This window comes from Chryseobacterium sp. Y16C, from assembly GCF_022488405.1.
Lineage (GTDB): Bacteria > Bacteroidota > Bacteroidia > Flavobacteriales > Weeksellaceae > Chryseobacterium > Chryseobacterium geocarposphaerae.
This window is the reverse complement of record NZ_CP092711.1, coordinates 3,343,862-3,459,204: the sequence shown is the minus strand read 5'-3', so window position 1 is coordinate 3,459,204 and position 115,343 is coordinate 3,343,862. Positions and strand designations below refer to the sequence as shown.

119 protein-coding genes, 2 tRNA genes and 2 pseudogenes (2 of these 123 running past the window's edge) are annotated in these 115,343 nt (G+C 37.0%); 80 read left to right on the top strand and 43 right to left on the bottom strand.

Annotation, left to right across the window (positions count from 1 at the left end; all coding sequences use genetic code 11):
* Positions 1 to 330, top strand: partial view of an Lrp/AsnC family transcriptional regulator gene (locus MKS83_RS15640; protein WP_223711896.1) — the 3' portion only. Its footprint begins 141 nt before the window's first position; 330 of the gene's 471 nt are visible here — the last part of the coding sequence; its start codon lies beyond the left edge, outside the window; it ends in the stop codon at positions 328 to 330.
* A gap of 23 nt (positions 331 to 353) precedes the next feature.
* On the opposite strand, the gene mobB is transcribed toward MKS83_RS15640, so the two are convergent.
* The 3 genes from mobB to MKS83_RS15625 all read right to left on the bottom strand — a co-directional run bounded on the left by mobB (position 354) and on the right by MKS83_RS15625 (position 2,544).
* Entirely contained in the window at positions 354 to 1,646 is a 1,293-nt protein-coding gene (gene mobB / locus MKS83_RS15635) for a conjugal transfer protein MobB (protein WP_223711897.1), read from the bottom strand.
* A 1-nt stretch (position 1,647) separates the two neighbouring features.
* Complete coding sequence (gene mobA / locus MKS83_RS15630; protein WP_223711898.1) at positions 1,648 to 2,085, bottom strand: conjugal transfer protein MobA; 438 nt, start codon at positions 2,083 to 2,085, stop codon at positions 1,648 to 1,650.
* A gap of 159 nt (positions 2,086 to 2,244) precedes the next feature.
* Entirely contained in the window at positions 2,245 to 2,544 is a 300-nt protein-coding gene (locus MKS83_RS15625; RefSeq protein ID WP_240580395.1) for a hypothetical protein, read from the bottom strand.
* A gap of 254 nt (positions 2,545 to 2,798) precedes the next feature.
* Between MKS83_RS15625 and MKS83_RS15620 the strand changes: the two genes are divergently transcribed.
* The 17 genes from MKS83_RS15620 to MKS83_RS15540 all read left to right on the top strand — a co-directional run bounded on the left by MKS83_RS15620 (position 2,799) and on the right by MKS83_RS15540 (position 15,378).
* Positions 2,799 to 3,566, top strand: a complete 768-nt coding sequence (locus MKS83_RS15620) for a ParA family protein (protein ID WP_223711899.1) — start codon at positions 2,799 to 2,801, stop codon at positions 3,564 to 3,566.
* A 4-nt stretch (positions 3,567 to 3,570) separates the two neighbouring features.
* Positions 3,571 to 3,999 carry a DUF3408 domain-containing protein gene (locus MKS83_RS15615; RefSeq protein WP_223711900.1) on the top strand — a complete coding sequence of 143 codons (429 nt, stop codon included), beginning with the start codon at positions 3,571 to 3,573 and terminating at the stop codon, positions 3,997 to 3,999.
* Between the two features lie 8 nt (positions 4,000 to 4,007).
* The gene (locus tag MKS83_RS15610) at positions 4,008 to 4,271 is read left to right on the top strand and encodes a DUF3408 domain-containing protein (protein WP_223711901.1); all 264 of its coding nucleotides are present in this window, start codon (positions 4,008 to 4,010) and stop codon (positions 4,269 to 4,271) included.
* A 2-nt stretch (positions 4,272 to 4,273) separates the two neighbouring features.
* A complete protein-coding gene (locus tag MKS83_RS15605) occupies positions 4,274 to 4,912 on the top strand; it encodes a conjugal transfer protein TraD (protein ID WP_223711902.1) in 639 nt (212 codons plus the stop codon).
* A gap of 47 nt (positions 4,913 to 4,959) precedes the next feature.
* On the top strand, positions 4,960 to 5,721 hold the full coding sequence (locus tag MKS83_RS15600) for a hypothetical protein (protein ID WP_223711903.1): 762 nt from the start codon (positions 4,960 to 4,962) through the stop codon (positions 5,719 to 5,721).
* A gap of 200 nt (positions 5,722 to 5,921) precedes the next feature.
* On the top strand, positions 5,922 to 6,227 hold the full coding sequence (locus MKS83_RS15595; protein WP_223711904.1) for a DUF4134 domain-containing protein: 306 nt from the start codon (positions 5,922 to 5,924) through the stop codon (positions 6,225 to 6,227).
* 11 nt (positions 6,228 to 6,238) lie between these two features.
* Entirely contained in the window at positions 6,239 to 6,571 is a 333-nt protein-coding gene (locus MKS83_RS15590) for a DUF4133 domain-containing protein (protein ID WP_223711905.1), read from the top strand.
* A complete protein-coding gene (locus MKS83_RS15585) occupies positions 6,568 to 9,075 on the top strand; it encodes a TraG family conjugative transposon ATPase (protein ID WP_223711906.1) in 2,508 nt (835 codons plus the stop codon). The genes MKS83_RS15590 and MKS83_RS15585 overlap by 4 nt, the downstream gene beginning before the upstream one ends.
* A gap of 32 nt (positions 9,076 to 9,107) precedes the next feature.
* Positions 9,108 to 9,728 carry a DUF4141 domain-containing protein gene (locus tag MKS83_RS15580; RefSeq protein WP_410679614.1) on the top strand — a complete coding sequence of 207 codons (621 nt, stop codon included), beginning with the start codon at positions 9,108 to 9,110 and terminating at the stop codon, positions 9,726 to 9,728.
* Positions 9,729 to 9,731: 3 nt separating this feature from the next.
* Positions 9,732 to 10,730 carry a conjugative transposon protein TraJ gene (gene traJ, locus MKS83_RS15575; protein WP_223711908.1) on the top strand — a complete coding sequence of 333 codons (999 nt, stop codon included), beginning with the start codon at positions 9,732 to 9,734 and terminating at the stop codon, positions 10,728 to 10,730.
* Positions 10,731 to 10,741: 11 nt separating this feature from the next.
* Complete coding sequence (gene traK, locus MKS83_RS15570) at positions 10,742 to 11,365, top strand: conjugative transposon protein TraK (RefSeq protein ID WP_223711909.1); 624 nt, start codon at positions 10,742 to 10,744, stop codon at positions 11,363 to 11,365.
* A 10-nt stretch (positions 11,366 to 11,375) separates the two neighbouring features.
* The gene (locus MKS83_RS15565) at positions 11,376 to 11,816 is read left to right on the top strand and encodes a hypothetical protein (RefSeq protein WP_223711910.1); all 441 of its coding nucleotides are present in this window, start codon (positions 11,376 to 11,378) and stop codon (positions 11,814 to 11,816) included.
* Positions 11,817 to 11,823: 7 nt separating this feature from the next.
* Entirely contained in the window at positions 11,824 to 12,108 is a 285-nt protein-coding gene (locus tag MKS83_RS15560) for a nitrogen regulatory IIA protein (protein ID WP_223711911.1), read from the top strand.
* On the top strand, positions 12,098 to 13,426 hold the full coding sequence (gene traM / locus MKS83_RS15555; protein WP_223711912.1) for a conjugative transposon protein TraM: 1,329 nt from the start codon (positions 12,098 to 12,100) through the stop codon (positions 13,424 to 13,426). The genes MKS83_RS15560 and traM overlap by 11 nt, the downstream gene beginning before the upstream one ends.
* Before the next feature lie 27 nt (positions 13,427 to 13,453).
* A complete protein-coding gene (gene traN, locus MKS83_RS15550) occupies positions 13,454 to 14,356 on the top strand; it encodes a conjugative transposon protein TraN (RefSeq protein WP_223711913.1) in 903 nt (300 codons plus the stop codon).
* A gap of 18 nt (positions 14,357 to 14,374) precedes the next feature.
* The gene (locus MKS83_RS15545; protein WP_223711914.1) at positions 14,375 to 14,932 is read left to right on the top strand and encodes a conjugal transfer protein TraO; all 558 of its coding nucleotides are present in this window, start codon (positions 14,375 to 14,377) and stop codon (positions 14,930 to 14,932) included.
* Positions 14,933 to 14,943: 11 nt separating this feature from the next.
* The gene (locus MKS83_RS15540) at positions 14,944 to 15,378 is read left to right on the top strand and encodes a DUF3872 domain-containing protein (protein ID WP_223711915.1); all 435 of its coding nucleotides are present in this window, start codon (positions 14,944 to 14,946) and stop codon (positions 15,376 to 15,378) included.
* Between the two features lie 90 nt (positions 15,379 to 15,468).
* Here MKS83_RS15540 and MKS83_RS15535 read toward each other — a convergent pair whose 3' ends face one another.
* The 3 genes from MKS83_RS15535 to MKS83_RS15525 form a co-directional block, all read right to left on the bottom strand.
* Positions 15,469 to 15,882, bottom strand: coding sequence for a response regulator transcription factor (locus MKS83_RS15535; protein ID WP_223711916.1), 414 nt, complete (start codon positions 15,880 to 15,882; stop codon positions 15,469 to 15,471).
* 17 nt (positions 15,883 to 15,899) lie between these two features.
* The gene (locus tag MKS83_RS15530) at positions 15,900 to 16,157 is read right to left on the bottom strand and encodes a hypothetical protein (protein WP_223711917.1); all 258 of its coding nucleotides are present in this window, start codon (positions 16,155 to 16,157) and stop codon (positions 15,900 to 15,902) included.
* A 290-nt stretch (positions 16,158 to 16,447) separates the two neighbouring features.
* Positions 16,448 to 17,221 carry an XRE family transcriptional regulator gene (locus tag MKS83_RS15525; protein WP_223711918.1) on the bottom strand — a complete coding sequence of 258 codons (774 nt, stop codon included), beginning with the start codon at positions 17,219 to 17,221 and terminating at the stop codon, positions 16,448 to 16,450.
* A gap of 77 nt (positions 17,222 to 17,298) precedes the next feature.
* On the opposite strand from MKS83_RS15525, the gene dinB reads away from it, so the two are divergent.
* Together dinB and MKS83_RS15515 are read left to right on the top strand one after the other, a co-directional pair.
* Positions 17,299 to 18,438: a DNA polymerase IV gene (dinB, locus tag MKS83_RS15520; protein WP_223711919.1), complete on the top strand. Its 1,140-nt coding sequence runs from the start codon at positions 17,299 to 17,301 to the stop codon at positions 18,436 to 18,438.
* A 14-nt stretch (positions 18,439 to 18,452) separates the two neighbouring features.
* Complete coding sequence (locus MKS83_RS15515; protein ID WP_223711920.1) at positions 18,453 to 21,395, top strand: DNA polymerase III subunit alpha; 2,943 nt, start codon at positions 18,453 to 18,455, stop codon at positions 21,393 to 21,395.
* Here the strand turns inward: MKS83_RS15515 and MKS83_RS15510 are convergent.
* The 10 genes from MKS83_RS15510 to MKS83_RS15465 all read right to left on the bottom strand — a co-directional run bounded on the left by MKS83_RS15510 (position 21,392) and on the right by MKS83_RS15465 (position 27,431).
* The gene (locus MKS83_RS15510; protein ID WP_240580394.1) at positions 21,392 to 21,682 is read right to left on the bottom strand and encodes a helix-turn-helix domain-containing protein; all 291 of its coding nucleotides are present in this window, start codon (positions 21,680 to 21,682) and stop codon (positions 21,392 to 21,394) included. The two genes, MKS83_RS15515 and MKS83_RS15510, sit on opposite strands and share 4 nt — an antisense overlap.
* Positions 21,683 to 21,684: 2 nt before the next feature.
* Complete coding sequence (locus MKS83_RS15505; RefSeq protein ID WP_223711922.1) at positions 21,685 to 21,975, bottom strand: helix-turn-helix domain-containing protein; 291 nt, start codon at positions 21,973 to 21,975, stop codon at positions 21,685 to 21,687.
* A gap of 165 nt (positions 21,976 to 22,140) precedes the next feature.
* The gene (locus MKS83_RS15500; protein ID WP_223711923.1) at positions 22,141 to 22,413 is read right to left on the bottom strand and encodes a molybdenum ABC transporter permease; all 273 of its coding nucleotides are present in this window, start codon (positions 22,411 to 22,413) and stop codon (positions 22,141 to 22,143) included.
* A gap of 84 nt (positions 22,414 to 22,497) precedes the next feature.
* The gene (locus MKS83_RS15495; protein WP_223711924.1) at positions 22,498 to 22,692 is read right to left on the bottom strand and encodes a 3-isopropylmalate dehydratase; all 195 of its coding nucleotides are present in this window, start codon (positions 22,690 to 22,692) and stop codon (positions 22,498 to 22,500) included.
* Positions 22,676 to 23,008, bottom strand: coding sequence for a hypothetical protein (locus MKS83_RS15490; RefSeq protein WP_223711925.1), 333 nt, complete (start codon positions 23,006 to 23,008; stop codon positions 22,676 to 22,678). Before MKS83_RS15490 ends, MKS83_RS15495 begins: the two co-directional genes overlap by 17 nt.
* Before the next feature lie 18 nt (positions 23,009 to 23,026).
* Complete coding sequence (locus tag MKS83_RS15485; protein ID WP_223711926.1) at positions 23,027 to 23,503, bottom strand: hypothetical protein; 477 nt, start codon at positions 23,501 to 23,503, stop codon at positions 23,027 to 23,029.
* Between the two features lie 51 nt (positions 23,504 to 23,554).
* Entirely contained in the window at positions 23,555 to 24,004 is a 450-nt protein-coding gene (locus MKS83_RS15480) for a hypothetical protein (protein ID WP_223711927.1), read from the bottom strand.
* A 3-nt stretch (positions 24,005 to 24,007) separates the two neighbouring features.
* Positions 24,008 to 24,415: a hypothetical protein gene (locus MKS83_RS15475; RefSeq protein WP_223711928.1), complete on the bottom strand. Its 408-nt coding sequence runs from the start codon at positions 24,413 to 24,415 to the stop codon at positions 24,008 to 24,010.
* Between the two features lie 53 nt (positions 24,416 to 24,468).
* Positions 24,469 to 25,542 carry a DUF932 domain-containing protein gene (locus MKS83_RS15470; RefSeq protein ID WP_223711929.1) on the bottom strand — a complete coding sequence of 358 codons (1,074 nt, stop codon included), beginning with the start codon at positions 25,540 to 25,542 and terminating at the stop codon, positions 24,469 to 24,471.
* A gap of 560 nt (positions 25,543 to 26,102) precedes the next feature.
* Entirely contained in the window at positions 26,103 to 27,431 is a 1,329-nt protein-coding gene (locus MKS83_RS15465; RefSeq protein WP_223711930.1) for a site-specific integrase, read from the bottom strand.
* Positions 27,432 to 27,709: 278 nt separating this feature from the next.
* Between MKS83_RS15465 and MKS83_RS15460 the strand changes: the two genes are divergently transcribed.
* Positions 27,710 to 28,009, top strand: a complete 300-nt coding sequence (locus MKS83_RS15460) for a thioredoxin family protein (RefSeq protein WP_240580393.1) — start codon at positions 27,710 to 27,712, stop codon at positions 28,007 to 28,009.
* A 103-nt stretch (positions 28,010 to 28,112) separates the two neighbouring features.
* Here the strand turns inward: MKS83_RS15460 and MKS83_RS15455 are convergent, their stop codons facing one another.
* Both MKS83_RS15455 and MKS83_RS15450 read right to left on the bottom strand, forming a co-directional pair.
* On the bottom strand, positions 28,113 to 28,934 hold the full coding sequence (locus tag MKS83_RS15455; protein ID WP_240580392.1) for a hypothetical protein: 822 nt from the start codon (positions 28,932 to 28,934) through the stop codon (positions 28,113 to 28,115).
* 101 nt (positions 28,935 to 29,035) lie between these two features.
* Positions 29,036 to 29,788 carry a nitrilase-related carbon-nitrogen hydrolase gene (locus MKS83_RS15450; RefSeq protein ID WP_240580391.1) on the bottom strand — a complete coding sequence of 251 codons (753 nt, stop codon included), beginning with the start codon at positions 29,786 to 29,788 and terminating at the stop codon, positions 29,036 to 29,038.
* Between the two features lie 102 nt (positions 29,789 to 29,890).
* Here MKS83_RS15450 and MKS83_RS15445 point away from each other — a divergent pair, with 102 nt between their 5' ends.
* The 4 genes from MKS83_RS15445 to MKS83_RS15430 all read left to right on the top strand — a co-directional run bounded on the left by MKS83_RS15445 (position 29,891) and on the right by MKS83_RS15430 (position 32,204).
* A complete protein-coding gene (locus tag MKS83_RS15445) occupies positions 29,891 to 30,331 on the top strand; it encodes a DUF6646 family protein (RefSeq protein ID WP_240580390.1) in 441 nt (146 codons plus the stop codon).
* A gap of 104 nt (positions 30,332 to 30,435) precedes the next feature.
* Positions 30,436 to 31,782: an RIP metalloprotease RseP gene (rseP, locus tag MKS83_RS15440; protein WP_240580389.1), complete on the top strand. Its 1,347-nt coding sequence runs from the start codon at positions 30,436 to 30,438 to the stop codon at positions 31,780 to 31,782.
* Positions 31,783 to 31,862: 80 nt separating this feature from the next.
* Positions 31,863 to 31,936 (top strand) — tRNA-Asn (locus MKS83_RS15435).
* Positions 31,937 to 32,130: 194 nt separating this feature from the next.
* Positions 32,131 to 32,204, top strand: a tRNA-Asn gene (locus MKS83_RS15430).
* Between the two features lie 114 nt (positions 32,205 to 32,318).
* On the opposite strand, the gene MKS83_RS15425 is transcribed toward MKS83_RS15430, so the two are convergent.
* Positions 32,319 to 32,723: an alpha/beta hydrolase family protein gene (locus MKS83_RS15425; protein ID WP_240580388.1), complete on the bottom strand. Its 405-nt coding sequence runs from the start codon at positions 32,721 to 32,723 to the stop codon at positions 32,319 to 32,321.
* Positions 32,708 to 33,385, bottom strand: coding sequence for an alpha/beta fold hydrolase (locus MKS83_RS15420; RefSeq protein WP_240580387.1), 678 nt, complete (start codon positions 33,383 to 33,385; stop codon positions 32,708 to 32,710). The genes MKS83_RS15425 and MKS83_RS15420 overlap by 16 nt, the downstream gene beginning before the upstream one ends.
* Positions 33,386 to 33,695: 310 nt before the next feature.
* Here MKS83_RS15420 and MKS83_RS15415 point away from each other — a divergent pair, with 310 nt between their 5' ends.
* A complete protein-coding gene (locus tag MKS83_RS15415; protein ID WP_240580386.1) occupies positions 33,696 to 36,224 on the top strand; it encodes a DUF5686 family protein in 2,529 nt (842 codons plus the stop codon).
* Positions 36,225 to 36,537: 313 nt separating this feature from the next.
* On the opposite strand, the gene rpmA is transcribed toward MKS83_RS15415, so the two are convergent.
* Together rpmA and rplU are read right to left on the bottom strand one after the other, a co-directional pair.
* On the bottom strand, positions 36,538 to 36,795 hold the full coding sequence (gene rpmA / locus MKS83_RS15410; protein ID WP_089857756.1) for a 50S ribosomal protein L27: 258 nt from the start codon (positions 36,793 to 36,795) through the stop codon (positions 36,538 to 36,540).
* 33 nt (positions 36,796 to 36,828) lie between these two features.
* A pseudogene (rplU, locus tag MKS83_RS15405) lies at positions 36,829 to 37,200 on the bottom strand (50S ribosomal protein L21); the annotation flags it as partial.
* A 182-nt stretch (positions 37,201 to 37,382) separates the two neighbouring features.
* Between rplU and MKS83_RS15400 the strand changes: the two are divergent.
* The 6 genes from MKS83_RS15400 (at position 37,383) to MKS83_RS15375 (ending at position 43,191) form a co-directional block, all read left to right on the top strand.
* Entirely contained in the window at positions 37,383 to 38,270 is an 888-nt protein-coding gene (locus tag MKS83_RS15400; protein WP_240580385.1) for a metalloprotease, read from the top strand.
* 110 nt (positions 38,271 to 38,380) lie between these two features.
* Positions 38,381 to 39,478, top strand: a complete 1,098-nt coding sequence (locus MKS83_RS15395) for an acyltransferase family protein (RefSeq protein WP_240580384.1) — start codon at positions 38,381 to 38,383, stop codon at positions 39,476 to 39,478.
* 68 nt (positions 39,479 to 39,546) lie between these two features.
* Complete coding sequence (locus MKS83_RS15390) at positions 39,547 to 40,128, top strand: tRNA-(ms[2]io[6]A)-hydroxylase (RefSeq protein WP_100377661.1); 582 nt, start codon at positions 39,547 to 39,549, stop codon at positions 40,126 to 40,128.
* Positions 40,129 to 40,137: 9 nt separating this feature from the next.
* Entirely contained in the window at positions 40,138 to 40,755 is a 618-nt protein-coding gene (locus MKS83_RS15385) for a DUF502 domain-containing protein (protein ID WP_100377660.1), read from the top strand.
* 189 nt (positions 40,756 to 40,944) lie between these two features.
* Complete coding sequence (locus MKS83_RS15380; RefSeq protein WP_240580383.1) at positions 40,945 to 42,030, top strand: FAD-dependent oxidoreductase; 1,086 nt, start codon at positions 40,945 to 40,947, stop codon at positions 42,028 to 42,030.
* Positions 42,031 to 42,033: 3 nt separating this feature from the next.
* Positions 42,034 to 43,191, top strand: coding sequence for a pyridoxal phosphate-dependent aminotransferase (locus MKS83_RS15375; RefSeq protein WP_240580382.1), 1,158 nt, complete (start codon positions 42,034 to 42,036; stop codon positions 43,189 to 43,191).
* A gap of 81 nt (positions 43,192 to 43,272) precedes the next feature.
* On the opposite strand, the gene MKS83_RS15370 is transcribed toward MKS83_RS15375, so the two are convergent.
* Positions 43,273 to 44,484, bottom strand: coding sequence for a PQQ-dependent sugar dehydrogenase (locus MKS83_RS15370; RefSeq protein WP_240580381.1), 1,212 nt, complete (start codon positions 44,482 to 44,484; stop codon positions 43,273 to 43,275).
* A gap of 110 nt (positions 44,485 to 44,594) precedes the next feature.
* On the opposite strand from MKS83_RS15370, the gene MKS83_RS15365 reads away from it, so the two are divergent.
* The 3 genes from MKS83_RS15365 to uvrB all read left to right on the top strand — a co-directional run bounded on the left by MKS83_RS15365 (position 44,595) and on the right by uvrB (position 48,445).
* Positions 44,595 to 44,966: a BlaI/MecI/CopY family transcriptional regulator gene (locus MKS83_RS15365; protein ID WP_240580380.1), complete on the top strand. Its 372-nt coding sequence runs from the start codon at positions 44,595 to 44,597 to the stop codon at positions 44,964 to 44,966.
* A 3-nt stretch (positions 44,967 to 44,969) separates the two neighbouring features.
* A complete protein-coding gene (locus tag MKS83_RS15360) occupies positions 44,970 to 46,385 on the top strand; it encodes a M56 family metallopeptidase (protein WP_240580379.1) in 1,416 nt (471 codons plus the stop codon).
* Between the two features lie 68 nt (positions 46,386 to 46,453).
* A complete protein-coding gene (gene uvrB, locus MKS83_RS15355; RefSeq protein ID WP_240580378.1) occupies positions 46,454 to 48,445 on the top strand; it encodes an excinuclease ABC subunit UvrB in 1,992 nt (663 codons plus the stop codon).
* A 284-nt stretch (positions 48,446 to 48,729) separates the two neighbouring features.
* Here uvrB and MKS83_RS15350 read toward each other — a convergent pair whose 3' ends face one another.
* From MKS83_RS15350 to MKS83_RS15335, 4 genes are all read right to left on the bottom strand, one after another.
* Positions 48,730 to 48,984 carry a DUF3820 family protein gene (locus MKS83_RS15350; RefSeq protein ID WP_240583199.1) on the bottom strand — a complete coding sequence of 85 codons (255 nt, stop codon included), beginning with the start codon at positions 48,982 to 48,984 and terminating at the stop codon, positions 48,730 to 48,732.
* Positions 48,985 to 48,994: 10 nt separating this feature from the next.
* Positions 48,995 to 50,083: an AI-2E family transporter gene (locus MKS83_RS15345; RefSeq protein ID WP_394336980.1), complete on the bottom strand. Its 1,089-nt coding sequence runs from the start codon at positions 50,081 to 50,083 to the stop codon at positions 48,995 to 48,997.
* Positions 50,083 to 50,820 (bottom strand): beta-carotene 15,15'-monooxygenase, encoded by a 738-nt coding sequence (locus MKS83_RS15340; RefSeq protein ID WP_240580377.1) that lies wholly within the window; start codon positions 50,818 to 50,820, stop codon positions 50,083 to 50,085. The genes MKS83_RS15345 and MKS83_RS15340 overlap by 1 nt, the downstream gene beginning before the upstream one ends.
* 68 nt (positions 50,821 to 50,888) lie before the next feature.
* Positions 50,889 to 51,611 carry a hypothetical protein gene (locus tag MKS83_RS15335; protein WP_240580376.1) on the bottom strand — a complete coding sequence of 241 codons (723 nt, stop codon included), beginning with the start codon at positions 51,609 to 51,611 and terminating at the stop codon, positions 50,889 to 50,891.
* Between the two features lie 47 nt (positions 51,612 to 51,658).
* Between MKS83_RS15335 and MKS83_RS15330 the strand changes: the two genes are divergently transcribed.
* Together MKS83_RS15330 and MKS83_RS15325 are read left to right on the top strand one after the other, a co-directional pair.
* Complete coding sequence (locus tag MKS83_RS15330; RefSeq protein WP_240580375.1) at positions 51,659 to 52,636, top strand: aminodeoxychorismate synthase component I; 978 nt, start codon at positions 51,659 to 51,661, stop codon at positions 52,634 to 52,636.
* The gene (locus MKS83_RS15325; protein WP_240580374.1) at positions 52,620 to 53,246 is read left to right on the top strand and encodes an aminotransferase class IV; all 627 of its coding nucleotides are present in this window, start codon (positions 52,620 to 52,622) and stop codon (positions 53,244 to 53,246) included. The genes MKS83_RS15330 and MKS83_RS15325 overlap by 17 nt, the downstream gene beginning before the upstream one ends.
* Positions 53,247 to 53,296: 50 nt before the next feature.
* Here MKS83_RS15325 and menD read toward each other — a convergent pair whose 3' ends face one another.
* A complete protein-coding gene (gene menD / locus MKS83_RS15320) occupies positions 53,297 to 54,973 on the bottom strand; it encodes a 2-succinyl-5-enolpyruvyl-6-hydroxy-3-cyclohexene-1-carboxylic-acid synthase (RefSeq protein ID WP_240580373.1) in 1,677 nt (558 codons plus the stop codon).
* A 270-nt stretch (positions 54,974 to 55,243) separates the two neighbouring features.
* Between menD and MKS83_RS15315 the strand changes: the two genes are divergently transcribed.
* The 3 genes from MKS83_RS15315 to MKS83_RS22355 all read left to right on the top strand — a co-directional run bounded on the left by MKS83_RS15315 (position 55,244) and on the right by MKS83_RS22355 (position 58,100).
* A complete protein-coding gene (locus tag MKS83_RS15315; protein WP_240580372.1) occupies positions 55,244 to 56,635 on the top strand; it encodes an RCC1 domain-containing protein in 1,392 nt (463 codons plus the stop codon).
* A 120-nt stretch (positions 56,636 to 56,755) separates the two neighbouring features.
* A complete protein-coding gene (locus MKS83_RS15310) occupies positions 56,756 to 57,706 on the top strand; it encodes an isopenicillin N synthase family dioxygenase (RefSeq protein WP_240580371.1) in 951 nt (316 codons plus the stop codon).
* A gap of 226 nt (positions 57,707 to 57,932) precedes the next feature.
* On the top strand, positions 57,933 to 58,100 hold the full coding sequence (locus tag MKS83_RS22355) for a bacteriocin-like protein (protein ID WP_410678719.1): 168 nt from the start codon (positions 57,933 to 57,935) through the stop codon (positions 58,098 to 58,100).
* A 92-nt stretch (positions 58,101 to 58,192) separates the two neighbouring features.
* Here the strand turns inward: MKS83_RS22355 and MKS83_RS15305 are convergent, their stop codons facing one another.
* The 6 genes and pseudogenes from MKS83_RS15305 to MKS83_RS15285 all read right to left on the bottom strand — a co-directional run bounded on the left by MKS83_RS15305 (position 58,193) and on the right by MKS83_RS15285 (position 65,103).
* A complete protein-coding gene (locus tag MKS83_RS15305) occupies positions 58,193 to 59,497 on the bottom strand; it encodes an HlyD family secretion protein (RefSeq protein ID WP_240580370.1) in 1,305 nt (434 codons plus the stop codon).
* Positions 59,487 to 61,682 carry a peptidase domain-containing ABC transporter gene (locus MKS83_RS15300; protein WP_240580369.1) on the bottom strand — a complete coding sequence of 732 codons (2,196 nt, stop codon included), beginning with the start codon at positions 61,680 to 61,682 and terminating at the stop codon, positions 59,487 to 59,489. The genes MKS83_RS15305 and MKS83_RS15300 overlap by 11 nt, the downstream gene beginning before the upstream one ends.
* Positions 61,683 to 61,745: 63 nt before the next feature.
* Positions 61,746 to 61,937 carry a bacteriocin-like protein gene (locus MKS83_RS22350; protein ID WP_410678717.1) on the bottom strand — a complete coding sequence of 64 codons (192 nt, stop codon included), beginning with the start codon at positions 61,935 to 61,937 and terminating at the stop codon, positions 61,746 to 61,748.
* A gap of 119 nt (positions 61,938 to 62,056) precedes the next feature.
* Complete coding sequence (locus MKS83_RS15295) at positions 62,057 to 63,577, bottom strand: vitamin K epoxide reductase family protein (protein ID WP_240580368.1); 1,521 nt, start codon at positions 63,575 to 63,577, stop codon at positions 62,057 to 62,059.
* 164 nt (positions 63,578 to 63,741) lie between these two features.
* Positions 63,742 to 64,785, bottom strand: a pseudogene (locus MKS83_RS15290) (PA0069 family radical SAM protein).
* Positions 64,786 to 64,908: 123 nt separating this feature from the next.
* Positions 64,909 to 65,103 carry a hypothetical protein gene (locus tag MKS83_RS15285; protein ID WP_100377639.1) on the bottom strand — a complete coding sequence of 65 codons (195 nt, stop codon included), beginning with the start codon at positions 65,101 to 65,103 and terminating at the stop codon, positions 64,909 to 64,911.
* Positions 65,104 to 65,254: 151 nt separating this feature from the next.
* Here MKS83_RS15285 and MKS83_RS15280 point away from each other — a divergent pair, with 151 nt between their 5' ends.
* Entirely contained in the window at positions 65,255 to 65,605 is a 351-nt protein-coding gene (locus MKS83_RS15280; RefSeq protein ID WP_240580367.1) for a hypothetical protein, read from the top strand.
* Between the two features lie 21 nt (positions 65,606 to 65,626).
* Here MKS83_RS15280 and MKS83_RS15275 read toward each other — a convergent pair whose 3' ends face one another.
* Together MKS83_RS15275 and MKS83_RS15270 are read right to left on the bottom strand one after the other, a co-directional pair.
* A complete protein-coding gene (locus MKS83_RS15275) occupies positions 65,627 to 68,281 on the bottom strand; it encodes a hypothetical protein (RefSeq protein WP_240580366.1) in 2,655 nt (884 codons plus the stop codon).
* Positions 68,282 to 68,310: 29 nt separating this feature from the next.
* Entirely contained in the window at positions 68,311 to 69,108 is a 798-nt protein-coding gene (locus MKS83_RS15270) for a DUF2797 domain-containing protein (protein WP_240580365.1), read from the bottom strand.
* 91 nt (positions 69,109 to 69,199) lie between these two features.
* Between MKS83_RS15270 and MKS83_RS15265 the strand changes: the two genes are divergently transcribed.
* From MKS83_RS15265 to msrA, 10 genes are all read left to right on the top strand, one after another.
* The gene (locus MKS83_RS15265; RefSeq protein ID WP_240580364.1) at positions 69,200 to 70,231 is read left to right on the top strand and encodes a GDP-mannose 4,6-dehydratase; all 1,032 of its coding nucleotides are present in this window, start codon (positions 69,200 to 69,202) and stop codon (positions 70,229 to 70,231) included.
* 130 nt (positions 70,232 to 70,361) lie between these two features.
* A complete protein-coding gene (locus tag MKS83_RS15260) occupies positions 70,362 to 70,583 on the top strand; it encodes a DUF2795 domain-containing protein (protein WP_027382805.1) in 222 nt (73 codons plus the stop codon).
* 124 nt (positions 70,584 to 70,707) lie between these two features.
* Positions 70,708 to 73,782, top strand: a complete 3,075-nt coding sequence (gene secA / locus MKS83_RS15255; protein ID WP_240580363.1) for a preprotein translocase subunit SecA — start codon at positions 70,708 to 70,710, stop codon at positions 73,780 to 73,782.
* Positions 73,783 to 73,932: 150 nt separating this feature from the next.
* A complete protein-coding gene (locus MKS83_RS15250) occupies positions 73,933 to 76,113 on the top strand; it encodes a TonB-dependent siderophore receptor (protein WP_240580362.1) in 2,181 nt (726 codons plus the stop codon).
* 41 nt (positions 76,114 to 76,154) lie between these two features.
* Complete coding sequence (locus tag MKS83_RS15245; protein WP_240580361.1) at positions 76,155 to 77,360, top strand: PepSY-associated TM helix domain-containing protein; 1,206 nt, start codon at positions 76,155 to 76,157, stop codon at positions 77,358 to 77,360.
* On the top strand, positions 77,357 to 79,474 hold the full coding sequence (locus MKS83_RS15240; protein ID WP_240580360.1) for a TonB-dependent receptor: 2,118 nt from the start codon (positions 77,357 to 77,359) through the stop codon (positions 79,472 to 79,474). The genes MKS83_RS15245 and MKS83_RS15240 overlap by 4 nt, the downstream gene beginning before the upstream one ends.
* A 73-nt stretch (positions 79,475 to 79,547) precedes the next feature.
* A complete protein-coding gene (locus tag MKS83_RS15235; RefSeq protein ID WP_240580359.1) occupies positions 79,548 to 80,759 on the top strand; it encodes a PepSY-associated TM helix domain-containing protein in 1,212 nt (403 codons plus the stop codon).
* An 87-nt stretch (positions 80,760 to 80,846) separates the two neighbouring features.
* Entirely contained in the window at positions 80,847 to 81,815 is a 969-nt protein-coding gene (locus MKS83_RS15230) for an ROK family protein (protein ID WP_100377629.1), read from the top strand.
* Between the two features lie 153 nt (positions 81,816 to 81,968).
* Positions 81,969 to 82,121, top strand: coding sequence for a bacteriocin-like protein (locus tag MKS83_RS15225; RefSeq protein WP_240580358.1), 153 nt, complete (start codon positions 81,969 to 81,971; stop codon positions 82,119 to 82,121).
* Positions 82,122 to 82,319: 198 nt separating this feature from the next.
* A complete protein-coding gene (gene msrA, locus MKS83_RS15220) occupies positions 82,320 to 82,874 on the top strand; it encodes a peptide-methionine (S)-S-oxide reductase MsrA (protein ID WP_240580357.1) in 555 nt (184 codons plus the stop codon).
* A gap of 61 nt (positions 82,875 to 82,935) precedes the next feature.
* On the opposite strand, the gene MKS83_RS15215 is transcribed toward msrA, so the two are convergent.
* Complete coding sequence (locus MKS83_RS15215) at positions 82,936 to 83,742, bottom strand: hypothetical protein (RefSeq protein WP_240580356.1); 807 nt, start codon at positions 83,740 to 83,742, stop codon at positions 82,936 to 82,938.
* Between the two features lie 386 nt (positions 83,743 to 84,128).
* Between MKS83_RS15215 and MKS83_RS15210 the strand changes: the two genes are divergently transcribed.
* The 12 genes from MKS83_RS15210 (at position 84,129) to MKS83_RS15155 (ending at position 92,723) form a co-directional block, all read left to right on the top strand.
* A complete protein-coding gene (locus tag MKS83_RS15210) occupies positions 84,129 to 84,347 on the top strand; it encodes a hypothetical protein (protein ID WP_240580355.1) in 219 nt (72 codons plus the stop codon).
* 68 nt (positions 84,348 to 84,415) lie between these two features.
* Positions 84,416 to 86,062 carry a hypothetical protein gene (locus MKS83_RS15205; RefSeq protein WP_240580354.1) on the top strand — a complete coding sequence of 549 codons (1,647 nt, stop codon included), beginning with the start codon at positions 84,416 to 84,418 and terminating at the stop codon, positions 86,060 to 86,062.
* Between the two features lie 14 nt (positions 86,063 to 86,076).
* On the top strand, positions 86,077 to 86,742 hold the full coding sequence (locus tag MKS83_RS15200; protein WP_240580353.1) for a response regulator: 666 nt from the start codon (positions 86,077 to 86,079) through the stop codon (positions 86,740 to 86,742).
* Between the two features lie 123 nt (positions 86,743 to 86,865).
* The gene (locus MKS83_RS15195; RefSeq protein WP_100377622.1) at positions 86,866 to 87,204 is read left to right on the top strand and encodes a YegP family protein; all 339 of its coding nucleotides are present in this window, start codon (positions 86,866 to 86,868) and stop codon (positions 87,202 to 87,204) included.
* 4 nt (positions 87,205 to 87,208) lie between these two features.
* Positions 87,209 to 88,276, top strand: a complete 1,068-nt coding sequence (locus tag MKS83_RS15190) for a type I restriction endonuclease (RefSeq protein ID WP_240580352.1) — start codon at positions 87,209 to 87,211, stop codon at positions 88,274 to 88,276.
* Between the two features lie 4 nt (positions 88,277 to 88,280).
* The gene (locus MKS83_RS15185; protein ID WP_240580351.1) at positions 88,281 to 88,796 is read left to right on the top strand and encodes an SH3 domain-containing protein; all 516 of its coding nucleotides are present in this window, start codon (positions 88,281 to 88,283) and stop codon (positions 88,794 to 88,796) included.
* A 16-nt stretch (positions 88,797 to 88,812) separates the two neighbouring features.
* Positions 88,813 to 89,439, top strand: coding sequence for a PH domain-containing protein (locus tag MKS83_RS15180; protein WP_240580350.1), 627 nt, complete (start codon positions 88,813 to 88,815; stop codon positions 89,437 to 89,439).
* A gap of 4 nt (positions 89,440 to 89,443) precedes the next feature.
* A complete protein-coding gene (locus tag MKS83_RS15175; protein WP_240580349.1) occupies positions 89,444 to 89,659 on the top strand; it encodes a TM2 domain-containing protein in 216 nt (71 codons plus the stop codon).
* 11 nt (positions 89,660 to 89,670) lie between these two features.
* Complete coding sequence (locus MKS83_RS15170; protein WP_240580348.1) at positions 89,671 to 90,072, top strand: DUF6804 family protein; 402 nt, start codon at positions 89,671 to 89,673, stop codon at positions 90,070 to 90,072.
* Between the two features lie 5 nt (positions 90,073 to 90,077).
* Positions 90,078 to 90,485, top strand: coding sequence for a hypothetical protein (locus MKS83_RS15165; protein ID WP_240580347.1), 408 nt, complete (start codon positions 90,078 to 90,080; stop codon positions 90,483 to 90,485).
* A 5-nt stretch (positions 90,486 to 90,490) separates the two neighbouring features.
* Positions 90,491 to 91,831: a beta-carotene 15,15'-monooxygenase gene (locus tag MKS83_RS15160; protein WP_240580346.1), complete on the top strand. Its 1,341-nt coding sequence runs from the start codon at positions 90,491 to 90,493 to the stop codon at positions 91,829 to 91,831.
* 10 nt (positions 91,832 to 91,841) lie between these two features.
* On the top strand, positions 91,842 to 92,723 hold the full coding sequence (locus MKS83_RS15155) for a hypothetical protein (RefSeq protein WP_240580345.1): 882 nt from the start codon (positions 91,842 to 91,844) through the stop codon (positions 92,721 to 92,723).
* A 60-nt stretch (positions 92,724 to 92,783) separates the two neighbouring features.
* Here MKS83_RS15155 and MKS83_RS15150 read toward each other — a convergent pair whose 3' ends face one another.
* The 3 genes from MKS83_RS15150 to MKS83_RS15140 form a co-directional block, all read right to left on the bottom strand.
* Entirely contained in the window at positions 92,784 to 93,233 is a 450-nt protein-coding gene (locus MKS83_RS15150; RefSeq protein ID WP_240580344.1) for a GNAT family N-acetyltransferase, read from the bottom strand.
* Positions 93,226 to 93,849 (bottom strand): ribosome biogenesis GTP-binding protein YihA/YsxC, encoded by a 624-nt coding sequence (yihA, locus tag MKS83_RS15145; protein ID WP_240580343.1) that lies wholly within the window; start codon positions 93,847 to 93,849, stop codon positions 93,226 to 93,228. The genes MKS83_RS15150 and yihA overlap by 8 nt, the downstream gene beginning before the upstream one ends.
* Before the next feature lie 69 nt (positions 93,850 to 93,918).
* Entirely contained in the window at positions 93,919 to 94,680 is a 762-nt protein-coding gene (locus MKS83_RS15140; protein WP_240580342.1) for an alpha/beta fold hydrolase, read from the bottom strand.
* 273 nt (positions 94,681 to 94,953) lie between these two features.
* Between MKS83_RS15140 and mraZ the strand changes: the two genes are divergently transcribed.
* From mraZ to MKS83_RS15055, 17 genes are all read left to right on the top strand, one after another.
* Positions 94,954 to 95,412, top strand: coding sequence for a division/cell wall cluster transcriptional repressor MraZ (mraZ, locus tag MKS83_RS15135; protein ID WP_100377612.1), 459 nt, complete (start codon positions 94,954 to 94,956; stop codon positions 95,410 to 95,412).
* A 39-nt stretch (positions 95,413 to 95,451) separates the two neighbouring features.
* Positions 95,452 to 96,345 carry a 16S rRNA (cytosine(1402)-N(4))-methyltransferase RsmH gene (gene rsmH, locus MKS83_RS15130; RefSeq protein WP_240580341.1) on the top strand — a complete coding sequence of 298 codons (894 nt, stop codon included), beginning with the start codon at positions 95,452 to 95,454 and terminating at the stop codon, positions 96,343 to 96,345.
* Positions 96,346 to 96,436: 91 nt separating this feature from the next.
* Positions 96,437 to 96,802, top strand: a complete 366-nt coding sequence (locus tag MKS83_RS15125; protein ID WP_240583198.1) for an FtsL-like putative cell division protein — start codon at positions 96,437 to 96,439, stop codon at positions 96,800 to 96,802.
* Positions 96,786 to 98,777, top strand: coding sequence for a penicillin-binding transpeptidase domain-containing protein (locus MKS83_RS15120; RefSeq protein WP_240580340.1), 1,992 nt, complete (start codon positions 96,786 to 96,788; stop codon positions 98,775 to 98,777). The genes MKS83_RS15125 and MKS83_RS15120 overlap by 17 nt, the downstream gene beginning before the upstream one ends.
* 18 nt (positions 98,778 to 98,795) lie before the next feature.
* Positions 98,796 to 100,256 carry a UDP-N-acetylmuramoyl-L-alanyl-D-glutamate--2,6-diaminopimelate ligase gene (locus MKS83_RS15115; protein WP_240580339.1) on the top strand — a complete coding sequence of 487 codons (1,461 nt, stop codon included), beginning with the start codon at positions 98,796 to 98,798 and terminating at the stop codon, positions 100,254 to 100,256.
* Between the two features lie 46 nt (positions 100,257 to 100,302).
* Entirely contained in the window at positions 100,303 to 101,544 is a 1,242-nt protein-coding gene (mraY, locus tag MKS83_RS15110) for a phospho-N-acetylmuramoyl-pentapeptide-transferase (protein WP_100377607.1), read from the top strand.
* A gap of 82 nt (positions 101,545 to 101,626) precedes the next feature.
* Complete coding sequence (murD, locus tag MKS83_RS15105) at positions 101,627 to 102,964, top strand: UDP-N-acetylmuramoyl-L-alanine--D-glutamate ligase (RefSeq protein ID WP_240580338.1); 1,338 nt, start codon at positions 101,627 to 101,629, stop codon at positions 102,962 to 102,964.
* 22 nt (positions 102,965 to 102,986) lie between these two features.
* Positions 102,987 to 104,225: an FtsW/RodA/SpoVE family cell cycle protein gene (locus MKS83_RS15100; RefSeq protein ID WP_100377606.1), complete on the top strand. Its 1,239-nt coding sequence runs from the start codon at positions 102,987 to 102,989 to the stop codon at positions 104,223 to 104,225.
* Between the two features lie 11 nt (positions 104,226 to 104,236).
* Positions 104,237 to 104,479: a hypothetical protein gene (locus MKS83_RS15095; RefSeq protein ID WP_100377605.1), complete on the top strand. Its 243-nt coding sequence runs from the start codon at positions 104,237 to 104,239 to the stop codon at positions 104,477 to 104,479.
* Positions 104,480 to 104,487: 8 nt separating this feature from the next.
* Positions 104,488 to 105,591, top strand: a complete 1,104-nt coding sequence (gene murG / locus MKS83_RS15090; RefSeq protein ID WP_240580337.1) for an undecaprenyldiphospho-muramoylpentapeptide beta-N-acetylglucosaminyltransferase — start codon at positions 104,488 to 104,490, stop codon at positions 105,589 to 105,591.
* A 54-nt stretch (positions 105,592 to 105,645) separates the two neighbouring features.
* Positions 105,646 to 107,004, top strand: coding sequence for a UDP-N-acetylmuramate--L-alanine ligase (gene murC / locus MKS83_RS15085; protein ID WP_240580336.1), 1,359 nt, complete (start codon positions 105,646 to 105,648; stop codon positions 107,002 to 107,004).
* Positions 107,005 to 107,034: 30 nt separating this feature from the next.
* Positions 107,035 to 107,994 carry a cell division protein FtsQ/DivIB gene (locus MKS83_RS15080; RefSeq protein ID WP_240580335.1) on the top strand — a complete coding sequence of 320 codons (960 nt, stop codon included), beginning with the start codon at positions 107,035 to 107,037 and terminating at the stop codon, positions 107,992 to 107,994.
* Positions 107,995 to 108,016: 22 nt separating this feature from the next.
* Positions 108,017 to 109,408, top strand: coding sequence for a cell division protein FtsA (gene ftsA, locus MKS83_RS15075; protein WP_240580334.1), 1,392 nt, complete (start codon positions 108,017 to 108,019; stop codon positions 109,406 to 109,408).
* Positions 109,409 to 109,492: 84 nt separating this feature from the next.
* The gene (gene ftsZ / locus MKS83_RS15070) at positions 109,493 to 111,403 is read left to right on the top strand and encodes a cell division protein FtsZ (RefSeq protein WP_240580333.1); all 1,911 of its coding nucleotides are present in this window, start codon (positions 109,493 to 109,495) and stop codon (positions 111,401 to 111,403) included.
* Between the two features lie 102 nt (positions 111,404 to 111,505).
* Positions 111,506 to 111,952: a GatB/YqeY domain-containing protein gene (locus MKS83_RS15065; RefSeq protein ID WP_100377600.1), complete on the top strand. Its 447-nt coding sequence runs from the start codon at positions 111,506 to 111,508 to the stop codon at positions 111,950 to 111,952.
* Between the two features lie 535 nt (positions 111,953 to 112,487).
* Complete coding sequence (locus tag MKS83_RS15060) at positions 112,488 to 112,898, top strand: BrxA/BrxB family bacilliredoxin (RefSeq protein WP_047099553.1); 411 nt, start codon at positions 112,488 to 112,490, stop codon at positions 112,896 to 112,898.
* Positions 112,899 to 113,004: 106 nt separating this feature from the next.
* A complete protein-coding gene (locus tag MKS83_RS15055; RefSeq protein ID WP_240580332.1) occupies positions 113,005 to 114,519 on the top strand; it encodes a GH3 auxin-responsive promoter family protein in 1,515 nt (504 codons plus the stop codon).
* A gap of 29 nt (positions 114,520 to 114,548) precedes the next feature.
* On the opposite strand, the gene MKS83_RS15050 is transcribed toward MKS83_RS15055, so the two are convergent.
* The 3 genes in view from MKS83_RS15050 to MKS83_RS15040 are tightly spaced (at most 12 nt apart) and all read right to left on the bottom strand, a layout consistent with a single transcriptional unit that may run on beyond the window.
* Positions 114,549 to 114,893 (bottom strand): hypothetical protein, encoded by a 345-nt coding sequence (locus MKS83_RS15050; RefSeq protein WP_100377598.1) that lies wholly within the window; start codon positions 114,891 to 114,893, stop codon positions 114,549 to 114,551.
* Between the two features lie 12 nt (positions 114,894 to 114,905).
* A complete protein-coding gene (locus MKS83_RS15045) occupies positions 114,906 to 115,262 on the bottom strand; it encodes a hypothetical protein (RefSeq protein WP_240580331.1) in 357 nt (118 codons plus the stop codon).
* Between the two features lie 4 nt (positions 115,263 to 115,266).
* A protein-coding gene (locus tag MKS83_RS15040; RefSeq protein ID WP_240580330.1) for an endonuclease/exonuclease/phosphatase family protein crosses the window boundary here: on the bottom strand, positions 115,267 to 115,343 show its end. 895 nt of this gene lie beyond the right edge of the window; 77 of the gene's 972 nt are visible here — the last part of the coding sequence; the start codon falls outside the window, past its right edge; the stop codon is at positions 115,267 to 115,269.

Sequence of the window (115,343 nt, the reverse complement as noted above, 5' to 3'; positions counted from 1 at the left end):
CAGGACGAGGGGTACATTCAGAATTACGTAGCTGTTTTGAACCCCAAATTGATAGACAAAAACCTGACCGTTTTCGCCCAAATACAATTGAAAGACCATAGCGGAATTGCTCTCAAAACCTTTATGGAACAATCAGCCAAATTAAAAGAAGTTCGAGAGTGTTACCACATGACCGGAGCATTCGACTTTTTACTAAAGATTGCTGTATCTTCAATGGAAGAATATTCGGATGTTATGCTGAAAAAACTTTCAGAACTTCCCGGATTGGGAGCCATACAAAGTGTTTTTGTATTAACTGAGGTAAAAAACGATAAGACCTATGATATTTAAGTTTTTTTATTGTCGGCTATTAGTTATCTTTCTTTTCTGCGTTTCTTTTTCTTCATACGGTTAGCAAATGCCTGTTCCTCGTAATCCTCACCCTGCGCTTCCGGCAGTAACCCGCCCAATCCGTCTATCAATCCGAAATCATCGGTCGGCTGTTCTTTATTCAGGAAGTCAAAAAGCCCGTGCGTTTCTTCCTTTTCATCAGCATTGCTTTTGCCTGCTGTTGGTAAATCTGTGGTGCTGCTCTGCTCTATGGTTTGGCGTTGTTCTACTGCTGCATCTTTCCACCAATCATTAAAGACATTCGCAGATAGGTTTTTGTCCAAAGCTGAACCGTTCCAAACGGTACGGCTTTCGTGGTCAACAAAGGTCATTCCGTAAATACGCCCCCCGTCATTGCGGCGTACAACGGTATTGATGCCCTGCTCAATCAGTTGCTTTTTAAAATCGGCTTCATTGGTAGCGGTGTGCATCGCTGCCTCAATGGTATTTTTGAGGATGGCTCTTGCGGGGTCGGTCTTCATTTTTTTCTTAGCTTCCGCAAAGTGGTTTTGCAGTTCGTCCAGTCCTGCGTGTTTGCCGAAAAGGGATGACTTAAAAGGATTGCTGGCTTTCTCGCCCGGCTCATTCAGGGCAAAATACACCAGCCCGTTTTTAGGTTGCCCGTGCAATTCCCCCTTTACTTCTTCTGCCGTAATATTGAACAGGGAAAGCAAAGCGTTGTAAGCCCCGATGCTTTGGTATTGGTAATACTTCGGCAGGTATCTCACTACCGATGCAATTTGGCTCTTTACGTCCCCGGCTATGTAATCTACCGGACGGAATGCCTGCTCATTTCCGGTGCGCTGTTTTTCGGTGGCGGGTATCAGTTTGTACTTCTGTTCCAAATCCCTGCAAATTGCCATTGATTGCGGGTGGTCGTAGCTATCGCTTATCTTCTTGCCGTCTATACCTACACAAATCGTGACGATATGGATATGGGTACGCTCAATATCGTTATGCTTATATACAATATAGGGTTGCTTGCCATATCCCATACGCTCCATATACTCCTGTGCCATTTCCATAAACTGCGCATCGCTGACCTTATCCGCAGGATCTGGGTTCAACGATATATGGCGCACAGGTTTCTCCGTTCGGATATTGGCAGATAAATAAGGCTCAAAACGCTGGTGCAGATAACTGGCTGAATAGGTATTATCCAGCGTTTCGGGTATCTTGTTCAGTAACAAAACCTGCCCGTTTTCGCTGTCAATCTTTTTCTGATTATAGGAAATAGCACCGTACAAATTCTCCCCTTTACCAATCTTCGCTATCATTTTATCGGTCTTTTTGCATGTGTGTTTTTTCAAATTCGGCTGTTAGCTCAATCACTTGGCGGCACAATGCAGCCATTTCTGCCGTCTGTTTTTCCAATTTAAAGAGGTACGCCGATGCCTTTTTTTCCGAGAAATTGCGGTAAAGTATCTTCACGATTTGGTTATAGTTCACACCAACGGCTCTGAACTGGCTGTAAAAATTGGTGAGCCTTGTATGAAAATCCACGGCATCCATATCAATTTTTACGGTCTTTACTGTCTTCTGAAAGATGCAGGCGGTAATAAAATGCGCCATTACTTTCATACCCGATTGCTCAAACAACGCAAGGAACTGTGCATTTTCCATGTCGTTCAGACTAATCGAATAACGGTGGGTCGCTGGGTCTTTCTTAGGCTTGCGACCTACTTTGCTTATTTGATTTCTTTTGTTGTCTTCCATATCTCATTCCATTATAATTACCATAAACCACGACTTCGGAGTGCGTTTTCCAGCCCCCTGCTAAGGGCAAGTTGTTTTTAGATGCGGAATTTATTTCGAGCAGCTAAAAACATAACTTGCTCCTTTCGGGTGAAAGGAAAATCCGCCCTGCGGGACGGATTAGATAAAGCAGAAAAAAACGGCTTTGAGCCGTTCCAATCCCCGTGTACTATCTGTAATGATTTCTCCATTCACCTTTCGTATTGAAGCCAATACAAAATAAGCGCAGCTTTCCCGAAGCATTGCCCTGTTACACACTGCCAAACACTGCCACAGAACGCCAATACAGGACAGGTTGAATAAAGCAGGTATATATCTGCATTCTTTTGTGTAGGCATTTGCGATTGCCTGTATATGTACGTATGGACGTAGCTGCGTAGCTACGCAAATACGCAGGCAGGTAATCAGGCAAATAGCCATGTATGCGAAGGGGTAAGCCTGTATGAAATGATGTAAGCAGCCATGCAGGTAAGCAAATGAAAACATGCAGTTGCATCCACCCGCATACGGATAAAATCACAGGCATAAGGATGTGTGCTTTTAAGCACCTGCATACAAAAGCCTGCAAATAAAAATGTGCGGATGTGCCATTGCACCGATGCGCATAAATGGATAAGCAGCTATAAGCGTATAGCTATACATAAATAGGTAGATAATTAAAAACAATTATGCACATGGACACGAACAAACAACCTTTGTTTATCGCCTTTTCCTCCCAAAAGGGAGGTGTAGGCAAAAGCACCTTTACCACGCTGGTGGCAAGCCTGCTTCATTATCGGCTCGGCTATAATGTTGCCGTATTCGACTGCGATTTTCCGCAACACAGCCTTATGCAAATGAGGGCAAGGGATATGAGCAGCATAATGGGCAATGAGGTGTACAAAAAACTGGCTCATAAACAATTTACGAGCATCAACAAAAAAGCCTATCCCGTTATGCAGCACCGGGCAGACGGTGTACTGGATGCCGTAACGCAATTCCTGCAATCGGCTACCGTTTCGGTGGACGTGGTTTTTTTCGACCTGCCGGGTACGGTCAATTCCGCAGGGATATTGAAAACGCTGGCGGGTATGCACCACATCTTTACGCCCATCATTGCCGACCGTGTAGTGATGGAAAGCACGTTGATTTTTACGCAAGTCCTGAACGATGTTGTCAGGAAGCAGGGCGCAACGACTATCCAAAGCATCAGCCTTTTTTGGAACCAGGTGGACGGCAGGGAAAAGTCCACCTTGTACGGCGTTTATGAGGACTTGATTAAGAAGTTAGGCATTCACCTTATGCGTACCCGTATCACGGATAGCAAGCGTTTTCGCAAAGAGGGCGAAGCCAATGCAAAAACCGTCTTTCGCTCCACCTTGCTCCCTGCCGATGAGCGGTTGATGAAAGCCTGCCGACTGGATTTATTTATGGATGAATTTTTAAGAACCGTGAAATTGTAGCCCTATGGAAAATCAGAATAAAAAGAAAAACCAACCGGAGATAGACGAAGAATTTTTAATGAACATTATCGCCGATGGTGTGAAAAAAGAGGGCTTAACCGTAACGCCTGAACCGCCCCAAAAGCAGGAGCCGGAGAAAGCGGACAAAGAGCCGGACAAGCCTGTGAGCAGGGAAAGGAACCGCTCTAAAAAATCCAGCGAAGCGGACTACGAGCAGCTATTTTTCAAACGAGCGGAAACTAATGCCCGTTACGGAAAATCGGTGTACATACGTCCTGATTTTCACGAAAGGCTCACCCGTATCGTGCAGGTCATCGGTGAGGATAAGATAACGATATACGCCTACCTCGATAACCTGCTGGAATACCACTTTCAGGAATTTGGCGAGGACATTATCAAAAGTTTTAACGACAAGTATAAACCTATTATATAATCATAGTCATGGAAAAGAACAATAAAAAGCAGACAGGCAAACGCAGCTACGGGAGCCAGTTTTTAAAAAAGCACTCAATGAACCGCAGGGGCGATAAAGCTATCTACGTCCGCAAAGAATACCACGAACGCTTATCCCGTATTGTACAGGTTATTGGCGGTGGCAATATCCCTTTGTATGCATACCTGGACAATATACTCAAACATCATTTTGAGTTATTTAGCGAGGATATTGTAGAAGATTTTTATAAAATGAACAAACCACTTTTTTAGTCATGGAAATTATAATCGTTATCTGTTTGCTCATTGTCATTGTGCTGTTAGCCAAAGACAAAATCATCATTAAAAAAGTGGTGAAAGGTAAACCTGAACAATCAAGGGTAAATCCTGATTTGCCGGAAATCGTGGGCAGACCAAAGCCCGTAGAACGACACGTAGTGCCAACTGCTGCCACTCAACGCCAAAAAGAAGAACAGGCAGAAATAGCTGATAATTTTGAAACAGAAACCCACGAGACAGGTTTTGCGAGGGAAATTCCGCCGGAGGAATTGGATGAAGTTTTTGGGAGTGAACCTGTATCCGATTTTGAGAATGAGGACGAGGAATGGGAAGAACAGGGATTGCCGAACAGCGACAATGGGTTTGCCACAGGGGTTACCTACGAGGAACTGACAACCGTGGGGGCATTGCTTCAGAAAGATACATTAGAGCCTGCCTCTCAACAAAAAGCGGTGGATATAGTTCAGCGAATGCAGGGAACCGAATTGTTTAGTCTGCTCGAAAACTCCATAGAGGGGGCTTCACGAAAGATTGCGGAGCTGCTGGATAAGAGCCTCCCTGCCAGAGCGGATTTCAGTTCTTCCGATGTGCGGAAAAGTGATGTGGGTGATTTTGACATCGGGGAGTTTGTCTGAAAAGACAGCTTCCCTTTGTTTTTTAAACGTGTTCCAAAATGGTTACCATGAAAGATTTAATAAAAACGGCTGACGAGATAGCTAAAAAAATGAAAGAAAAGGGATATGAGTATTTTAATATCAAGCGGGGAGCAACTGGAACCGATTTTAAGACAGCTCTTGGTTCTTATTTGCATTACGCAGGTTTCAGCAAAACAGAACCCCTAATATTTCCGGTTTATGCAGGCTCGGCGGTAGCTGCTACCTCACCCGACAATCCTTATACCTGGGCAACATTTAAAATTGTGGATGATGCCGAAAAAGGTTTACGGATTGATACAATGGCAATTTCGATGTATGAATGCTACGATGGGGGATTAAGAACTCATTTGGAATTGAAGTTGAAATCACTGGATGATATTCCATCAAGACAGGATGCCTCAAAGATGATTGAAGAAAGATGGCAGAAGCAGTACCAAAAAAACCAAATAGTTAATTACTTCAATAAAACAAGCATGATTAGTAAGAATGACCCCAATTATATATTCGAGGAATACAAAGGATATACAATCGCCAGCCACAAAAACAACGTTGTGGGAAAAGATATTGACAACCTAACTATCGTCTACCGTTCAGACGAGTTTCCCAATCACGGGTTTATTATTGGACTGGATGACAGCAAACTGTCAGGACGAAGAAAATCAGTCCCGCATAATATGGAAGATGCAAAGGCTTACATTGATTGGGCAGTTAAAGTGCGTGAAGAAAAGACCGTGAAAGCCAAGACTGAAATACCCAAACCGCCGCAACGAAAAGGGCGAAAGATGTAATACTCTAATCAAATTTTGGAAACGTCAAAACGGTTTTGTTTTGGCGTTTTTTTATTGCCCTGAACCTGACTATAACGCCACTCAACGCCAACTAATTCCACTGAAAGACACATCGTTATTGCGCCTTGATTTCCGTGAGACTTTTGTTCCGAAAGCCCGCAACGAGGCGGGAAAATGTAACAAAATAATTCATTCAGATTATGGAAAAACAAAGCAAAAAAGTGTTGCTGACAGGCGCCCTGCTGCTGTCGGCATTTGGTGTGTTCGCACAAGGGAACGGCTCGGCTGGTATTACCGAAGCTACGCAAATGGTAACTTCTTATTTCGACCCCGCAACCAAATTAATCTATGCGATTGGTGCGGTCGTGGGCTTGATAGGGGGTGTAAAGGTTTACAACAAATTCAGTTCCGGCGACCCTGACACAAGCAAAACGGCGGCATCGTGGTTTGGTGCTTGTATCTTCTTAATTGTTGCCGCAACTATTCTCCGTTCATTCTTCCTGTAAACCGATGCCCTATGAGTAGTTACAACATTAACAAAGGCATTGGAAGAACGGTCGAGTTCAAAGGGCTAAAGGCGCAATACCTGTTCATTTTTGCGGGTGGCTTGCTCGGCGTGCTTATCCTCGTAATGGTGATGTACATGGCAGGCGTAAACTCTTACGTGTGCCTGTTCATCGGGGCTGGTGGGGCATCGCTCATCGTGTGGAAAACATTCGCATTGAATGGCAAGTACGGCGAACACGGATTGATGAAAGTCGGGGCAAGAAAAAGGCATCCGAAGTATATCATCTGCCGCAGGTCTGTACACCGCTATTTGAAGTTCACCCCTAAATCCAGCGCCCTATGAGAAACACAGGAAAAGCCACAACGCTGGAAAGCAAGTTTCCATTATTGGCGGTGGAACACAACTGCATCATTTCAAAAGATGCAGACATTACTGCTTGCTTTCGTGTACACCTGCCGGAACTATTCACGGTAGCATCGCCTGAATATGATGCCATTCATTCGGCGTGGCATAAGGCAATCAAAACCTTACCGGATTATTCCATTATCCACAAACAGGATTGGTTTATCAAAGAAAGTTACGCACCTGATATTGCGCAGGACGGATTGAGTTTTCTTGCGAAGTCCTATCAGCAGCATTTCAATGAGCGACCTTTCTTAAATCATTACTGTTACCTGTTCCTTACCAAGACCACCAAAGACCGGATGCGGATGCAAAGCAACTTTAGTTCGCTTTGTAAGGGCGTGCTTATCCCGAAAGAGATAAGGGATAAAGAAGCCGTCCGCAGGTTCATGGAGGCGGTAGCGCAGTTTGAGCGGATAATGAACGATAGCGGATTTGTGAAGCTGGAACGCCTTACCGAAGATGACATTATCGGCACAGGCGACACGCAGGGTTTGCTGGAACAATACCTAACCCTTTCAAGAGAAATGGGAACTCCGATGCAGGATATAGCATTGGGAAGTGAGGACGTGCGTATCGGCAACAAACGGCTGTGCCTGCATACGCTTTCGGACACAGACGATTTGCCCGGAACGGTATCGGCAAATACGAGGTATGAAAAGCTATCTACCGATAGAAGCGATTGCCTTTTGTCCTTTGCTGCTCCGGTGGGTCTGCTCCTTAGCTGCAATCACATTTACAATCAGTATTTGTTTTTGGATAACAGCGATGAGAACCTGCGCAAGTTTGAAAAGTCCGCACGTAATATGCACTCGCTGGCACGGTACAGCCGGGCTAATCAGATTAACAAAGAATGGATAGAAAACTACCTGAACGAAGCGCATAGTTTCGGGCTATCTTCTATCCGTGCGCACTTCAACGTCATGGCGTGGTCGGATGACCCGCACGAGTTAAAACAGCTAAAGAACGATACAGGTAGTGCGCTGGCTTTGATGGAATGCAAGCCACGCCACAATACTGTGGACGTTGCCACGCTGTATTGGGCAGCTATGCCGGGCAATGCGGGCGACTTTCCGAGTGAAGAAAGTTTTTACACGTTTATAGAACCTGCATTATGCTTCTTTACGGAGGAAACCAACTATCAAAGTTCGCCCTCACCGTTCGGTATCAAAATGGCGGACAGGCTTACGGGCAAGCCCATTCATTTGGACATATCGGATTTGCCCATGAAAAAAGGCATTATCACGAACCGCAACAAGTTCATCTTGGGACCATCAGGTTCGGGTAAATCTTTTTTCACCAATCACATGGTTAGACAATATTATGAGCAGGGCGCACACGTACTGCTCGTAGATACAGGTAATTCGTATCAGGGATTGTGCGAACTGATTAAGGGTAAGACCAAAGGAGCAGACGGGGTTTACTTCACCTATACCGAAGACAACCCCATTGCCTTTAACCCGTTTTACACAGACGATGGCGTATTTGATATTGAAAAAAGGGAAAGTATCAAAACGCTTATCCTTACCCTTTGGAAACGGGACGATGAGCCGCCCAAACGCTCCGAAGAAGTAGCATTATCCAATGCTGTTTCCGGCTATATCGAACACATCAAAAAGGATGATGCCTATCCCTCGTTCAATGGTTTTTATGACTACGTGCAAGGCAATTACCGCAAGGTATTGGAAGAAAAGCAGGTAAGGGAAAAAGACTTTGACATTGCCAATTTCCTGAACGTGCTTGAACCCTATTACAAGGGCGGGGAATACGATTATTTGTTGAACTCCAACAAGCAGTTAGACCTACTTTCCAAACGCTTTATAGTCTTTGAAATTGATGCGATAAAAGACCACAAAATTTTATTTCCCATAGTCACGATTATCATTATGGAGGTCTTCATCAACAAGATGCGCAGGCTCAAAGGCGTGCGTAAACTCATACTGATTGAAGAAGCGTGGAAGGCGATAGCGAAAGAGGGCATGGCAGAATACATTAAGTATTTGTTCAAAACCGTCCGCAAATTCTTCGGCGAGGCGATAGTCGTAACACAGGAGGTGGACGACATTATCCAGTCGCCCATCGTCAAAGAAAGTATCATCAACAACAGCGATTGTAAAATCCTCTTAGACCAGCGTAAGTACATGAATAAGTTTGACGACATCCAAGCGATGTTGGGGCTTACGGACAAAGAAAAAGGGCAGGTACTTTCCATCAACATGAACAATGACCCAAGCCGCCTTTATAAAGAAGTTTGGATTGGGTTGGGTGGCACGCACTCCGCCGTATATGCTACCGAAGTTTCTCTCGAAGAATATTTAGCCTATACCACCGAAGAAACCGAAAAACTGGAAGTGATGCAGCTTGCCCACGAGTTGGGCGGCAACGTGGAGCAAGCCATTAAGCGCATCGCACTCCAAAGGCGTGAAAAATCGAATAGTTATTAATCATTTAAAAATCAGAAACAATGAAAAAAGCAATGTTACTGGCGCTAACGGCATTTATGCTCGCCGTAGCACCATCCGCTAAGGCGCAATGGGTAGTTACCGACCCTGCCAATCTTGCCTCCGGTATCATCAACTCCGCAAATGAAATTGTACAGACCTCGAACACCGTATCGAATGTGGTCAAAAATTTCAACGAGGTAAAAAAGGTGTACGAACAGGGCAAGGAATATTACGACAAACTGAAAGCCGTAAGCAACCTTGTCAAAGATGCCCGTAAGGTACAGCAGACCGTTTTGCTGGTGGGCGATGTGTCCGAAATGTATGTAAAGAATTTCGGCAAGATGATGAACGACCCCAATTTCTCGCCGCAGGAACTCTCGGCGATTGCCAACGGTTATTCAACGCTCCTGAACGAAAGCACCGAGCTATTGAAAGAACTCAAACAAATTGTTACCAACACCGGGCTTTCGCTGAACGACAAAGAGCGTATGGATGTGATAGACAAGGTGTACAACGAGGTAAAGGAATATCACAACCTTGTGCGCTACTATACCAATAAAAATATCTCTGTGAGCATTTTGAGGGCTAAAAAGAAGAACGACAGCAAAAGAGTATTGGAGTTGTACGGAACCGCAGAACAAAAATATTGGTAAGCTATGGAATGGAATAATCTTCATGAAATGCTGCGCAGCCTGTATGACGAAATGATGCCTTTAACGGCAGATATGGCTGCGATAGCAAAAGGCATCGCCGGATTGGGCGCACTGTTTTATGTTGCCCTAAAGGTCTGGCAGGCGTTGAGCCGTGCGGAACCGATAGACGTATTTCCTTTGCTCCGTCCGTTCGCCATCGGGCTTTGTATCATGTTTTTTCCGACAATGGTTTTGGGTACTATCAATGCGGTAATGTCGCCCGTTGTGAAAGGTACGCACGGGATGCTCGAAGACCAGGTGCTTGACCTGAACAAGCTGCAAGAGCAAAAAGACAAGCTGGAATACGAAGCCATGATACGCAATCCCGAAACGGCTTACCTCGTAAGCGATGAGGAATTTGATAAGAAGCTGGACGAATTGGGATGGTCGCCGTCAGATTTGGCAACCATGTCGGGAATGTACCTCGACAGGCAAGCCTACAAGATAGAGAAAGCCATAAAGGAGTGGTTTCGCAACCTGTTGGAAATTCTCTTTCAGGCGGCGGCATTGGTCATAGATACGATACGGACATTCTTCCTTATCGTGCTGTCCATATTGGGGCCGATAGCCTTTGCCATAAGCGTTTGGGACGGATTTCAGTCTACGCTTACGCAATGGCTGACCCGATATATCAGCGTTTACCTGTGGCTGCCCATATCGGATATGTTCAGCTCCATACTGGCAAAAATACAGTCGCTCATACTGGAACGGGATATTTCCATGTTGTCAGACCCAACGTATATCCCTGATACCTCCAATACCGTGTACATCATTTTCATGATTATCGGCATAGTGGGCTATTTCACTGTCCCAACGGTAGCAGGATGGGTAATACAGGCGGGCGGTGCAGGAAACTTCATGCGCAACGTAAACTCTACGGCATCAAAAACCGGAAACCTTGCCGGAGCCGGAACGGGAGCCGCAGTAGGCAATATCGGCGGCAGACTATTGAACAAAAAATAATCATCGTAAAAATGGAATTTAAGACTTTAAGAAACATCGAAAACAGTTTTAGACAGATAAGACTGTATGCTATTGTCTTTGCCGTTCTCTGCATTAGCGTGGTGGGATATGCCGTATGGCAGTCCTACCGCTTTGCGGAGTTACAAAGGCAAAAGGTTTATGTACTGGACAATGGCAAATCATTAATGCTCGCCTTAGCACAAGATGCCAGCATTAACAGACCTGTGGAAGCCCGTGAACACGTAAGGCGTTTCCATGAGTTGTTTTTCACCCTCGCACCGGATAAGAACGCCATTGAAAGCAATATGAAGCGGGCTTTTAACCTTGCTGATAAATCGGCTTTTGATTATTACAAAGACTTATCGGAAAAGGGCTATTACAACCGTATCATTTCGGGCAACGTGCAACAGCGCATTGAGGTAGATAGCGTGGTTTGCAATTTTGATAACTATCCCTATGCGGTGCGTACCTACGCCAAGCAATTCATTATCCGCTCAAGCAATGTTACAAGGCGTAGCCTGATAACCTCCTGCTATCTCGTGAACTCCGTTCGTTCGGACAATAACCCACAGGGCTTTAACATCGAAAAATTTGCCGTGCTGGAAAATAAAGACGTGGAGGTCATAGAACGCTAAAATCAATTTTATGGAAGCATTATCAGATTTAAACACGTTTGCCAAAATCCTTACCGACAAAGGATATAACGGCTATTTCCATACGCAGGGTGCGTATGCCGGAAAACTCAAAGACAGCATAAGCGAATACCTCGAAAGCTGCCGGAAAGGTACGGAGGGCGCAGCGAAGCCTGTATTGCTGGTTACGGGCTATCTGCAATGGGCTGGTGAAGACAAACCCCGTGTGGAATGCAGTATGTGGGTCAAGTGCGTGAGCGGAAAATTTTTCCTTTCCAAAATGGAGGTTGCACGAAAAGACCAATACGGACAGTTACTGAAACAGTCGCAACTGATAAACCTGTCCGTGATTACTGCGCCCAAGGCAAGGGAAGCTATTGCCTTGGTCAGTGATGAGCCTAAACGGAAAATTGCCTATCAAAAAAAAGTACCAGGATGTAATAACGGAAAATAGTTAAGGAATGAAAAAGTTACGAACAGAAATCAATAGGTGGATTGACAGGCTGGATGACAGGTGGCGGGAGTTACCTGTAAAGAAACAGCACCGCTATACGCTGTTACTTTTTGCTGGCTATGTTTTGCTATCCATTATCGTAATAGCAAAAATATGCTACGATGTTGGCGCAAGCGATAGCAGGCTCAAAATAGAGCATATCGAAAACCCGCTTATTAAACAAAACAAGTCCCCGGTATCTCCGCAGGACAGTATAACAACAATTTTAAAAAATCAATTGTATGAAAGATAGCGAAAACAAAAGAGTAAGCATTTTGGTCGAAGATGACGACCCAAAAAGCGTAATGGATGCGCCCAAAGACCGTGCGCAGAACAAAGCCGAAAAGCTGAAAAAGCCAATCATTTTTGTGCTTATGGCTGTGGTATTTCTCGGCTGCATGTATTTAATCTTCAAACCGTCTTCCGATAAGAAAAAACCCGAAGAAATAGGTTTGAACGATGCCGTACCACAGGCGACCGATGCGGGTTTGCAATCGGATAAGCAAAAAGCGTATGAGCAGGAGATGCTCGAAGAAAAAACAGAAAAAGAGCGTAACGCACTCACTTCCCTTTCCGATTATTGGAGTGAGGACAGTACCGTCGACAAAGAAGCAGTTGCTCCGGATGAGGATTACGAAGACGGATCTGCTTACGGAGGCGGTACACGCAGGGGCGGCAATCCGGCTTTGAACAGTTATAAAAATGCCCAAAGTACGTTAGGCTCGTTCTACGATAACAGCGATTACCAAACGCAGGAACTGCGTAGGCAGGTTGACGAACTAAAAGAAAAGCTGGCAGAAAAGGACGTACCCGCAACAACGACCGTTCAAGACCAAATGGCTTTGATGGAAAAGTCATACGAAATGGCGGCGAAATACCTGCCCTCGAACAATCAGGGACAGGCTGGCAAAACTGATACCACTGTTTCAGTGAAAGGCGGTACACAAAAGGAACATTTTGTAGCGTTCACGCCCGTAAGGAAAAATGCGGTATCAGCCCTATACCGTGAGCCAACCGACAGTGCGTTTTTGGCAAGCTGGAACGAAACCCGCAACAGGGGATTTTATACCGCCGGAACAAAGGAGCAGGTCGTACAGCCAAAAAACAGCATCAGGGCAATAGTTCAGGAAACGCAGACCATAACCGATGAAAGCGGTGTGCGCTTGCGCTTGCTGGAAATGGCAAAAACGCCAAGCCTTACTATTCCGGCTGGAACGGTGCTAACGGCAAACGCCAAGTTTTCAGGTGGTAGGTTACAGTTAAAAGTAACGTCTATCGAATTTGAGGGCAATATTATCCCCGTGGAAATAACGGTGTACGATTTGGACGGACAGCAGGGATTATATGTGCCATATTCTCCCGAAATGAACGCCCTTACCGAGATAGCCTCCAATATGAGCCAAACCTCCGGCACGTCCATTATGATGACCCGCTCCGCAGGACAGCAGGCAGCAGGCGACCTATCCCGTGGCGTGGTGCAAGGTATATCGGGTTACTTCTCCAAAAAAGTAAGAACGCCGAAAGTTACCGTCAAAGCCGGTCATCAGATTTTCCTCGTCTCAAAAAACTAATGTTCAACACTAAAAATCAGAATTAAAATGAAAGCAATATTTAAAAGCCTTTTGGCAATGGTTTGTTTGATAGCCTTTAATGTGGGCGTGAATGCACAGCAGATTGCATCCAATACAAGCAAATTAAGCATGGGTAAGGTTGAACCTTACGAAATGCAGGTAACATATAATAAGACCTCACACCTGATATTCCCGGCAGCTATCCGTTATGTCGATTTGGGCAGCGAGTACCTTATCGCTGGCAAGGCAGATGATGCCGAAAACGTACTGCGTATAAAGGCTACCGTTAGAGACTTTACCGAAGAAACCAACTTTTCCGTGATTACCGATGACGGGCGTTTCTACAACTTCAACGTTTATTATAGTGCCTATCCTGCTACGCTCAATTATGACCTGCTTACAATGCAAAAAGCATCTGACCGGGATAACGGTAATGATGTGCTTTTTGAGGAACTGGGAAGCAATTCGCCATCGCTGGCCGGATTGCTTTTAGAAACGATTTACAAAAAGGATAAAAGGATTGTAAAGCATATCGCATCCAAAAGTTACGGTATTCAATTTCTGCTCAAAGGCATTTACGTGCATAACGGGAAATTCTATTTCCATACAGAACTGCGTAATAAAAGCAATGTGCCGTTTAACATTGACTTTGTGAATTTCAAAGTAGTGGATAAGAAAGTAGCAAAACGTACCGTAGTGCAGGAAAAGCCGATGACACCATTGCGTATGTATAAACCGCTTACGGAGATTGCCGGAAACTCGACCGAACAAAACGTGTTCCTGCTCGACCAATTTACGATTACCGATGATAAGGTGCTGGTCATTGAAATCTTTGAGAAGAACGGCGGCAGGCAGCAGACCTTAGAGGTGGAAAATTCCGACCTCGTAAACGCAAGGCAAATCAACGATATGCACCTGAAGATTAATTAATCCAAAACAGAAAGAACAATGATAAAATACATTTTTTCCGTGATGCTTGCCGTGTTAGGCATGACGGCAGCACAGGCGCAAAGGATGACACCCGGACAGAAAGGGCTGGAAGTAAACGCAGGTTTGTTGTCCAAAGAGGTAAAGGATAACTACTATCTGAATTTGACCCTTACCGTAAATAGCAGGAATGGTAATTACTGGATTTGGGGTGCAGAATATACCCACCAATTTGCCGATTACAGGACTGTACAGATACCCCTTGAAACCTATACGGGCGAAGTGGGGTACAGTCTCCAGCTTTTGGGGGATGCGAGAAAGACAATAACGCTCAATGCGGGGCTTACTGCCGTTGCCGGGTATGAAACCATTAACCGGAGCGAAGCAACGCTGTATGACGGCTCTAAAATCCTCGACAAAGACAATTTTGTTTACGGAGCCGGGGGGCGGTTGTCTTTTGAGACATATTTGTCCGACAGGTTTGTGCTGCTCCTGCAAGGTCGTACCAAAGTATTATGGGGTACGGATTTAAAACAGTTCCGTCCATCGGCAGGCGTTGGGCTAAGGTTTAACTTTTAAAAATAATAACGATGAAACGATTTTTGAATAGAAACAAATTTGTGTGGCTGCTTCTCCTGGTCTTTGCAAGTGCCACTACATTATCATCATGTGATAAGGAAGAATTGGAAATACAGCAGAATTACCCGTTTGAGGTCAAAGTGATGCCTGTTCCGGGAGACGTGACAAGCGGACAGACCGTTGAAATAAGGATTACGATTGAGCGGAGCGGCAATTTCAGCGATGCGGGTTACTTTATCCGCTATTTCCAGTTTGACGGACAGGGTACATTGCGGTATTATAATGAACCGCCGTATATGCCCAATGATTTGTATCAGTTGCCTGCTACACAGTTCAGGTTGTATTACACTTCGCAGTCCACCGTATCGCAGTCATTTGATATATGGATAAGCGACAATTTCGGGAATGAAAAGCAGGTAAGTTTTCAGTTTAACAGTACTGATTAAGAAAGCGGTTGTATCAGTGAAAAATAAAAAGTCGTCTGACCTCAATAGTCGGGCGACTTTTTTTGCATTTTGCAAAATGAGTTGGGATTGTTAGGTAAAATATTCCGTTGCTATTCCACCTATTCCCAAACTGAAATATCTCCCGTTATCGGCTAACGTTTTTACGGCGGTTACAATCTCATCGGGGTCGGCGTATTTCAGCACATAGCCCGAAACGCCTGCATTCAACATATCCGTAACTCTCTTTTCGCCATCGTCTGTGCTTGAAACCAATACTTTTAAATGGGGGTATTCTTCGAGCAACAATTTTGCTGCTTTAAAATCTTCTTCTACGATACAGACATCGGGTAAATCATTACCTGCTATTTTTTCGAGGGCTTGTTGTGCGTTGCCTGCTTGAAATAGTATCTCAAAACCGGAGCCTGTAAGCTGTTTTACAGCTAAATCACGAAGCTGCTCATTGTTATCTACTATCGCTACCTGAATTACATTTTTATTACTCATAATTGCTATTACATTTTTTATTTTTTAAACAATCCTTTCCAGCCTTTACCTGAATTAGTAACGGGTGGTTCTTCCTTTTTAGTTTCTGTCTTTTGTATATCCCTTATGTTGTGCGTAGTAAGCCAATTATAAAAGTCACCTACATTGTCAGGTGTGAAATTTACGATTTTGCCATTTTTGAGGGAAATAATAAAGCAGTCAATAGTTACTGCAAACGCCGATAGCTCGGAAGCAGAAAATTCTAAGGCAGGATAGGTATTGTTTGCAGTGTCCATAATATCCGTTTTTTTAGTGGATGCCTGCAACAAAAAAAGCGCAGGCAACTACACTTACCGACATTAAGGCACTGGTACGCCTCTCTCCGAATAAGCGAGCGCCCACGCCATAGCATGAGCGTTCTTACTTATTGCCTCGGAGATATAAAAATTACCAGTTTCTAATGTCGAGACTTAAAGCAAAAACACTTTAAGATTTTTCTATATTTTCAAACACAAATATAGTGAAGCTAAAAACGTTCAGCAACACTTATTTACTCTATAATTGTAAATATCATTCAGCAAATGCTTTATATTTTCATCTCTCTTAAATGTCTGATTTCTTCTTTCAGTTCATGAAGCATTTGAAGAATAACAATATTCTCTAATTGAAAATCATCTTTTGAAAATTCCTTTGTTGCAATGCTGCAAGCAAATTCCCAAATTTCAAAAATATCTGACAGGTGGATATGATAAGATTTATAAAAATCATTATCGGGGCATACCTCCAATTCTTCGGCGAAGATTTTGGAAAGCCTTTTATAAGTAATGCCCTCGCTCCGGGTAATAAACACATAGGTTTTGCCCGCTTTTAAATCGGTACGCCGTTCAATATATTTGCCGATTATATATGAGCCGTCAGGGTGCGGAGGCATGGAGCCACCCTCGGCAGGGAATGCCCTGTATTTACCTACGGTAAGAAAGGGTAAAGAAATGGTTTGCAGGCTTTCGATATACTCCGGGTCAGTGTACCCGTTCAGATAACCCATTGATGCTTTATGTGGGATAATCTCTATTTTGTTTTCGCCCCGGCTATCCACTTTTACGGGCAGCAATATTCTATTGTCCGGCAGTTCCAAAACATCTTTTAAGTTGTACTTTCTCAAATCTATCGAAACCAATAAATCTATACTGACATTGTAATATTTTGAAATTTTAAGGAGTATTTCGATTGGTGGTTCTGCTACACCATCCTCATATTTTCCGTAACGTCCACGGGTAATGATAAGGTCATCGGCTACCCGCTGCTGGGAATAACCAAGCTGACCCCGTAAATACCTTATATTTTCAGACAGTAATGACATTGCGAAGATTTGTAGCAACAAATATAAACATTCTTGCTAAAAACCTTAGTAATTTTGAACAGAAGATTTTGTGAGTTATGGAACGTACCATTGTACATTGCGATTTAGACACTTTTTTCGTGTCCGTAGAAAGGTTATTGAATAGCGACCTGATTGGAAAACCCGTGCTGATTGGGGGTAGTTCCGACCGTGGCGTTGTGGCTTCGTGTTCCTATGAAGCACGCAGGTTCGGTGTACACTCGGCTATGCCGATGCGATTGGCAAGACAGCTTTGCCCCGAAGCTGTTTTGGTTCGTGGCGACCATGACCTGTATTCAAAGTATTCCAATATTGTAACAGAAATCATTGAAGAAAAGATACCCGTAGTTGAAAAGGCATCCATAGACGAACACTATTTGGATATGAGCGGAATGGATAAGTTTTTCGGAACGTGGAAGCTAACGCAGGAACTACGCCAGCGTATCATCCGGGAAACCGGATTGCCTATTTCGTTTGGGCTTTCGGTCAATAAGACCGTGAGCAAGATTGCCACCGGAGAAGCCAAACCCTGCGGCGAACGAAAAGTGGATGGGGGTATGGAAAAGCCGTTTTTAGCTCCGCTATCCATCCGCAAAATACCGGGCATCGGTGAAAAAACCTATCCATTGCTCCGTAATATGGGCATATCCCATATTTATGCCTTACAACAGATGAATGTTTTTACAATGAGGCAAGTGTTGGGAGAAAACGGAGTAAGCATTTGGAACAAAGCCAATGGAGTTGACAATAGTGATGTAGTGCCGTTCCACCAGCAGAAAAGCATGAGCAAGGAACACACCTTTGAGCAGGACACGATTGATATGGTTTTATTGCGCAAAATAATGCTCTCGATGGTGGACGAATTGGCATTTGACCTGCGGAAAGACGGTAAACTGACCTCTTGCGTAACGGTCAAAATCCGTTACAGCAACTTCGATACCCAATCTAAGCAGGTTAAACTTCCCTTTACCGCTTCGGAGCGTGTTATCTCGCAAACAGTTCTCCAGCTTTTTGACAAGCTGTACAGTCGCCGGATGCTCATCAGGTTGATAGGTGTAAAATTCAGCAACCTTATCACGGGTTCGTATCAGGCAGATTTGTTTGATGACACACTGGAAGATATGAACCTTTCGAGGGCAATGGATAAAATCAGGATGCGTTACGGGCATCAGTCGGTAGTACGTGGCTTTGCCCTTTAAAATTCGTGTTCGGTATGTTAATTAATTTGCACAGCTATTTTAGTTTGAGGTATGGGACAATGAGCATTGGGACGCTCGTTGAAAACCTCCGTACCTATGGTTATGATACGGCGGTATTAACGGACATTAACAATTCATCGGCAACACTCGATTTTATAAAGCAATGCCGTGAAGCAGGGATAAATGGACTGGCTGGAATGGAGTTCAGGAACGACAACCAATTGTTGTATGTAGGGATTGCCAAAAACGAAAAGGGTTTTAAAGAACTGAACGACTTAATGACCCATGCCAACCGTTCCAAGTCAGCATTGCCAAATATTGCGCCCGAATTTCGGCACGTATCTATCGTTTATCCTTTTGGTGCGGTCAAAGAAAGCGAATTAAAGGATAACGAATACATCGGCATTCGTCCGCAGGAAGTAAACAGGTTTATTGTTGCACCTAAACAGCGTTGGGAACGCTACGTAATTTTACAGCCTGTTTCATTCAGACAGGCAGATTTTCAATTGCATAAACAGTTACGTGCTATTGACAACAATATCCTTATCTCTCAATTATCGGCGGCGCAAATCGGAAAGGAAACCGAATTTTTCATTAGCAGGACAGAACTCTTAAACGCTTACAATCCTGTACCAAAGCTGATAGAAAACACGGGACATTTATTAGCGGATTGCAGCTTTGATTTTGACTTTGAAGGCAGTAAGAACCGGAAAACATTTACAGGGAATAGGTACGATGATAAACAGCTATTGTACAAATATGCTGTTGATGGTTTTGCCAAACGATACGGTGCGGATAATAAACAGGCTAAAGAGCGTGTATTAAAGGAACTGGATATAATAGACAACCTTAACTTTTCCAGTTATTTCTTAATCACGGATGATATATGCCGCTATGCGAGAAACCGTAACTTTCATTACGTGGGTAGAGGTAGCGGTGCAAACAGTATCGTTGCGTACTGTTTGGGAATTACGGACGTTTGCCCCATTGAACTGAACCTTTATTTTGAACGCTTCTTAAACCCGAAAAGGAAAAGCCCACCGGATTTTGATATAGATTTTTCATGGCGTGACCGGGACGAAATGTACGACTACATTTTTAAGCGGTATCAAAGCGAATATACAGCCCTTATGGGAGCAATGAGTACGTTCCGTGACCGTTCCATCATCAGGGAGTTAGGCAAGGTTTACGGACTGCCAAAAAGCGAAATTGACCGCCTTGTAAATGAGCCTGAAAGTATGCTCAATAAAAATGAGGTAACCAATACAATCCTGTCCGTTTACAATCAGATGGCAGATTTCCCTAACCAACGGACGATACACGCTTCGGGGGTTTTGATTTCTGACAAGCCACTCACGTGTTATTCCGCACTGGATTACCCACCAAAGGGATTGCCTACGGTACAGTATGATATGTATGTGGCAGAAGATATTGGCTTTGAGAAGTTTGATATACTATCACAAAGAGGTATCGGGCATATCAAAGATTGCCGGGAAATTATTCGATTGAATAAGGGCGAAACGGTAGATACGTCCGACCCCAAACGCTTTTTTAATGACCCGGTAATTGCGGCGCAATTGCGGTCTGCAAATACCGTTGGCTGCTTCTACATCGAAAGTCCGGCAATGCGGCAGCTTATCAGCAAACTGCAATGTGATAATTATTTGACGTTGGTGGCTGCGAGTTCCATTATTCGCCCCGGTGTAGCAAGTTCAGGAATGATGCAGGCATACATTGACAGGCATTTGAACCCTGAAAAGGTTGACTACATCCACCCGGCATTCAAGGAACAATTAGAGGACACTTACGGCATTATGGTGTACCAGGAGGACGTAATGAAAATTGGTCATCACTTCGGTGGTTTGGATTTAGCGGATGCCGATGTACTTCGCAGGATGATGAGCGGGAAATACCGTAACGTAAACCATTTGGCAGAAATTGAAGATAAATACAATAGCAATTGCCGGGAGAAAGGCTATCCCGAACACGTTGCCAAAGAGGTTTGGCGGCAGATGCAGTCTTTCGCCGGGTACAGCTTCAACAAGGCTCATAGTGCATCCTTTGCGGTAGAAAGCTATCAAAGTTTGTTCCTGAAGACTTACTACCCGCTTGAATTTATGGTAAGCGTGTTGAATAATTACGGCGGTTTTTATTCACGGGAGGTTTATATCAATGAGGTAAAGAAAGCAGGGGGAAATATCTGTTTGCCCTGTGTGAACAAAAGTGCGTTTGATACCTCCATTGTGGGGAGCGATATTTATTTGGGATTTGACTGCCTGTTGAACCTCGAAAGCGAACTGGCGCAGCTTATCCCCGAAGAACGGAAACGTAACGGGGAATATTTGAGTTTGGAAAACTTTAATTTGCGAACGGGTGCAGGATTGGAGCAGATTATAATCCTTATACGTTGCGGTGCGTTCCGCTTTTTGGGAGCAGGTAAAAAAGAATTGCTTTGGGAGGCTCATTTGCTACTGAACAAAAGCAGGGCTGCCCATAATACGCAGGTTGGTCAACTGTTTTTTAATAGTGCCGAAAAGCCGCAATTGCCCGTGTTCGTAACGGATGACTTAGAAAATCTGTATGATGAAATTGAGCTAATGGGGTTTCCTGTTTCGGGTAGTATTTTTGACCTTGCCAAGTCCGATTATCGGGGGAATGCTTCGGCAAAAACATTAGCTTCCTTTCGTGGGCAGGTTGTCAGGGTTGTTGCCCATTTGGTAACACACAAAACGGTGCGGACAAAGACCGGAACAATTATGAAATTCGGTACTTTCATAGATATAGACGGAGACTTTATAGACACGATACACTTTCCGCAAAGCCTGCATAAATCCCCGCTCCGTGGGAAAGGGTTATATCTTATCGAGGGCAAAGTTGTTGTTGATTACGGATGTCCGGCAATAGAGGTACATCGTTGTGCCATGATGCCAATCAAACCCGACCCACGAAGTGTTTAAACTTTAGTGCTGGTATAGTTCTGCTCCAAAATCGCCAGAATATCACTTTCCTTATAAATTATCTTACCACCTATCTGAATGAATGGTAGGATATTGTCATCCCGGTATTGTTGCAATGTGCGCTTGCTGATATGTAACAGCTTGCACAGGTCTTCGCCCGATAAATAAACTTCTCCGTTCATTACAGGACGGTAGTTTTTTAGTATCAGTTCCAAGCGGTTGCGCAATTCCTCAAACTTGCTTTTATAGTAGGCGATTTCCTCTGCATCGCTATCAAAAAGTTCCATACTCATTTGTTTTCGGTTTCAGCATCGGAAGCAAGCAAATGCTGTACGTCCGAGAATTTGTAATAATTCTTCCGGTTCAATTTTGAAAAAGGCAATAGCCCTTTGTCTTTATAGGATTGCAGGGTGCGTTTGGAAATGCCGAGCATTAGGCACACCTCCTGATTATCGAGCCAACGTTCTTCATTAAAAATGCCTATATAGGCTTCGCTTGCGTTGGTGGCAAGCTGTAACAGTTCGTCCAGTTCTGCGGTCATTTCCTTTAGAACAGACTTCGGTATCGCAATTACTTCCATATTCCTTTCCTCACTTTTTTCACGTCAGAAATGGAAATTAGGAAAGGTATTAAGGCGTATCTTATTTGGGTGTGTGTTTGGCTTTGAGTGGTAAGGTTTGGCGCAAAAGAAAACGGTACAAGCCTGTATAGACCTGTACCGTTATAAGATTGTATGTTTATTTCTTTATTGTGGTTTCTGAACCTCTATGTTTTTGGCAGCTATTTCCTTTTTCTCACGGGAATACACCCATAAGGATAACAGCCCGAAAATAATTAAGGCATACGCCACCCATTTGCCAACTTTTTCGACAAATTTAATGGCTACTTTTTTTTCATAACTGGAAAACCCCTCTGCTCCGGTGGGGCTACGCCTGTAAAATCTCCTGCGGTTAATCCAATAACGCAAACCTAAGCCTGCTACCAAAAATATTATTCCTATAACTAATGATGATGCCATAATTCTACCGTTTAAAATTTAGTACAATATCCGCTCCGCTATAAACAAAAATACAATTTATAAATATCGGGTGCATGAAGAAAACTACCCAACTTGGGTAAACTTTTTTGTTTTTAATGCTTTTAATTTCTCGTGCATATCTGCCCAATATGCCTGCCGTTCTTTGTCGCTTTCTACGGGCGGGTTGTGCTGGTATGTTTTGTACCAACCTGCCTGCCGAATGGCTTTATTAAGGTCTGTAACCTCAATCCATTGCCCTTTGTTATTTCTTATTTTCATTGTCTTTGATTTTTTGATTAAGTATTGCTTGTGCTTTTCGTTGTGCTTTCTTCTCTTTTATTTCATAGCCTACGCTTAGATACCAGCGTATCATCGCCGATTTATCAGGATTGCGTACCTGAAATTTATAGGCTCCGTACTTTCTTAGGTCAATCATTACCGTTTTAGAAGTACCTACCACGTCAGGAATGATTTTACCTTTTTCAATGGCACTGTACACGCTGGTGGCATATACCATTTTCCTGAAAGCGAAGTCCATAACCGTCTCATAGGACTTCAATAAATGATTGTTGTATTTGTCGTTTCTACGTTTCATCGTTTTATTATTATTTGTTTAACCTATATGAGCGGTCTTCCTGAATTGTTCTATATGTGCCTCAACATCGTTTAAAGTCTTACACCCGGACAATTCTTTTGATAACCGTTCTATTTCTTCAATCCGTATCAATGCCGAAAAACTGTACTCCCATACCTTACCCTCAACTTTTAGTAGCATCCTATATGGTTTCGTCATATTTCTACGCAACTGTTGAGCCTTTAAAGCGTAGTCGGTATTTTCGGTTGCCCTGTACATTTCGTTAAGCTGTTCCATGCGCCTAAACCTCCCATATCTGATTAGCGGCGATTTGGCTTTTCTGCGCTTCGGCTTTGTACGATACCGTAGGTCTTCCCAAAAATCATCAGGAGTATAACTTGGGTGTTCCTTGCTAAGAATATCGTAGGCAAATAGCGGCTCTTTCTTGTATAGCCGTCTTGCCTTTCGCATCCTGCGAATAGAAGCCAGTCTTTCAGGTGTGTACGGTTTTCCCATTGCTTTTGGATTATTAAGGCAACCGTCATTGCAGACGGTCGTCTGTGGTTTTTATTCCCAATCTTCTTTAAGGGGTTTTGGGTTTGGTTGTATCAACTCCATGTTATCCCATACATGGTTGAAAATTTCCTTTATATCCTTGTCGGAAAGTTTTTGCAATATGATTGCGTGTCGGTAATCGTTATATATTTCTATTTCACGATTTGGAAAACTGCCTGTTGCAATTTTACATGCGCTTCTCCCGCTTCTTATACATAGATGCAGTGTGTTATCGCTCCAACCCTCATAGCCGATTATAAGCGTTTCATCTAAAGGAACCGCACCGGGTAAAGCCTTGTTAACGGTAGGGTCTGTAAAAGTCAACTTTGCAAGGCGGTTGCAATAGGGCATACCCTCGTGTTCTGCCATCATTTTGGCAAACAATACCTGCTCAATAGCACCTTTAGGGTTTTCTATACCAAATAGCAGGGTTTCAATGCTGAATGAGATTTTATTTTTCATGTCTTATTTGTTTATGTCTGTTACAATCATTTTTTCATGTCCAAAAAGCAGGTGTATTGCCTCTTTTAACTTGCTGCCGCAATTTTCCCTCTCTGCATATTCTATCAGGCAGTTTGTAAGGAATATCGCATTGTAGCCGTCAAAAAGCTGGTCGGAAAATACCCGCAAGCTGCGGTGTAGCATTACGTTGTACCGCTTTAATATCTGTTCGGTATTGCCTACTAAGCCAAACCAAAAATCTGCGGTTATCAGGGTCTTGTCTGCCCAAATACTGCGCATATATTCCTCCTGCGCTCTGAAACGTTCCGTTTCCTCTTGTACAAAAACGGTCAATTCTTTTAGGGTGTCGGGGAATAGCTTTGCCAGCAAATACGCCCGTTCTACGTTGTTCATTTCTTTTAATGCTCTCATTGTATTGATTTTTTTAAAGGCGACCACCATTGCAGGCAGTCGCCTTTGGTTAATTAATTAAGTTGAAATACGTCTGCTCCGATTTTCTCGAATGAGGTACACAGGTCAAAGGCTTTTTGGGTCTTTAGCTGTGCAGTACCACCCATTACAATGCTTTGTAATTTGGCTTCATCGTCTTTGTAGTTTCTTACATTCTGAAAGTAGCCTGTAACAGCATTGTACGCCCCGAACAATGTGCCTTTAGTGGTGTTCATCTGTTGCGTGTCGCTGGTCATAGCGTATGCCAAGGCATCATCTACGATATTTTTAAACACGGTAGAAACATCATCTTCAGCACCCTTTTTAATTAGGTCAAGCGTTTCCTTATTTGGGCAAAGCGCAAGCTGTATCAGCTTTCTAACTTCCCTGTCCGATACCTGAACTTTTGCCCATTGGTTGAAAATGCCCTCTAACTGATTGCTTAGGGTGTTCGCTAATCCCATTACCTTGTGAGCGTTGTCAAGGCGTTGTTTTGCGCCTGCTGTGTGCTTAATGCGTACCACATTGCTCATGGTGCGGAGTGATGCGTTTAAGGTGTTTTGGCAAACGATGCGAATAGGTGTAAACGCTGCGGTAATACTTCCGCTACCGTCATGCGAAGTAGTCAAGAAAATGTATTTTTCGGTTACATCATCCCCGTTGCCTACACGGATATAGTCAGGCAGCTTTGCAGTAATGAAAATACGTTCGCCCTGTCCTAATGCTCCTGCTGTCTCGTATAAGATACCATCACCACCGCCTACGATTGCATCAAAGAAATTAAAGGCTTCCCGGTTCTGTACGATATGGTAGTCTTTGCCCACTACGCCTAATACTGCATTGTTATCGGTTCTGATATTGGCGAAGTAGTTAGGTACGTGTAACTGGCTGTCTGCTATCTCGATGCCCTGTGCGGTTTCGATGATGTTTGAGCCTGTGGTAAACAACGGACTTTTTACGACCTCATAGTCAAGCCCTGCATGTTTGATGGCTTCCGCACTTGTTGGGTATTCCTCGATGATTTGCCCTAAGTTGTGCCATGCTTTTTCCTTTACGCTAAAGAATGAATAACGTCCGGTTCTGCTGTTGAAATTAAGATTGTGTGCCATGATTTTTTACTTTTTTAGTGATTGTTTGAATTGAATTTTTTTGAGATTTATTCGGTATGGTGGGGAGGTGCTGTTTCGTTTCGTTACCTTTTCCAATGCTGTTAATCTTCATACCTGACATTTTTTTTATTCGTTTAAGGAGCCGGAGTATGCTATGTTTCGTTTCACGAGCAGTTGAGGTTAGTGTTTAGGAGGCACAAGGTTTTGGGAAAAAATACTTACCCAACGGGTGGAGATTTTTTTTCAAACTTGCATGACCTTTTGCCTCCGTTAAGAACACGTCCAACCTTTGCTCTTGACAACGGGACAAAACGCATACAGGCTCATTGGGTAAAAAAAATGCGTGGAAGTAATGAAGATTGCATTGGTAAAAGGTTCTAAATGGGATTGAAATTTCATTCCCATCACATTGGATTTCTAAACTCCATTTTTAGATGTGCGTGGCTTTGGAAGCCACTTGGATTTTGGAAAATAATAGCGGAGATAAACCCAAAACAAAGGGCATAAAAAAAGCAGGATTATTAAATCCTGCTCTTGGTTAAATGATAAAGCTGCAAACGTTACACGGCATATTCCAACTCCTGTTCATCAACAATTACTTTGACATTGGTAACTGTTTCCTCCTGCGTAGCAGCCTCCGCTTGCATGGCAACAAATGCGTTTTCCATAGCTGCAAATTTTGGAGAAACCAAATCCATATCCTTACTGATTTTTTGGCTGGTGATTTTAGCGTAAATCTGCGTGGTGGTAATATGCTTGTGTCCCATCATTTTGCTAAGGCTTTCAAGAGGTACACCCTCGGTTAAGAACATCGTAGCAAATGTATGACGGGCTGTGTGGAACGATATTTTTTGTTCGGTAACAATACCTGCTTCCTCCATAAGTTTTCTTACGTGGACATTACAGGTTGAATTGGATGGAACGGGAAATATAAAATCGTTACGGGTAACACCTCTGTACTTTTCAATGATGCGTTTAGGGATTTCCATAAGCCGGACATTGGAAGCAACGTCGGATTTTTTCCTCCGGCTAATAATCCATTGATGCCCGTCAAAGAAATTTTGAATATTACTCCATTTCAGCTTTTTAATATCAATATAGGAAAGTCCTGTGAAGCAACTGAAAATAAAGAGGTCTTTTACAAGTTCATATTTACTTTTAGACGGCTTTAAAAGCATGAGCTTTTCTACATCCTCTTTTAAGAGATAGCTACGGTCGGTTTCCTCCATGCTGATTTCGTAATCCTCAAAAGGATTATCACGTATCAGCTTACATTTGACCGCCAGTTTAGCCAATGCGATAACTGGCATTGTATAAACCCAAACCGTATTATGGGTACATTCCTTGTCTATCCTCAAAAAGAAGTCAAACTCACGGATAAAGTCAGACTTCAATTCCCGGAAAGCCATATCCTCCCGATGGTAGCGTAGTTTGATGAACTCCGTAAGGTGTTCGTAAACTTTTTTGTACTTGGCGTATGTGCTTGCCGACCTTTCGCCTTTCTCCACCATTTTTTCAAAATCCTTGTTCTCTTGTTTGAAGACCTTTAGGATAGCGTCATCCATTACCCCGACACCGAGAAACGTTAGCTTTACCTTATCGGCGGTAGCAAAGCCCTCGTCTTTCATCATGTCCTCGTAAATCTTATCTATACGTGTCCGTATTTTATCCAGCTTGCCATTCAGGGTTACAGCCTGATTGCTCCTGCCTAACACACGTCCATACTTCAAATCCCAATGGTCGGGGTGAATTTCCAGCTTGGTGCTGAATGATGCAGGGGTTCCATCAATGGTGATGCGCCCCATAATTGCAACTGCGCCGTTCTTCTTCGGCTCGTTTTTCTTTAGATAGAAAAGCAGCTTAAACGTTGACCTTTTCGCCTGTTCCATAACTCAATTGTTTAATGTTTAAAATTAAATTTCAATGAGTTACAAGGAAAGATGAAAAGAAGTGCAAAAGACTGAAATATAATCAGTTATATTAGGGTTGGTTAGGGTGTAACCAGTAACGATTTAGTAACCTAACCTTGTCTTTTCAAGCCCAAAAACCTAAGTACAGAGACTTCCAATTTTAGACCCACGTGTTATAAACCACTGTTTTTTAGCGAACTTCGCCGTTTTGCTTATTTTTACTTTTTGTCGTTATTTTTTACATAAAAAACTCAAAAATGTCACAAAAATTTCAAGAAATCATAGATTCCGAAAGACCTGTTCTCATTGACTTTTTTGCAACCTGGTGTCAACCCTGCAAAGTACAGTCTTCAGTGTTGAATACAGTAAAAGAGAATGTCGGTGAAGGAGCAAGAATCATAAAGGTGGATGTGGATCAATATCCTGCTCTTGCGGCTCAATACGGAGTTCGTGGCGTTCCGACATTAGCGATCTTCAAAAAAGGAGAAATGCTTTGGAAAGAAAGCGGCGTGCATGACGTTAATACTTTAACACAACTTTTAAAAGAACATGCATAAAACTGTGAAAAAATTACAGTTTTTTTATTTTGAGTTCCCATAGATTCCACTGACAAACTAGAACAACTCTGTTTCAAATCTATGGGAACTTTTAAAAATTATTTTAAGGACAGTGTTTCTCATACTCCTTTATGATTCCAATATAAATTTCTGCCTGTCTACTTTGTATTTTATTAGCAACAACATGAAACAACTTTCTAAATTGCTCTCTATCTTTCCTTAATTCCTTTTCTGTGCTTTTATATATTTCCTGATACTCTTTCTGCAAAGTTTTATCAAGCTGCTTATCCTGCATCATTTCTTTATCAAATACATCTAAGTACTGATTAAAAGGAGAGCAACCTTTACTTACAGTCCTAAATGCATCGACGATATTCGCAATAGACGATCCCATTTTAGAATTAAATTGACTTTTGGTTTTTACAGCTAAAACAGCAAATGAATCATCACTGTTTTTAATATAAAAATTGGAATGGGTATAGTAACAAGCATACAAACCTATACACTCAAAGACATTTGAACTGTAGAGCTTAATTTTACCATCATACAGCAAAAATTCAAAAGTATCTGCCGTATCGTCGGAAAGGTTCCCTTTCTTATCAACCGTTTTTACTTTAATCTTTTCCTGAATATTTACAATGTCCTCGCCGTTATAGTAAATGACTTTTTTGACATCTTTAGAGCTAATTTCATGTTTTTTTTGATCTTCTAAAGTCTTATACTGAAAACCGGAAATTCTGTTATTCAGTATAATTTGTCCGAGATTAATTGTTTTAGTTACTGTACCAAAAAGATGTGCTTTAAAAGAAGTCCCGTCTTCCAATTGAAATTCTACAAGATCATTTTGTTCATTAGCGTCTTTTTCCTGCGCACTCATCACTAAACTCAAAATGCACAAAAGTGTAAAAAATATTTTTTTCATCATATAATTGATATTTTATCCTCTAAAATATAAAAATTCACAATTAGTACGAGAAAAATATAAAATCATTAAAAAAAAGCATTTCACCATCAATCTTTTTCACTTTAATCTAATATTTCAAAAGAATCACGATCATTTAAAAACTGAAAATGATTTCTAAAATCCTTTAATTCTTTTATATTTAAATCAGCAGAAACAATATTTCCTTGTTTTTGAGTAATTTCTTTTCCGTCTGCAAAAAAACAATGTGAGCTTTCCTGATACAACAGATTATTGCCATCTGTTCCGATTCGGTTTAATCCAAAGACAAAAGATAAGTTCTCAATTGCTCTTGCTTTCAGTAAATGTTCCCAGGCTCCGACTCTTTTTTCAGGCCAGTTAGCAACATATAAAATGGCATCGTAATCATTGTTATTTCTTGCAAAAACAGGAAAACGGAGGTCATAACAAACCTGCAACAGAATCCTGAAACCTTTGTAGTTCACAATTACCCGTTCTTTTCCCGGAGTATACACTTTATCTTCACCTGAAAAAGAAAATAAATGCCTTTTATCATAGAAACCAACCTGAGAATCCGGCTGCACAAAATACATCCTGTTGTAAAATTTCCCACCATCTTCCACAGGAGCGCTACCACAAAAAGCGGCATTTTTTTCTTCAGACATTTTCTTTAAAAATTCTAAAGACTCCTGATTTCGGTCTGAAACTTCAGATGCATCCATACAAAATCCCGACGAAAACATTTCCGGAAGAAGAAATATATCTGCTTCCTGATTTTGCAATTCTCTTTCTATAAGTTCAAAATTTGCTGTTTTATTTTTCCAGATGATATCTAAATTCAGTCCTGTAATCTTCATAAACTTTGTTAAAAAACTTCAATAAAAATACGATTTTCCAATGATTTCGGTTCTATTTTTGATACGGATTGTTTTTAATAATACTATAAAATTGTAAAATTTATGAAGAAATTGGTTTTTATGTTCACGTTGGTTTTTGCAGGAGCAACAGCCAATGCACAGGCATGGACAGGAAAAGGAGATCAGAAAATCAACGCGGGATTGAGCGCTTGGGGATATGGAACAGGGATTACCGGGACTTATGATTACGGTTTAAATAATTTAATCTCGATAGGAGCCGGTCTGAATGGTTATTTTGATAATTATAAGGATAATGACAGCGATAATAATGTTTTTATCTTTGGAAGACTAAATTTCCATTTAAAAGAAGCTTTACAGTTGCCTGAGAAATTAGATATCTATCCGGGTGTTGATGTTGGAGTGTTAGGGAAAGATTTCGGAATCGGGGCTCACATTGGTGCAAGATACTTTTTCACTGAAAGAATCGGAGTTTTTGCAGAAGTCGGAAACAATGGCAGCCTTGGAGTTTCCATTAATTTGTAAGAAATCATCTTATTATATGACAAAGCTTCTCGTTTCGGGGAGCTTTTTTATTTGGCATAGTTTTGATAATTGTTACCTTTGCAAATTAAACATAAAAAGCATTAATGGAAATAGCAATCAAACTGTTTCAATTTATATTGAGCATTTCTATCTTGGTAATCCTTCACGAACTTGGGCATTTCTTACCTGCAAAATGGTTTAAGACCAAAGTTGAAAAATTCTATCTATTCTTCGATCCGTGGTTCTCTATCGCAAAGAAAAAAATTGGTGAAACCGAATATGGTATCGGCTGGCTTCCTTTCGGAGGATATGTAAAGATTGCCGGAATGGTAGACGAAAGCATGGATACTGAGCAACTGAAGCAACCTGCACAGCCTTGGGAATTCAGAGCAAAACCAGCTTGGCAAAGATTGATTATCATGTTGGGAGGAGTTACAGTAAACTTCTTCTTAGCCTGGATTATTTACGGATGTCTGTCTTTCTTCAACGGAGAAACGACTTTTGACACCACGAAGGTTGATACTCCTATGCACTATACCAATGTTGCAAAAGCAATGGGCTTCAAGGATGGTGATAAGATCTTAAAAGTAGACGGAAAAACTCAGAATAATTTAGATAAACTATCTCTGGATATTTTGTTAAGTGACCAGGTTACTGTTTTAAGAGACGGCAAAGAAACCACTTTTAACACCAATGACGATGGAAAAGCTCTCGCTTTTAAAGATGAAAACCCTAAAGGATTCCTTACACCACGATATGCCGCTGTTATTGACACGATTATCAATCCTAAAACAGCAGAAGCAGGTTTAAAAGTTGGTGATCAGGTAGTTTCTGCAAACGGACAAAAAATCAATTATTATGATGAATTTCAGGCTGCTGTTGGAAAAAGCGCAGGAAAGCCGATTAATATCGAAGTTCTAAGAAACGGAAGTGTTCAACCTTTAAGTATTCCTGTCTCAAAAGAAGGAACAATCGGTATTGCCTCTTATAAGCAATTGGAAAAATATGCACGTACTCAACACTTCACATTTGGGCAATCTATTGGAAGAGGTTTTACAAGAAGTATTGAGAGTTTGACTTACCAGGTTAAACAATTCAAATTAATCTTCAACAAAAAAGTACAGGGGTATAAAAAAGTAGGAGGTCCACTCGCTATTATTAAAAATATGCCTGTTGACCAATCGAAAGACGGAAGCGTTTCTATTAACTGGACTGCTTTCTGGAGTTTCACGGCAATGTTCTCCGTTTGGTTGGCATTTTTGAACTTAATTCCAATTCCAGGATTGGATGGAGGACACGTTATTTTCACATTATATGAAATGATTGTTGGAAAACCTGTTCCTCAAAAAGTATTGGAAAACGCACAAATGGTAGGCGTTATCTTCCTGTTAGGATTGATGTTACTGATTTTTGGAAGTGATATTTTCAAAGCCTTAACCGGAAGCTTATAATATTTTTAAAAATTTTTAATAAAATATTTGTAGGGTATAAATATTCGTCCTATATTTGCACCACTTAAAACAAAGGACATTCCTCCTTAGCTCAGTTGGTTAGAGCATCTGACTGTTAATCAGAGGGTCGCTGGTTCGAGCCCAGCAGGAGGAGCAAAAAGACTTACAGAAATGTAGGTCTTTTTTATGCTTCTTTTTTAAATCCTTATGTTAACTTAATTTATTGAAAAATAATCAAATAGCCTTTAAAACCCCATGAGCAAAGGAATTTTTTCAATATTTTTGAAATAAAAATTTGTGTAATCGTAATATTCCTATTATATTTGCACCACTAAAACAAAGGAACATTCCTCCTTAGCTCAGTTGGTTAGAGCATCTGACTGTTAATCAGAGGGTCGCTGGTTCGAGCCCAGCAGGAGGAGCAAAAAGACTTACATTTCTGTAAGTCTTTTTTATTTTAACTGCAAAAACATTCATCACATATTCTGGAAAGAAATTAACTATTTTACATAACCTTCATTACTCCCTCCATCTCCTTAATTCGTTTTTATACTTCTGAATATTTTATATTGAGTATCTACAACTGACTGATTAAATCCGTGCGCCGCTTTAGGCAATAAGAAGTATTCTTTTTTAGGAGCCTTCAGAGCATCGAAATACTTTTTGGACATTTCTTTAGGAGTCAGGATATCTTCTTCACCCTGAATAAGGTAAACAGGAATTTTAAAATTTAAATTATCCTTCATCATGTCGATAGAAACTCCCATCGATTGTACGCCCAATTTCTGATCACCAACAAAATTGACAAACGAGTAATCGTCACCATCTTCTCTATTTTTATTATCCTTTTCATTGTTATATTCCGGAGCCAGAGCAAACCAATTTTGCGGAGCGGGAGTAGAATTTGCCTTTTCATATTTTTTGATTACCCTATAAAGCATTCCTGTATTTTTGCACTGGAATAAGGAGGCTTACCAATTGTGTTTAATATTTGTAAGGCATCACTATCCTTTCTGTTCTCTGCCATTTTGTAAAGCTTTGAATATCTTTCTGTACTAAAATTAGGATTTACGATTTGAGAATGCCCCACATACGCGTAAAAAAGCTCAGGAGCTTTGGTGGCTATTTTTACTCCAAGAGCAGACCCCCAAGATGTGCCGGAAAGAATAATTTTTTTCTTTCCAAGGTGTTGTAAAAGATATCGGGAAAGCACAATGCCATCGCTAGTCATTTGCTCCAGAGTGAGCGGATTGTTTTTTAAATATTCCGGTGTCAACTCTTCAGGAGGATTATTGTGTCCGTATGTCCTTCCGGAACCGCGCTGGTCCCATTGAACAATGATAAAATCTTTTTCGAGAGCTTTATACAAAACATCAATATAGGGAGTAATGGGACTACCAGGTCCTCCGTGCAGAAACAGAATAACAGGCTTGGAAGGATTTCCGTTAATGGTTACCCATTGTTCAATACCATTGATAGGAACATATTGCTCTTCATGAATCTGACGAGTAGGAATTGTATTATTTAGATTATCTGTTGTTTGTGCAGAGGCCCAGAATGGAAGCAGGAATGAAAATAGGAAAATAGTTAATTTAATGTTCATAAAATGATCAAGGTTAAAGGTTTTAAACAGTTCAAATGTATGGATTTAATTAAAGACAATGTCAGAATTGTTTTAAATTAAGTATTAATAAAACTTGATTGCCAATCAGACACACACATTGATCCGAACCCTGCAAAAAAGATCTACAAAAATATAGGTCTTTTATTCCTTCAAAGAAAGCTTCTTCCTTCCACAATATTAATACCGTTATTTTCGTTAACTTTGCAGTTTTATAAATCCAACCGCAAAACCTTTTAAACACTTTGCAAAGCAGCACGGTTTTTGATTATGCTAAATGCTTGAAAAACAAATGATGTTAACGAACAATTTTAAATATTATCTCTCTTATTTTTCCATTATTCTTTTCGGCTTTTTACAGGCTCAAAACTCTGCCAGCGGAAGGATTATTGATGAAAAAACCAATGCTCCTGTTACAGGCGTAGCTATATTTATAAATGACAACAACACTCCTTATACGACTACATCTTCCGGAAACTTCAGTATACAGTCTGACACCATCATTTACAAGCTTAAATTTCAAAAAAAGAATTACGTTGTAGAAAGCATCAACATTAGTCCTGAAAGTTTTCAGGATTTGATCATCAAGATGTCTGCAGAAAAAGTAAGCAATATTGAAGCGGTAGTGATTCACAATGAACGTCCAAAATTCAAAAATAAAAAAGAAAACCCGGCTTATGCCATCATGCAGAAAGTCTGGGAAAGAAAACGAAACAATGGTTTAGATAAATTTGACACCTACACCTATAAAGAATATGAAAAAATTCAGTTTGACGCCAATAATCTGGACAGCGCATTCATGAAGAGAAAAATCTTCAATAAACTTGAATTCATTTTCGATTATAAAGATTCTACCGCAAGCGGAAAGATCGGACTTCCCGTTTTCCTGAATGAAGCCATCTATGAAAACTATGGGGAAAACAAACCTTCGAAAAGAACTAAAAGACTTCTAGTTGCCCAAAAAACTTCCGGATTTCAGGACAATCAAATTATTACTTTAACTGCGAAAAACCTGTATCGTGATATTAACATTTATGACAATACCTTAAATTATTTCGACATTGGATTTCCAAGTCCAGCCGGAGAAACAGGCTTCAGTACCTATGATTATAATCTGGTTGACACCATTTCCATTCGCGGAGAAAAAGCTTTTAAAATCCGTTATCAACCCAAAAGAACTGAAGTTTTAGCATTTCAGGGGTATCTCTATATCGATACAGACAGCTATGCCGTTTTAGGGGCAATTTTAAAATCCACACAGAAAATCAATGTCAATTTCATCAACGGAATTTCTACAGAACTAGAATATGACAATCCCGACGAAAACACATTTTTACCCAGAAAATTTGTTACGGAAATCGAAATGACTCCTTTTTCCAAAAAGAAAACCTCCAAAAGTATCATCGCCAAAAGGTCTGTTGATTATTCGGAATATCAGTTCAATAAGCCTCTCGAAGACAATATTTTTAAAAGAAAAGAGGAAGAATATGATGATAAATTTGTTGATAAAGATGATGCTTATTGGTTAAAAGCAAGACCGGATTCGTTATCAAAAAGCGAACAGGGAATTTACGACATGCTGGACAAGCTTCAGCAAACCCCGAAATTCAACCGAATTGTAAAGCTGTACGAAACTTTAGGCTCAGGATATTATAATATTGTCAAAGGAATAGATTTAGGCCCTATTTTCTCTATTTACGGAAAGAATGAAGTGGAAGGCGATCGAATTCGATTGGGAGCAAGAACGTATTTCACCAGAAATGATCCTTGGAGAGTTCAGTTTTACACCGCTTACGGGTTTAAAGACCAGCAGGTAAAATATGGAGCTGAAGCAAGATTCATGTTCAATAGAGTGAACAGATTCACCATTGGAGCAGGAACAAGAAGAGACATTTTACAATTGGGAGTTCAGCTTACCAACGATGATGGAATTATGGCAAGAACCTTCGCCTCTTCAACCCTTTTTGCGAGAGGGGAAAACGCTTCATTAAGCTCCGTAAATCAAACCAATGTTTTCACCGCCATCGAACCCTGGAAAAATTTCCAAATCAGACTGGACGGAACGATGCAGAGCATTAAATCAGCTAATCCATCAGAATTCAATTTAATGTATTATAAAGACGGAAATCTGAGACAAACAACCAATGACTCGCATATCACACTAAGCTTAATCGCAAGACCGGGCGCTAAATTCTCGCAAACCGGTATTGACAGATATGAACACGGAACATTGGCACCAACGATCGTTTTAAAATATACAAGAGGAATAGAAGGCTTATTCGGTTCTGACTTTAACTACAATAAGCTACAATTCATGTTCTATAAACCTATCCTGATCGGAAGCTGGGGTAAATTATTGTTGAATTTTGAAGCCGGAAAAAACTTCGATACCGTTCCTTTGGCTTTACAAAACGTGATTCCAGGAAACCAGTCTTACAGTTTAGCACAAAATACTTTTGCACAGCTTAATTATTATGAGTTTGTAGCAGATACTTATACAACACTTCATTTAGAGCATCATTTCAACGGTAAAATCCTTTCTTACATTCCTTTGATCAAAAAATTAAAATTAAGAGAAATTGCATTTATCAGAGGAGCTTACGGAACTTTAAGCGATGCTTCGAAAGCAATTAACGTTGCAGGATTCAAATATTCAGCACCTAGCGAACATATTTACTATGAATATGGGGTAGGAATTGAAAACATCGGTTTTGGAAATCTTAGGATCTTCAGAGTAGATTTCAACTGGAGAGGAAATTATCTGGATAGACCGGACATCTCAACATTCGGCATTAAAGCAGGTTTCCAGGTTGGATTTTAAAAATACAAATCTCCTTCAAATTGAAGGAGATTTTTTTATTAAGATGCTACCGGATAATCTTTACAGCGTTGCAATAAGCCACAATATATACAATTACAAAAGAAGATCTTTCCCTTCGGAAGACTGCAATAAATAATAGATTTACTTTAATCAGTACCTACTCTATTTTCTTTTGACCTCCGTAATTCATTTTTATTTGAACATCTCAAGTATATAAAGAATCACCTACAAACGTAGGTTAAAACTATAACTTAAAAAACACAAAAAATCCTCAGCAAATTGCTGAGGATTTTATTTTTATGAAACGCTTATATTATGCGTTTGCTTCTACAGATACAAAAGATCTGTTGTTTGCTTTCTTAGTGAAAACTACTTTACCGTCTACTAAAGCGAACAAAGTGTGGTCTTTACCGATCCCTACGTTTGCACCTGGGTGGTGTTGAGTACCTCTTTGTCTAACAATAATATTTCCAGCAATAGCTTCCTGACCTCCGAAAATCTTTACACCTAATCTTTTAGAGTGAGATTCTCTACCGTTTTTGGAACTACCAACTCCTTTCTTATGTGCCATTTTATTTTAAGGTTTTGTGTGGTTTAACAATTATTCTGCGCTAACCTCCTCAGTCTTAGGAGCTTTTTTAGCTTTAGTTTCTTTCTTAGCTCCGTCAAACCCTGTAATACCAGTGATTTTGATCTGAGTTAATGACTGTCTGTGACCATTTTTCACTTTGTAACCTTTTCTTCTTTTCTTTTTGAAAACGATTACTTTATCAGCTTTTACATGATCTAGGATCTCTGCTTCTACAGTGATTCCGCTTACAGCTGGGGCGCCTACAGTGATTGCTCCGTTTACAGTAAGAAGTACTTTATCGAAAGATACTTTACCTCCTTTATCTCCTGCTAAACGGTTCACAAACAATTTTTGGTCTTGCTCAACTTTGTATTGAAGCCCTGCTATTTCTACAATTGCAAACATTGTTTATAAATTTTTAGTTATTTCGAGGTGCAAATATAAGAAATATTTTCTAATCCGCTCAAATCCAATCCAATCTTTTTTTAAATAATTTTTTAACTATGTTTTGAATAATTTTTCACAATAAAGTGATAATATTTTTCGTTTAAATTAATAACTTCGTTTACACCAAATATTTAATATATATGAAAAGAAACTTCCACTTCCCAATAGTATTGGGAGCAATTGCTGTATTCTCATTATCAGCATGTAACAACGACACTCTGGAAACTCCTGTTCAACAGGAACAACAAACAGAAAACTTAAAGATCGACCAACCGAACGAACTGGAAAAAGTTTGTTATTATGTAGATCAATACTGGAGTTCCTCATCTGTTTTATTGACGTCTCTGCAAAACTCTACAGACACCAATTTCATGAATTCTCAGATGACAAAAATTGCAAGTATGTGGGGAAGAAGCAATCCTACTTTAAGATTCGTTAATGATCCTTCGAATTTTAATTCCACTTACAATGCGATTTCTTATTCGACAGGGAAAATCTATTACGGATATGCTATTTATTATGATGCGAAATCGAAAGGCGGAGACATTGTGAATGCAATGATTTTGGCCCATGAATATGGCCATCAATTGCAGTACATATTCGGATTGCCTTCTGTAAGTGAGTCTACTGCAAGACCAAACGAACTGGAAGCTGATGGTTTTGCCGGATATTATTTAAGAAGACCCAACGGCTACAATCAGACCAGTTTTACACAAATTGCAGCAGCTTATGAATTTGCACAAAGCATCGGAGATTATCAAACAACTAGCGCGGGACATCACGGAACTCCAGCACAAAGAAGATCTGCGGTTCGTTTGGGATTCTTGCTGGGACAGTATGATCTTTCCGCTTCTGATTTTGATTATAACTTCTTTTATTATTATCAGGGCGTTTTGAACGGAACTTATAAAATGGCAAAAAACTCTCAATATCCGGAGCTCGATAATTATATGAAGCAATATCTGGAGGAGTTGAAACAAATTCAGAATGGAGAAATCTCCGCAGAAGAATTTAAAAATTTAAAGTAATATCCTTTTTTGAAATATCTTTCTTAAGAGGCAGGCATTGTTCCTGTCTCTTTTTCTTTGTCAAAAAAATTCATAAAGTTTATTTACTTTTGAGCTCAGATTAAATCATCATGAACAGAGACCTTTATATAGATTTCGCAAAAGGATTGGCGACACTTTCCATCATCTTCATTCATACCGCCTTTTGGTCCGGTCAGTTTTATATTGCCCCGGAAGTGAGAGTTTTCTCATTGGTTTTTGATGTCGCTTTATTTTATGCTTTAAGTGGGATCACCTCTGGTTCAAACATAGAAAAAACATTTTACAGGCTTTTGAAGCTACAGATCACTTATATGATCTTTGTAACACTGCTTTTCTTTTTAGATTATCTCTTCAAAGTTTTCGGGCTCGCTTTTTTCTCCCTCGAATGGCTTCATAACTTCTACTCTACTTTCGGATCTAAGTACGCTACAATAGACATTTCAACACAACCTCAATGGCAGAATCTTGGAAACTGGTATCTTCATCAATACACCAATGCGGATACATTTCCTGTCGTAATGGGAAGTTTCTGGTATCTTAAAGTTTATTTTATACTAAGCGTATTCGGTGTATTAATTTTAAAATTTTTCCCGAAACACATTAATTGGTTCATTGGAATCTGTATTGCACTGACATTAATTTTCAATATATTCCCGGACTATTATCCTTCAGGACAGGTAGGGTATGTAGCTTTTTATATGGCCGTTTTTCTGATTGCTCATCAAATGAAAGGCAAAAAAATCCCAACAAAATGGATTCCTGTACTGTACGGACTGGTGGCTTTAGCTTTAGCCTGGATGTTTTCCCATTATGGAAAGGATGTTTTCTATAAGATCAATAAAAATAAATTCCCTCCTACAATTATTTATATTATCTGGACTTTATTTTCTCTTATCACCTTATTTGTTTTTTACAACAGACTTAAAATTTCAAAAGAAAGCTTCGTTACCCATATCGGTAAAAATGCGATCTTCTTTTATTTTGCCCAGGGAATCAGCTCTTCTTTAGTGTATTTCTTAGTCGTTCCGTTAAAAGAAAATATGCCGTGGTGGATTTTAATGGTTCTTATTTATATTGTGAATGTCATTTTAGCATTCATTATTGCAGCCGGATTAAAGAAATTTGATAGTTTCGGATGGAAAATTCTGGAATTTCTTAGAAAGAAAACTGCCATTCCATCTTCCTAACAGTCAATTTGAAATAAAATAATATTCTTATTGCAAATTATTTTAATTTTACAAAAATTTTTTAAGTCATGTTTAAGCTGAAACTTCCTACCGATCCAAGGTGGGCAAATATTGCAGAAGGAAACCTTCAGGAAATTTTAACCGACCATGCCTGGTGTGAGCAAAAAGCAGCTACCAATGCGATCGGGCTTATTACCATGCTTCCGGAATATCCGGAAATTGTAACGGAACTTTTGGCCATTGCACAGGAAGAATTGGATCATTTTAATCAGGTTCATGAGATCATCAAAAAACGTGGATATACTTTCGGGCGTACCAGAAAAGATGATTATGTGAATGAACTTGTCAATTTCATCCAGAAAGGCGGCAACAGAGATGATTTGATCGTGGATAAAATGCTTTTCGCAGCCATGATTGAGGCGAGAAGCTGTGAAAGATTTAAAGTTTTAACAGAAAACATCAAAGACGAAGAATTAAAAACGTTCTATAGAGACCTAATGATTTCGGAAGCTAACCATTATACCACATTTATCGGGTTTGCAAGACAGCTTGGCGATCCTGAAAAAGTAAATCAACGTTGGGAAGAATGGCTGGAATATGAAGCTAAAATCATCCAGTCTTATGGAAACAAAGAAAGTATCCACGGATAAAAATAAATTTTGAAGAAACCGACTTTTGAAAGTATTATGAGTTATTTCCTGAAGAATTTTTTTCAGGGATTGCTTATTATTGGTCCCATCGGTCTTACGGTTTTTGTGATTTGGTATATTGTCACTTCCATCGACAATATTATCCCCTCAATTTCTAAAGAAGCTCCGGGAATCGTTTTCATATCTATATTACTGGGTACCGCATTACTAGGCTACCTGGGAAACAAATTTGTTGTAGGAAGATTTTTCGTTGATGCTATAGATCGGCTTTTAGAAAAAACTCCGGGTATAAAACATATTTATTCTCCAACAAAAGACGTGATGTCTTCATTTGTGGGAGATACTAAAAAGTTTAACGATCCGGTTTGGGTAAAAACTAACGAAAATCCTGAAATATGGAGAATAGGTTTTTTAACCCAGAAAGAAATGTCAGACGTGGATAAACACAATTATGTTGCTGTTTACCTTCCTCATTCTTATGCCATCTCCGGCTGGGTAATCGTAACTGAAGAAAAAAATATAAAACCTGTAGTAGGGATGACGGCTGCTTCTGCAATGAAATTTGCGGTAAGTGGTGGTGTTGCAGGATTCCATTCCGATGATAACATCTTTAAGGCACCGGAATAATCTCTACTCTAAATAATACTACTCGTTTCTTTTTGATACCATATTTCAATTAAAGAAACACTTTCAAATACATCGATTAAAAAGAAATAAGCTGTTGGATTTAATTATTGACTACAGCATATAAAACTTTATCGATTCTGAATATTACAAATAAAAAACAAAACTAACAATACGACTTAAATTAAAAGGATGAGCAAAGTTGCAATCATAGGAGCCGGAGTTTCCGGATTGAGTATGGCCAATTATTTAGAAAAAAATAATATCGACTACCATATCTATGAAAGAAGAACCCCAAATGATCTTAAAGGCCACGGATTTATTCTTCCGAAAGAAGGAATAGAGCACCTTTCAAGCATTATTAATATTGACGATCTCTATACAAAAGGAAGTTTTTTAAAAAAATATCTTCATTACAGCCAAAGCGGAGAAATTATTTCCGAAAAAGACCTTGATGATGTATTTGTGGTTTCCAGAAGTGCATTAATAGAAATTCTGGCTAAAGGAATTCCAGCAGAAAAGATTTCTTACGAAACGACAGTTGCCCTGAACGGATTTTCCAACGGAAAAGCAGATATTACGCTTGATGAAAATACTCCATTAGAAGCTGATATTGTAATCGCTTCGGATGGATCAAGAAGCAGAATCAGAAGAACAATTTTTCAGGATGAAACAATGAAAGCTGTTCTTGAAAATGAAGTTGTAAACATTATTGAAAACGAAGAATTAGCCAGCCAGATTGAAAGTAACTTTCTGAAGTTCCACCATGAAAACGGAGGACTTACTTTTGGAGTTTTAAAGCTTTCTTCATCAAAAATTCTTTGGTATTGCCAGTTTGATATCAGCAAGTTTTTCATCAATGAAGATTATACTCCGGATTGCATTAAGCAATTCATGCAGGATCATTTCGGAGACTGGAATCCTCTTATTTCCTCTATTATTGAAGGCTCGAGCTATGAAAATGCTCACATCTGGAGAGTCTACGAATTGGAAGAATTGAATCCTTTCTATCATGAAAATGTAGTATTCATTGGTGATTCTGCACATCCGTTGATTCCTTTTACAAGTCAGGGAGTTACCTCTGCTTTAAAAGATTCTTTCACATTGACTCAACTTCTATTAGAAGGAAATGATCTTCAAGAAACATTCAAAAAGTACGAAGAGGAAAGAAAACCGGAAATTGAGATCCATATTAAAAACGGAAGAGCATTATTGAATCAGTTTCTTTTGCCATTAAGCGAACAACCCAAAAACACTTTACCAATCTCTTACAAATAAAACATGTTTACAAATAACGATATTAATTTTGAGGCTCTGAAAAGGAAAGCCTACAACGGAAGATGGGCAACACTGGAAGACGGAATCATTCCTCTTACCGCAGCAGATCCGGATTTCAGAATGTCAAAGGAAATTGAGAACGGAATTATTGAATACATCAAAGACGGCTACCTTAGTTACGGCCCTTTTTCAGGAATTCCTGAGTTTAAAAAAAGTGTTGCAGAACATTTTAACAGCGGGAAAAACGGAAGCTTTACTCCTGAAAACGTTTTAGCAGTAAACAGTGCTGCAATGGGAATGTTTATGGTTGCCAAATACGTATTGAATCCAGGAGATGAAGCCATTATTTTTGATCCGGTTGATTTCTTATTCAAAAAAACAGTGGATGCTGTTGGCGGAAATATTAAATTATGTGCAGTCGACTCCAAAACAGGAGACATCGATTTTGAAATGCTGGTTTCTTTAATTGGTCCGAAAACCAAACTTATCAGCATTTGCAATCCGCATAATCCTGTCGGAAGAGTATATTCCAAAGAAATTTTGAAGAAAATTTCAGAAATTGCCTCGGCTCATGATCTGTGGGTAATGAGTGACGAAATATGGAGTGATATCGTATATGATAAAAAAGAGTTTAATACGTACTCTTCAGTTTCTGAAGAAGCTAAAAAGAAAAGCTTTACCGTTTTCGGATTTTCAAAATCTTTCGGAATTGCTGGATTAAGAATCGGAGCCGTTTTATGTAACGATCAGGATCTTTTGGATGATTTTACAGAAAAATCAAACTTTAATTCCACTATTGAAGGGGTTTCTACCCTATCGCAAATTGCGGCTAGTGTAGCTATCGACAGAGCAAAGCCTTGGTTTAATGATTTCCTGACGCATTTACAGCACAACAGAGATCTTGCGCACAGTATGCTAAGCAATTCGGGAATTTTAACGCCTAATTTTCCGGAAGCAACATTCGTAATTTTCCCTAAGATTGAAAACGGAATGTCGAGTGAAGCATTTGCACAGCATGTTTTACAGCAAGGAAAAGTTGCAATTGTTCCCGGCTCGGAAAGATGGTTCGGAAAAGGAGCGGAAGGACATGTCAGAATCTGCTTCTCAACGTCTCAGGAAATTCTTACGGAAGGTTTGAATAGACTGATTAATAGTTTCTAAATATATTTTTCCCACGGATATCATAAATTGCACAGATTCAAAAGTCTTTGTGATTCATGAAATCTGTGGGAATTTTTACTATTATTTTTTCGAAATTTTATATAATTTTCCACTGTCGGTTACTGCATATAGATTTCCATCCATTCCGTTCAATACATCCCGGAATCTTTCTTTTTGATCTAGAAGCAATCGCTCTTCACCAACGACTTTATTATTTTTCATTACAATTCTGTTGATATGTTCCCCACTCAGACACCCGATGAATAAATTATTTTTCCACTCCTCAATATTCCCCGTGTAGAAAGTAACTCCACTCGGTGACACCACAGGATCCCAATAATAAACAGGTTGCTCTGTCCCTGCCTTTTGCGTTGTTCCACCATTTATCTTTTCACCTGAATATTCAATTCCATAGGTGACATCGCCCCAACCGTAATTTTTTCCGGGTTGAATTAAATTAATTTCGTCTCCTCCTCTCGGTCCCATTTCCACATCCCAAAGATTTCCATTGGGATCTATCGCTAAACCTTGCGGGTTTCTGATTCCATAAGCATAGATTTCAGGTTTATATCCATCTTTTCCTATGAAAGGGTTTCCCGGTGCAGGTTTTCCTTCCTTAGTTATTTTTAATATTTTACCTAAATAATTATCTGTTCTTTGAGCATACACTCTCGTTTGTTTATCTGAACGTTCCCCTGTACTTACAAACAGATTTCCGTCTTTGTCGAAAACCAATCTGCTTCCATAATGTTTATCCCCGTCATAAGAAGGTTCTGCCCTAAAAATCACCTGTATTCCTGAAATAGTTTTCAAATCCTGAGACAGGGTACCTTTAGCAACAGACGTTAAATTCCCTTTACCAAATGGCTCAGAAAAACTAAAGTAGATAATATTATTGGATTTGAAATCCGGATCAAGAGCTACATCCAACATTCCGCCCTGTCCTTTTGAATCTACCTTTGGAAAACCTTCAATTTTTGAAATTTGTTTTCCGTCTGTAGAAACCACATTCATATACCCTGACTTTTCAGTAATCAGGAATCTTCCGTCCGGCAAATTAATAATTCCCCAGGGTCTACCTAAACTTTTAGTTAAAACCTCGAATTTATATGGCGTTTTAGTTTTTACAGCTTTTATTCTTGTCTGCCCAACGAAAGCAGGCTTGTAAGAAGTGTTAGGCTCAAGGTTTTCAGCACTTCCATCAGAATGTGTTTGCTGGGCTGTTGTTTTTTTACATGAGGAGAAAAAAATGATAACACAAAGGATTCCTGAAAGATAATTGTAGATTTTCATAATTGATATTTAAGAGGTTATAACGATGAGTGGAAAAATAATGCCATAAAAAGTTTGCATAATTAATTTTTTATTCTACATTTGTAGAAACAAATATCAAAACATAGAATATGAAAGAGATAAAACTTACAGGTTCCGAAAAAATACTCATGGAGATCTTATGGGAAAAAGAAAAGGTTTTTATGAAAGATATTTTAGAATCTTATCCTGAACCTAAGCCGGCCGCCACAACAGTTGCCACATTATTAAAACGAATGCAAAATAAAGATTTAGTAGGTTTTACCTTATATGGTAATTCAAGAGAATATTATCCTAAAGTGGGAAAAGGGGAATATTTTAAAGAAGAAATGACCTCCATGATCGACCGTTTTTTCAACAGCTCGGTTGCACAGTTTGCTTCGTTCTTTACCTCCAATTCAAAACTGACACAAAAAGAACTTAAAGAGCTTCGTGACATTATAGATCAACAGATAAAAGAATAAAAAATGGAAACTATTGTTTTAAAAATCATTATCTGTTCAGGAATTCTGTTAGGATGTTATCATCTGTTTCTGGCCAAGGAAAAAACATTTGTTTTCAACCGATTTTTCCTGATTTTTGCCCTCATATTTTCTTATGTAGTCCCTTTTATGACTATAAAAACCCAACAAAAGGCACCTACAGAAAAAATATTTTTTGAAGATGAAAACACCCTGCAAACGGTTTCTTATACACCAATTACCGTCTCAGAACAATCATTTGATTATACCTCCTTAATTCTCCCGGTTTATCTTTTGATATCAGGAATTTTACTTTGTAAGCTTCTGTTTTCAATTTATAAAATCAAAAGTCTTAAAGGAAGCAAAATCATCTATAAAAACAGAGTAATCAAAGTACTTGAAAACAATATGCCTCCCTTTAGTTTTATGAATACCATTTATATTTCTAAGGACTATTTTAAAGATGGTAAAATTGAAAACAGCATTTTTCTTCATGAAGAAATCCATGTAAAGCAAAAGCATACTGCAGATGTTTTATTTACAGAGATCCTTAAAATCTTACTGTGGTTTAATCCATTTGTTTATTTCTATAAAAGGGCAATGGTTACCAATCACGAATTTATTGCGGATGAACAGGTAATTTATAAAAATAAAAATATCAAAACTTATCAGGAGCTTATCCTAAAAGAAATTCTTAAACAACAGGATTTGAATCTGATTCACCAATTCAATTTTAACAACACCAAAAAACGATTTATTATGATGACAAGTAAAAATTCAAAATTTGCAAAAGCAAAAAAGTATCTTACCATTCCTGCATTTACAGCTTTAACATTAATTTTTGCTGAAAAGGTTTATGCCAATAATATGCCTGAAACAGAAAACCAGAATTCAAATTCTTTGCAAAGTGCTGACAATACTACAAAAGCATATAATGCTCAGAAAAATACAGATACCGATTTTAGAGTACAGCAAGAAGGACTTCCAAATGACTTAAAGAGTGATACTACTCCTAAAAAGACACAAATAACTGCAAAACTTCAGGAAATTAAAAGCACAAATGATGATAATACTGTAAAAGATTTAGCAGTTGCACCTCCTGCAGCTCCAGTTGAAAATTTTGTTCAGGCAGAATTTCCTGGAGGCAACCATGAACTGAGAAAGCAGTTTGGCAATGCCTTTAACTCTTCAGTTTTCGGAAAAAATGAAAAAGGAAATATGAAAGCGGATATCTATATCTCAATAGATGAAAATGGCAAAACCACAGATATAAAAGCAGACGGAAACACACCAACCCTCAACAATGAAGCCGTTCGTACGATGAAAGAAGTTGTTAACAATAAAACATGGAAGCCTGCAACAGAGAATGGGAAACCTGTTCCAACAGCTTTTAAGTTACCGGTTTCATTTAACATACAATAAATAAAATACAAATGACGATTAAGGCCGTTCTGATATTTCAGAACGGTTTTATTTTGTAATTTTGTTAGATGCAATTCAAACTTCAGTCAGAATATCAGCCAACCGGAGATCAGCCCAAAGCGATTGATAAGCTTACCCATGGAATAGAAATCGGTGAGAAATATCAAACGTTATTGGGGGTAACCGGATCCGGAAAAACGTTTACCATTGCCAATGTCGTGAACAATGTTCAAAGACCTACATTGGTTTTAGCACATAATAAAACACTGGCCGCTCAGCTTTTTATGGAGTTTAAAGAATTTTTTCCGGAAAACGCTGTAGAATATTTTGTAAGTTATTACGACTATTATCAGCCTGAAGCTTATATTGCCAGTTCCGGAACGTATATTGAGAAAGATTTAAGTATTAATGAAGAAGTAGAAAAACTTCGTCTGTCTGCAACTGCTAGTTTACTTTCCGGAAGAAGAGATGTTTTGATTGTTGCTTCGGTTTCCTGTATTTATGGTATCGGAAACCCGAATGAATTTCATAAATCACTTATTTCTCTTGAATTGGGAGAGAAAACAACACGAACCGCCTTACTTCACTCGTTGGTTAACGCATTATACGCGAGAACCTTAAATGAATTCCAAAGGGGAACCTTCCGGGTAAAAGGAGATGTGATCGATGTGTTTCCTGCTTATGCAGATAACGCTATAAGAATTCAGTTTTTTGGTGATGAGATTGAAAAAATCCAGAGCTTTGATCCTGTTTCTGGTAATGTAACCTCAAACTTTGAACAAATTCAGATTTATCCTGCTAATTTATTTGTGACTTCGAAGGAAACATTGAATGGTGCCATTCGTAATATTCAGGATGACCTTGTAAAACAGGTCGACTTTTTTAATTCTGTTGAAAAACCTTTAGAAGCTAAAAGATTACAGGAAAGAACCGAGCTTGATTTAGAAATGATTAAAGAATTAGGGTATTGTTCGGGGATTGAAAATTATTCAAGATATCTGGATGGTAGAGAACCAGGAACCAGACCGTTCTGTCTGATTGACTATTTCCCAAAAGATTTTTTAATGGTGATTGATGAAAGCCACGTTACCATTCCACAGGTTCACGCCATGTATGGAGGAGACAGAAGCAGAAAAGAGTCTTTAGTTGAATATGGTTTCAGGCTTCCTGCTGCAATGGATAACCGACCCTTAAAATTCCAGGAGTTTGAAGGCATGCAAAATCAGGTGATTTATGTTTCTGCGACACCTGCTGATTATGAGCTTGAGAAAACCGGAGGTGAATATATTGAGCAGATTATCCGTCCAACCGGGCTTTTAGACCCTATTATCGAAGTAAGACCTACTTTAAATCAAATTGATGATTTAATGGAGGAAATTCAGAAAAGAGCAGATGCTGATGAAAGGGTTTTAGTGACCACCTTAACCAAGAAAATGGCTGAAGAACTTACCAAATATTTTACAAAATTCGGGATCCGAACCAGATATATTCATTCTGATGTAGAAACCCTGGAACGTATTCAGATCATGCAGGATTTACGTCTTGGTCTTTTTGATGTTTTAATTGGAGTCAACCTATTACGAGAAGGATTGGATTTACCTGAAGTCTCACTGGTTGCCATTCTTGATGCCGACAAAGAAGGAATGTTAAGAAGCCGAAGATCTATGATCCAAACGGTAGGTCGTGCGGCGAGAAATGTCAATGGTAAAGCGATTATGTATGCTGATAAGATTACAAAATCGATGCAGGCAACACTTGATGAAACGGAATATCGTCGTGCCAAACAAATGCAGTATAACGAAGAACACGGGAAAGTTCCTCAAGCGCTTAATAAAAAAATATCCGAGAATCTAGTTGGACGAAGTAAAGATTTCCCAGACGAAAAATATACTCAGAAAGAAATTCTACAGAAAGTTGCCGAAACCAAAGCTTCTTACACTTCTGAAGATGTAGAAAAAATCATTGCACAGAAACAAAAAGAAATGGAGACTGCAGCGAAAAACCTTGATTTTATAAAGGCTGCTAAGTTGAGAGATGAAATTGCAGCTTTGAGGGATTAAAACAACTTTATTACAAGTCTAAAGAGACTTAAAGAAGTACCAACAATACCAAGTAACATCAATAAAATTCCTATGAATTTCAAATTTGTAGGTTTATTAAGATTTACCAGCTTTCTTCTAATCCAATTATTTGCATTATCTCTTTCATTTGTATACATTTCATAAGCATGATTATAATAATATCTGCCTGTAAAAAGACAAAATATTCCTAGAAGAAAAAAATATAAAATATCAAACATAGCATAAACTTTTTCGGCGGCATCTTCGATGCCGCCGAAACTATTTTAAAATTTAAATGTTTTCGTTTTAAGCTTCTCATAATTTACAGCTCCACCTCGAAGGGGAATTAATAAATCCATCAAACCATTCAGTTTAATTTCATAAATTGTTGAAAGCTGCATGCCCAACTTTCCCTTTGGCATCCCTTTACGATAAAACCATTCGAGATAACTTACCGGCAGATCGGCTAGAATTGTCCCTTCATATTTCCCGAAAGGCATTTTAACGACACAAATTTCTTTTAATATTTCAGGGTTTATTCCTTCCACTTTATACTATTATATTAATTTTATTATCAGTTTCTTCATCACTATCCGGAAGCTTTAAATCAGGGACGCTTTCTTCTGAAAATTCATTTCTGTAAACCTGAATTAAAAGAAGGGTTAAGGAAATGAGAATCGGTCCAAAAATAAGCCCCATAAAGCCAAACAGATTCATACCCATGATAATTCCAAAAACGGTATTTAAAGGATGAATATTTTCTAATTTTTTTAACAGCGTAAACCGCAATAAATTGTCTGTCAATCCCACAATGACAAGACAATAAATAGCTAATCCGATTCCCTGTCCTGTGTTTCCTTCTGCAATCATAAAAATACAGATCGGAACATATACTATTGCCGCACCTACAACCGGGATCATGGAAGCCGCTGCAGTAAGTGCAAAAAGCAGAACAGGACTAGGAGCTCCAAAAATAAAATATCCTACCAAACCCACTAAACCCTGCCCCATCGCAACAACCGGGATTCCGATAGCGTTTGCAATAATCAATTTTCGCATCTTCTCACCAATCAATGACACATTTGCTCTTTTAAGAGGCGCTGAAGAAGATATAATTCTTTCAAAAAACCTGGGCTTTTCCAGCATGAAGTAAAGGATAAAATACATCGATATGACCACTGTAAGCGTATTGAAAGTACCGCTCAGCGCTTTGGTCGAGAACTGCCCAACGTTACTTTTCAGTTTATCCATGTTTTCTTTGCTTAAAATATCAAATCCAACTTTTGAATAAATATAAGAATGTATTTTTTCCAGAAACACATTAAACTTGTCCATATAAGCCTGTGCATTTCCCAGTTTTTCAATCAAAAGATCAGCTATAAAATAAATAGGCAGGATAAGAATAATCAAACTAGCAAGCATTAATACCAAAGAAGAAAGCCAGGGTTTCCATTTTTTTTCCTCCTGAAGATAAAAATTATATTTCCGGCAAACGACATAAATGGTAATCGCGCCCAGTACGGAAGGAATAAAAAGGGCAAGATTAAAACAAATTAATCCCGCTAAAATTAGAATGATTGCAAGTAGGGAAACTTGCTTTATGGCAACACTGCTGATCTGTTTATCTTTATTCATTATTATTTATTGTATGTTATCTGCCTCGGTTTTCCCAAATAAGCACAGTAAGCGGAATACATTACAGTCGTCATGAATGCTCCGGTTAAAAGCACCCCTATACAACATGCCAAAAGACCGCAAAAGCTTAATATGAGCCCTAAAAGTGACACAACAAAGAACGTTCCGTAATTATCTTTTGCAATATTGTATGCTTTTCCCATTGCATCTATTGCCGAAGCATTTTCAAAAAGTAAAACAGGATAGCCCAACAAGAAGAAAGGAAAGACCAAAAAGAACGGAATTCCACACATAGCCAATGCAATTCTTAGCACAACATGCGTAATTAAACTATAAATCAGAATATTTACAAAATTTTGTCTATAACCGATAAACAGATCAGAAAATTCTATCGTCGCTTTATTATTATATTTATTGGTCATGTAGATCAATCCTACATATATTGGAGACAACAGAGCGCCTAAAACTCCTGAAAAAGAATAATACAGGGAAAATCCAGGTGAATAATAATACCTATAATTGGAAATATCACCATCAGAATCTCTGATATTCTCACCAAAACTCCAAAGATTGAATCCTACAAGAGATTCCAGAATTGAATCTGCAATCACATAAATGATCATGCTCACAATAGCGTATAAAAAAATACCTTTATACATTTCGAAGGCATGCGAAATAATAGATCCTGTATCCCGATTGGGTACGGAACCCTGCTGGTCAAATTCGTTAAATTCAGACATGGTTAATATTTTATGATTTATCAAATTTAATTTTTTTTTGATAAAACAAAGGTTAAGTATCTGAAAATTTAACTTTTATCCGTAAAAACAGTTTTATAAAGTGAATAGATCATTGCATTCCAGAATGGAAACGTAAAAAGACCTCCGATAAAAAATACAGCAAAACCAATGTATTTGAAAAGGAAAGCAACAATAATGCATACAAAAATTTCAACAAAATAGCTTTTTAGCACTTTAAAATTTAAAGATATGGCTTCAAAACTTCTTTTGTTGTCAAAGAACATAAGCGGTGCCACGAATAGTGTAATGCAAACCCATACAGTAGGTAAAATAAATGTCCCAAAAACTATCGCATACACCATAAACCAAAATAATGCATAGGATATATATCTGAAAAAATTGAGCCCGTTATATCCGACAAACAGGTCAGAAAGCTCTAATTTCTCTTTCAAATCTATTTTCTTGAAAATCTGGAAAAGTCCAATATTTAAAGGATACAGGAAAACAAGAGTTCCTAAGAATGCATATCTGAAATATAGAGAATTCTCTGTTGCTCCTAATTCTGCAGCTTTTTTAATATACGCTTCTGTACTTATTTTGAAAGCATCCATCAATTCCTGTTGCTGATCCCAAATTCCATATTTAGAGGCAAAGAAAAAAAGCGACGTAAAAAAAACAGCAAAATAAATGATGGAAAACATCAGCTGAAAAACCAATGTCTTATTCCAATAGAAAAAAGCCTGCTTCAAAATAAAATCAATTCCCGGTTTCTGTGGATATTTGTTCTGCATCAAAAAAATTTTGTGCAAAAGTAAACATCAATAATTACTTTTGTCGAATGTTTTCAATGAATCATCAAAAATTTATGGAAATGGACGAACTTTCTCTTCAGAAGGTTCCTTATTTCTTCATCATCGATTTTCTTGGCGAGAATGTGGAGGTCTTTAAAGAAGGCGACATTAAAGAATCTGGTTTACTTATTGATTTTCAAAACTTTTCAAACACAGAAAAGGTCTCAGAACTCAATAAAAAAATGGAATGGATATCTTTTCCGGAAACTCAGGAAAGCTTTGAAAAAGGATTTAATGAAGTTCAGAAAAATATTCGTTTAGGAAACTCGTATCTTGTTAATTATACCCGAAAAACCAAAATTGAAACGAATTTAACACTTGAAGAAATTTTTTATCATTCAAATGCCAAATACAAGGTTTTTTATAAAGATTTTTTTGTATTTTTTTCTCCTGAAACTTTTGTGAAGATTATTGACGGGAAAATCATGACTTATCCTATGAAAGGAACAATTGATGCTTCTTTGGATAATGCCGCTGAAATTTTAAAGAATGATAAAAAAGAAAAAGCCGAGCATTACACCGTAGTGGATTTACTAAGAAATGATCTGAGCATGGTAGCTGATGATGTGAAAGTAGATAAGTTTCAATACATTGATTTTATAAAAACACAACAAAAAGATTTATTTGCCATGAGCTCTGAAATTTCAGGACTTATAAAACCTGAGTTTAATGGAAAGGTAGGCAGCATTATGAAAACACTCCTTCCCGCCGGCTCTATATTAGGCGCTCCCAAACCCAAAACTTTAGAAATCATCCTTAGCGCGGAAGGATATACAAGAGGATATTACACAGGAGTTTGCGGCTGGTTTGATGGGAAAAACCTTGACAGCTGTGTAATGATACGTTTTATTGAGAAGGAAGGTGAAAATCTTTATTTCAAAAGCGGAGGCGGAATAACGCACATGAGTACATTAGAAGACGAATATCAGGAAATGAAAAACAAAATATATGTCCCAATTCATTGAGAGCATTAAAGTAGAAGATCAGGAAATTTTTCTTCTGGAATTTCATCAAAAGCGTATCAATCAGACTTTTTCACATTTTGGAAAAGAAGGCTCTATTGATCTGAAAAAAATATATAACCATCTTGAACATGATGAGGATGGCCTTTTCAAGCTTAGACTCGTGTATGATCTTGATAAAAAAGTGCGTACCCAGATGATTCCTTATGCTATTCCCGAAATAGCCGATTTTCAATTGGTAGAAAACAACAGCTACGATTATTCTTTCAAGTTTGAGGACAGAAAAGAGCTCGACAAGATGAAAATGAAAGCTAAAGCCGAAGAAATCATTATTGTAAAAAACAACCATATTACAGATACCTCTTTCTCTAACCTTCTGTTTTTGAAAGGAAAAGACTGGTTTACCCCTTCTACCTATCTCCTGAACGGAGTACAAAGACAAAATTTACTGAAACATAAAAAAATAAAAGAGACAGAGATCACTCTCCAAAACATTAAACAGTTTTCGCACTTTCAGCTGATTAATGCTCTGAATGATTTTGATGATATGTTTGTCTATCCTATCGACAGAATTATCAATCTTCCCGACAATGAAGAATATCTGGATATCTAAAATAAAAAGCCTCAGTATTTTAAAATCTGAGGCTTTTTATTTAGGTATGTTTATTCTTCTTTCATAAATTCAAAATAAGCTTTCAGAATATCTGCACTGTTTTTTCCGTATGTATTGACTTCCAAAATTTTCGGTTGCGTATCTGCTTTGAAGAAATTCTCCATTACTCTGTCAAGGGTAAGCTCATCTTCAACTCTGATATAAGAAAAACCAAAATGCTTGGCTAAATGTTCTGCATTCTTATGGTGTTTTGTAGCGATAAATTCATCTAACGTATTGGGATTTGCATTTCCGGGCCCCGGAATGATTTTAAAGATATTTCCTTCGCCGTTATTAAAAATAATCACTCTTACAAATGGAGGAATATATTGATTCCAAAGTCCGTTGATGTCATAGAAGAAGCTCAAGTCTCCCGTAATCAGTAAAGTCGGATTAGCATTTTTAATAGCAAAACCCATTGCTGTAGAAGTAGAACCGTCAATTCCACTGGTTCCTCTGTTACAGTAAATTCTATTTTTCCCAAAATCAAACAGCTGTGCATATCTTATTGCCGAACTGTTACTGAAATGGATATTATAATTCTCCGGAATCGTTTGAGAAGCTTTATTAAAGAAATAGAAATCCGAAAAATCGATCTTGTTCAGAAACAACTCATGTTTGGCATCCTTTTTATCCCTCAAAACATCCCAAAGATTGTAATAAGGTTTAGGCTCAAGGCTGACAAATTTCAAGAGTTTGGCAAAGAAAACTTCAGGTTTTACTTCAATTTTTTCAGTTAAAGAAAAATAAGTATCCGGCTGCCAAACCTCATCCAGATGCCAATGCTGCTTCGGATGTGCGTTTCTTAAAAATTGCTTTACTTTTTTTGATACGACATTCTGACCTACTGTAATCAACAAATCCGGAGCATAGGTTTTATAATCTTGCTCCGTGAAATTAAAAATATAACGGTCAATATGTTTAAAGAATTTTTCGTGATGCAGATTAGAATTAGCCTCACTCAATACCACTACAGAATGATTTTTGACCAATTGCGTCAGCTGATTTTCCAATTCAGGGCTGTAATCTCTTGTTCCTACCAAAAGCATAATTCGTTGAGAGGTATTCCAGTCTGCAATTAAATTGGATGGAATCTCATATTCTTTGTGCTTAATTGTTTTTTCCACTGTCGGAAAAGTAGGAAGCTCAGAAACCAATTCATATAATGGTTCTTCCAAAGGAATATTAATGTGAACCGGACCTTGTTTTTCAAAACAAAGCTCAATTGCCTTTTTAATGGTTTCAAAATTCTGGTCTTCTGCGTTTTCCTTGCTGTCCTCCAAAAGCTGAAAATCGCCATATGAATGCTGATGAAAAATATTGTTCTGTCTTATGGTCTGTCCGTCAAAAAGATCTACAAAATCCGTAGGTCTGTCAGCCGTTAAAATCAACAGAGGAATATTCTGATAAAATGCTTCTGTAATGGCAGGATAATAATTGGCCGCAGCAGATCCGCTTGTACAGGTAATAGCAACCGGCTTTTTCTCACTCTTTGCCATTCCCATTCCTACAAAAGCAGCACTTCTTTCATCTACAATACTGTAACAATGGAAATTATCCATTTCTGAAAAATGAATCGCCAAAGGAGCATTTCTTGATCCCGGAGAGATAACTACGTCTGAAATTCCATATTGTTGAAGAAGGTGTGCGAGTATCTGAATACTTCTTTTAGAAGAATATTTTTTCATACGACAAATTTAATTCATAATTACTTAACTGTAAAATGATTTGGGAGGTGTTTTGGTTTTCATACAATTAAATGTATTAATGCTCAGTATTGGCTAAAAAAAACAAAGCGTTTTCGATACCGATTATTCCATTCGAACCCAACACCTTAAATTTCACAAATATTGATAAGAAAAATACCAAATTTCATATATTTACATAAAAAAATATCACGATGGTGAGATTTTTATTACTTTAAATTCATTATTTACAAGCAAATCAAAAACTAGACTATGAAAAAAGTTTACTATCTCCTGGCAATGTTGGGATCATTTCAATTTCTGCACTCACAAAGCAACCTTTGTGTAACTGATATATCTTTTAAATATTACACATTATCTATATTTACTAATGATGGAAAAATCTATACTTGGGGGCAAAATCCTTATGGACAGGTAGGAAATGGAACAACTCAAACTCAAAATACCCCGTGGCTTCGCCCGACAACACCAAAATTCGTTAATATATATCCCTCCATCAATCATGCGGCTGCAGTAAGTGATGATGGGAAAATATATACCTGGGGCAGAAACGACAGAGGAGCGTTGGGAGACGGTACAATCATAAACAAATTAACCCCAGTACAAGTAGGCTCTAGTACTGATTGGGTGAAAGCACAAGCCGGAAACGCCCATACTATTGCACTGAAAAACAACGGAACTCTTTGGGGATGGGGAAATAATTCTGCATGTGAACTTACAAGTGCTGAAGCAGCTCCATATCCAAATGATTTTTATAAACAGCCTGTACAGCTTAGTCCTGATAACGATTGGATTGACATCGCTTCCGGAGGCGCCAGAACTTTTGCCATCAAAAGCAATGGAACTCTTTGGGGAAGAGGCAGAAATGACAAATTCTCCGTTGGAGCTCCACTTTTGGCCAATGGAACTTGCGTTGTTAATTTAACCCAAATAGGAACAACGGCAGATTGGAAAAAGGTTTCTTCATCTGTGAATGATTTTACACTTGCGATAAAAACAAACAATACCTTATGGGGATGGGGTGACAATATTGATGGTGCCGTGGGAAATGGAACTAGCCAACTCGTACAAACTCCCGTGCAAATTGGGAACGATACCTGGAAAGACGTAGCAGCGGGCACATCTTATACAATAGGAATAAAAAGTAATGGAACTCTCTGGGGATGGGGAAGAGGCTGCTGGGATACATCTGGAACAATAGTTGTACCGCCTAATTCGCTTTCTCCTGTACAGGTTGGCACAGATTCTAACTGGGTAAAAGTCGCTGCTGGAGGCTGCGGCAATTACGCCTTAAGAGCAGACAATACTGTTTGGGCGTGGGGAGGCGTATTTAATAATGGAGTATATACCTCTTACACTACTCCTACACTCATTTTTCAATGTGAGTCACTCTCTACCTCTGAAAATGATAAAGAATTATCCAATCTTGTATTATACCCAAATCCTACTGTAGATAAAATTTCATGGGCACAAAATATTCCTATTGAAAAAGTTTCTATCTACGATATGAGTGCGAGAAAAGTATTATCAGAAAACGTATCCGGAAGTTCCGTGAATGTTTCACACCTCACAAAAGGCACTTATATGATAAGACTTGAAAAGAAAGATAAAACGTTCTATAATTCAAAATTCATTAAAAAATAAGAATTAAAGAAGCTTATTTTTACTTGCATAACATCGAACCTCCCACTATTTCATTAACATAAATGAAAACATAATTGTATGTAAAAAATCTGTAATTTAGCAACTCGTAAATTTCTAAAAATGGATAAAATACCTAGTGTAGACCTGCGTGATTTCCTTTCGGGTGAACCGGAACGCAAACAGAAATTTGTAAATGAAATCGGAAAAGCTTATGAAGAAATCGGATTTGTTGCCTTAAAAGGGCACTTCTTAGATGATAAGCTGGTAAGTGAATTGTATGGAGAAGTTAAAAACTTTTTTGAACTTCCAACGGAAACGAAACAGAAGTATGAAATTCCGGGAATTGGTGGACAAAGAGGTTATGTAGGATTCGGAAAAGAAACCGCAAAGGGTTTCAAAAAAGGAGACTTGAAAGAATTTTGGCATTTCGGGCAGTATCTGTCTGATGATTCAAAATACAAGAGCGAGTATCCTGATAATGTAATCGTTGATGAACTGCCAAAATTCAACGAAGTAGGTAAGGAAGCTTATCAAATGCTTGAGAAAACAGGTCAGTATGTTTTGAGAGCTTTGGCACTGCATCTTGGACTGGATGAATTTTATTTTGACGACAAAATTGCAGAAGGAAATTCAATTTTAAGACCTATTCATTATCCTCCAATCACAGAAGAGCCAGATGATGCTGTAAGAGCAGCTGCGCACGGAGACATCAACTTAATAACTCTTTTAATGGGAGCTCAGGGAAAAGGCCTTCAGGTTCAAAATCATAAGGGAGAATGGATTGATGCGATTGCAGAACCGGACGAATTGATGATTAACGTTGGAGATATGCTTTCCAGACATACCAACAACAAATTGAAATCTACCATTCATAGAGTGGTAAACCCGCCAAGAGAATTATGGGGAACTTCAAGATATTCAATTCCTTTCTTTATGCATCCAGTAAGTGGAATGTCTTTAAATGCTCTTGAAAATTGTGTAGATGAAAACAATCCTAAATTGTACGAAGACACTACTGCAGGAGAATTTTTACATGAAAGATTAATTGAATTAGGATTGATCAAAAAATAACAAATAATGAAACGGGTATTTTACCCGTTTTTTTTTAATTAAAGTTTTTCTTCCACAATCTTTTTGTATTTTTCAAAACTCACTCTTACCAAGTTTTTTTACAAGCTTTTGTATACATTAATTTTAATTATTGAACAAAATTTAATTACAAAATATTCCACATTTGTTTGAGTTATTAGTTTTTTGATTACCTTTACGTTAGTATCAAACTTTTAACTAAAACAATATGAAAAATTTAAAGAAATTAAACAAAAGCCAACTAAAAACGATTACTGGAGCAGGAGGAATCAAAACACCTACAGAACCTGAATTTTGCATGTATGCATGTCCGGATGGGACAATTGTTTGCGCTGCATGTAGCGACGACTTCAAATGTCCGGATAATTCAATCTAATTGAAATTCAATACGCTTAATAAAAAGAAACCGTTCCTTTGGAGCGGTTTTTCTTTAATGTTTTTGAATTGTCAGGACCAGCCAAATCTGTTTTAACTTTGATAGCCTAATAATTTTCTTATCTGATAGAATATCCTTTCAATGAGCCTTAAATCTTTCGTTACGATTTCAGCATTTCCTCTTAATTCTTTATCAAATTTTAAAGTTTTATTGTATGATGTTTTCAGTCCTTTAGAGAGAATAACATCTACATAATAATTCCCTTCTGCATCCGGAATAAGTGAAATATTTTGAACTTTACCTTCAATAATACCAAACTCCTGATAAGGATAATTATCAAGCTTTATTAATACCTTTTCTCCTGCGATAATTTTTCCTGAATTCACTGTAGGTACAGACATTCTCCCTACCAAAGCTTCCTTTTTATCCGGTAAAATAGAAACAATAGGATCTCCGGTTTTTACAAACTGATTAACACCAAAAAACTGTTGAAAGCTGGCAACACCATTAGTTGAAGAAGTAATAAGATAGGTTTGCTCCCATTGTTTTAAAGACTTCCTAAGCTGCTCAAACAATTGCAAAGTCTGAGAAGAATAGTTTATTTTATCTTTTTCGGTATTAATAGCTGTACCGCTTTTTGTCTTGTTTAGATTAGAAATACTTTCCTCCATTTGGGATATGGAAATATTGATATTCTCTAAATTCTGTTGGGCCTGAAGATATTTTATTTTTTCATTTTCCAATTCTACCGCCGCAATAACCCCCTGATTAAAAAGCTTTTGAGACCGTTGATAATTTTTCTTTGTAAGTGTATATTTTAAGGTCTCAAGGTTTTTTTGTTGTTTTAAAGTAGAGATCCTGCTTCTAGATTCTACAATACTCTGATTAGCCGCCAAATTTTCAGGAGCGTAAGGCTGAAGTCTGGTAAATAAATTCTCATCCTGAAGAGCTTTTGCAAAATTATTATACTCACCCTGAAGTTCTCCTAATTTGAAGTAAGAACTTTCATGCACCGGAAAAGATGATAAATGATTTGAAGCAATGGTATCCACGATCTTTTTAAGCTTTAGGATATCCTCATAATTTGCCGCCGATTGTAAAACCATAAGAATATCACCGGTTTTAACTTTCTGATGATCTCTTATAAATATTTTTTCAATTTTTGAACTGCTTCTCGCTTCAATTTTCTCCGGAGGATTTTGAGAAGTCACTACAATAGGGGCCGGAACGAATTCAGGATATTTGATGATATAACTCATCATCAATATCATTATTAATATGGTGAGAAAAATTGTGTTTCCCCATCGGATCATCCAATGAGGAGGCTGTGTAAGAATATCCTGAACGCTCTCCGAGCGTAGTTCTATATTGTCTAAAACGTCTTTTTTAGTTTCCAAGTTCCAATTGATTTTTTACAAGTCTGTAATATTCTCCTTTCAAAGCCACCAATTCAGCATGACTTCCCTCTTCTACTACTTTTCCCTTATCCAATACAATAATTTTATCGGCATGCTTCACAGTAGATAATCTGTGCGCAATAACAACCGCAGTCTTCCCTTTGAAAAACTGTTCGAGATTCTCCATAATTACCTTTTCATTATTTGCATCCAACGCACTTGTAGCTTCATCAAAGAAAATATATTCCGGAGATTTATACACCGCTCTGGCAATAAATAATCTCTGCCTTTGTCCTCCACTAATTCCCACTCCTTCATTACCAATTTTAGTATTATAACTGAGAGGCAAACTTTCAATAAATTCTTTAATGTTTGCAATTTCTACAGATCTTCTCAGTTTTACTTTATCCACATAGTCTTCTCCCACCGCAATATTATTGGAAATCGTATCATTAAATACATATCCTTCCTGCATTACCACACCACACTGATCTCTCCAGAACCTAGGAGAAATATTTCCCATTTGGGTATTGCCTATTCTTATCTCCCCTTCATTGGGTTCATAAAACTTCATTAATAATTTCAGGAGTGTAGTTTTCCCACTTCCACTGGCTCCAACAATAGCTGTAGTTTTTTGATAAGGAATACTTAAGCTCAAGTTTTCAAAAACATATTGATCTGAACCAACATATCTGAACGACATATTCGAAATTTCAATATCCTGTTGAGGAATTTCTGTCACATATTGTTCGTCCTTATTTTCTTCATCCTCTTTATCATGAATCTCTCCTAATCTTTCAAGGGAGATTTTGGCATCCTGAGTTTGCCTGATAAAGTCAATTAATTGCATCAAAGGACTATTAAGCTGCCCAATAATGTACTGTACTGAAAGCATCATCCCTAAAGTTAGGTTTCCTGTCAGTACAAGTTTAGCAGATAAAAAGCTTATCAGAATGTCTTTCATCTGGTTGATAAAATTTCCTCCTACTGACTGCCATTGTTCCAATGATAAAGATTTTATTCTAAGCTTAAACAGTTTTACCTGTAAAAACTCCCAATCCCATCGTTTTTGCTTTTCGGCATTGTGCATTTTTATTTCCTGCATTCCATTAATAAGCTCAATAACTTTGCTTTGCTCCTGAGAAACCTGAGAAAATCTTTTATAATCAAGCTCTTTTCTTTTTTTAAGAAAGAATGTTATCCAGCCTATATACAATGCAGCTCCAATAAAATATACAATAAACAGCCTGTAATCATAAAATAGCAGAACAATACTGAAAATAATAAGATTGACCAATGAGAACAAAGTGTTTAGCGAAGAACTGGTCAGCAACTGTTCAATCCTGTGATGGTCATTGATCCTCTGCATAATATCTCCCGTCATTCTGGTATCAAAGAAACTGATAGGAAGTTTCATTAATTTGATAAAGAAATCTGAGATAATGGAAATATTTATCCTTGTCGAAAGATGGAGCAAAATCCAGCTTCTGATAACCTCAATTCCCATTCTTCCCAGAAAGAGCATAATCTGAGCTAAAAGTATAATATAGATAAAACTCAGATCTTGATTCTGAATCCCGACATCTACAATACTTTGAGTCAGGAATGGAAGAATAAGAGAAAGTAAACTCCCCGCCAACAATCCCATCGCCAACTGTATAACAAGCGATTTATATTTTAAAAGATATTTTGAAAGAAAAGAGAAACTGGCCTTACTTTCCTGATCATCAAATTCGGTTTGAAAGAATGCCGGTGTTGTTTCAAGAATAAGTGCTATCCCTTCTTCTGTTTTCTCATTGGCATTTTCTCCAATCCATCGTGTAATAAATTCTTCTTTTGTGTAAGAAATAAGTCCGTAGCTTGGATCGGAAATATATACATGGTTGTTTTTATCAATTTTATAAACGACAACAAAATGATTTTTATTCCAGTGAACAATACAAGGAAACGGAACCTCAACGGCCAGCGTTTCAAAATCCACCTGAACGCCTAAAGACCGAAATCCCATGTCTTCAGCAGCATCACTTAATCCTAATAAACTACTGCCATCTCTTGTTGTTTCAGATAAATTACGAATTTGTTGCAGAGAAATATTCTTGCCATAATGTTTGCTAATAATCCTGAGACAGGTTGGACCACAATCTTTGGAGTCGGGTTGTTTATAGAAGGGAAATTTTTTTTTCACCGCTTTATATTAAAAAGACTGTATAAAATACAGCCTTAATTTAAGATATTTTTTAAAAGATAATTACCAGATACAATATAAGGTCTGCCCGCAAAATTCCATAGTGTTTGAGCAGCCACTACCTGAATACATTCTACATTCCTCATAAGAAGAATAACAACTACTCGTATCACGAATATCTAGACATATATCAAATCTATCCCCTCCTTTTAAATTTTTAAGATTTTCTCTTGATAACTTTTTTAAATTTTTCATAGTAATTTTAGTTAATTTGTCTCCTACTCTATCAGCTTTTCGGATACCGCTTTGTTTATTTCAAATATAAATGAAATATTTTAATCTTTGTAAACAGTTTTGTTAAAAAAAGTTAAAACCTATGTTAGTACAAAAGTAATTTCCTCATCCTCCATCAATTCACCAATAAAATAATGAATATCTTCCCTATCATATTTATCCGGGAATTGGTAACCATTGATTAAAATAATAGGCGTAAAATTAATTCCCGCATTCTTATTTTCAACAGACATATTGACAACCGGACTGAGATTTTCATGGCTGGATTCAATTCCTGCTTTCTGTCTTACTTTGCTTTCATCCCTTGTCTCAAACCAATACTCAACCAAGTTTACAAACTCCTGTTCAGGCTTATTTTTATAGACATACATAAAATCAGAAATCAATTGAGTGAATTTTTCATTTTTTTCATCTGGAGAATAATTAAACCTCATCTGGACTGAAATATCATCAGGATACTGCTGCAGTAAGTTTTCTACTATCTTGTGAGCTCCTTTACAGAATCCACAATACGGATTAGAAACAACAGAAAGATGAAGTTTAGCTTCCTTATTTCCGACGAAAAAAGTATTGTTATCTGTAAATTCAACTCTTTCTTTATCTAAAAGTTCTCTTTTAAAAAGATCATAGTTTCTTTTAAATCTAAGGTTTTTAGCATTGGATTTTTTAAGCTCTTCTTTTTGATTCAGTAAATTATTGAAAAAAGCCGTTGTAAAAAACAATGAAGCAAACACTATAGCACTGATAAAAATGATTGCCAAAGAAACTCCCCAGCTAAAATATACCGAACTTATTGCAATCTGAGACAACAAAATAAATATGATCAAAAAACAAACTCTACAGAAAGATTTCTCTACAAACAACTGAATATACAAAGAGTACAAAATTACAAATGCAGAAGCTAAAGCTGTAATTCTTAAAACAAACTGTGCGTCAGGAAAAATAAGTCCCATAAAAGTAATCCCTAAGAAATACACCAGACTGAAATCTGACAATTTTAATCCCAAAACATTAGTCTTATCAGAAGAAAAAATCTTTGAACATGCACTTTGAGTAGAACTTTTGGCTCCTGCTCCACAAATATTATTCACGATCACAGATTCCTGTCCGAATTTTTGATTAAAAAGCTCCAATGAAATATAAACTCCCGCTAAAGACAATATATTAAAAACACTTTCATACCAGCTAAACTGAAGCAAAGAATATAAAATAATTAATCCGAATATAGAATAAATAACGGGCTTAAAATTGAAGGATGAATTCGATTTTGCGGCTTCTGTTTTTTCAAAAAGAAGTATAAAATCACTTGAATTCTTATAAAGCTCTTCTTTTGTTACATTTTTTATCTTATCAGAATATACCGTAAACTGATCTCCCTTTTTTTTCACCAAAGAAAAAGAATTGTCAACCACAGCTATATATTCTTCCGGAAGTTCATCCCAATATTCTTTATCTAGTTCATAGGCATCATTCCTCAATCCCAAAAAGTTTAAGGTATCACTGAAAGCCAAAGCTGACGGATAATTAGGATGAGAGCTAAACTGAAAATAAAATTCTTGCTTATCAAGCTTGAAATAGTCTATTAGTTTTTCAAAATTCATAAATAGTTCTGTAATTTATCATGGTATAATATTACTTCTGTCCTATCTCATTCAAGAAGTACATCGGATAAATATACTGCTTTCATTCAAAATATTTCCAAAATAAAGGAATTATTCTGTGTTAATTTTAAGAAATTTGAGTAAATAATTGATTTTGAATAAATTTAGAACAACCTCAACTGCTGCTCCTTAGTTCCGGTAAAGTTTTCGGTAGATAATTTTGGGAACTCTTTCCCATCAAAAAACTTCTTTCGGCCGATTTTAAAAGTATTATGAATCATTTCAGCAATATTTCCATCTCCTTTTTGTCTGTCGAAATATCATTTTTCTCCAAGCTTCCCTCCTCTCATTGACCGAATAAGGTTTAAAACTTTCTGAGCACGATCAGGAAAACAGGTTTCGATCCAGCGCACAAATACTGGTTCTACAGTATCATTTAACCGTACCAAAGTATATCCAAAGCTGTTAGCTCCTGCTTCCGAAATAACTTTTAAAATCGATAAAGGTTCGTCACTATTCAATCCGGGAATAATGGGAGCGACCATTACATTCACGGGAATATGATTTTCAGAAAGAATTTCTACAGCTTTCAGTTTGTTTTTCGAAGAGCTTGTTCTGGGCTCCATTTTTCTTCGCAGATCTTCATTTATGGTTGGAATACTCAATGAAACCGAAACCAGATTTTGTTCGGCCAAAGGCTTTAGAATATCCAAATCCCGCAAAACCAAAGCATTTTTTGTCAGAACATTTACAGGATGTCTGTAACCCAAACAAACCTGTAACATCTTCCGGGTAATTTCAAATTGCCTTTCCGCCGGCTGATAACAATCCGTATTTCCTGAAAGCAAAATAGGCGCAGGTTTATATCCTTTTTTACGGAAAAATTTTTCCAGAAGCTCAGGAGCATTTTTTTTGACCATGATCTTTCTTTCAAAATCAATTCCGGCACTATATCCCCAATATTCATGAGTAGGCCTTGCAAAACAATAAGAACATCCATGTTCACACCCCTGATAAGGATTCATAGAATATTCCATCGGTAGATCTTCACTTTTCACCTGATTTACAATAGTCTTCGGAAACACTTCGGTAAAAGTTGTTTTTACCATTTCGAAATCCTCATCATCAGGTTCAAAGGTATATCTGTCGAAACGATTGATAACATTTCGCTGTGCACCCTGACCTTTTATACTATTTTCGTTCTGCATTTCAAATGTAAAATTAGAATGGAATTTTCTGAAAATAATGAGTTTTAACACTAAAGTTTTCCACAAAAAAACCGACCCTTTCAAAAGGACCGGTTTTAAACATAATTTAAATATATTCTTTTACTACTTCAATGCATAAAATTCTACTCCATGATAATCTTCATCATGATTTTTTCCATCAAAATGTCTGTGATAATCTGAGTAGATATCATTATATTTTTTATCCTTTTTAGTCAATATTTTTTTAATTCCGATAAAACTCAATACTGCCAAAAAACCAACTCCTCCTGCCAGTAATACTCCAACTTCTTTTTTCATATTCTGTTATTTAATTTCTATATATTCATTACAAAAAGCATACCTATTATTATTTTTCAAATTATAAATTTTGTTAACATTGGTTTTGGCACAAATAGTCATATTACAGGTATAAATGGTTTAATTCTTGTAGTGATTATGAAAAAACATTATGGAAAACGCAGACAATATAGACAGAATGGTGACACTGAGCCAGGTAATGGAAAAACTGAGACAAAGAGGAATTGACAAAGAACTGAGAATGAATGATCAGGGAGAAATGAAGTTTGAAGACTCAGAAAAAAAATATGAATCTTCAGAATTGGTCATCTTAAAAACTTACCGTTTTGAGGGAGACAGCAACCCGGACGACAACGCCGTACTCTATGTAGTAAAAGACAATATGGGAAATCATGGGATGATTATTGATTCCTACGGAGCCGACAGCAATTATCCTGGTGAAGAATTCGATAACTTTTTAAGAAGTATTCCTGTAGAAGAAATTGACGATTATAATTTTTAAATATATATAAAACTCCTGAAACTATTCGGTTTCAGGAGTTTCTTTTTTCTTAAAGACATTCTTTAAAAAGCCTTTTTTCTTTTTAGGCTGGGCGTCATCATGTTGCTTTTGGTCTTTTGCATTTTTAACCTCCTGCTTTAATTCATTTACAGAACTCTTCATGTCTTTAACTGCAGAAACCGCCTTCTTTACTGTTGTCTCGGTCTTATCAACATTCCTACCAATCAGCGTTTTTTTCAGCCCATCTTCAATTCCTCTCCAGAAAAGATTAAAGAACGATTTTGTAGGATCTCTTTCTACATTTTCAACCGTTACTTCTTCAGGAAATTTACCTGAGTCTGATTTTATAAATAAATTGGCAACTGCCGTCAGAACACCTTTTTTCTCATGATTTTTCTTATCCAGAATGGCAATCTTCAAATCTTTATGCTTTAAATTAAAAGCTCCGTTTATCCCTTTAGGATTTCCTTTAAAATTAAAAAGCATCTCATGAATAGTCCCTGAAGTTGCCGTTACATGCAGATAAGGCCTAATGAAAGGATTGATTCCCTGAACAGGAAGATTAGTGGTTCTTCCGGAAATAGCAAAAACATCATTTGAATTGGCAACATCGAAATTCCAGTTAACGGCCAAGGGTGACAGGTTCATGAATGAACAGTTGATCTTAATATCTACTCTTGTCGGTTTTCCTTTTGTTTTAGCTGAATTCAGATTTTTGACATTCATATTGAAATTACTGAAAGTCAATTTTCCGGGACCTGCACTTTCAGGCGTATCTTCTTCGTATACCAAGACCGAATTTTTTACATCTAAATTATGTATTTGTAGCGGAAACTTAATACTTCTAAGCATTTTGGAATACAACGCTTTTTCCTTCGGATCATCTTTGGGTATTTTGCTTCGGAAAATATTGGCATCTGCGGACTGAACATTCACATTAGAAGCGTTGATGAACTTATTCTGAGAAAACAAGTTCCAGTTTCCAACCGCTGTGATCTGTTTTGCCGTTATGTCATATAAATCTCTTTCAACCGGGATCATTTTAATAAACTGAGCTCTTGAAACAAGGGGCTTCATGGCAAACTGATCAATTTTAACTTTATTATTCCCAAATTCAACATTTGCCACAGACATATGATAAAATTTGGTTTTGTAGGTAAAATTTTTAGTTGAAAACAAATAATTTTTCACATCAGCCCCCAATCCTGTTCCGTCAGATTTTTGCTTGATTTCCAAATGATTTAAAGATGCATTCAAATCATTAAACTTTAAAGGCTGATTTCCTTTATCATACACAACATTTGAGTTTTTAACCGTCACTTTCTTTATTGTAAGAGGAAACTGAATTCCTTTTATCTCTCCCTTTTTAGGAACTGTTTTTTTCTTTTCTTGTGCCTTAAAGACTCCATTGACACGGTCGACCAAAATTTCATTGATTTCAAGATTGAGTTCTTTATCGATTGTTTCCCATTTATTTATTGTAACGGCAAGTTGATTTAATTTCAAATCTGTAGCCGTTTCAGGAGAGGTGATTGCAATATTTCTGAATTCCCCTTTTTTAGGATTTAATCCGAAGCTTTCACAAATAATATGTTCAGCATTGAAATAGGCAATATCTTTTCCTGTGATATTAAAGTCACTGTATCGGATAGGAATGGTTTCTTCCGAAGTATCTTTACTGAATTTCAATTCATTAATATTCAGATTTAATTCTTTTGCTGAAAAAAGCTTATTTCCATCTGGTTTTATAATCTGAACAGTAGCATGATCCATTTTTACCCCATTGAGATCCACCTCAAAATTGAAAGGCTTTTTATTGCTGGGCTTTGTTGCTGAATTTGTATAAACAGTCAGATTAGGATGATAAAAAAACGCTTGAGAAAGTGAGATAATATTTTTCTTTAAAATAACATCCTTAAAATCCATTTTAGGAATACTGAACTGAAAAAGCTGTTTTTTCTGAGGATAGCTTTGCTTAAACTGATCAAAGGTAACAAGCGGATCCAACCTGAAATTTTCTACCGACATCTGTCCGTTTGACGTGGTGATCTTATCTATTCTAAGGGCATACATATTATCCGGCCGGAAGAAAAAATTCTTTCCTTTAATGCTATAGCTGTCAAACACTACCGGAAGTTTATTCTCCACCGATTCTTCTGTCATCTGCAGATTTTCAACATACAGATCCAGCTGTTCTATTTTCAGAAACGGCTGCCTTGTATATTTAAAAATTGTAATTTCTCCTTTATTAATTCTGATATTCTCAAACATCACCGGATTTTTCTTTTTTCCGGTCTTTTCATCAACGGGTTTAGCAAGAATAATATTCAGATTGGGATTACCTAGTAAAAGATCTGTAGAACTTATCCGTTTATTAAAAAAAACATCAAAAATCCCGAAGCGGCTTATTTTTAGTGTATCAATGGTCCCCTGAAGTCCTATCACTTCAGTATTTTGAGGATTTTTGTTATTAACTGTAATTCCGGTTACAAAAATATTTCCGGTGGTGAGATCTACATCTAAGGTTTTATAGGAAACCTTGTAATCCGTATTTTTTTTGATGTAATCAGGAAGTTTGTTTTTAAGCCAAAAATTAAACCCGAAATTAGCAAGCAAAACAATCCCAAGTAGTATTGCAGTTGCGATCAGGAACTTTTTTACCCAGGATTTTTTCATAATTGTGATTTGGTTTTATTTTAAATTATTCAATTCCTCACATGCAGCTCTATCACGTACCCTTCATGGCCTCTTATATTGATAAAATTCCCTCCATCAAAACCAAGATATTGCCCTTTGATTCCGGTCAGTTTTCCTGTGAACTCCGGCTTTTTGTCTAAAGTAAATGAATTTATTTTCTCCGGCTTATCAAAAGGATAATCAAATTTCCAAAGATTTTCTCCTTCACTATAAAACTTCTGAAAGTCTTCAGGGAAATATTCTTTAATTTTTTGCTGAAAATCCGCCAAATCAACTTCGTCTTCAAAATCATCCTGAAGCATTTTTCTCCAGTTGGTCTTATCCGGAAGGTGTTCTTTCAGCGCTACTTCTATCATTCCGGCTTCATAGCGGTTTTCTGTTCTTGCAATGGGCAGTGCAAAAGTCGCGCCCTGATCAATCCATCGTGTAGGAATTTGCGTATTTCGTGTTACCCCTACCTTTACATCACCGGTGTACGCTAAATATACAGTATGTGGCTGCAACTGTATTTCTTTCTCAATCTCCAGATCTCGTTCCGCAATTCCCAAATGCGCCGTAGAAAGCTCCGGTCGAATGATTGTATCACTGGCATAAGGACTTTCAAAAAAGCAGCTTTTACAAAATCCCATTCTGTAAATAGGTTTATTCTCCCCACAATTAACGCATTGAAAACCTACATGCTTTATCGTTAATTCCTTCCCAAATAACTCGTTCATATGAATTAAATCTCCAGAAAGGTTAAGATAGTATTGAATTGGCTCATCATTGAAGCTCGTCATTTTTAAAATTTGCCCTTGAAACTGCATAATATTGAATAGTATTACTTTTTTAAGTAAATTTAATGAATTAAAATTTGAAAACTTAAACGTAAAGTTTTTGTAAAAGTAAAAAACTCAGATGAATTATCTTGTTACAGGAGGAAGTGGTTTTATAGGTTCCCATTTAATTGAACAATTATTAAAAAATGGACATTCTGTCATAAACATTGACAACTTCGATGATTTTTATGATTATAAAATAAAAATCAGGAATACTTTAGAATCTATTGGTAATAATTCTGATTTTGAGTTTTCAGATAGGGAAAGCGATTTAACAAAGCTTTCCTCTATTACAGAATCCTCTAATTATAAATTATATACAGAAGATATCCGGAACAAAAATGCCTTAAAAACTATATTTGAAAATCATTCTGTTGATCTTGTTGTGCACTTAGCAGCTTTAGCAGGCGTTCGTCCATCAATAGAGAGACCTTTAGAATATGAGGAAGTGAATATAAAAGGCACAATGAACCTTTGGGAGCTCTGTAGAGAATTTAATATTAAAAAATTCATTAACGCCTCTTCATCAAGCGTTTATGGGAACAATGAAAAAATACCTTTTACAGAGACTGACAATGTTGATCGTCCCATTTCCCCGTATGCTGCAACTAAAAGATGTGTAGAAGTTTTGGGTCACGTTTATCATAACTTATACAATATTGATAGTATTCATCTTCGCTTTTTCACTGTTTACGGGCCAAGACAAAGACCTGATCTTGCTATTTATAAATTTACAAAACTTATTACCGAAGAAAAGGAAATTCCTTTTTACGGAGACGGTAGCACTTCCAGAGACTATACCTATATTGATGATATCATTGATGGAATTTTGAAATCTATTAATTACATAGAAAGTAATTCAAACCTGTATGAAATTATTAATCTCGGGGAAAGTGAAGTTATCAGTTTAAATGAAATGCTTTCTTCCTTAGAAATTACCCTGAAAAAATCTGCCATTAAAAAAAATCTGCCAATGCAACCCGGAGATGTCCTTAAAACCAATGCAGATATTACAAAAGCGAAGACATTAATTGGCTATAAACCTGCCACCAACTTCCAAAATGGCATAAAAAATTTTGTGGAATGGTTTTTGAGAAATGACATTCAATAATCTCAATAACGGTTGCAAAACAGTTGTTAAAAGGAGAATGAACAAAAATTAATAAAAAGAGTTGAAAATCAAGTATAAAAAAGCATATAATATAAGCTATTTTTATACTTTTGCAAAAAATTAGAAAATTATGTACTGGACATTAGAATTAGCATCTTATTTAAGTGACGCACCTTGGCCGATGACAAAGGCAGAGCTTATCGACTACGCAATCAGAACTGGTGCACCGATGGAAGTAGTAGAAAATCTTCAGGCGATCGAAGATGAAGGGGAAATTTATGACGCAATCGATGAGATCTGGAGTGATTATCCTACAGACGAGGATTATCTTTGGAACGAAGACGAATATTAATTAAAGCATCAAGCTTTAAGCAATAGCTTAGAGCTTTTTTGCCCTTTTTAAATATCAATTTTGCACGATAAGTGTTATTAAAAACGCTTAAAGTATATCGCTTTAGGCATAAAGTAAAAATTTTATGAGTTTTTTAAACAAAGTTCTTAAGGGGTTTTTGGGAGACAAGAAAGCGCAGGACCTAAAAGAAGTAAAAAAAGTTGTAACAAAAATCAAAGCTGTTGAACCAGAAATTCAGCAATTGTCTGATGATGGTTTAAGAGAGAAAACTGCTGAGTTTAAAGAAAATATTAAATCTGCAATCAGCAAAATCACAGCTCAAATAGAACAGATTCAAGAGCAGATAAAAAATTCGACAAACGTTGATGAAAAAGAAGCTCTTTTTTCAAAGATTGAAGCTCTAAAGAAAGAATCTTACGAAATTGAAGAAAAAGTTTTGAGCCAAATTCTTCCTGAAGTTTTTGCTTTAGTAAAAGAAACAGCAAGAAGATGGGCTCAGAATGGAGAAATCCGTGTAACGGCTTCTGACTGGGACAGACAGTTGGCTGCTGCAGGAAAAGATTTTGTAGAAATTCAAGGAGATCAAGCAGTTTGGAAAAACTCATGGGATGCTGCCGGAACTCCAGTAAACTGGGATATGGTACATTACGATGTTCAGTTTATCGGAGGGGTTATTCTTCACAGCGGTAAAATTGCCGAAATGGCAACCGGTGAAGGTAAAACTTTAGTAGGAACGCTTCCTATTTTCTTAAATGCACTTCCGGGAAGAGGAGTTCACGTTGTAACGGTGAACGACTACCTTGCAAAAAGAGACTCGGCTTGGATGGGACCATTATACCAATTCCACGGAATGTCGATCGACTGTATCGACAATCACCAACCGAACTCAGACGGCAGAAGAAAAGCATACAATTCAGATATCACTTACGGAACCAATAACGAATTCGGTTTCGATTACCTGAGGGATAATATGGTAACTTCACCTTCAGAATTGGTACAAAGAGAATTAAACTTTGCGATCGTTGATGAGGTTGACTCTGTATTGGTAGATGATGCAAGAACACCATTGATCATTTCTGGTCCGGTTCCACAAGGAGACAGACAGGAATTTGATGTTCTGAAACCTTCTATCGACAGAATTGTTGAAGTTCAGAAAAAAACAGTTTCCACCATCTTTAATGAAGCGAAAAAACTAATCGCGGCAGGAAACACAAAAGAAGGAGGATTCAAATTGCTTCAGGCATACAGAGGTCTTCCTAAAAACAGACAATTAATTAAATTTTTATCGGAAAGCGGAAACCGTGCATTGCTTCAGAAAGTGGAAGCTCAGTATATGCAGGATAACAACCGTGATATGCCGATTGTAGATAAAGATCTTTATTTCGTAATCGAAGAAAAGAACAATCAGGTAGACCTTACAGACAAAGGAGTTGAATACATGTCTCAAGGAAACTCTGATCCGAATTTCTTTGTACTTCCTGATATCGGTACCGAAATCGCTGAATTAGAAGCTAAAAATTTATCTAAAGAAGAAGAATTTGAAGCTAAAGAAAAACTTTTCTCCGATTTTGCTGAAAAATCAGAAAGAGTTCACACGATGAGCCAATTATTGAAAGCATACACTTTATTCGAAAAAGATGATGAGTATGTTGTAATTGATGGTGAAGTAAAAATCGTTGATGAGCAGACAGGTCGTATCATGGAAGGAAGACGTTATTCTGACGGGCTTCACCAGGCGATCGAAGCTAAAGAAAATGTAAAGATCGAAGCCGCAACTCAAACTTTTGCAACCATTACCCTTCAGAACTATTTCCGTATGTATAACAAGCTTGCGGGGATGACCGGTACTGCTGAAACGGAAGCGGGTGAGCTTTGGGAAATTTATAAATTAGACGTTGTGGTTATTCCAACCAACCGTCCGATTTTGAGACATGATAAGCAAGACTTAGTTTATAAAACTAACAGAGAAAAATACAATGCTGTAATTGAAGAAATTGAAAGATTAACAGCTGCCGGAAGACCTGTTCTTGTAGGGACAACTTCAGTTGAAATTTCTCAATTATTATCAAAAGCACTTCAGTTAAGAAAAATTCCACATCAGGTTCTGAACGCGAAACTTCACAAAAAAGAAGCGGAAATTGTTGCCGGAGCAGGACATCCCGGAGTTGTAACCATTGCAACCAATATGGCGGGTCGTGGTACCGATATTAAACTAACGAAAGAGGTAAAAGAAGCAGGAGGTTTAGCTATTATCGGAACAGAAAGACACGATTCCAGACGCGTTGACAGACAGTTGAGAGGTAGAGCAGGACGTCAGGGAGATCCGGGTAGTTCTCAGTTCTATGTGTCTTTGGAAGACAACTTAATGCGTTTGTTCGGTTCTGAAAGAATCGCTAAAATGATGGACAGAATGGGCCATAAAGAAGGGGAAGTTATCCAGCATTCCATGATCTCCAAATCTATCGAAAGAGCTCAGAAAAAAGTAGAGGAAAACAACTTCGGAACCAGAAAAAGACTTCTTGAATATGATGACGTGATGAACAAGCAACGTGATGTTATCTACAAGAGAAGAAAGAATGCTTTATTTGGGGATCACCTGAAATATGACATCACGAATATGATCTTCGATGTTGCCAACTCTATTGTTGCAAAAGGAAAAGCTACAGGAAATTATAAAGATTTCGAATATGAAATCATCAAAACTTTCACGATGGAATCTCCTGTTTCTGAGAACGATTTCAAGAATAAAAATATTCAGGACTTAACAAATATTTTATTCAAGGCAGCTCAGGAAGATTATCAAATGAAACTGAACTTGCTTAAAGAAAAATCATTCCCTATCATTGAGAATGTATATCAGAATCAAGGTTCAATGTTTAAAATGATCCAGGTTCCTTTTACAGACGGTCATAAAACCATGACGATCGTTGCAGATCTTAAAGAAGCTTACGATACGCAGTGTGAAAGTTTAGTGAATGATTTTGAAAAGAATATCACTTTATCTATTATTGACGAAAACTGGAAACTTCACCTTCGTGAAATGGATGATTTAAGAAGATCCTCTCAGGGAGCCGTTTACGAGCAAAAAGATCCGCTGGTAATTTACAAACAGGAATCTTTCCACTTATTCAGTGAAATGATTGACAAATTGAATAAAGAAATTATTTCATTCTTATACAAAGGAGAAATTCCTGCATAAGAAAATAATTAATTCATAATACAAAACCCGCATCAATACAGATTGTTGCGGGTTTTTGCTATTTATTGTATAATAATTTTATGATAAATATCAATTATGAAATTTATTTAGAATAATTAAAAACAATATATTTGCAAAAATTTTTGTTTCATGAAAAATGTACTGATCTGTGCTTCGCTGTTGGGTTCTATGCTAACTTTTGCTCAGGAAAAAGATTCAACAAAGACTAAGAATATTGATGCAGTTATCATCAACACTTATATAAAAAAAGATTCTGACTTTTCAAATAAAATGTCTATCAAGGCCATCGAAGATCCGCAAGTATTTTCTTCAATAAATAAATCTGTTTTAGAAAATCAAGCCATTTTTACAGTTGATGATGCTTATAGAAACATTACAGGTCTACAACAAATGTGGAGCCCAACAAGCAGAGCCGGAGACGGTGGTTCTTTCATTGTTTTAAGAGGATTTCCATCCAATAACTCCATGAGAAATGGTTTAGTTTCTCCTGTTACAACAACAATTGATGCAGTAAACATTGAGAGACTTGAAGTTTTAAAAGGTCCATCAGGAACATTATATGGTAGTAACGTAGCTTCTTATGGTGGTTTGGTAAACAGAATAACTAAAAGACCTTTCGAAAATTTTGAAGGACAGGTAAGTTTTATGGGAGGAAGCTATAATACATACAGAGCACAAGCTGATATTAATGCACCTCTTACAAAAGATAAAAAATTACTTTTCAGAATTAATACTGCATATACCAACCAGGGAACTTTCCAAAAAACAGATGCAAAAAATTCATACTTTGCATTTACACCATCATTAACATATAATTTGAACGACAGACTTCAATTTAATATTGAATACGAAATGTTCAATACAAGAGCTATTGGGGATCAATTCTTCTTTTATTTAAATCCAGGATCATTGAATGGAATTGATAATATGAAAGATCTTGAAAAAGCTGGATTAGACTATAAACAATCTTACATTGGTGATGATTTATATACTACTGCAAGAGTAAATAATATCTTTGGCCAGATAAACTATAAGATTAATAACAATATTAAATCTTCGACTAATATTAATACTTCCAGCAGCTATTCTGATGGATTTGGCCCTTATTTTTCAGCATCGGTTGACACAACCAATAATGTTTCTGTAAGCAGATTTGATCAAGCTACAAGAGACAGCAGAAAAAAATATCTACAGATACAACAAAACTTTAATTTTGATTATTCTTTCGGGAACGGAATGAGAAACAGAACGGTTGTAGGTTTTGATTATCTTAAAACAAAAGATAGATCTCGTTACATTTATCTCGCAAATGGGGCTACTTACACAGTTCCTGCAAACGGAGGAGATTATTCAGACTTCAACGGAACTGCTTTAGGAGCGCTTTATGATGATCCTGCAAACATCAGCCATTACGATGTAGATGGAGATACAAATACTTACAGTGGATATATTTCAAACGTTTTCACACCAATTTCAGGGCTTAATGTTGTTTTAGGACTACGTTATGAAAGCAATGATTTCTTAGGGGGTAAAGTCTGGGTAAACAATACTCCGGCATATAATCAGTCTGCATGGTCACCAAAAGCAGGTTTAGTTTATCAGATCATAAAAGATAAATTCTCTGTTTTCGGAAACTATCAGAACAGTTTTAAGAGTAATGGCTATTACACGACTGATTTAGCAGGAAATATCGCACTTTCGGATCCTGAAAGAGCAAACCAGTTTGAAGCAGGTTTTAAAGCAAATCTTATCAATGGGAAAATCAATGCTACAGTAAGTTATTACGACATTAAAGTAAAAAATATATTACTTGGTACAGGACAATACACTGCTGCTGGTAACGCTGTACAAACTCAGGCAGGAGAAATTCAAAGTAAAGGATTAGAACTTGAAGTAAATGCTTATTTAATTAAAGGATTCTCGTTAATCGGAGGTCTCTCTTATAATGACACAACAGATTTAAGCACTGGTTTCAGACCAAACACAGCAGGATCTCCATGGCTAGCAAATTTTAATGCAAGCTACCAGTTTGTTGATGGAAGTTTAAAAGGTTTTGGTTTTGGAATCGGAGGAAACTATGCAAATGCTAATAAGATCTACAATCAGGTAAATCCGGCAACGACCAGATTCGAAATATTTACATTACCTAAATATTTTGTGTTAAATGCCAACGCATTTTATGATGCGAAAAAATTCAGAATTGGTTTGAAAGTTGACAATTTTACAAACCAACACTACTGGATTGGTTACACCACAGGAAATCCTCAAAAGCTAATCAATGCTTTGGGTACAATTACTTACAAATTCTAAAAAACCTAAAAGCTAGCCCATCAAAAGGTTAGCTTTTTACTATGAAGAAAAAACATCATCATAAGAAGAAACCTTCATGGATAAAAAAATGGTCAGCCAAACTGCATTTGTGGTTGGGCTTATCCGTTGGTCTGGTTGTTTTTATTGTTTCCCTAACGGGGAGTATGTATGTTTTCAAGGATGAAATACAGAACATTCTCAGAAAAGATGCAATCTGGGTTAAACCAGGAACCATTACACAGTCTCCAGTTCCCATTGCAGTCCTTAAAGAAAAAGTTTCTTTGGAGATCAATGAAAAATATCCGATCAGCTCGGTTGAGATTCCTTTAGATAAAAATAAATCTTACGAGTTTCTTTATTACGAAAAAGATAAAAAAGGCTGGAATTATTTTCAGGAAGTTAAGATTAATAAACTTGTCTATGTCAATCAATATACGGGGCAGGTTTTAGGCGTGTATGATGAAAAATATGACCTCTTCCCTATTTTAAAAGCCATTCACTGGAGTTTACTGTTAAAAACAGACTGGGGAAAATATGCAGTCGGAATTCCGGTAGTATTATTTATCATCATGCTCCTCACAGGGATTGTGCTTTGGTGGCCGAAAAATAAAAAAGCAAGAAGAGCACGTTTCTCTTTCGACTGGAAAAATGTAAAAACATGGAAACGTAAAAATTATGACCTTCACAGTATTCTAGGTTTTTATGTATCCTTTATCGCTCTGTTGATGGGCCTTACCGGAATCTATTTTTCCTATCCATGGGTGAAAAATGTATTCAATTTTACACTTTCTGGCTCTTTGGAACTTCCGAAAGAGAAAGATATCAAATCGCCTGACTCCCTTTTAGCAAAAAACCATTCAATTTATGATATTACGGCTCGGGAGACTAAAAACTTGTACCAGGAATCATCAAGCTTCAGAATTCCTTTAAAAGGAAAAAATAAAAAAGGAAAAGAATTAAAAAATATTCCTGTAACAGTCTATCAGAAAGAGGGAAGATTCAGTGAAAGAAGCCTGATTGTTTTTGATAAATATTCAGGGAAAACCTTATCAAATAAACCTCATCAAAGTCTTACTAATGCTGAGAAATATGCCAATGCCAATTATGATATTCATACAGGTTCCTATTTTGGACTGTTTGGAAAAATCATTTGGTTTTTAGCCGGATTGGTTTGCACATCATTACCTGTAACGGGTTTTTTGATTTGGTGGGGAAAATATAAAAAACAAGGAAAGAAGAAATCATGAAAAAAGCTCTTTTATCAGTAGCTTGCTTAGGATCTGTGGCTGTTTTTGCACAGAAAACAGATAGTTTAAAAACATCTAACGTTGAAGAAGTAGTACTTACTGCTTCCCGAAAAAAAGAAAATATAAAAGAAATTCCGAGCTCGGTAACGATTGTTAATCAGAAACTGATTCAGTCACAATTGACGGTAAATTCTGACATTACAAGCATTTTACAATATACTGTTCCGAGTTTGGCGACAAGTTCGGGACAAACTTCCAACACCGGACAAACACTGAGAGGCCGTCAGGTTTTAGTTTTAATTGATGGCATCCCTCAATCTACACCGCTTCGAAACGGAGCAAGAGATTTAAGATCAATCGATCCTTCAGTAATTGAAAGAATTGAAGTCATTAAAGGAGCGTCCTCTATTTATGGAAATGGAGCGGATGGAGGAATTATTAACTATATCACGAGAAAAAGCACTTCCGATAAAAAAATTTCAGGAATTTCTCAGGTGGGTATCACTGGACAACCTTACGGCGGAACGTTAGGTTTCAGAGCAAGCCAGCTACTTTCCGGAAATTTAGCTAAAAAGTTCGATTATGTGGCTTCGTTTGCCTATGAAAGAACGGGTTACATGAAAGATGCAGATGGTGTGAATTTAAGTCCGACATACAACCCCGCAAAAATGAATAACTACAACGGAATGCTGAAGTTAGGCTATAATATTAATGATAATCAAAGAATTGAAGCGTCTTACATTGGATATGCTTCAAAATCTGATTTAAATTTAGGGTTAAAAACAGGAAAATATGGTATCACTCCAACTATAGGTGAAGGCGTAGGAAAAAATCTGGAAACCACGCCGCAGGGAACTCCGAGAAATCATAACGTAAAAGTAAGCTACGACAATAAAAATATCTGGAAAGGAACTTCTTTGAATATAAACCTTTATATGCAGGATTTCAGAACGGTTTACGGATATAGCGATACTTTTTTCAACGGTGGTCAGTCCAATGTGATTTCCAAAAAATACGGGGCAAGAGCCAACTTTGATACCCAACTTTGGAACACTCAGAATTCTCAGGCAGAAGTTATTTACGGAGTTGATATTTTAAACGACAAGACTGTTCAGAAGCTGGAAGACGGCCGTTACTGGACTCCGGATATGAACATGACCAATATTGCGCCTTTCGCTTTGATTAAAATTGATTTATTAAAAAAGTTAACCATTAAAGGAGGTTTAAGATATGAAAATATGAAGGTAAAAGTCGGAGATTTCAACACGCTTTCGACAATTAAATCAGACGGAACTTTTACAAAGAGTATTTTCGTAACCGGAGGAAACTTAGAATATAATGCATTGGTGGGAAACATCGGAATTCGTTACAATATCAATCCGATGATCAATATTTTCGGAAGTTTTTCCCAGGCCTATTCAATCAACGAATTAGGAAGAATTTTGAGAACATCAACTTCTGACACCATCAGCAACCTGGAAACAAAACCCATCATCGTTAACAATTATGAGCTGGGAACAACAGGTCAAATTACAAAATGGCTGAACTATGAAGTGACTTCTTACGTAAGTACTTCCAAATTAGGAGCAACTTTTATCCAGAGCCCGGACAGAGCCTTAACGATTCAAAGAGCACCAGAAGTAGTGTATGGAATTGAAGGTTTTTTACATTTTAATCCTGCAAACTGGATCAATTTCGGAGGAAGCTATAGCTGGATGGAAGGGATTACTTCTCCTAAAAACGATGGCGACTACTCCACAAAAATCAATAACAGCAGAATATCTGCACCTAAAGTTTTAGCTTATGTTCAGGTAAAACCGATTCAGAAAATATCTATTGGATTAGATATGCTTCATACTTTCGGACAGGACAGGTTTGAACCCAATGCCAAAACCGGCCTGTATGTATATGGCGAAGGAAAAGTTCCTGAATACACGATTTTTAATTTTAAATCAAGCTACGATGTCAATAAGAGCTGGAAAGTATCTCTGGGTATCGAAAACCTGTTTAATACAATGTATCAGCCCGCAATTGCATGGTGGACCACAAGAGATGCTGACTTTACCAATTCTTTAGGAATGAGGGGTACTTTTATGGTTGAATACAAATTTTAGTACAATTCATTTTTTAATTTATAAGTATTCTAAATAAAAATTAAAACTTATCTTTGCCCAGTCAAAGGAAACTATGAAGAAAAAACATCATCATAAAAAAAAGCCAAGCTTAGTAAAGAAATGGACAGGAAGACTGCATTTGTGGTTGGGTCTTGGAGTTGGGTTTCTGATCTTCATTATTTCCATTACCGGAGCATTGTACGTTTTTAAGGATGAAATTGAAAACTTTACCCGTAAAGATGTCATTTATCACAACGAGCAGAATATAGAGCAGAAACAGGTTCTTCCAATCCGTGTTTTGGAACGTTCGGTGGCGGATCAGGTGAAGGAAAAATATCCTGTTCATTGGGTAAATATTCCGATCGACAAAAAGATGTCTTATCTTTTTTATTGGTATGAACACAATCCGAAAGGCTGGAATTATTTTGATGAATTTCCTATCTACAAAGTAGCTTATGTTAATCCCTACAACGGAAAAGTTTTAAGAACGTATGACGAGAAAAACGGATTCTTCCAGATCGTAAAAATGATCCACTGGAGCTATCTTTTGAAGCAGGAATGGGGAACCTATCTTGTGGGAATTCCTGTTATTATTTTTATCATCATGCTGATTTCCGGAATTATTCTTTGGTGGCCTAAAAATAAAGCTGCCAGAAAACAGCGTTTTTCTTTCAGATGGCAGAATGTAAAAAGCTGGAAAAGAAAAAATTACGATCTTCATAATATCTTAGGGTTTTATGCATCCATTTTTGCTTTAATATTTTCCTTAACAGGATTGTTCTATGCGTTTTTCGTAGTTCAGGCTGCATTTTATTTCATCTTTTCAGGAGGAAAAACAGTTTACCCTGACTTTTCATCCATTAAGACTAAAGCTCCGATCGAGATGAGAACAGAAGGAACTTTAGATAAAATCAGCAATACCGTTAAAGCAAAATATCCGGATTCTTATGGTTTCTCTATTGATCTCGGACATGAACACATGGATGATCATGAACATCCGAATTTTGAAGTTTATGTAAAACACTTATCATATTCTTACCACAAAAGCAGCAGCTTGATTTTTGATGAAAACTCAGGAGAATTGCTGCATACTCATGACATGAAAGACAAAAATTTTGGTGAAAAAACAGTTGGAGCCAACTATGATATTCATGTCGGATCCATTTTAGGACTTCCTACCAAAATCATTGCTTTTATTGTAAGTTTGATATGTGCCTCATTACCAGTCACTGGCTTCATGATCTGGTGGGGAAGAAGAAAAAAGAAAACTCCTAAAACCGTTTAAAACTTTTTTTAAATAAATATGTGCTTAATCGTCTAATAACTAAGATCTTTTTTATAATTTTAGCCTTTTAGAATTTTAAGCAAAGAAATGTCATTAGTAGATTTGTCAAAACACGTTGCGCTGGGAATTGATATTGGCGGAACAAACACAAAATTTGGAGTGGTAAACCACCGGGGTGAAGTTCTTGAAAAAGGAAATATCCGAACAGATGCCTACGCTACTGTAGAAGAATATATTGACGCTTTATACGAGGCTGTTCATCCCATGATCGAAAGCCACGGAAAAGAAAAAAACTTTGATGGGATAGGAGTCGGAGCTCCCAATGCCAACTATTATACCGGGACTATAGAACAGGCTCCCAATTTACCTTGGAAAGGAATTATTCCATTTGCGGAATTGATGAAAGCCAAATTTGGGTTGCCATGTACAATAACCAATGATGCCAACGCTGCCGCCATCGGGGAAATGCTTTTCGGAGCAGCCAGAGGAATGAAAGATTTTATCATGATTACTCTGGGTACAGGTGTAGGAAGCGGAATCATCGCAGGAGGCAAATTAATCTACGGACACGATGGTTTTGCCGGAGAGCTGGGACATACAATCGTGAAACCGGGCGGAAGAAAACACTGGAGCACCGGTTCTGAAGGAAGTCTTGAAGCTTATGCCTCAGCAACTGGTATTGCTATTACCGCAAAGAAAATGAGAGCCGAATTTCCTGAATCTATGCTTAATCAATATCCTGAAGAAGCCATTAATTCTAAAACAGTACACGAATGTGCTTTGAAAGGAGATCCAATATCTATAGAAGTTTTCAGATATACAGGACAAAAACTAGGAGAAGCCTTGGCTAACTTCGTGATGTTCTCTTCCCCGGAAGCTATTCTTTTGTTTGGAGGAGTAATTAAAGCAGGGGATTTTATCTTAAAACCTACGAAACTTCACATGGAAAGAAACCTTCTTCCTATTTTCAGAAATAAAGTAAAATTGGTTTTCAGTGAGCTGGACGAAGCAGATGCTGCCATTTTAGGAGCAAGTGCCTTGGTTTGGGAAAAATAATCGAAAGCTATTTCAATAATACTAAGCATCCTTTTAGGATGCTTTTCTGTTTCTAAAGTATTTATAAAGGATCCAACAATGTGAAATTATTAATGATTAAAAATCAGGTAAAATTGTTAACTTGTACTGTATTAAAACCAAAAAATCATTAATATGAAAAATCTTAAAGCATTAAGCAGAAAACAACAAAAAGCAATTTCAGGAGGAGTGCAGGGACCTTGTACAAATTATTGTGTTCCGAAACCTTTGTATACCGCAACTTGCGTTAAAGGATGGTGCGTTTATACTCCTGTTGGACCTGAATAAAATTACAGTATTTAAAATCAATTTCAAACAATTCCTTTTGGAGTTGTTTTTATTATTATTTGTGAAATCTATGAGTATGATTTGTGTTTCAGGCTTTAATTAAACATCAAATGGAAAACTTTTCCTTATTTTTGATTAGTTTTTTCTCCAAGAATATTCCTTAAACGAGAAAATATTTAAATACATAATCAACTTAGAATGGATAACAATAATTTAGAACAGATCACTTTCGGAGGCGGATGTTTTTGGTGTGTGGAAAGCTGTTTCAATATGCTGAAGGGCGTTAAATCTGCCATTTCCGGATATTCCGGGGGACATAAAGATAACCCGACTTATCAGGAAGTTTGTACGGGAGAAACAGGTCATGCAGAAGTTGTACAGATCACTTATGATCCGGCAATTATTTCCTATAAACAATTGATGGATGTTTTCTTTTTCCTTCATGACCCTACCCAATTAAACAGACAGGGAAATGATATCGGAACGCAGTACCGTTCTGTAATTTACTATAAAGATGAGGCAGAAAAAGCAAAAGCCGAAGAAGCCATTAAAGTATCTATAGCATCTGGAAGATGGACAGGAACTTATGTGACGGAATTAACGAAATTCGATACATTCTGGCCTGCCGAACAATACCATCAAGGCTATTACAATGAAAACCCAACTCAGCCCTACTGCAGTGCAGTTGTTGGTCCAAAAATTCAGAAATTCAAAAAGCATTTCGGTGAACTGGGGATGCTGAATGCAGAATAAAAAGTAAACAATTTTATATTTAACCACAAAGAATAGGAATCCTTTGTGGTTATTTTTTTTATCATTCCACTTCTATTGAATCTGGTTGCTGGTATCCAGCATAATGATTAAGTATACGTTCTGAGACATCTTTTAAAGCTTTATCATTAATTGGATGTTTTCCATAGCTTGTAAAAAATTCAACATTATTATTGCTCTTATCATACCAGACCTTTCCTATTGAATTTGCAATTGTAAGAGTGTCGGGTCGCGTAATTTTTTTAAAATACTTAAATCTAAATTTATCCATCGGAATAACATCAATCTGCGGTCCCAAAGAACTGCTATCAGTTGCCATATACCTGTCACCATCCCAATACATAAAAGGTTTATCGACTGCAATGGGGTCCCAGTTAGAAATTAACCCTCTTGCACCAGAATTTTTGTTATTAGAAAAAAACACTCCCCCCGTAACCATAAGTAAAACAAAAGTCATTTCTAAAATTCCTAAACCATTTTTCTTAAAAATATCAGGGATATTGAAAATTGGCTTATTGGTAATATTTATAACAATCTTAGATAAAGTTTGGGTAACTGCATATTCTATCGTTTTCCAATCAAGACAAAAGTCTCTAAAACTATCATATTCTAAATATCTACTAAGATCATCTAAAATTATGGTTTTTATGTTGTAATCTTCATCCTTTTCAACAATAGTCTTATAGTAAGTTTCAAAGGATTTATAACTCAAAACTATATTATAATCATCATTTAATGATGTTTCAAGATGGCTTACAATTCCATGAAATGATTTTTGAGGAGTATCATTTGAGGCCTTCTGAAAAACCTCTTCTAACAATTTTCTTTTCTGAGGTAAAAATTTTGACATATTCAACGTTATTATTGCGAAAATTATGAAGTTTTATACCTACTACATTACGGATTTCCGTAAATCTCACTGAAAAAACTTTCCAAAAACTTTCCAAAAACTTTCTAACCCTTGCCTGCTCTTTCGCCGTTACTTTGCCATAGAAATCAGTGAGAAACAAATCATTATAAAAAACAATCAATAACAAATTTACAAAACTGATTTCAAAAATTGCCAGATAAAACGGAAGTAAACTCCGGGTTGGGAAGCAGATGTTTCTCTTCCGTTTTTGATGGTTCACTTCCCAAAAAATTTAAGAAGCGCTTCGAAATTTTAATCGTGTACAGCTCGGGATAAATATTCCGAGAGGAAGGAAAACAATTTCAAACCTCAAAATTTTTAAGGAAATGATCCAGTTTATTTTAATGCTATTAGGTTTAGCATTCGGACACAATAATGCCAATACATCAACATGTGATAATAATAATTCAACTACCGTAACCGTACAGAGCGATACTGATCCAGGAAATGGAATAGATCCGGGAGATGGAACAGGAGGACCAGGAGGTGGTGGTGGAACTACCGGAGATACAGGACAATTGCCCCCGCCATTTACACATCCATAGATAAATCAAAGGACAGGTTATATAAATCTGTCCTTTTTTATTACTATTTTGCAAAAAAAACTAATATAATGAAAAAGGTATTATTGTTAATAATATTAATATGCCTCATATCTTGTTCAAGAAAGTCGATCGAACAAGATAATTCTACAAAAAATGCATATCATAAAAAAGGTGAAAAATTCAGAGATTCCAAAGTTCTCGATTCTGCATTTTATTATTATTCTCTTGCCAAAGAAAAATATATTAAAAATAATGATTCCACTAAAGCCGCTGAATCATTAATTAATATGGCTATTATACAAACAACTAAGGGGGATTTCTATGGTAGTATCGAAACTTCTTTAGAAGCAAACAAACTCTTAGTTGACGAAAAAGACACAACAGTAAAAAAAGATTTAGCCATTAGCTATAATAATATGGGTATTGCTTCTGGCTTTTTATATAATTATAATGATGCTATACAGTTTTATAAAAAAGCTGCCCAATTTACATCAAACAAAGAAAATGCGTTGTTATGTTATAATAATATAGCAGTAGCTTATCTACTCAAAAAGGATACAAGGCTTGCAAAAAAATATTTAAACTATGCTATACAAGCTAAAAGTAAAGGGAATTACGCACGAGCTTTAAATAATTTAGGAAAATTAAAACTTCTCGAAAACCCTAATTATAATCCTCTTCCTGAATTTTATAAAGCTTTGGAAATTAGACTTAACTCAAATGATACGGAAGGCTTAAATTCAAGTTATTCTACTTTATCGGATTATTTTAAAGATAGAGACAACAACAAATCATTATTATTTGCGAAAAAAATGTTAGAAACTGCAGCAATCGTTAAAAACCCAGAAGATCAGATGCAGGCCTTACAGAAACTTATAGAACTCGACCATCCGAATTATCTAAAGTATTTTAAAAAGTTTCAATCTCTTAATGATAGCCTTATCATTTCTAGAGGTAAAGCAAAAAATCAATTTGCCTTAATAAGATTTGATGTTGAAAAACAAAAACTTGAAAATGAGCAATTAAAGGGTAGGGATTTTAAAAAAAATATTGGTATAGCTGCTCTAGTCCTATTATTATTTGGTAGTTTATTTTGGTATACTAAAAGAAAAAAGCGTCTCGAACAAGAAAAAGAAATCGAAGTAAAAAACACCCAGCTTAAAATGTCAAAAAAGGTTCATGATGTAGTTGCCAATGGTATTTATCAGGTAATGACAAAAATTGAGAACCAGGAGCATTTTAATAAAGATGAGGCGCTTGACGAACTGGAATTTGTTTACGAAAAGTCCAGGGATATTTCTTACGAGAAGACAGACACCCAAGGTGAGGAAAAAGATTTCAGCGAAAAAATTTCTGAAACAGTCAGCTCATTTAAAAATGATGAAGTGAATACTTACCTTGCCGGAAACGACATCGGCATCTGGAAACATCTGAGCACAAAGAATAAGGAAGAAGTGTATCAGATCATCCGCGAATTGCTTGTAAACATGAAAAAACACAGCAAAGCAACCATCGTTTCGTTTAGATTTGAAAGAGAAAATGACCTCATCAGAATATTCTATACGGATAATGGAATTGGAATTTCAGGAGATGTAATTTATAAAAACGGATTATCTTCTACGGTTTCCCGTATAGAAACCATCAACGGAGAAATTATTTTTGACACCAAAATAGAAAAGGGACTTAAAATTACTATTTCATTTCCTGCTTCCTAAAAAACCTAAACAGAATGTTCAAAAAAATTTTAATCGCCGAAGACCACGAAATGGGCAGTTTTTCTGTCCAAAAAACATTGGAGGATCTTAATATTCCGAAAGTTGATTATGTATATTATTGTGATGATGCTCTGGCAAAAGTTCAAAAAGCTTTACGGGAAAACGATCCTTATGATTTATTGATCACCGACCTTTCTTTTGAAGAAGATCATTACACACAAAACATTAAAGACGGGCAGGAATTAATTCAAAAAGTGAGGGAAATTCAACCGGCTCTCAAAGTGATTGTTTTTTCCGGCCAGCATAAATCAGGAATTATCGATTCGCTTTTTAAAAATTATCATATCAACGGGTATGTGCGGAAAGCCAGAAATGACTCTAAAGAACTAAAAAAGTCCATCGCTTCTGTTTTTATTAATGAAAATTATCTTTCTACAGATCTCAAGCAGGAAGTGAAAAAATTTAACAATTATGAGTTTTCTGCTTATGACATCACATTGGTGACCCTCCTTTCAAAAGGAATTTTGCAGAAAAATATTCCTGTTCATCTTCAGGAAAAAAATATAAGACCAAATAGTTTAAGCAGTATCGAGAAAAAACTAAACAGCTTAAAAGAAGACCTTGAAGTAACCAGCAACGAACAATTAGTTGCTTTTTGTAAAGACATCGGAATTATTTAATCCAAATTTTCTGAATAATATCAAAAACCTTTCATTTTTATGAAAGGTTTTTCGTTTTACGGATTCCCGTAAGGAGACGCAAATTAATGCTCATATTTTTGAAGTGTTAAATAAAAAACAGTCATGGGAAAATTTATTATTACTCAGAGAGTAAACAAAGAGTATCAGTTTAATCTGAAAGCCACAAATGGCGAAATTATCTTAACCAGCGAAGGCTATGTCCAAAAAGCATCTTGCCATAAAGGAATAGAATCGGTGAGAATTAATTCTCAGGATGACTCAAGGTACGAGAGAAGAACTGCCGTAAACGGAAAAGAATATTTCGTCTTAAAAGCAAGAAACGGCGAGATTATTGGAAAAAGCCAGTTATACAGTTCAAAATCGGGAATGGAAAACGGAATTGCCTCCGTAAAATCCAATGCTCCAACCGCCGAAATTGTTGATGAAACGCTAAAAAGCTAAAAGTATGGATCTTAAAATTAAACTTGAGCAGCTTCATCAAAAAGTCATTGGCTTAAAAGAGCAAATCGGAACAGAAGAAGCAACAAAAAATGCTTTTGTAATGCCTTTTATACAAATTTTAGGATATGATATCTTCAACCCAACAGAGGTTGTTCCCGAACATGTTTGTGATATCGGAACCAAAAAGGGTGAAAAAGTAGATTATGTGATCAAAAACAATGATGAACCCATCTTCATTATAGAATGTAAGCACTGGAAAGAAAATGCGGATGCCCATAATTCTCAGCTTCACCGCTATTATCATGTTTCAAAAACTAAATTCGGAGTGTTGACCAATGGGATTGTTTACAACTTTTATGCAGACCTTGAGAAGCCCAATATTATGGATGAAAAACCTTTTCTTACCATAAATCTTGAAGACCTGAAAGATAGTTCAATAAAAATTCTGGAAAGTTTTACTAAAACCGGTTATAATCTGGAAGATATTCTAGGTTCTGCAGAAGCTTTAAAATACATCAAAGCAATTCGGAAAGAATTTGAAAAAGAAATAGAAAACCCTTCAGATCAACTGATCAAACTCTTAGTAAGCCGCTTTTTCGATAAACCAATCAATGCCAACAGACTCATTGCATTTAAGGAGTACACTAAAAAAGCATTAACCACATCCATCAACGAATCCATCAGCTTTAGACTAAAATCTGCCCTGAGTATCAATGAGCAAATCGAAAAGCATGATGATAAAAACATACAGCCTGTTGACGAAAACAATGAAACCCCTAAATTCATTACGACTGAAGAAGAATCTGAAGGATTCCAAATCGTAAAAGCAATCCTGAGAGAAAAAATTCCTTCAGAAAGAATTGCGCCAAGAGATACCCAGTCTTATTTTGGAGTTCTGCTGGATGACAACAACAGAAAGCCTATCTGCAGGCTGCATTTTAATACAACGAATAAATATCTGGAGCTATTTCATAACGGTAAAGATGCCGGAGAAAAAATGCCGCTAAATGATCTTGATGAAATTTATAATTATCGAAATGAGCTTCATCAGACGTTAGAAATTTATAATTAAAAACATGAAAAGACTAATACCATTTATTATACTTACATTCAGTTTATTTCTTTTAAACTCTTGTTTTAAAGCCAATGATAATGTAGGACATGACGGGAGATGTACAGGTTCCGCATATTGTACGGCCTGCTCAAACTGTTCTCGATGTGGACATTGCAGTAGCGGTGGAACCTGCGGCGTTTGTGGTGGCGGTTCCGGAAACAACTCTTCTTCCGGAAGTTCTGCCAAAAGAAGCAAATCCAAGAAAAACAAATCATCAGATTCTTATAAGGCATCAAAAGCAAAATCCAATAAACCTCCAAAAGTATTTATTGATAAGGTAAATGTCAACGTCAACTCCAACAGATATATTGCAGGAATTTCAACGACCAATATTTACGAAAAACCTTCTTTCAAATCTAAAATAATAGCCATAGTTCCTAAAAATACAAAGCTAATCCAGGTTTCCAAGCATAACTCCTGGTACAAAGTAAAAAAGGATGGGAAAATAGGATATGTTCATTATAAGGATATAAAGTAACTAAAAACAAAATAACATGAACCTAAAAAAATTTTTAAATGAAGAACAAGATCCAAAAGCAGTAGAAAAACTTTTGGAGAGAATCAACAGCCTCCTTACCTCTCAGGAATTTGTAGAATATATTGCTGTTCAGAAAAAACCAGCTCTTAATTTATCCCCTGATTGTATTGCCCTTACCAATAGAAGAATTATTTTTTGTAGACCTAAAACCTTCGGTTTATCAATGGATTTTCAGGACTACAGTTGGGTGGATATTGCAGATTGCCATATTAAAGAAGGAATAATAGGTTCCACTTTTATGATGAGAACAACAAGAAATCTTACCAATATGATGGATTATCTTCCAAAAGCACAAGCCAGAAAATTATATCAATATGCTCAGGAGATTGAAGAACAGATGAGAGGTGTAAGACGAGAAAAAGATTTAGAGACAAGAAGAGCTTCTGCAGGCGGCGTTACAGTGAATAATACAACACCAATCATCGCGCAACCCCAACAATTTCAGCAACAGCAAAAACCATTATTAATAGAAAATGAAGATCCTTTTGCTCTTTTACAGAAATTAAAAGGTTTAATGGAAAACGGAATAATCTCTCCCGAAGAGTTTGAAGAAAAGAAGAACGAAATTTTATCAAGAGTTTAAACCTATGAAATCAAAATTCACAACCGCGCTACTAGCTTTTTTCTTAGGAGGACTAGGTATCCACAGATTTTATTTGGGGCAAAATAGCAGAGGAATACTTTATCTGTTATTTTGTTGGACATTCATTCCTTCATTGATTGCCCTTTTCGATTTTTTTGTCTTCATTTTTATGTCCGAAGACAATTTTAATTACAAATATAATCTCAAAACAGGATTTTAAAAACAAAAAGCATGAAACCATTCCTCAATTTTTGTGCGCTATGTTGTTTCATTGGTATTTTCAGACTTCCCTTAGAATATTATACTTTTCTCAGAATCCTTATTTCCATTGGAGCTTTATTGGTCTTATACAATACTTTAAACTTTAAACAGCATTATTTAAGTATAATTTTTCTTGTCATCCTTATTCTTTTCAATCCCGTTTTTCCTATTTATTTATATCGAAAAAGTTTATGGATCCCAATTGATACCATAACGGGAATTTTATTTCTGTTGATCAATTTCCTAGAAAAACCAATACAAAAAAAGGAAGAAGAAATTACCGAAGAAGCTTCAAAGCAATCTTTATCAATACACCAAAGATCTCCTTCACGAGACAGAATCATTAATCCCCAACAATCAAAAGAAGACTAAACTATATGGAAAACAATCAAATTACCGAAAATCTTAAAGCTCATTTTCTCCGACTTTATCAAATGGCAATTTGTGATGATGATTTCAGCGCTTTAGAACTGAAAATGCTTTATAAATGCGCCGAAGAAAGAGGTATTTCATCTAAAAATCTGGACGAAATTCTTCTGAATCCGATCAATTTAAAATCACTTGTTCCACAGACAATCGAGGAAAAAGTAGATTATCTCTACGATCTCACAGTAATGATCTGGACAGATGGAATTGTTTCTCCGAACGAATATTCTGCTATGCAAAAATATGTTCTGATGTTTGGCTTTTTGGAAGAAAATGTAACGGCAATCGTAGATTATCTCATCGAAGCCGTAAAAATCGGCAAGAATAAAAGCGAAATTTTATACGAATTAAAAAACTAACTACTATGGATACCACAAGCATAAAAAATTTATTTAAACTAAAATCTGTTCCTATTGAGCCTAAAATAGAACAGTTACCCAAAACAGAGCAAAATACGGAAGAGGAATCTCCCGAAGAAAGCAGGAAAAGAACCTATCACGAATCAGGATACAGAGACAGTTCACGAACCAACGGAAACCACTCTACCCTTTCAATCTGTCTTGATGCTGTATACTCAAAATTTCAAAACGAAGAAAAAGAAATGGTTGAAAAGCAGCAAAAATTAAAAGAATCTTATGTTAATGAACAAAAAAACAGGGAAACAGAGATCAAAGCCCTAACTGTTTCACAAGAAACCAAAGAGGAACAACTGAGAAATAAAAACAAAGAAATCGAAAATCATCAGAATACCATTGAAAACTTAAAAGCCGAAATCCTCGATCTTCCAAGAAATCCGGAAAAGTATAATGTAAAAGCGACAAAAGGCGCTTCAGCAAAATTCTGGATTGGATTGATTCTTCTGATTCCCATCACTTTATATTTAGCAACATTTTATATTTCAACTTCTTATTCGGCATTTTTTAAAAGTTTTGATGCAAAAAGCACTGTCATTCAAAGTGTTTTGGATGCGAATGCATGGATGAAAGCATGGTATGACGGTTTTATAGAAGTAGCCTTCGTTACTTTAATTCCGTTTGTATTTCTGGGATTAGGATTTCTGATTCACATGTTTGGTGAAAATAAAAACAGAGCCAATTATATCAAATTGGGGTTATTATTTATCGTGACATTTGTTTTCGACTCTATTTTAGCCTATGAAATTGAATCAAAACTATATGAATTAAACAAAACTTTTGATTCGCCACCCTTTGATCTTAAAATAGCCTTTACCAAAATTCAGTTTTGGGGAATCATTTTCGCAGGATTTATTGTTTACATTATTTGGGGGCTTGTTTTTGATTTTGTCATGAAAGAACATCGGGAAAAAGACAAAATCAAAAGTGAACAGGAAATCAGGCAGAAAAAAGTAATTTCTCTTTCAGAAAAGATCAATATTTTGAAAAAAGAAATTGAAGAAGTTATTACCAATACCGCTAACACAAAAGAACTCATCATCAAAACACGCGGGAGAATCGAAGAGCTTCAGAATATCATTGACGGAGTGATCATTCCGACCAAAGATTACAAATTATATGCATCAGAATATGTTCAGGGCTGGATCACTTTTATCGGAGAGAAAATTGCGGTTTCAAGAACAGAAAAACAAACGATGATCGATGATTGTATAGCAACATATAATACCAATCTGGAAAACGTTGGCGCCAATTCTGACAATCAGAACCTTGTTTATTTATCATCTTTATAAATCCCAGATTATGAAAAAGATATTTTATTTATTAATGATCGTTTCTTTAGTTTCTTGCAAAAAAACTCTACCTCCATCATCTTGTACAAATTGTCCACCTGAAGTCGATTCAAATAATATCAATGTCAGTATTTTAATCGATTTATCCGATAGAATAGATCCCGCAACCAATCCGAATCCCACAATGGAATATTTTCAACGCGATACGGAATATATCAAAGCTATTGAAAAGGGATTTTTAAACCATATTAAATCAAAGAAAATTATTACTTATGATGATCAGATGCAGGTCTTCTTTAACCCTGAACCTTCCGATCCGAAGATGAATGAGTTTACAAAAGAACTGAAAGTCTCTTTCGATAAAAACACAGAACGAAATTATTTTGATCTGGTTGATAAAAAATATTCAGAATTACCTTTAAATATTTATCAGTCAGCTATAAAGGACGGAAAATATGTCGGCTCGGATATTTGGGAATTTTTTAAGAACAAGGTAAAAGATTATTGCATTAAGGATAATAAAAGAAATATCCTTTTCATTTTAACGGACGGATATATGTATCATGAAAACACAAAATTTGCAGAGGAAAATAAAACGTCTTATCTCACAACCAAATTTATAAAAGCGAACAATCTCACAACTTCAAATTTTAAAGATATTATCGAAAAAAACAAATTTGGTTTTGTAAAAGCCAATGATAATCTGAGCAATCTAGAGGTAATCGTCTTAGGAATCAACCCGGAAAAAGGAAATCCGTTTGAAGAAGCTGTGATTAAGGAATACTGGGAAAACTGGTTTAAAGAAATGAAGATCAAAAACTATCAGATCAAATCTGCAGACCTTCCTTCCAATCTGGAACCTATTATCTTAAAAGCAATTTCAGGAAAATAAAAACACTCCATATATATTTAGCTATCAGAACAGCGGGGAAATTAATTTCCCCGCTGTTCTTTATTTTCTCAACATCTCCGTGTGCGGAATGTCGTCTTCCAGATATTTTTTCCCGGTATCTTCAAACCCGAAGTCGCCATAGAACTTCAATAAATAATCCTGTGCAGAAATTCTAATTTCAGAAGTATGGAAACGGTTCTCAATAGTTTCAACAGCATATTGTATTAATAATTTCCCCAAGCTTTTTCCTCTCGCTTTTTCAGTTGTCAAAACTCTTCCGATAGAAGCCTCATCATATTTTATTCCTTTGTCGAAAATTCTGCAGTTTGCCAAAACTTCTCCATCTTCTTCCGCCCAGATGTGAACCGCCTTCTGATCATAATTATCCAGATCCGGATAAGGACAATTCTGCTCGATCACAAAAACATCGATTCTTGCTTTTAGCACAGCATAAAGCTCGGGAACTGTAAACTCTTCGAATGCTTTTATTTTCCAGATAATATTACTCATCAAAACTCACATTATTATTAACCAGAAACTCATTGGTCTTCTGGATAAAGTTTAAAATTTCCTCTCCTCCTACTTTCTTTTCCGCAGAAGTCACATAAAGCTCAGGAAGATCTTCCCAGGTTTTGTGAAGTTCGGCTTTATAGTCTTCTACATTTTTTATGGCAACATTCGGCTTTAGTTTATCCACTTTGGTAAATACAATAGAAAATGGCACCCCGCTTTCTCCACACCATTGAATAAAATCCAGGTCAATCGCCTGCGGTTTGTGCCTTGAATCCACCAGCACAAAAAGATTCACCAAATTCCTCCTGTTTAAAATATAATTGGTAATCAGCTTTTCAAAATCTTTTCTGATCGACTTTGAAACTTTTGCATAGCCATATCCCGGTAAATCCGTTAAATACCAACTTTCATTAACTAAGAAATGATTAATAAGCTGTGTTTTTCCCGGAGTCTGTGAAGTTTTAGCCAGATCTTTATGATTCATCATTGCATTGATTAATGAGGATTTTCCAACATTAGATCTTCCGATAAAAGCATATTCAGGAATTGTAGGTTCCGGACAATCCTGCCATTTTCCGCTACTTTTTACAAACGTTGCTGTTTTAATAACCATTTCTATAGAATATTTTAGAAAAACAAACCATTAAGAAAAAGCTCTTAATGGTCATTTTTTATTTTAATTTTAAACTTTATCTTTTATCCAGCTATAAAGAATTTCATTGAATTCATCTGGTTTTTCCATCATTGCTGCATGACCACATTTATCAATCCAGAACAGATCCGAATTCGGGATAAATTTGTGCATATCCTCGGCAACTTCAGGAGGTGTTACATTATCCTGATTCCCCCAGATCAGACATGTCGGTGTCAGAATCTTAGGCAAATCATTCAGCATATTGTGTTTGATAGCGCTTCTTGCCAACATTACAGTTTTAATACCCTTCATTCTGTCATTTACAACACCGAAAACTTCGTCTACCAAATCTTCAGTTGCAATTGCAGGATCATAAAAAACCTCTTCTGTTTTCTTTCTGATGTAGGAACGGTCATTCTTTCTTGGGAAACTGTCGCCGAAAGTTCTTTCGTACAAGCCAGAGCTCCCTGTAAGGACAAGATTTTTAACCAAATCAGGTCTTGCCAGTGTTAAAATTAACCCAACATGACCTCCCATTGAATTTCCAACAATAGTAACAGGTCCCTGAACATGGCTCTCAATAAACTTTATTATATATTTTGCTAAAGTTGTAAGATTGGTATTGAGTACCGGCAAATCGTAGATTGGTAACTGAGGAACATAAACTTTGAATCCTCTGTTTGAAAAAAAATCCACCATTTTATCGAAATTACTCAAACCACCCATTAAACCATGCAACAACACCAACGGATGTCCTTCCCCAGCTTCTACAAAGGTATATTTCTTTTCTTTTTTTGTACTAAATATCATATAATGCCTGTAATAAAGCCTTGCAAAAATACAAATTAAACCTCAAAAAAATTTTGAATACTCTAATTTAAAATAAAAATAACATAATAATCTCCTTTTTAGCTATTTTTTTGAAAATCTCTTTATTATGGCGTGAATAGCAGTAAATACAATCCTCTCCATATCAAACAATTACATCCCTAAAACTCAATCTTTAATAAAACTTATTAACATTAAGGGAAAAAGTGGGAAAAAGTGGGAAATTTTAGAAATTATTATATAAATTTGCTCCAAATGAAAAGTTTCATTGGGACATATGAGTGTAAAATTGACGACAAAGGCCGCTTAAAAGTTCCTTCATCTTTAATTAAACAGATGGAAAACTTCGACGACAAGGCATTTGTAGTCAAAAGATCTGTGTTCCAATCTTGCCTGGAAGTTTACCCTATGAATGCATGGGATAAATTGATGGGCAAAATTAATAAACTTAACAGATTCATTAAAAAGAATGCTGATTTCATTAGAATGTTTACGGCAGGAGTAAAAACAGTGGAACTGGATAACGCAGGAAGATTACAGATTTCTAAAGATCTGACTCATTTTGCAAATCTCCAAAAGGATATTGTGATTACAAGCGCAGGAGAATTGTTTGAAATTTGGGATAAAGAGGCCTACGAAAAGGTAATCTCTACCAATGAAACCGATTTCGCCAGTCTTGCCGAAGATGTGATGGGCTCTTTCGATGAAGAATAATTACGCTGATCATTAAAAGCGAAAAAACACAACTTAAGTATGTATCATAACCCCGTTTTGTTGAAGCAAAGTGTAGATGATTTGGTAACGAATCCAGACGGAATATATGTAGACTGTACTTTTGGAGGAGGCGGTCACTCCAGAGAGATCTTGAGCAGGCTTTCAGACAAAGGAAAACTGTTCAGTTTTGATCAGGATTTAGATGCTCTTAAAAATGCAATTGATGATCCGAGATTTACATTAATCAATCAGAATTTCAGATTTCTGGAAAACTCTTTGCTAATGTATGGAATTTCTCAGATCGATGGAGTTCTGGCCGATTTGGGAGTTTCTTCCCATCAGTTTGATGAGGCGGAAAGAGGCTTTTCCACAAGAAGCAATGCTCCTTTGGATATGAGGATGAACATTATGCAGGGACTTGATGCCAAAAGAGTCATCAATGATTATGAAGAAGAACAGCTTGCTGACATTTTTTATTACTATGGTGAACTGAGAGAAGCCAGAAAACTGGCAAGAGATATTGTTCATCACAGAAAAACAAAAAGCATCGAAACAACAGAAGATCTGAAAAAGCTATTCAGCTATCTTCCACCACATAAAGTGAATAAATTTTATGCCCAGTTATTTCAGGCCATAAGAATTGAAGTTAATCAAGAGCTTGAAGTACTGAAGGAAATGCTTGTTCAGGCATATAATGTTTTAAAGCCGGGAGGAAGATTAGTAGTAATATCTTATCATTCTTTAGAAGACAGGCTGGTCAAAAGATTTTTGAAAAACGGAATGTTTGAGGGAGAACCCGAAAGAGACATTTACGGAAATTATAAAAAGGCATTCGAACTGGTAAAGAGTAAGGCGATTATTCCCGATGACAAGGAAATCGAAGAAAACTCCAGAGCCAGAAGTGCTAAAATGAGAACAGGAATAAAAGTATAAAAAGTGAATGATTGAATTGTCAATAGTGAATTTTTAGCATTGACAATTGACTAACGAAGTGAATTCACTGCAAAAGCAAATTGACATTAAATTGGCAAAAAGAGCAACAAATCGTCCTCAGAAAAAATTAACTTTTATAGACATTATAAAAGGAAACTTTCTGAATCGTGATGAGATCAAAATACATTACAAGTATTTTCTCCTGTTGTTTGTGTTGATGATGGCCATGATTTACAGTAACCATCTCGTCAACAAAAAGATAAAAATTGTTAATGCTTTAAAAGAAGAAACGGAAGAATATAAATCACGAAACGCTTACGCACAAAGTAAGCTGATCAAAGTAAAAATGGAATCGGAGTTGGGGAAAGAAGTGGCACGGGATTCTTTGATGACCTTGGAAAACCATCCTCACAAACTGCTAATAAAACTGGACAGTACAGATGCAAAAACCAAATGAATACGACAACAAACGTAAAAAAACGTTAAGATGGGGCTACCTCTTCGCAGTGGTAGCTTTGTGCGTGTTTGTAATGTTTTTGACAAGAATAATCATCTTACAAAACACTAATGTTCAGGAAATTAAAGACGATTACATCAATAAAAATTATCGGGAAGCCACTCTGAAAGCAGCCCGTGGAAATCTGTTCGCTTCTGACGGCTCTATTCTTGCCACAACCGTAATGCGCTATGACATTTACCTGGATTTCAAAACGATAAAGGATACTGTTTACACCAACAATATCGGTGCTTTAACAGATTCTTTAAGTAAAATGTTCGGAAAATCCAGAGGTGAATTCAGAAAAAAATTTGACGAACAAAGAAAAAATAAAAACCAGTATTATACACTGGTGAAAGGTCTTGACTTCGACCAATACGACAGAATCCGAAAATTTCCAATCTTTAAAAAAGGAAAAAACAAAGGAGGCTTTATTGTAGACAGAAACTACAAGAGAGAACTGGCCACCTCAGAAATCGGAGCCGGAACCATCGGAATGGATGATGGCGAACACAAAGCGGGTCTTGAAGGTGCTTTTTCAAAATACCTGAGAGGGACAGACGGAAAAAGACTGGAACAAAGAATCAACTCGTCCCAATGGAAACCGATTGACTTCTGGAAAGTACAGGAACCTATTGACGGAGAAGATGTTTACACAACATTAGATCTCAGAATTCAAGACATTGCACATTCTGCACTCGAAAAACAACTGATCAATTTCGAAGCGAAACACGGAACGGTGATTGTAATGGAAGTGGAAACAGGAAAAGTTCGTGCCATGGTCAACCTAAGAAGAGACGATAATGGAGAATATGTTGATTCTTATAACTATGCTATAAAAGATAATATTGAACCCGGCTCTACTTTTAAAACCATTTCGTTATTGGCAGCAATGGACGACGGATTCATTGATGAAAACACAACAGTGGATGTAGGAAACGGAGTCTGGGTGTATGCAAAACAAAGAATTTCAGACGGCCACGGAGGCGGAACTTATGACATCAGTGATGTTTTGGCAAAATCAAGTAACGTAGGTTCTGCAAAGCTGATTACAAAATACTATGCTGACAATCCGCAAATATTCCTGGATCATTTAAAACGCTGGAAACTATTTGATAAAATGGAGATTGAACTTCCGGGAATCACAAAACCCAGATTTGTAACTCCGGAAAGCAAAAAATGGAATCCGGCCGCTTTAGCTTCTTTAGCTTACGGATATGCTTCCAATATTAACCTTTTACAATTAGCAACTTTCTATAACGGAGTTGCTAATGGTGGTAAAATGCTAAAACCCTTATTCATCGATAAGATCATGAAAGACGGAAAGGTGATGTACAGTGCAAAGCCAGAAGTAATGGTGAATAAAATGGCCTCTGAAAAAGCCATTAAAATGATGACTCATGCTTTAACAAAAGCCGTAGAGAAAGGAACAGGAAAAAGTATTTTCACACCGAATTTAAAAATGGCAGGAAAAACAGGAACCGCAAGGTTTGAATACTGGTTGCCTGGTCCAATGAAATATCGTGCATCATTTGCAGGGTTTTATCCGGCTGATAATCCGAAATACACCTGTTATGTAATGATCAGCGAACCGAATACTGCAAAAGGATTTTACGGGGGGACGGTTTCTGCACCGGTGTTTAAAGAAATTGCTGGAAAAACATTCTTAAAAACTCCACAAAACATCGAAAGAGAAATGCTGGTGAGCAATAAGGTAGACCTTAACAAAATGGTGGAGCCTAATGTGAAAGTAGCAGTCAATAATAAGCAAATGCCCAATGTCGTAGGATTGATCGGTAAAAATGTCATTCCACAATTGGAAAATTTAGGATACCGTGTCGATTATAAAGGAGTTGGAAGAATTACTCAACAGTTCCCGTTGGAAGGCACAACAATAAGTAAAAACCAGAGAATTTATTTATCTCTGCAGAATTAAATATAAAGCATCAAAGAAATGCAATTAATTGAATTATTAAAAAGAATTCCAGTTTTAGAAATTCACGGTGACGATACCCGCGAAATTACAGAATTGGTTTTCGACAGCAGAAAGGTTACGGAAGGCTCTTTGTATATTGCAATGAGAGGAACGGTTATGGATGGGCATTCATTTATTGCATCTTCTGTTGAAAAAGGAGCAAAAGCAATTATTTGTGAAGAATTCCCCGAAAGTTTGAATGAAAAAATCACTTATGTAAAGGTAAAAGATTCATCCAAAGCTTTAGGGCAATTAGCTTCCAATTTCTACGGAAATCCTTCTGAAAAATTAAAATTAATCGGAGTTACAGGAACTAATGGAAAAACTTCCGTTTCTACGCTGCTTTTTGATGTTTTCAAAAACTTAGGATATGATTCTGCTTTGCTTTCTACTGTTGAGATCAGAATTGGAGAAAAAATAATTCCAGCAACACACACCACTCCGGATGTAATCACCATTAATAAAATTTTGGCTCAGGCTGTGGAAGAAGGCTGCGAATTCGCTTTCATGGAAGTAAGTTCTCACGGAATCGCTCAAAACAGAATTGAAGGTCTTCATTTTAAAGTAGCGGGGTTCACTAATCTTACGCACGATCATTTAGATTATCATAAAACATTTGATGAATATTTAAAGACCAAGAAAAGATTTTTTGACCAGTTGGAAAGTACGGCCGTTGCCATCACCAATGTGGATGATAAAAACGGGAATGTCATGCTTCAAAATACAAAGGCTACCAAAAGAACCTATGCTTTGAAAACCATGGCAGATTTTCACGGAAAGCTTTTAGAAGTTGATTTCAACGGAATGTTATTGAATTTCAACGGAAAAGAATTCTGGACAACGTTGACAGGAAAATTCAATGTATACAATTTGCTGTTGGTTTTCGGAATTGCTTCTGAGCTTGGTTTTGAGCAGGATGAAATTCTTCAGGCCATCAGTCAGCTGAAAAGAGTTTCCGGAAGATTTGAAACTTTCAAATCTGATGGCGGAATTTTCTTCATCGTAGATTATGCACATACTCCGGATGCTTTAGAAAACATCTTGGACAGCATCAATGATATCAGAACCAAAAACGAAAGATTAATTACAGTTTTCGGCTGCGGAGGTGACAGAGATCACTCAAAAAGACCTGAAATGGGAAATATTGCCACCAAAAAATCAACGTTGGCAATCATCACTTCAGACAATCCGAGAACGGAAGATCCGGCAGCAATTATAAAAGAAATTGAAGCAGGTGTTGAACCTCAAAATTTTAGCAAATACACTTCAATTCCGGACAGAAGAGAAGCCATAAAAATGGCGATAAAGTTTGCAGAACCTAAAGATATTGTTCTCGTAGCCGGAAAAGGACACGAAACTTATCAGGAGATTAATGGTGTGAAACATCATTTTGACGACAAAGAGACAATCAATGAGCTTTGGAAATTAATGAGTAAGTAAAAATTTGATTTAAAACAAAACTTATTACATCTTAAACCAGAAGAAAATGTTATACTATCTATACGAATATTTAACCAACCATGGAATTCATGTTCCAGGATTAGGAATGCTGAAATACATTTCCTTCCGGGCAGGAATGGCTGTTTTATTTTCTTTGATCATTGCTCTTGTCTATGGAAAAAGAATCATCAACTATTTGAGATCAAAACAAATGGGTGAATTGGTTCGTGACCTTGGATTGGATGGACAGAAGCAAAAAGAAGGGACGCCTACAATGGGTGGTCTTATCATTATCATTGCCACCATCATTCCGGTATTGTTATTTACCAGAATTACAAATATTTACATTGTCCTTCTCCTGGTTTCAATGATTTGGATGGGAGCGATTGGTTTTCTGGATGATTATTTAAAGAAAATAAAGAAAAACAAAGACGGGTTAAGCGGTAAATTCAAGATTGTAGGACAGGTCGGATTAGGGCTAATTGTCGGAATTACAATGTATTTCCATCCTGATATTACGGTTAAAAGAAAATATGCAGATGCAAAAGTCGTAAACAGAAACAATGTAGAGCAAAACTTTATGCCTACTGAAAAAATCACGGTTTCTACGGTTCCATTTGCTAAAAATAATGAGTTCGACTACAGCGGAATATTGTTCTGGATGAATGATAAAGACGCTCACGAATGGGCATGGATTGTTTTCATTCCTATAGTAATTTTCATCGTAACAGCCGTTTCCAACGGAGCTAATATTACCGATGGAATTGATGGTCTTGCAGCAGGAACCAGTGCGGTGATCCTTTTAGTTTTAGCTCTTTTTGCTTACTTATCAGGAAACATCATTTTTGCAGATTACCTCAACATCATGTTCCTTCCGAATATGGGGGAAACCACCATTTTCGCCGTGGCAATGGTAGGAGCCGTAATCGGATTTTTCTGGTACAATACGTATCCTGCACAGGTATTTATGGGAGACACCGGAAGTTTGATGTTAGGAGGAGTTATTGCCGTTCTAGCCATTATTTTAAGAAAAGAACTGTTGATTCCTGTATTATGCGGAATCTTTTTAATTGAAAACCTGTCTGTAATGCTTCAAGTAGTGGTTTTCAAATACAGAAAGAAAAAATTCGGGCTGGAGTATGCCCAAAACAATAGATTATTTAGAATGTCACCATTACACCATCACTATCAGAAAGGCGGTTTTCACGAAAGTAAGATCGTTAACAGAATGATCATCATTGGGGTAATTCTGGCAATTGTATGTCTGATCACATTAAAAATGAGATAAGAATTAATTTAAAATTGAAACCTTTAAGTATTTAAAAATTTTTGAATCATTTAAATTTTTCAATCATTAAATCAAAATAAGTATGAAAATAGTTGTTTTAGGAGGAGGAGAAAGCGGTTGCGGAGCTGCTTATTTGGCTAAAAAAGAAGGCCTGGAAGTTTTTCTTTCAGACAAAGGAGCCATTAAGGATAACTATAAACAGTTTCTTACGGAGAATGACATTGAGTTTGAAGAAGAAAACCATGATGAAGAAAGAATATTAAATGCAGACTGGATTGTAAAAAGTCCGGGGATTCCGAAAAAAGCAGAAATCATTCATAAAATTCATGAAAAAGGAATCAGACTTTCTTCTGAAATTGAATTTGCTTCGGAGTTTACTGATGCTAAAATCATCGCGATCACAGGAAGTAATGGGAAAACAACAACGACCTCTTTAATCTATTATATTTTAAAAAATGACGGATTAAATGTCGGCTTAGGGGGAAATATCGGATACAGCTTTGCAAAACAGGTTGCTGATGAAAACCATGAATATTATGTACTGGAAGTTAGCTCTTTCCAGCTTGATGATATTCAGAATTTCAGACCTTATATTTCTTTATTATTGAACTTGTCACAGGATCATTTGGATCAGTACAATTACAATTATGAAGAATATGCTTTAGCAAAATTTAGAATTACTGAAAATCAGGAAAATGATAATTTTTTCATCTATAATAAAGACGATGAAATGAGTAAAAATCTTCTTGAAAAGCTGGAAATAAAGGCAAAAATGATCCCCTTCTCAACAAAAGAAAAATTGTCTGAAGGAGGATTTATTGATGGTGAAAATATTGAAGTGGATCTTCAGGATAAGTTCTCCATGAAAATTGAAGAATTATCTCTGTTAGGAAATCATAACGTAGCCAACAGCTTAGCGGCTTCAATTGCAGGTAAAATACTGAACATCAGTAATGAAAGCATAAGAAATTCGCTAATGACTTTTCAGGCGGTTGAGCACAGACTGGAGTTTGTGACCGAGATTGAAGGCGTTAAATATATCAACGACAGTAAAGCAACAAACGTTAATGCAACGTATTATGCTTTAGAAAGCATGAAAAACCCTACGGTTTGGATTGTTGGAGGTCTGGATAAAGGGAACAACTATACCGAAATTGAGGATTTAGTTAAAAGAAAAGTAAAAGCAATTGTCTGCTTAGGAATTGACAATCAAAAAATTATAAATTTCTTTAAAGACAAAAAAGAATTTATTTATGATACCTCTAGTATGGAGGAAGCAGTGAAGATTTCAAAATCGCTGGCCAAAGCTGGAGATACGGTTTTATTGTCTCCATGCTGTGCAAGTTTTGATTTATTCAAAAGCTATGAAGACAGAGGCCGTCAGTTTAAAGAACAAGTATTAAAAGCCAATGGCAATTAGCCAAAAGCCTAGAGCATAATATATGAACGAACAAGATACAGACAACAGATTTGAATTTCTAAAGGGCGATAAAGTACTTTGGATGGTCATTCTTGTGATCTCCATTTTCTCTATTTTCCCAGTATATTCTGCAAGTTCGAATCTGGAATATATCGTCAATAACGGGACTACAACCGGTCACGTTATCAAACATATGTTCTTTGTGGTTTTAGGTTTGGGGATTATGCGGGTAGTCGGAATGGTGAAGTACGAATATATCGGAAAACTAAGCAGTATCCTGCTCGGTTTAATGATTGTACTGCTGATTGTCACCATGTTTACCGGACAAACCATCGACGGAGCGAGTGCTTCAAGGTGGCTGAAAATTCCGGGAACACCGATCTCCTTCCAACCATCATCGTTTGCTTTTTTAATGTTGATTATCTATCTGTGCCGGTATTTAACTAAGAAAATAACCCGGGAAAGACTTCCGATTGAGAATATCATGTATATTTTCGGACCTATCCTATTGGTTTTCGTATTGGTAGCAAAAGATAACGGTTCCACCGCATTGATGATTTTAATGGTCTCTGTGATTGTTTTGATTATCGGTCAGCTACACTGGAAATATATTGCCGGATTTATTTCCGCATCATTTGTAGCCATTGTTCTGTTTTTATTGGTTGCTTTAAATACCAACCTTATCGGAGGAAACCGTGTCCATACATGGATGAGCCGTATCGAGACATTCACCTCAAGCAAAGCAAAAACAGCGGATGTTGATGATGAAAGCGTAAAAGCCAAAAACTACCAGGTAATGATGGCTAAAGCAGCTATCGTTCATGGTGGAGTAACAGGAATGGGACCTGGGAAAAGTGCTTTAAAACAAATGCTTCCGCAGTCTGCTTCCGACTTTATTTTTGCGGTAATTGTAGAAGAATATGGAGTAATTGGCGCAGCATTTTTGATCAGTATGTATTTGATCATGATGATTCGTATCGTAATGATAGCCAGTAAGATGCCTGCTTTTTTCGGGTCTTTGCTCGTTCTCAGTCTCGGAGTGATGATTTTTATACAACTCTCTGTAAATATTGCCGTTGCAGTGAATTTAATTCCTGTAACGGGGCAGCCTCTCCCATTAATAAGTTATGGAGGAACCTCAATGTTGGTAACGTATTTGCAATTGGGAATTATCTTAAATATCAGCTCTAGAATCCAGATATATGATGAAGAAGGAATGGGCAAAAAACAAAGTATAGCCGAGATCAATGACATTGCTTAAAACAAAATAAAATGGAAATAAGTTTAATAAGATTTATTGATAACAAAAACGCTGAAGACATATTGGTATTTGATACCGATGTGGAAATCATTAATTTTTTGGAATCATATAAATTAGAATCTACCGAAATTATTGAACTTAATGATTCTGTTTATAATGTTAAAGAGATTTCAGTAAAACTGATTGAAGATAAAATTGAGATTTGGGTATATGTTGATTTTATTGATTTAATTGAAAATTTGCCAACAGCATAATTAGTAGTATGAACAAGAAACTAAAAGTATTATTATCCGGCGGAGGAACAGGAGGTCACATCTTCCCTGCCATCGCTATTGCAGATGAAATCAAGAAAAGATTTCCTGATGCTGAGTTTTTGTTCATCGGAGCCAACGGAAAAATGGAAATGGAAAAAGTTCCGCAGGCTGGCTATAAAATTGAAGGAATCGACATTGCAGGAATTGACAGAGGAAATATACTGTCGAACTTAGGTTTGCCATTTAAAATTTTAAAAAGCTTAACTAAATCTAAGAAGATCATTAAAAGCTTTGCTCCGGATTTTGCAGTGGGGACAGGAGGTTTTGCAAGCGGGCCTGCTTTGTATGAAGCCAGCAAGCTTGGAATTCCTATTTTTATTCAGGAACAGAATGCACATGCAGGGGTAACAAATAAGATTTTAAGTAAAAAAGCAAAAGCCGTATTTACCGCCTATCCGAAAGTGGAAGGTTTTCCGGCTGAAAAAATAAAGTTTATGGGAAATCCGATTCGTGAGAATATTGTTTCAGGAATGCAGGAAAAAACTCAGGCAAAGGAAAAAATGGGCTTAGATAAAGACAAACTGACGATTTTATCGGTTGGTGGATCTTTAGGCTCAAGAACATTAAATAATGGTTGGAAAGACAATTTAGAAAACCTGAAAGAAAAAGGCTATCAATTGATCTGGCAAACCGGAAAACTGGATTATAAAGAATTGAGCAATGAATCTCAAATTTCAGATCTAGGATCTCAAATTCAGTTGAAAGAGTTCATCAAAGACATGGAAACAGCTTACTCTGCAGCAGATGTGATCGTTTCCAGAGCCGGTGCTATTGCCATTTCAGAGTTGGCGGTAGCACAGAAGCCGGTTTTATTGGTGCCTTTCCCGTTTGCAGCGGAAGACCATCAAACCATAAACGCCATGAATCTGGTTGAGAAAAATGCAGCCAGAATGGTAAAAGACTCAGAAATGCAGGAAAAATTCTGGAATACCCTTTCAGAAATCTGCGAAAATGAAAATGTAAGAAAAGAAATGTCTGAAAATCTGAAATATTTTGCCAAGCCCAATGCCGCAAAAGAGATTGTAGATGAGATTTTTAAAGTGATAAAATAAGATAATTTGAATTAATTTTTTAATCATTTAATCTTTAAATATTTTAATTAAATAATGAAAGTTTTAGAAACATATCAAAATTTTTACTTCGTTGGAATCGGAGGGATAGGAATGAGTGCTTTGGCGCGTTACTTCCATGCTTCGGGTAAAAAAGTTTTGGGCTACGATAAAACCAACACCAAATTGACGACGGCTTTAATGAGCGAAGGAATTGATATTGTTTTTGAAGATGTCATTGATGAAAAAATCTCTTCCCTTCAGAAAGAAGATACATTGGTAATTTATACTCCTGCGATTAAAAAATTGGGGATTTTAGATTATTTTATTGCTAATGAATTTGAGGTATTAAAACGTGCAAAAGTTCTGGGTTTAATTACAGAAAACACAGATTGCATTGCTGTTGCAGGAACTCACGGGAAGACAACAACTTCTACTTTAGTTGCTCATTTATGTAAAGAAGCAGATCTACCTTTCTCTTGTTTCCTGGGTGGAATTTCTGAGAATTTTAAATCGAATTTCTTGTACAACGGTCCTCAATATTCTGTAGTGGAAGCAGATGAATACGACAGAAGTTTTTTGAATCTTTCCCCGGATTGGGCAGTGATCACTTCCACAGATGCGGATCATTTGGATATTTATGGAGATAAAAGCCATATTGAAGAAGGTTTCAGACAGTTTGCCGCTTTAGTTCCGAATGATAAACAGCTTTTTGTAAGAAAAGGAATTGAGATCGGAAGACCATCTTTAACATATGCTGTAAACGAGGTTGCTGATTATTATTCAGATAACCTTAGAATGGAGAACGATAAAATCTATTTTGATTTCCATACACCGACTGAAACTGTTAAAGACTTTATCTGGGAAATTCCGGGAATTCACAATGTTGAAAATGCGACCGTTGCGTTGGCGATTTTAAACAATTTGGGCGTTGACTTTGAAACACTGAAAAAAGCAATTGCCAATTTTAAAGGAATTAAAAGAAGATATACCAAACACAGATACGAAAACGGTAAAATCTATATCGACGATTATGCCCATCATCCGACAGAAATCAATGCGGTGATGAGCTCGATTCGAACTTTTTACCCGGAAAAGAAATTATTGGTGGCTTTCCAGCCCCACCTTTTCAGCAGAACAAGAGATTTTGCAGACGGATTTGCGGAAAGCTTAAGCCATGCTGATGAATTGATTTTGCTTGATATTTATCCGGCAAGAGAACTTCAGGAAAACTTTGAAGGCATTACTTCAAGCTGGTTATTGGATAAAGTAACATTAGATAAAAAGGAAGTATCTACTTTAAGTAATGCTTTCAATACAATAAAAGAAAAAGATTTTGACATCCTTCTTACGGTAGGTGCAGGAAATATTGATACCCTGTACGATCCTATCTGTGAGTGGTTAAGTAAAAAATAAAATCCGGACAAAAAAAACCGGAACTCATTTATGAAAAATAAATACAGAATATTAAAAATTGTCATCACAGTTATCATTCTAGGATTTCTGTTGAGCTTCTCTTTGAGAAAATTCAGCAGACAGAAGATTACAGATGATAAGATTTCTGTAAAAATGAATAATGGTAAAACACTGGTGTATTTTATTGATGAAAAAGATATCCGTGAGATCGTAAAAAAAGAAAACCCTTCCGGGAAAGTTGGCGATTTGAATATTCCGGCCCTGGAAAAGAAGATCAGTAATCTTCCGGCTGTTGACAGCGCGAATGTTTATTTGAATCTAAATGGAAAATTAAATTTAGACATTAAACAGAGAGTTCCTGTTTTCAGATTAAACAAAGAAGGAAGAGATTTTTATGTGGATGAAAAAGGAACCGAGTTTCCGATTTCAAAAACTTATTCGCATCCTTGTATGCTGGTAACCGGAGATGTACAGAAAGATGAATACCGTCAGCTGGCCGAGTTGGTTAATAAAATTGATAAAGATGATTTCAGTAAAAAATATTTTATAGGAATCTCAAAAGATTATAAAGGAAATTATAACCTGCTGACCAGTGAGGGAAATTATAAAGTGGAAATCGGAGACTTAGATAATATTGAATTTAAAGTAAAAGGATTTAAAGCCTTCGTAGAAAAATATCTGGTCTACCAGGATCCTCAGAAATACAACAAGATTTCTGTAAAATATCAGAATCAGATTGTCACGACTTTGAATCCGTATTTTAAAGAAAATGACAGTATTCTGAACGTAGGAAATAAAGAACTGGCAAAAACCTCAACAGCACCACCCGCAGTCAGGAAAACAGCAGAAGTTCTCCCCAAAGCGGCGGCAGTAAAAAGGCCAAGCTCCACTTCTTCAAAACCAAAAGCCATAACCAAGCTCAAGGAAACGAAGAAAACAGAGAAAAAAGCAGCGGCTGCAAAGCCTAAAGCAAAAGTTAAAATAGAATAAAAAATCAAATCGATATCAACAAATGGAAAATCAAGAGTATTCAGTAGGTCTGGACATTGGGACAACAAAGATTGTCGCCATTGTCGGAAGGAGGAATGCACACGGGAAAATAGAAGTTCTCGGTGTAGGAAAGGCAAAGAGTCTTGGTGTTCACAAAGGTATTGTGAATAATATTTCGCAAACCATTAATTCAATCAAAGCTGCTGTTTCTGAAGCACAGTCCAGCGCAGGAGTTCCTATCCGTAAAGTAACGGTGGGAATTGCTGGAAAACACATTCGTTCTCTGCAGCACTCCGATTATATTATGCGTGAACATCCGGATAAATTCATTACAGATGATGACATTGAAGCATTGAAGGACCAGGTAAAAAAACTGGTAATGCTTCCTGGTGAAGAAATTATCCATGTACTTCCTCAAGAATATAAAGTAGATTCCGAAGGTGAAATTCAGGAGCCTGTCGGAATGCATGGGAAACGTCTGGAGGCCAACTTCCACGTTGTAGTGGGGCAAATGGGAAGCATCCGAAACATTGCGAGATGCGTTCGTGAAGCCGGCTTAGAAATGGAAGCCCTTACGTTGGAGCCTTTAGCATCCTCAGAAGCTGTTCTTACAAAAGAAGAAAAAGAAGCAGGGGTAGCCATCGTGGATATCGGTGGTGGAACAACGGATATTGCCATCTTTAAAGACAATATCATTCGTCATACCTGCGTCATTCCTTACGGAGGGGGAATTATTACCGAAGACATTAAAGAAGGCTGTTCAATTATTGAAAAGCACGCCGAGCAATTAAAAGTTAAGTTCGGTTCTGCAGTTCCTGAGTTGGAAAAAGACAGTACATATGTTACCATTCCCGGACTTCACGGAAGACCGGATAAAGAAATTTCATTGAAAACTTTAGCACAGATCATCAATGCAAGAGTAGAAGAAATTTTGGAAATGGTTAATACAGAATTAAAGGCTTACGGTGCTTTCGAACAAAAGAAAAAACTGATTGCCGGAATTGTTCTGACCGGTGGTGGTTCAAACCTGAAACATCTTCGTCAGTTGGCTAACTATACAACAGGTTTTGATAGCAGAATTGGTTTTGCAAACGAATACATTGCGAACGATAAAAATCAATATCTTAAAGGACCTGAATTTGCAACTTCTATTGGTTTACTAATGGAAAGTTTGAAAATCAGAGATAAAAAGATTAACAGTATCGAAGAAGAACCTGTTGTGGAGCAACCTCAGCCAAAAACGGAAACTGTAACGATTCAAACGGAAACAGTGCAGCAGCCTGTTCAGCCCATTGAAACCGTACAGCACCAAGAAGTTACAGCAGAACAAAACGAAAGCAAAAGAGCGGCAAAACTGACTTTCGGACAGTCGCTTATGGAAAAAGTAAAAAAATTCTTCGAAGAAGTAGAATAAATTATAAATGATGAATCATCAGGGATAAACGGTCTTTCCTTATCCAGCATCATTCATCAATTATCAACTATTAAAAGAACAGTTATGGAAAATATAGGTACACAGGGATTTTCATTTGATTTACCAAAAGGAAATTCATCGATCATCAAAGTAATTGGTGTAGGTGGCGGTGGAAACAACGCACTAAAACACATGTACGAGAAAGGAATTCACGGAGTAGATTTCGTGATATGTAATACTGATGCTCAAACATTAGACAATAACCCGGTTGCCAACAAAGTACAGTTGGGAACAACCATCACAGAAGGTCTTGGTGCAGGAGCCGATCCTGAAGTAGGAGAAAAATCGGCTATCGAAAGTATCGAAGACATCAAAGCAGCTATGGGACAAAATACCAAAATGGTATTCATCACTGCCGGAATGGGTGGTGGAACAGGAACCGGAGCTGCTCCCGTTATTGCTAAAGTGGCAAAAGATATGGGAATTCTTACCGTAGGAATCGTTACCGTTCCTTTCAGCTTTGAAGGAAAAAGAAGATTGGAGCAGGCAGAAAACGGCCTTGATAAATTAAGAAATAATGTTGACTCACTAATTGTCATCAATAACGATAAATTAAGACAACAGTTCGGAAACCTTGGATTCAAGCAGGGGTTCTCCAAAGCCGATGAAGTTTTAACGAACGCTGCCAAAGGAATGGCAGAAGTTATTACAGGTTACTTCGATGTAAACATTGACTTTAGAGATGCTAAATCTGTGCTTCAAAATTCAGGAACGGCTTTGATGTCTACAGGTATTGCTTCGGGCGAAAACAAAGCTGAAGAAGCAGTGAAAAAAGCATTAGATTCTCCATTATTGAATGACAACAAAATTACCGGAGCGAAAAACGTCCTATTGTTGATCAGAAGTGGTGTAGAAGAAGTTACCATGGATGAAATCGGGGTGATTATGGATCATATCCAGAAAGAGGCAGGAAATACGGCTGATATCATTTTCGGGGTTGGTGCCGATGAAGAACTGGGAGATTCTGTAAGCGTTCTTGTTATTGCTACAGGTTTTTCAAATGACAATAAAAAGTTTTCAGGGCCTACTGAAAAGATCAAGATCAGCCTAAATGATACTTTTGATACTCCAAAAGCTTCTCCTTTCAAAACAAGAGAAGAAAGAGAGGCAACAACAGAAGAAACACATGATTTTGGAGGTAAAAACCTATTCAGGCTGGATGATGACAACGATACTCCACAGTTCGGGTCTACGACTACTGAAAAAAAAATGATTGTTGACAGTGAAGAAATAAAAACAGAAATAAAATTCTTTGATAAAGAGGAAGATACATTGGATAACCCTACTCAGAACTGGAGAAATGAAGAAGAACAGGAAGAATCTTTCAATTTATTTTCTTTAGATGAGGAAGCAGAAGATCCTAACGATCTGGAAATTGAATCTTTCAAGTTTGACTTCGATAATAAAAAAGAAGAACCTCAGGCAAATACCTTCAGCAATTCTTATTCAGAAGAGAAGCCGGTAGAGTTTAATTTCTTTGTCAACGAAACGATTAATGAGCCTAAAGCTGATTTCGGGCAGCCTAAAACAGACTTTACGACTCCAAACAATACAATCGTTCAGGAGCCCGCTCAAAAAATTGAAACCTTCTTTCAGACGAAACAGGAAGAGCCTAAAATGGAAACCAAGTCAACTTTTGAGAACAAAACAGAAGCTGAAGTTTCAAAACCGGCAGAAGAAGAGTTCACTTTTGTGAACAAGACAATTGATCAGGATAGAATTATTGAGAGAAGAAATAAACTAAAAGAGTTCAACTCACGTTATCAAAGTTTTGACAGCTCAAGTGAGTTTGAATCTGTACCTGCATTCAAGAGAAAGAATATTTCCATTGATGGGAACAATGCTTCTGACCAGAACATCAATACTTATCTTTCCGATAATAACGGAAATATGCAGATCAGAGAAAACAGATTTTTAAATAAAGATGTAGACTAAATTTAATTTGAGAATGTGGTAATTTGAAAATTTTTCAATTCTTTCATAAAATAGTTATTACATTTTCAAATTATCTCATTTTCAAATTTTCAAATTAACAACATGAGCTTAGAAAATACAATAAACGAAGCGATAAAAACAGCAATGAGAGCCAAAGACAAAGTGGCCTTGGATTCTCTTCGTGCTGTAAAATCTCAAATATTACTGCTAAAGACGGAAGCTGTAGGAGCAGAAGTTACAGCAGAACAAGAAATTGCTATTCTTCAGAGAATGGTAAAACAACGTAAGGACTCTTACGATCAGTTTACTGCACAAGGAAGAAATGACCTTGCAGAAGTGGAGGAAGCTCAAATGAAAGTTATTGAGCAATTTCTACCCAAACAGCTTTCTGCAGAAGAACTTGAAGCAGAAATGAAAAACATTATCGCTGAAACAGGCGCTGAATCTGTAAAAGATTTAGGAAAAGTAATGGGAGTAGCATCAAAAACATTGGCCGGAAAATCTGACGGAAAAAGTATCTCCGAGATGGCTAAAAAGCTGCTTTCTTAGTTGTTGGTTAGTAGTTGTTTGTTGTTGGATTAATACTGGTCAACTATCAACTAAAACCCATCAACCAATTTTAAAAACGGATATTCAACCTTTGCATATCGATTTGATTAAAGAAGCCCGGAACCAAGGTTCCGGGCTTCATTTATACAAAGATATCATGTAAAATAAAAAACCCATAACAATTGTTATAGGCTTTATTGTAGTTCTTTATTTATCCGATGTCAATTCTAAAAACATAATACGGATAAAACAAAGGTGAGGGAATTACACTATCAATCAGACTTTTACACCCGATATAATCCTTATATTTTAATTATAAGTTTTTTTTCATGGAAGATTGTTTTTAGAATCTGTTTCAAAATTAATAAATATTTTCCAATATTAGCACATATAAATCAAACATCATTGAAATTTATTATTATTTTAATATTCTAATTACCAAACTATTTGGTTTAATAAATTGAATGATAGTTATTATAAATTAATGAAAAACTTAGAAATGTTGTAAATTTGCGTAGAACTAAAAAAACAAAACATGTATCCAACAGATTTAGTAATGCCTATGAAGGCTGAACTTACAGATAAAGGCTTCCAAGATTTGACAACTCCGGCTCAGGTAGAAGAAGCATTAAAACAATCAGGGACCACTCTATTGGTGATCAACTCTGTGTGCGGATGTGCGGCAGGAGCTGCAAGACCGGGAGTTGTATATTCTTTGACAGGAGATAAAAAACCTGATCATTTAACTACTGTTTTTGCAGGTTTCGATACAGAAGCTGTAGTAGAGGCAAGAAAACATTTGGCTCCATTCCCTCCAAGCTCTCCTTGTGTGGCATTGTTTAAAGATGGTGAACTGGTTCATATGCTTGAAAGACATCATATTGAAGGAAATCCTGCAGGAGCTATCGCAGCCAACCTTCAGGCAGCTTATGATGAATATTGCTAAGAAACAATAAATCTCAATATCAAACCGTTACAAAATTTGTAGCGGTTTTTTTATTTATCCTATTAAAAAATTCCCTGAAAATCCAAATATCATTATATTTGTTGAAATGGCAACAAAAGCACTATTCAATACTGTCGTCAACTGGTTTATCCGCCAAAGGATGGATCAGATTCAGAATTTTATGAATCATCCTATTGAGACTCAGAAAGGTATTCTTTTTTCTCAATTGTTTCATGCCGAGGATACGGAATATGGCAAAAAGTATGGATTTAACTCCATATCGAGCTATCAGGATTTTAAAAATAAAGTCCCGATTGTTACGTATGAAGACTTTGAGCCTTATATTGAAAAAGCAAGACAGGGGCAAAAGGATATAAGCTGGCCGGGATATATTAAGTATTTCGCCAAATCTTCCGGAACTACCAATGCCAAAAGTAAATTCATTCCTATTTCTGATGAAAGCCTAGAATACTGTCATATGAAGGCCGGAAAAGATATGGTTTCCATTTATGCCAATAACCATCCGGAAAATCAGCTGTTCAATTATAAAAACTTACGTTTAGGAGGGAGTTCGGAATTGTATGCGGATTTTAAAACCAAATTTGGAGATTTGTCTGCTATTTTAATCGATAATTTACCATTTTGGGTGGAAATCACCACCACTCCGAGTAAAAAGGTTTCTTTGATGGGAGAGTGGGAAAGCAAGCTTAAGGCAATTACTTCAGAAGTTAAGAATGAAGATGTAGGAAGTATTCTTGGAGTTCCGAGCTGGATGATGGTACTTTTACAAAGAGTATTAAAGGAAACTGGGGCTAAAAACATTTCAGAATTGTGGCCCAACCTGGAAGTATTTTTCCATGGCGGAATTAGCTTTAAACCTTACAAAGAACAGTTTAAACAAATCATAGGTAAAAACATCAATTACTATGAGATTTATAATGCTTCCGAAGGCTTTTTTGGAATCCAGGATAAACCTAATAGTGATGAAATGCTGCTTATGCTTGATTATGGTATTTTCTATGAATTTATCCCTATGGATGAGTTTCATTTTTCAAACCCTAAGGTTGTAAGTCTGGAAGATGTGGAAGTAGGGAAAAACTATGCCATGGTCATTACGACCAATGGAGGGTTATGGAGATACCTGATCGGAGACACTGTCGTATTTACTTCAGTTAATCCGTTCAGAATAAAAATTACAGGAAGAACAAAACATTATATCAATGCCTTTGGAGAAGAGCTCATGATTACCAATGTGGAATCTGCCCTTACTAAGGCATGTGAGCTTACGAATGCAAAGATTACCGAATTTACCGGGGCTCCTGTTTTTATGAAAAACAATGAAAGCGGGGCCCATGAATGGATCTTTGAATTCTGCCAGCAACCGGAAGACCTGGAACAGTTTATTGATATTTTTGATCAGCATTTAAAATCAATAAATTCTGATTACGAAGCTAAAAGGTATAATAATATGACCCTAAAAAGGCCTATTGTACATATTGCAAAAGAAAATTTATTCTACAACTGGCTGGAATCAAAAGGAAAGTTAGGGGGACAAAATAAAGTTCCAAGACTAAGCAACGACCGGGAATACATTGATCCTTTATTGGAAATGAATAAATAAAAAAACCGCAGTGATTTGCGGTTTTTTTATTATTTTTTCAAGTCTTCTTTTAGCTTTTTGGCTCCGGTTTCCACTTTTTCAGCTCCTTTTGCCGCGGCATCTTTTACATCTTTACCAACCTCTTGAGCGCCAGATTTAATATCTTGAGCTGCATTATCTATTTTATTGCCTGTTTCTTCTACTTTTTCGTGTATTTCTTTTTTCGTTTCATTGATTTTAGTAGAATCCACTCCTGAAGGAGTTTCAGTAACCGTAGTTGTAGTTGTGGTTACAGATCCGTCCGGATTTTCCACCTGCTCTGTTTTGGTAGTGGATTTAGTACAAGAAACAGCTAAAATGGAAATAGCCAATGCAGATAAAATTTGTTTTTTCATATTTATATAATTTTAGTTTTGTTCAGTTTTTACTTCTGAAGATTCTGATGTCTTTTGTTGTTTTTCTTCACTGGCCTTCTTCTTTTCCTCTTCCTGCTTCTTCTTGTTTTCTTTCTCCAGCTCCTCTGCAATTCTTTTTTCTTCTGCCTGAAGCTTCGCAGCCTCTTTTATAGAATCCTGATATTGCTGAGAAGACATTTTTATTTTCATAATCACAGCTTCAGAGGTGGCTCCCGCAGAAAAAGAATCTATTGCCGTAGTATCATAACTAGGTTTCAAATCCTGTGAATGATCAACAGAAACCGGTTCTTTATTCGAACAGGCACTTAAAATTAATAAAATAAGTATTGCCGAGAAAATATTTTTCATGGAACTAATTTAATAGAAATTCTGCAATTACCGGATAATGATCTGATAATTTAACCGAATGATCAACTTTATAGCTCAATG

Bases quoted from the DNA above. Each gene is read 5' to 3' on its own strand.
- MKS83_RS15450 (WP_240580391.1), bottom strand. From the start codon at position 29,788: ATGAAGATTACAGGACTGAATTTAGATATCATCTGGAAAAATAAAACA.
- MKS83_RS15490 (WP_223711925.1), bottom strand. From the start codon at position 23,008: ATGAAACGTAGAAACGACAAATACAACAATCATTTATTGAAGTCCTAT.
- menD (WP_240580373.1), bottom strand. From the start codon at position 54,973: ATGAAAAAATATTCTTCTAAAAGAAGTATTCAGATACTCGCACACCTT.
- MKS83_RS15475 (WP_223711928.1), bottom strand. From the start codon at position 24,415: ATGAGAGCATTAAAAGAAATGAACAACGTAGAACGGGCGTATTTGCTG.
- MKS83_RS15425 (WP_240580388.1), bottom strand. From the start codon at position 32,723: ATGCTTTATAGGGTAATCAAAAAATATGAAAAGGCAAATTCTACTCCC.
- MKS83_RS15245 (WP_240580361.1), top strand. From the start codon at position 76,155: ATGAAGAAAAAACATCATCATAAGAAGAAACCTTCATGGATAAAAAAA.
- MKS83_RS15360 (WP_240580379.1), top strand. From the start codon at position 44,970: ATGGAAACTATTGTTTTAAAAATCATTATCTGTTCAGGAATTCTGTTA.
- MKS83_RS15185 (WP_240580351.1), top strand. From the start codon at position 88,281: ATGAAAAGACTAATACCATTTATTATACTTACATTCAGTTTATTTCTT.
- MKS83_RS15545 (WP_223711914.1), top strand. From the start codon at position 14,375: ATGATAAAATACATTTTTTCCGTGATGCTTGCCGTGTTAGGCATGACG.
- MKS83_RS15485 (WP_223711926.1), bottom strand. From the start codon at position 23,503: ATGGGAAAACCGTACACACCTGAAAGACTGGCTTCTATTCGCAGGATG.
- MKS83_RS15530 (WP_223711917.1), bottom strand. From the start codon at position 16,157: ATGGACACTGCAAACAATACCTATCCTGCCTTAGAATTTTCTGCTTCC.
- MKS83_RS15100 (WP_100377606.1), top strand. From the start codon at position 102,987: ATGAACGAACAAGATACAGACAACAGATTTGAATTTCTAAAGGGCGAT.
- MKS83_RS15610 (WP_223711901.1), top strand. From the start codon at position 4,008: ATGGAAAAGAACAATAAAAAGCAGACAGGCAAACGCAGCTACGGGAGC.
- MKS83_RS15620 (WP_223711899.1), top strand. From the start codon at position 2,799: ATGGACACGAACAAACAACCTTTGTTTATCGCCTTTTCCTCCCAAAAG.
- MKS83_RS15195 (WP_100377622.1), top strand. From the start codon at position 86,866: ATGGGAAAATTTATTATTACTCAGAGAGTAAACAAAGAGTATCAGTTT.
- MKS83_RS15055 (WP_240580332.1), top strand. From the start codon at position 113,005: ATGGCAACAAAAGCACTATTCAATACTGTCGTCAACTGGTTTATCCGC.
- MKS83_RS15390 (WP_100377661.1), top strand. From the start codon at position 39,547: ATGTTTAAGCTGAAACTTCCTACCGATCCAAGGTGGGCAAATATTGCA.
- MKS83_RS15535 (WP_223711916.1), bottom strand. From the start codon at position 15,882: ATGAGTAATAAAAATGTAATTCAGGTAGCGATAGTAGATAACAATGAG.
- MKS83_RS15470 (WP_223711929.1), bottom strand. From the start codon at position 25,542: ATGGCACACAATCTTAATTTCAACAGCAGAACCGGACGTTATTCATTC.
- MKS83_RS15465 (WP_223711930.1), bottom strand. From the start codon at position 27,431: ATGGAACAGGCGAAAAGGTCAACGTTTAAGCTGCTTTTCTATCTAAAG.
- MKS83_RS15615 (WP_223711900.1), top strand. From the start codon at position 3,571: ATGGAAAATCAGAATAAAAAGAAAAACCAACCGGAGATAGACGAAGAA.
- rpmA (WP_089857756.1), bottom strand. From the start codon at position 36,795: ATGGCACATAAGAAAGGAGTTGGTAGTTCCAAAAACGGTAGAGAATCT.
- murD (WP_240580338.1), top strand. From the start codon at position 101,627: ATGAAAATAGTTGTTTTAGGAGGAGGAGAAAGCGGTTGCGGAGCTGCT.
- MKS83_RS15060 (WP_047099553.1), top strand. From the start codon at position 112,488: ATGTATCCAACAGATTTAGTAATGCCTATGAAGGCTGAACTTACAGAT.
- msrA (WP_240580357.1), top strand. From the start codon at position 82,320: ATGGATAACAATAATTTAGAACAGATCACTTTCGGAGGCGGATGTTTT.
- MKS83_RS15095 (WP_100377605.1), top strand. From the start codon at position 104,237: ATGGAAATAAGTTTAATAAGATTTATTGATAACAAAAACGCTGAAGAC.
- mobA (WP_223711898.1), bottom strand. From the start codon at position 2,085: ATGGAAGACAACAAAAGAAATCAAATAAGCAAAGTAGGTCGCAAGCCT.
- MKS83_RS15585 (WP_223711906.1), top strand. From the start codon at position 6,568: ATGAGAAACACAGGAAAAGCCACAACGCTGGAAAGCAAGTTTCCATTA.
- MKS83_RS15590 (WP_223711905.1), top strand. From the start codon at position 6,239: ATGAGTAGTTACAACATTAACAAAGGCATTGGAAGAACGGTCGAGTTC.
- MKS83_RS15565 (WP_223711910.1), top strand. From the start codon at position 11,376: ATGGAAGCATTATCAGATTTAAACACGTTTGCCAAAATCCTTACCGAC.
- yihA (WP_240580343.1), bottom strand. From the start codon at position 93,849: ATGGTTATTAAAACAGCAACGTTTGTAAAAAGTAGCGGAAAATGGCAG.
- MKS83_RS15050 (WP_100377598.1), bottom strand. From the start codon at position 114,893: ATGAAAAAACAAATTTTATCTGCATTGGCTATTTCCATTTTAGCTGTT.
- MKS83_RS15160 (WP_240580346.1), top strand. From the start codon at position 90,491: ATGGATACCACAAGCATAAAAAATTTATTTAAACTAAAATCTGTTCCT.
- MKS83_RS15165 (WP_240580347.1), top strand. From the start codon at position 90,078: ATGGAAAACAATCAAATTACCGAAAATCTTAAAGCTCATTTTCTCCGA.
- MKS83_RS15515 (WP_223711920.1), top strand. From the start codon at position 18,453: ATGTTAATTAATTTGCACAGCTATTTTAGTTTGAGGTATGGGACAATG.
- MKS83_RS15375 (WP_240580382.1), top strand. From the start codon at position 42,034: ATGTTTACAAATAACGATATTAATTTTGAGGCTCTGAAAAGGAAAGCC.
- MKS83_RS15270 (WP_240580365.1), bottom strand. From the start codon at position 69,108: ATGCAGTTTCAAGGGCAAATTTTAAAAATGACGAGCTTCAATGATGAG.
- MKS83_RS15500 (WP_223711923.1), bottom strand. From the start codon at position 22,413: ATGGCATCATCATTAGTTATAGGAATAATATTTTTGGTAGCAGGCTTA.
- MKS83_RS15180 (WP_240580350.1), top strand. From the start codon at position 88,813: ATGAACCTAAAAAAATTTTTAAATGAAGAACAAGATCCAAAAGCAGTA.
- MKS83_RS15445 (WP_240580390.1), top strand. From the start codon at position 29,891: ATGAAGAAATTGGTTTTTATGTTCACGTTGGTTTTTGCAGGAGCAACA.
- MKS83_RS15240 (WP_240580360.1), top strand. From the start codon at position 77,357: ATGAAAAAAGCTCTTTTATCAGTAGCTTGCTTAGGATCTGTGGCTGTT.
- MKS83_RS15230 (WP_100377629.1), top strand. From the start codon at position 80,847: ATGTCATTAGTAGATTTGTCAAAACACGTTGCGCTGGGAATTGATATT.
- MKS83_RS15120 (WP_240580340.1), top strand. From the start codon at position 96,786: ATGCAAAAACCAAATGAATACGACAACAAACGTAAAAAAACGTTAAGA.
- MKS83_RS15150 (WP_240580344.1), bottom strand. From the start codon at position 93,233: ATGAGTAATATTATCTGGAAAATAAAAGCATTCGAAGAGTTTACAGTT.
- MKS83_RS15365 (WP_240580380.1), top strand. From the start codon at position 44,595: ATGAAAGAGATAAAACTTACAGGTTCCGAAAAAATACTCATGGAGATC.
- mraY (WP_100377607.1), top strand. From the start codon at position 100,303: ATGTTATACTATCTATACGAATATTTAACCAACCATGGAATTCATGTT.
- MKS83_RS15210 (WP_240580355.1), top strand. From the start codon at position 84,129: ATGATCCAGTTTATTTTAATGCTATTAGGTTTAGCATTCGGACACAAT.
- MKS83_RS15190 (WP_240580352.1), top strand. From the start codon at position 87,209: ATGGATCTTAAAATTAAACTTGAGCAGCTTCATCAAAAAGTCATTGGC.
- MKS83_RS15595 (WP_223711904.1), top strand. From the start codon at position 5,922: ATGGAAAAACAAAGCAAAAAAGTGTTGCTGACAGGCGCCCTGCTGCTG.
- rsmH (WP_240580341.1), top strand. From the start codon at position 95,452: ATGTATCATAACCCCGTTTTGTTGAAGCAAAGTGTAGATGATTTGGTA.
- MKS83_RS15525 (WP_223711918.1), bottom strand. From the start codon at position 17,221: ATGTCATTACTGTCTGAAAATATAAGGTATTTACGGGGTCAGCTTGGT.
- mraZ (WP_100377612.1), top strand. From the start codon at position 94,954: ATGAAAAGTTTCATTGGGACATATGAGTGTAAAATTGACGACAAAGGC.
- MKS83_RS15395 (WP_240580384.1), top strand. From the start codon at position 38,381: ATGAACAGAGACCTTTATATAGATTTCGCAAAAGGATTGGCGACACTT.
- traJ (WP_223711908.1), top strand. From the start codon at position 9,732: ATGGAATGGAATAATCTTCATGAAATGCTGCGCAGCCTGTATGACGAA.
- MKS83_RS15275 (WP_240580366.1), bottom strand. From the start codon at position 68,281: ATGAAAAAATCCTGGGTAAAAAAGTTCCTGATCGCAACTGCAATACTA.
- MKS83_RS15215 (WP_240580356.1), bottom strand. From the start codon at position 83,742: ATGTCAAAATTTTTACCTCAGAAAAGAAAATTGTTAGAAGAGGTTTTT.
- MKS83_RS15510 (WP_240580394.1), bottom strand. From the start codon at position 21,682: ATGGAACTTTTTGATAGCGATGCAGAGGAAATCGCCTACTATAAAAGC.
- MKS83_RS15420 (WP_240580387.1), bottom strand. From the start codon at position 33,385: ATGAACATTAAATTAACTATTTTCCTATTTTCATTCCTGCTTCCATTC.
- MKS83_RS15205 (WP_240580354.1), top strand. From the start codon at position 84,416: ATGAAAAAGGTATTATTGTTAATAATATTAATATGCCTCATATCTTGT.
- MKS83_RS15460 (WP_240580393.1), top strand. From the start codon at position 27,710: ATGTCACAAAAATTTCAAGAAATCATAGATTCCGAAAGACCTGTTCTC.
- mobB (WP_223711897.1), bottom strand. From the start codon at position 1,646: ATGATAGCGAAGATTGGTAAAGGGGAGAATTTGTACGGTGCTATTTCC.
- MKS83_RS15080 (WP_240580335.1), top strand. From the start codon at position 107,035: ATGAAAAATAAATACAGAATATTAAAAATTGTCATCACAGTTATCATT.
- MKS83_RS15455 (WP_240580392.1), bottom strand. From the start codon at position 28,934: ATGATGAAAAAAATATTTTTTACACTTTTGTGCATTTTGAGTTTAGTG.
- ftsA (WP_240580334.1), top strand. From the start codon at position 108,017: ATGGAAAATCAAGAGTATTCAGTAGGTCTGGACATTGGGACAACAAAG.
- MKS83_RS15560 (WP_223711911.1), top strand. From the start codon at position 11,824: ATGAAAAAGTTACGAACAGAAATCAATAGGTGGATTGACAGGCTGGAT.
- MKS83_RS15170 (WP_240580348.1), top strand. From the start codon at position 89,671: ATGAAACCATTCCTCAATTTTTGTGCGCTATGTTGTTTCATTGGTATT.
- MKS83_RS15480 (WP_223711927.1), bottom strand. From the start codon at position 24,004: ATGAAAAATAAAATCTCATTCAGCATTGAAACCCTGCTATTTGGTATA.
- dinB (WP_223711919.1), top strand. From the start codon at position 17,299: ATGGAACGTACCATTGTACATTGCGATTTAGACACTTTTTTCGTGTCC.
- MKS83_RS15540 (WP_223711915.1), top strand. From the start codon at position 14,944: ATGAAACGATTTTTGAATAGAAACAAATTTGTGTGGCTGCTTCTCCTG.
- MKS83_RS15175 (WP_240580349.1), top strand. From the start codon at position 89,444: ATGAAATCAAAATTCACAACCGCGCTACTAGCTTTTTTCTTAGGAGGA.
- rseP (WP_240580389.1), top strand. From the start codon at position 30,436: ATGGAAATAGCAATCAAACTGTTTCAATTTATATTGAGCATTTCTATC.
- MKS83_RS22355 (WP_410678719.1), top strand. From the start codon at position 57,933: ATGAAAAATTTAAAGAAATTAAACAAAAGCCAACTAAAAACGATTACT.
- MKS83_RS15065 (WP_100377600.1), top strand. From the start codon at position 111,506: ATGAGCTTAGAAAATACAATAAACGAAGCGATAAAAACAGCAATGAGA.
- MKS83_RS15415 (WP_240580386.1), top strand. From the start codon at position 33,696: ATGATGTTAACGAACAATTTTAAATATTATCTCTCTTATTTTTCCATT.
- MKS83_RS15330 (WP_240580375.1), top strand. From the start codon at position 51,659: ATGTTTTCAATGAATCATCAAAAATTTATGGAAATGGACGAACTTTCT.
- MKS83_RS15295 (WP_240580368.1), bottom strand. From the start codon at position 63,577: ATGAATTTTGAAAAACTAATAGACTATTTCAAGCTTGATAAGCAAGAA.
- MKS83_RS15200 (WP_240580353.1), top strand. From the start codon at position 86,077: ATGTTCAAAAAAATTTTAATCGCCGAAGACCACGAAATGGGCAGTTTT.
- MKS83_RS15115 (WP_240580339.1), top strand. From the start codon at position 98,796: ATGCAATTAATTGAATTATTAAAAAGAATTCCAGTTTTAGAAATTCAC.
- murC (WP_240580336.1), top strand. From the start codon at position 105,646: ATGAAAGTTTTAGAAACATATCAAAATTTTTACTTCGTTGGAATCGGA.
- MKS83_RS15225 (WP_240580358.1), top strand. From the start codon at position 81,969: ATGAAAAATCTTAAAGCATTAAGCAGAAAACAACAAAAAGCAATTTCA.
- MKS83_RS15280 (WP_240580367.1), top strand. From the start codon at position 65,255: ATGGAAAACGCAGACAATATAGACAGAATGGTGACACTGAGCCAGGTA.
- uvrB (WP_240580378.1), top strand. From the start codon at position 46,454: ATGCAATTCAAACTTCAGTCAGAATATCAGCCAACCGGAGATCAGCCC.
- MKS83_RS15495 (WP_223711924.1), bottom strand. From the start codon at position 22,692: ATGAAAATAAGAAATAACAAAGGGCAATGGATTGAGGTTACAGACCTT.
- MKS83_RS15400 (WP_240580385.1), top strand. From the start codon at position 37,383: ATGAAAAGAAACTTCCACTTCCCAATAGTATTGGGAGCAATTGCTGTA.
- traM (WP_223711912.1), top strand. From the start codon at position 12,098: ATGAAAGATAGCGAAAACAAAAGAGTAAGCATTTTGGTCGAAGATGAC.
- MKS83_RS15580 (WP_410679614.1), top strand. From the start codon at position 9,108: ATGTTACTGGCGCTAACGGCATTTATGCTCGCCGTAGCACCATCCGCT.
- MKS83_RS15600 (WP_223711903.1), top strand. From the start codon at position 4,960: ATGAAAGATTTAATAAAAACGGCTGACGAGATAGCTAAAAAAATGAAA.
- MKS83_RS15260 (WP_027382805.1), top strand. From the start codon at position 70,362: ATGTACTGGACATTAGAATTAGCATCTTATTTAAGTGACGCACCTTGG.
- MKS83_RS15140 (WP_240580342.1), bottom strand. From the start codon at position 94,680: ATGATATTTAGTACAAAAAAAGAAAAGAAATATACCTTTGTAGAAGCT.
- traN (WP_223711913.1), top strand. From the start codon at position 13,454: ATGAAAGCAATATTTAAAAGCCTTTTGGCAATGGTTTGTTTGATAGCC.
- murG (WP_240580337.1), top strand. From the start codon at position 104,488: ATGAACAAGAAACTAAAAGTATTATTATCCGGCGGAGGAACAGGAGGT.
- MKS83_RS15285 (WP_100377639.1), bottom strand. From the start codon at position 65,103: ATGAAAAAAGAAGTTGGAGTATTACTGGCAGGAGGAGTTGGTTTTTTG.
- MKS83_RS15045 (WP_240580331.1), bottom strand. From the start codon at position 115,262: ATGAAAAATATTTTCTCGGCAATACTTATTTTATTAATTTTAAGTGCC.
- MKS83_RS15315 (WP_240580372.1), top strand. From the start codon at position 55,244: ATGAAAAAAGTTTACTATCTCCTGGCAATGTTGGGATCATTTCAATTT.
- MKS83_RS15235 (WP_240580359.1), top strand. From the start codon at position 79,548: ATGAAGAAAAAACATCATCATAAAAAAAAGCCAAGCTTAGTAAAGAAA.
- secA (WP_240580363.1), top strand. From the start codon at position 70,708: ATGAGTTTTTTAAACAAAGTTCTTAAGGGGTTTTTGGGAGACAAGAAA.
- MKS83_RS15310 (WP_240580371.1), top strand. From the start codon at position 56,756: ATGGATAAAATACCTAGTGTAGACCTGCGTGATTTCCTTTCGGGTGAA.
- MKS83_RS15265 (WP_240580364.1), top strand. From the start codon at position 69,200: ATGAATTATCTTGTTACAGGAGGAAGTGGTTTTATAGGTTCCCATTTA.
- MKS83_RS15325 (WP_240580374.1), top strand. From the start codon at position 52,620: ATGTCCCAATTCATTGAGAGCATTAAAGTAGAAGATCAGGAAATTTTT.
- ftsZ (WP_240580333.1), top strand. From the start codon at position 109,493: ATGGAAAATATAGGTACACAGGGATTTTCATTTGATTTACCAAAAGGA.
- MKS83_RS15155 (WP_240580345.1), top strand. From the start codon at position 91,842: ATGAAAAAGATATTTTATTTATTAATGATCGTTTCTTTAGTTTCTTGC.
- MKS83_RS15335 (WP_240580376.1), bottom strand. From the start codon at position 51,611: ATGCAGAACAAATATCCACAGAAACCGGGAATTGATTTTATTTTGAAG.
- MKS83_RS15625 (WP_240580395.1), bottom strand. From the start codon at position 2,544: ATGGCTATTTGCCTGATTACCTGCCTGCGTATTTGCGTAGCTACGCAG.
- MKS83_RS15370 (WP_240580381.1), bottom strand. From the start codon at position 44,484: ATGAAAATCTACAATTATCTTTCAGGAATCCTTTGTGTTATCATTTTT.
- traK (WP_223711909.1), top strand. From the start codon at position 10,742: ATGGAATTTAAGACTTTAAGAAACATCGAAAACAGTTTTAGACAGATA.
- MKS83_RS15380 (WP_240580383.1), top strand. From the start codon at position 40,945: ATGAGCAAAGTTGCAATCATAGGAGCCGGAGTTTCCGGATTGAGTATG.
- MKS83_RS15250 (WP_240580362.1), top strand. From the start codon at position 73,933: ATGAAAAATGTACTGATCTGTGCTTCGCTGTTGGGTTCTATGCTAACT.
- MKS83_RS15505 (WP_223711922.1), bottom strand. From the start codon at position 21,975: ATGGAAGTAATTGCGATACCGAAGTCTGTTCTAAAGGAAATGACCGCA.
- MKS83_RS22350 (WP_410678717.1), bottom strand. From the start codon at position 61,937: ATGAAAAATTTAAAAAAGTTATCAAGAGAAAATCTTAAAAATTTAAAA.
- MKS83_RS15605 (WP_223711902.1), top strand. From the start codon at position 4,274: ATGGAAATTATAATCGTTATCTGTTTGCTCATTGTCATTGTGCTGTTA.
- MKS83_RS15340 (WP_240580377.1), bottom strand. From the start codon at position 50,820: ATGTCTGAATTTAACGAATTTGACCAGCAGGGTTCCGTACCCAATCGG.